Genomic DNA, 98,615 nt, shown 5'->3' with positions numbered 1-98,615 from the left:
TCGCCGCCATCGCTCTCGTCTGTTCACGGCTATGGATCAGGAAGGTTGAGTCCACGGCCTAGTCACCGCTTCAAGCCTGATGTTAAACTCTCGTAATGTTCGAGCGGGGGCTCCAGGCGTGACCGACAGGCCGTTACGGGTCGAGGGCTTCCTCGAGGCTGCGGAGCTTTCCGATCCCGACATGGCGCTGCTCGCGGCGGCGGCCGATGACTATGCCGGGCCCGTGGTGGTCCAGAGCCGCACCCTGTCGCTCAAGCCCGGTGAGGCGCTGCCCGACCTGCTGCCCGAGGGCGCCGCCGGCGGCTTTCTACTCGATCTCGATCCGCCTGATTGGCGCTCGGAGTGGGGCGGCCTGTTGCTGTTCCAGCGGGAGGGGCGGTCCCTGCACGGATATCGCCCCGTTCCCGGGGCCCTGACGCTGTTCCGCGCGGCCCATGCGCCGCTGATCAGCCTGATCACGTCCCAGGGGCGCACCCGCACCTCGCTCCTCGGCTGGTGGTCCTGATCCAATCCGGGCCAAGCGGTTTGAGTCGGTCCTGACTCACTTCCGACTCAACTATCCCCGAAAACTTGGGCTCACCCACAACTGTTGATAGCTGCGACCAGCCGTCGCGATTCGCGCAAGCCCTTATGTTGCAACAAAAATCCTCAGTTCACGGCTGGCCCGGGGGCCGACTCACGGTAAGCGGATTAACTGCCGATTAACGATGCAGGCCGTCTAGTTAACGGGTCGTAAGGCATATCAGCGGGTGGGTCGCTGATGGCCGTGGCCAACGACTTTCAAAGGACGCGGGGTCCAAGACATGAAGCTTTACGCTCCTCAAACCACCGAACTGAAGCCGCGTATCGTGGTCTTCGGAGTCGGCGGCGCCGGCGGCAATGCCGTCAACAACATGATCGAAGCCGGCCTCGAGGGCGTTGAGTTCGTTGTCGCGAACACGGACGCCCAACAGCTGGCCTTCAGCAAGACGCCGCTGCGCATCCAGCTCGGCGTCCAGGTGACGCAGGGCCTCGGCGCCGGCGCCCACCCCGAAGTCGGCATGAGCGCCGCCGAAGAGAGCACCGTCGAGATCGGCGAGCACCTCGATGGCGCCCACATGGTCTTCATCACCGCCGGCATGGGCGGCGGCACCGGCACCGGGGCTGCCCCCATCATCGCCAAGTGCGCTCGTGAGCGCGGCATCCTGACGGTCGGCGTGGTGACCAAGCCCTTCCACTTCGAAGGCCGCCACCGCATGCGTCTGGCCGACGCCGGGATCGCGGAGCTGCAACGCTACGTCGACACCCTGATCGTCATCCCGAACCAGAACCTGTTCCGGATCGCCAACGAGAAGACCACCTTCGCCGAAGCCTTCGGCATGGCCGACCAGGTGCTGCACTCGGGCGTCCGCTCGATCACCGACCTGATGGTCCTGCCCGGCCTGATCAACCTCGACTTCGCCGACGTCCGCACGGTGATGACCGAGATGGGCAAGGCGATGATGGGCACCGGGGAAGCGACCGGCGAGGACCGCGCCCTGATGGCCGCCCAGAACGCCATCGCCAACCCGCTGCTCGACGAAGTGTCGCTCAAGGGCGCCAAGGCCGTGCTGGTCAACGTCACCGGCGGCCTGGACATGACCCTGCTGGAAGTCGACGAGGCCGCCAACGCCATCACCGAGCAGGTCGACCAGGACGCCAACGTCATCTTCGGCGCCGCCTTCGATCCGTCGCTGGAAGGGGTCATCCGGGTCTCGGTGGTCGCCACCGGCATGGACGGCGCCTCGATGGCCGCCATCGAACCCAGCCGCACCCGCAACACCGGCGCCAAGCCGCTGATCGCCCCGGAAATGCGCGCCCCGGAACCGGCCCCCGCGGCCCGTCCCGAGCCGGTCGTCGCATCCGTCCCGGAACCGGCCCAGCAGTACTGGAGCCAGCCGGCCCCCGCCGCGCCGGAGCCGGAAGCCATCCGCCCCGAGCCGGTCACCATCGCTGGCCCGGCCATCATCGAACCGGAACCCGCGCCGCTGGCCGCCGACTACGGCCTGTTCGACGAACCGGTCCGCCAGCCCGAAATCCGCACCGCCGCCGTGGCCCCGCCGCAGCAGCGCACCCTGATCGTCGATCCGCTGGTCGATGAGGCGCCGGCCGATGAGGACTTCACCATCGACCCGCACTTCGAGCCCCGCGAGGAGCGCAAGACCGGCTGGATGAGCCTGTTCGGCGGCCGCCGTCAGCCCTCGGCCTACGAGCAGTCTCCTCCGCCCCAGGCCCGCGCGGCCTTCGGCGGCGGCGCGGCCGCTCCGGCCCGTCAGCCGGTCGAGGATGTGCATCAGGAAGAGGAAGGGGACGACCTGGAAATCCCCTCGTTCCTGCGCCGCCTGGCCAACTGATCATCGGGCCGCGCCAGCGGTCCGGACAATCTGATCCAAGCGAGAGTCCGTTGCGGTGGATGCCGCGGCGGACTCAAGTTTTTTTGATGGATGCCGATCCCACCCTTGTCCTGCGCCCGGCGGTCACCGCCGACGGGCCGGCGCTTGAGGCGATCCTGTACGACACCTTCGAAAGCACCTGGTTGCCGCAACTCACTTCGCAGGCGGCTCAGGCCTTCCTTTCCGAGCGCCGCCCGGCGGACTACGTCGGCCGGCGCGGTCTCGAATTCTGGCTCGCCGAGCGCGGTGGCGAGGTCGTCGGCTTCGTCGACTGGGAGGGCGATTTCGTCAATGCCCTGCACGTTCGGGCAGCCGACGTGCGGACGGGCGTTGGCCGACGGCTGATGGACAAGGCCGAGCAGGCGATCGCCGCCGCCGGCTTCCCCACGGTCCGGCTCGAAACCGACACCTTCAACACCCGGAGCCAAGCCTTCTACGCCGGCCGGGGCTATCGCGAAGCGGATCGCTATCCCGACGAAGAATGGAACAGCGGCCTGATGACGCTCCTGCTTGTGAAACGGTTGGCGCACCATGGCTGAGCCGAGACTGGGCGTGGGCGCCTGTATCGTCCGTGACGGCCGGCTGTTGCTGTTGCGCCGGCTGCGCCATCCCGAGGCCGGACACTGGAGCATTCCTGGCGGCAAGATCGACTTCCTCGAACCCATCGAGGACGCCCTGCGCCGCGAGGTGGCCGAGGAGACGGGGCTTGTGCTGGGGAAGCTGCGCCTGCTCTGCGTCACCGACCAGATCGACTCGGACACGCCGGAACATTGGGTGGCGCCGACCTATCTGGCCGAGAGTTTCACCGGCGAGCCGGTCAATCTCGAGCCGGAAAAGCACGGTGGCATGGACTGGTTCGATCTGGACGCCTTGCCGGCTCCGCTCGCCATCGCGGTTCAGACTACCTTGCCGGCCTTGAAAAGGGTCCTTGGCTGACTAATTTTTGACCTTCGCGCGACGGGTGAAAGATTAACAAAATCAGACCTTTCGCCGCGTAACAATTCGAAACAGCTCTTGCTTTGCTGCATTGCGAAGGGACGCCTACAAGGACGACGGGGCGTGATGCGATCAGTTCGGTCGCGCAGCAACAGTTCAAGGATCGGTCTTGTCCGTTTCGGCATACCATCAGCACACCGTCGGCGGCCCCGCGATCTTCGCGGGCCTGGGCCTGCACACCGGTGAGCACGTCCGCGTTTCGATCCGCCCCGCCGCGCCCGACGCCGGCATCACCTTCGTCCGCACTGACGTGCGTGACCGCGACAACGCCGTGCGCGTTTCGCCCCAAGCTGTGGTGAAGACCCAGCTGGGCACCGTCATCGGCAACGACGCCGGCGTCACCGTCTCGACCATTGAACATCTGATGGCCGCCATGGCCGCCCTCAGCATCGACAACGCCATCGTCGAGCTCGACGGTCCGGAACTGCCGATCCTCGACGGCTCGTCGCAACCCTTCATCGAGATCCTCGACCGGGTCGGCCGCCGCCGCCAGGAAGCGGCCCGCCGCTACATCGAGATGCTCGACACCGTCGAAGTGCAGGAAGGCGACAAGCGCGCCAGCCTGGCCCCGGCCGAGCAGTTCGAAGTCGCCTTCGAGATCAAGTTCGACGCCGCCCCGATCGGCACCCAACGCGTCGACCTGGTCGTCGACGAAGAGTCGTTCCGCGAGGAACTGGCGGACTGCCGCACCTTCGGCTTCGTGCGCGAAGTGGAAGCCCTGCGCGCCATCGGCCTGGCCCGCGGCGGCTCGATCGACAACGCCGTTGTCCTCGACGGCGACCGCATCCTCAACCCGGAAGGCCTGCGCCGCCCGGACGAGTTCGTGCGCCACAAGGCGCTGGACGCGGTCGGCGACCTCTATGTGCTGGGCATGCCGATTCTGGGCCGTTTCGACGGCCTCTACGCCGGCCATGGCCTGAACAACCTGGTGGTCCGCGCTCTGCTGGCCAATCCGGACGCCTGGCGCGTCCGCACCTGGACCCAGGAACTGGCCCAGGCGGTCTAGGCGCTACTTCTTCCTACGTTCGCCGAAGAAGCCCTCCACCCGGCTGGTGCGGCCGGGCGCGTTCCGGTTGCCAGCGACCAGCCAGGCGATGAAGCGGGCGGCATAGCCGATGGCCAGCAGGGTGACGAACTGGATCACAAAGGCCACGATTGTCTCGGCGATCCCGTACTGACCGACGATGGCGATCAGCACCTTCACCAGCGCCAGGCCGGCGGCGACCACGGCGATTTCCCACCAGGTAGTGCGGAAGATCCCGACCAGGATCATCAGACCCATAAACAGCATACTCATCCCCCCCGAACGCGCCGCCAGCCTAGCCTTGCGGCCTGCAATCAAGCCAGCGCCGAAATCTCCGCAAATCGCCACATTTGCGCCCGCCCTTGCGTGGTGTAGATACCTGTTCCGACGGCGCGGGGGCGCCCGCGTTGGATTACGATTGTGAGGGTTCGTGCTGCCTCTTTCCTGGAGCCGTAAGGCCATCTTCGCCGCCGCCATCGCGGGGGCCCTGGTCGCTACCGGCTGCGCTGCCCAAAAGCCCAAGCCTCGCCTGGCCTATATCGAGCGCCCCGTCGAGCTGCTCTACGCCACCGGCGCCGACCGCCTGGACAACCGGCGCTGGGCCGACGCCATCTCCTACTTCGAGGAAGTGGAGCGTCAGCACCCCTATTCGGAATGGTCCCGTCGGGCGATTCTGATGACGGCCTACGCCAACTACCAGGCCAACAACTACGCCGAGGCCATCGAGAACGCCGACCGGTTCATCAACCTGTACCCGGGCAACCCCTCGACGCCGTACGCCTACTATCTGAAGGCCATCTGCTACTTCGAGCAAATCGTCGACGTCGGCCGTGACCAGGCCGCCACCGAACAGGCCCTGGTGGCTCTGCGCGACGTGCAGCTGCGCTTCCCCAAGAGCGAGTACGCCATCGACGCCCAGTACAAGCTGGACATGGTCTACGACCAGCTGGCCGGCAAGGAGATGGAGGTCGGGCGCTGGTACCTGCGCGAAGGCCAGACCATCGCCGCCATCGGCCGCTTCCGGACGGTGATCGACAAGTACCAGACCACCAGCCATGCGCCGGAAGCCCTCTACCGTCTGATCGAGGCCTACCTGACCGTCGGCCTGGTCGGCGAGGCGCAGCGCACCGGCGCCATGCTTGGCTACAATTTCCGCGACGATCCCTGGTACGGCGAAGGCTACAAGCTGCTGACCGACAAGGGTTTGCAGCCGGCGGTCGCCCCGCTGACCCCTGGCGCCAAGCGCAGCCTGCTGCAGCGCGTGACGGGAACTGGCAAGAACAAGAGCCAGACCATCGCGCCGCCGGCCGAAACCAACGCGCCGGCGCCGTCCGCCTCAGCCCCCGGCGCGCCAATCCAGACGCCTGAGCCGCAGCCGCCGGTGACCCCGCCGGGCACCGAGCCGCCGCCGCCGACCGCTGACCCGATCGCCGAGACGCCCGCGCCGCCGACGCGCTAGAGGCAGGTTCGGCGAGAAGGTTTGTTCCCGCCTTGTTCTCGTGCTAGTCATTCGTCTGCTTCGCCGTGCGCGGAGCTTTGAGCGAACCCGATTCGAGACGAAGCTGACCGCATGCTGATCGGCCTCACCATCCGCGATGTCGTGCTGATCGAACAGCTCGACCTGTCGTTCGGCCCCGGTCTGACCGCCCTGACCGGCGAAACGGGCGCCGGCAAGTCCATCATCCTCGACGCCCTGGGCCTGGCTACCGGCGCCCGCGCCGACGCCGGTCTGGTGCGGCGCGGAGCGGCCCAGGCGGCGGCGACGGCCATGTTTGCTCTGGCGGCCGATCACGCGGTCTGGGGTCTGCTGGACGAGAAGGGCCTCGACTACTCGCCGCACGAGGATTTGGTGCTGCGCCGCCAGTTGTCGGCCGATGGCCGCTCCAGAGCCTTCGTCAACGACCAGGCGACCAGTGTCGCCACCCTCAAGGAGATCGGCGGTCTGCTGCTCGAGGTGCACGGTCAGCACGAGACCGTCGGCCTGCTCGACGCCCGCACCCACGGCCGGCTGCTCGACGCCTACGGCCAGGTGTCGGTCGAGGCGGTCACCGCCGCCTGGAGCGCCTGGCGCTCGGCGCGGGAAGCCCTGCGGGACCTGCGCGACAAGGCCGACCGGGCCGCCGCCGAGGTCGAGGAAATCACCCTGCGGCTGTCGGAGCTGGACCAGCTGGCGCCGCGCCTGGGCGAAGAGGCCGAGCTGGCCGAGGAACGGGCCCTGCTGGGCGCGGCCGAAAAGGCTCTGGCCGACATCTCCGCCGCCCGTGAGGCCATCGAGGCCGGCCAGATCGGCAGCCGCCTGGCCACCGCCTTCCGGGCTCTGGAGCGGGCGCGCGAACGAGCGGTCCAGGCCGGGGCCGGCGATGGCGGCGCGGCGCTGACACGGCTGACGGCGGCGCAGGAGATCATCGACCGGGCGGTCAATGAGGCGGAGGAGGCCGCCGCCGCCATCGACGCCGCCGCCGACGCCTTCGAACTGGATCCGCAACGGCTGGAACAGGCCGAGGAGCGACTGTTCGCCCTGCGCGCCATGGCTCGCAAGCTCAGCTGCGCGGTCGAGGATCTGCCGGACCTTCGGGTGCGGTTCGCCAAGGACCTGGCCGCCATCGAGAGCAACGGCGAGGCCCTCAAGGCGGCTGAGGCGGCCGAGGACTGGGCCCGCGACGCCTACTTCACGGCCGCCCGCCGCCTGTCGGCCGAGCGCCGCGCCGCCGGCGACCGGCTGACCGCCGCCGTGATGGCCGAGCTCACCCCGCTGAAGCTGGAAAAGGCCCGCTTCCAGGTCGCCGTCGAGCCGCTGGTGGAAGACCGCGCCGGCCCCTCGGGCCTCGACCGCATCGCCTTCGAAATCAGCACCAATCCCGGCGCCCCGTTCGGCCCGTTGGAAGCCATCGCCTCGGGCGGCGAACTGGCCCGTTTCGCCCTGGCCCTGAAGGCGGCGCTGGCCGGGCGCGGCGATGGCCCGCAACCGCTGATGATCTTCGACGAGGTCGACCAGGGGGTCGGCGGGGCGGTGGCCGACGCGGTCGGCCTGCGCCTCAAACGCCTGGCCAGCGGCGCCCAGGTCCTGGTCGTGACCCACTCACCCCAGGTCGCGGCGCGCGGCGACGCCCACTGGCGCATCGCCAAGGCTGGCGACAGCGAAAAGACCCGCACCTCGGTCGAGACCCTGTCCCCCGACGCCCGCGAGGAAGAGATCGCCCGCATGCTGTCCGGCGCGGCAGTGACGCCGGAGGCCCGCGCCGCCGCCCGCGCTCTGATCGCCGCCTAGCGGCTGGTCCTTCTCCCGACAAACGGGAGAAGGAATCCGTTGATGCGTCGGCTGTCGTCGCTACAAATCCCGGCATGACTCCCGTCGCCGATCTCACCGAAGCCCAAGCCGTTGAAGAACTGACCCGGCTCGCCGATGAGATCACGCGGCATGACCTGGCCTATCACCAGGACGATGCGCCGACGATCAGCGACGCCGAATACGACGCCCTCAAGCGGCGCAACCTCGACATCGAGGACCGCTTTCCGCACCTGATCCGCGAGAACTCACCGTCCACGCGGGTGGGTGCGCCGCGCGCCGAGCAGTTCTCGCCGGTGACGCACGGCACGCCGATGTTGAGCCTCGACAACGCCTTCTCCGATGAGGACGCTCTGGAGTTCGATGCCCGGATCCGGCGGTTTCTGAAGCTGGATGAGACGCCGATCAGCTATACGGCCGAGCCCAAGATCGACGGGCTGTCGGCCTCGATCCGCTATGAGAAGGGCGTGCTGGTCCAGGGGGCGACGCGGGGCGATGGCCGTGTCGGTGAGGACGTCACGGCCAACCTGAGAACCATCAAGGACATTCCGCACCGGCTGTCGGGCTCAGGCTGGCCCGAGGTGATCGAGGTGCGGGGCGAGGTCTATCTGGGCCATGCCGAGTTCGCCGCGCTGAACGCCGCCGCGACCGAGGCGGGCGACAAGACCTACGCCAATCCCCGTAACGCGGCGGCGGGCTCCCTGCGCCAGATCGACAGCACGATCACGGCCAAGCGGCCGTTGAAGTTCTTCGCCTACGCCTGGGGCCTGCTCAGCGAGAAGTTCGCCGACAGCCAGTGGGAGGCGCTCGAGAAGCTGAAGTGCTGGGGCTTCCAGACCACGCCGCAGTCAACCCTGGTCCATGGCGCCGCGGGGCTGCTGGCCGCCTACGCGGCCATGGAGGCGGCGCGGCCGAACCTCGGCTATGACATCGACGGGGTGGTCTACAAGGTCGACAACCTCGACTGGCAGCGGCGGCTGGGCTTCGTCTCGCGGGCCCCGCGCTGGGGCATTGCCCGCAAGTTCCCGGCCGAGCAGGCCCGGACCGTGTTGGAAGCCATCGACCTGCAGGTCGGGCGCACCGGGGCGGTGACGCCGGTGGCCCGGCTCAAGCCCGTGACCGTCGGCGGGGTGTCGGTGACCAACGCCACCCTGCACAACGGCGACGAGATCGCCCGCAAGGACCTGCGGGTCGGCGACACGGTGATCGTCCAGCGGGCCGGCGACGTCATCCCGCAGATCGTCGCCTCGATCCCCGAGGCCCGGCCGGCCGACGCTGTTCCGTTCGAGTTTCCGCACGTCTGCCCCTGTCCGCTGCAGACGCCGCTGGTTCGTGAGACCACGGCCACGGGGGCCGAGACGGTGGTGCGGCGCTGTTCGGGCGAACTGGCCTGTCCTTTCCAGCGGATCGAGCATCTCAAGCATTTCGTCTCCCGCAGGGCTTTCGACATCGAAGGCCTGGGCGAAAAGCAGCTCTCGGCCTTCTACGAGGACGAGCTGATCCGCGAGCCGGCCGACATCTTCACCCTGGAGGCCCGGGACAGGCTGTCCCTGAAGAAGCTGAAGGACAGGGACCGGGCCGGGGAGACCAGCGTCGCCAACCTGTTCGCCGCCATCGAGAGCCGGCGGACCATCCCGCTGGACCGCTTCATTTACGGCCTCGGCATCCGCCACATCGGCGAGCAGACGGCCCTGGTCATGGCCCGGGGTTACGGCACGGCGGCCGACTTCCTGGCAGCCATGGACAAGGTGGCGGCGCGGGACGACGAGGCGGTGGCCGAGCTCGACGCTCTGGACCAGATCGGCGATGCGGTGATCGAGGCGGCGGCCGCCTTCTTCGCCGAGGATCACAACCGGGGCATGGTCCAGCGGCTGTATGACCAGCTTACCGTCCAGGACGCCGAGAAGCCCAAGACCGACACGGCGGTGGCCGGCAAGACGGTCGTCTTCACCGGCGCCCTCGAACGGATGACCCGCGACGAGGCCAAGGCCCAGGCCGAGGCCCTGGGGGCCAAGGTGTCGTCCTCGGTGTCGAAGAAGACCGACCTGGTTGTCGCCGGACCCGGCGCCGGCTCCAAGCTGAAGACGGCGACCGAGCTGGGCATCCAGGTGATGACCGAGGACGAGTGGCTGGCGATGGTCGGGGCCTAGTAGTAGGGCGCCAGGGTCAGGACCTTGGTTTCGCCGGTGGCCAGCTTCACCGTCAGCGTCTCGCCCGCCTTCTTGGCGCGGACCCGGGCCATCAGGCCGCTGGAGCCTATGACCGCCGTGGCGTCGAGCTCGGTCACGACGTCGCCGACCTTCAGTCCGGCCTTGGCCGCCGGCGATCCCGGGGCGATGAAGGTGATCCTGGCCCCCTCCGGTGCGGCTTCGATGCGCAGGCCGGTGACCTCCTTCTGGAAGGGGCCGGGCACGGCCGCGGCGTTGGGGATCAGCCACAGGCGGTCGTTGGGGTAGTCCACGAACAGGCGGAAGCGGGACAGAATCGGAAGGCCGACGTTGCCCAGCGTGCGGTTGCTCTCCGAGGAGTCGCCGTTGTCCTCGAACAGCACCGCCGGGATGTCCTTGAAGGTGACACCGCCGAAGGTCAGGCTGCGCACCGTCGTCAGCTTGCGCTCCTTCAGGCCGCCGACCGCGCCCGACAGGCCCAGCGACTGCGGACGGCCGTCGTCCAGCAGGCCGGCGGGCTTCCACCAGGCCGAATAGAGCAGCAGGGGCGAGCCGTTGCCGATGTCGAAGTCGAGCTGGATCGGCGGCGCGCCCTCGATGGAGACGGGAACCGAACGCAGGCCGTTGGCGGTCAGGATCGGCGTCTCCGCCGCGCCGGCCGGCGGTTTGAAGGTGGCCGGCTCATGGAAGGCGATGGTCTTGGCCTCGAAGTCGAGATTGACGACCAGCTCGTTGAACACCTCCTTGCCCAACACCACCGGCATGGGACGGCCGATCAGCTTTTCGACCGCCGACAGGTCGATCAGGGCGACGGTGAGGTTCTTCAGCTCCAGGTCGCCGATGCGGATGGTGACGCCACTGGCCAGCTGGGCCTCCTGCACGCCGCCGGTGCCGACCGCCACGACCTTGCCGGTCGGCTTGATGCCGTGGGCGGCGGCCCAGGTCTGGTCGAGCACCGTGGCCTCGGCCCCGCTGTCGAGCATGACGTGGGTGTCCAGGCCATTGACGTTGGCCGGGATGTAGACGCGGTTGCCGGCGAAGAAGTCGAAGCCCACCGGGGCGGTGTGATCGACGCCGGGCTTGAACGCGTAGATCCGGACGGGCTCCGGCCGGGTCCAGACCGAGGCGGCCGGGCGCGGATCGATGTCCACGCGGCTGATGCGGTAGGTGATCCTCAGGGGATCGTCTGCGGTGTGCTGTTCCTCGCCGAAGGCCATGCGGACGCCCTCGACCATGCGCCAGTCGCTGTAGCGGACCAGGGTCGGGCGGCCGTCCTCGACCTGGCGCAGGGCGACCAGCTCTCCAGTCGCGGGCACGATCAACAGCTCGTAGTAGTCGGGGCCGTCGAAGGCGACCCGAAGGGGGCGAACGGCCTTGCCGTCGAAGGTTTCGGCGGGGGCCAGGGTCACCCTGGCGCCGTCCTGGCCCTGCAGGGCGTCGTCGAAGGTCAGCAGGGCGCGGCGGCGAGCAGCGGTCTGCTCGGCGGCGCTTGGGGCCTCGACCTGGCCGCTGAGGGTGCGGGTCCAGGCGCCGTCGGGGCCGGTGTAGCTGTCCATGACAAAGGCGCCGAAGGCGGCGCTCTCGCGCAGGCGGCCGGGGGTCTGCCAGCGGTGAGCCTTGCCGCTGTAGGTCCCGTTGTCTGCGATGCCCTCGACCTCCAGTCCGGTGGCCTTCTGGAAGGCGGGGCCGCCGCGCCAGGCGATGTAGCGGTCCTTGAGGTCGCTGAGATCGTCGGCCTGAGCCGGCAGGGCGGCAAAGGCCAGGATGGCGCCGGAAAGACAGAGGGGTGCGGCGAGGGTGCGGATCATTCGGCTTCTCCGATGAGCTTGAGGAAACCCGAGGGGCGCTGGGCGAGCAGGGACACCTCGGCGAGGGGATCTTCGGTGGGGGCGATGCGGCCCAGGCGCAGCTCGGCCGAAAGGCCGCTGTGCTGCAGGCAGGCCAGGAAAGGGCTGTCGGCGCTGACACCCTGGATCAGGCGCTCGCCGTCGTGGGCGATGAGGGCGTTCAGGTGCTCGGCGGCGTCGGCGACGATGGTCACCTGCTGGCCCGGCCAGCGGTCCAGGACGACGTCGGCGCCACGGGAAAGGACGGTCGTCACCGGGCTGGAGACCGGGCGGTAGAGCAGGCCGGCGACGGTGATGCCGGCGGCATGGGCTCGTTCCAGGTCGGGGCGCAGGGCGTCCCAAGGGGCGGGTGAGAGGTCGAAGAGCACGATCTGGCGGGCGGCGGAGATCATCGCCCGGGCCCGGGCGTAGGCCTGCTCGGGCGTCCGCAGGGCGTAGAGGCGGGGGTCGGTGGCCGTGGCGGGCAGGCGGCTCAGGGCGTCGAGGGCCTGGGCGCTCTTGCGGGCGTGGGCGGCGTCGAGGGCGCTGACCAGCTCGGCGGGCGGAGCAGCGCGCCAGGTCTTGGCCTCGGCGTCCTCCGTGAGGACCGCGCCCTTCTGCGAAAGGGCTTCGAGGGCCTGGTAGGTGTTGGCCGGGGCCTTGCCGATGGCCTTGGCCAGGCGATAGCCGGTGGCCGGGCCGGCGCGGACCAGCTCGCAGTAGACCCGGGCTTCGGTGTCGGTGAAGCCCAGGCCCGCGAGGGCGGCTTCAGGCGCTTCGCTATTAGTAGTCATGACTACTACTAATCTCGGTGATGCCGGCGAGGTCCAGTGAAACCTTGGTAATGCGGATTCAGCTCGGTTGGGGCTTGGGCTTTCCGAGGTCGGCCAGGGCGGCGATGGCGACCACCACAAGATAGACTACCAGAGCCGTGCGCCCGTAGGCGGCGGCCTCGCCGGTCGGGATGGTCAGGCTGCCTACGATCTGCAGGACCGTGAGGAAGGCGATGAACAGCAGCGGCGGCCAGGGGGAGCGGTTCCAAGCCCCGCGGCTCCACAGCCAGGCGCCGCCGGTCAGGGCGATCAGGCCCATCTCCAGGGTCTTCTCGGCGTCGGGGTAGTCCCACCAGCCGAGGCCCACCTTGGGCCCGCCGATCCAGAGTTCGAGGTCGGGGCGGTGGACCAGGAAATCGAGGGCCCAGTGGCTGAATACCACTAAGGCGACGGCGATGCAGGCGCCCCAGGGCAGGCGCAGCAACCAGCGGCAGAGGGCAAGGGCGGCGAGGGACCAGACCAGCACGGCCGGCAGGCTGTGGGTCCAGGGCATGTGGTAGAGCTCCAGCGGGCTGCCGGGGAGCTCGGGGTTGAAGCGGACCTTTTCGACGCCGGCCATGACAAGGCCGGCCCAGCCGATGTCGATAAGCTGGGCGCCGGCGATCAGGGTCCAGAGCGGGGCGCGGGGCTCGACGGCCTTGGCGGCCAGGGCGGCGGCGTAGTGTCCGACAAACATGAGCGTTTTCCCCCGACGCTATCGAAGCGGCGCCACCATTATACCGCAGATCGGCGAGGGAGGGTAAAAGTCGCCGACTCTATGCGGTTAAGTCATTGATTCAAAGGGTTATTCTGTCCCACCAGACAGGTCAAAGCGACCCGTCCGGCTGTCGAAAACGACCACCCCGAAACCTACTGCTGTTGTTGCTGCTGCTGCTCTTCGCGGAAGGCGTCGACGCCGCGTCTCCGGCCGCCTCGGAAGGTGGGGCGGGGGAGGTTGAAGAACTCGGGTTCGGCGACGGCGGACTTGGCCTTGGTGACCGAGACGTCGACGGCCAGCTCGCTTTCACTATTGCCCTTGTAGACGCCGCGCGAAGGGGGGACGTCGCCGTAGTCGCGGCCGATGGCGACGGCGACGTGGCGTTCGCAGGTCAGCATGTTGTTGGTCGGGTCGAAGCCGACCCAGCGGTGGCTGGGCAGGAAGACCTCGACCCAGGCATGGGTCGCGTCGGGATCGGAGCGGTCGCCGCCCTTGCGGTCGGTGAACAGGTAGCCGGAGACATAGCGGGCAGGCAGGCCCCAGCTGCGGGCGATGGTGATCATGATGTGGGCGAAGTCCTGGCAGACGCCGCCGCCGCGCTTCAGCGCCTCATCGATCTTGCTATCGGCGCGGGTGACGCCCGGCTCGTAGGCGAAGCAGGCGTAGATGGTCTGGTTAAGGTAACGCAGGCGGCTGAGCGGGTCGCGGATCTGGCTGGCTTCAAGGGCCTTGGATTGCATGAAGTCCTGCAGGGCCGGGCTCATGTGGGTGAAGCCGTGCGGGTGCAGGAAGTCGAAGCATTCGGCCTGGGTGAAGCTGCTCTTCAACCGGTCCCATTCGCCGAGGTCGAGGTGTTCGGGCAGTTCCGGCGGGGCCTGGGTCTCGACGCAGGCGCGGGCGACGATGGTCAGTTCGTCGTGCGGCTGGGGCACGTCGAAGTGGTGCACGGCGTTGCCGAAGGGATCGATGTAGCTGAACAGCTGGGCCCGGGGTTCGAGCTCGAGGTCGAAGCTGATGAGCCGCTGGCGGATCGACTTCTGGGGCTGCATGCGCAGCTCCATGACGCTCTCGCGCACCTTCTTCTCGTAGTGGTAGCGGGTGACGTGACGGATATCGAGCAGCATCAGGCCGGCAACCTCATCTCGAGGGGGTAGGCGACAAAGGTCTGGTAGAGGGCCTCGTGGATGCGGCTGCAGTCGGCCACCACGCTGGCCAGGAGGGCGGCGGCGCCGTTGGCTTCCAGTTCCTCCAGATCGGTGAACTCCAGGCGCGAGCTGAGGCGGCCGGCCAGGCGTTCGGGCCGGCCGCGACCGCCAAAGGCGACGTGGCTGGCGATGTCGGCCATGCTTTCCTCGATGCGGGCGGTCGCGAAGCGGATCGAGCGGGGGAAGTCCTCGTCGAACAGCAGGAAGTCGAGGATGTGCCGGGGCTCGATCTCGGCCGTGTAGGTGCGCAGGTAGGGTTCGAGGGCGCAGCCCATGCGCAGGACGTTCATCAGGGTGACATGGTCGCCGCTGGGGACCGCGCCGTCGCCGAAGGCGGCGCGCAGCAGGCGGGCGATCAGCTGGGCCCGCTCGATGTGGACGCCGAGCATCAGGAAGCGCCAGCCCTCGCCGTGGCTCATGGTGGCGTCGGCAGCGCCCTTGAACAGGTGCAGGTCGGCGATGATGTCGTGCAGGAAGGCCGAGTGCTGGCGGTCGAAAGTGCGTTCGGCCGTGCTCTCGGTGACCCGCAGATAGAGGATGTTGAGCCGTTCCCACATCTCGGTGGTGATCTGGTCGCGGACCTGCCGGGCGTTCTCGCGGGCCCGGGCCAGGGACATGCGCACCGAGTTGGCGTCGTCGTGCCCGAGGGTCAGATCCTTGGCGGTTTCGAACAGGTTGCCGTCGGCGGCGGTAACGTCGTCGCCCAGGGCCGAGAGGGCGATGCGAGCCGTCTCGTTGGCGGCCATCGAACGATCGAGTGTGGCGTTGAGGGTGACGTCGGCCAGGCGGCTAACGTGCTCGGCCCGCTCCACATAGCGGCCCATCCAGTAGAGGCTGTCGGCGACGCGGGCGAGCATCATGGCGCGATGTCTCCCAATCCTTCTGCATCGGGTCCCAGGACCCAGGTATCCTTGGACCCCCCACCCTGGCTGGAGTTGACCACCAGGCTGCCCTTGCGCAGCGCCACGCGGGTCAGGGCGCCGGGGGTGACGACGATCTTCTCGCCCGACAGGATGAAGGGGCGCAGGTCGACGTGGCGGCTCTCGACCCGGCCGTCGATCAGGCAGGGGGCGGTGGAGAGCTGGATGGTCGGCTGGGCGATGTAGTTGTTGGGGTCGGCCTTGATGGCGTCGGCGAACTCCTCGCGTTCCTTCTTCGACGCGTGCGGGCCGATCAGCATGCCGTAGCCGCCCGAGGCCCCGACCGCCTTGACCACCAGCTTGTCGAGGTTGCCGAGCACATGGTTCAGCTGGGCCGGCTCGCGGCAGAGGTAGGTCTCGATGTTAGGCAGGATGGCGTCTTCGCCCAGGTAGTAGCGGATAAATTCGGGGACGTAGGCGTAGACCGCCTTGTCGTCGGCGACACCCGTGCCCGGTGCATTGCAGATCATCACATTGCCGGCGCGGTAGGCGTTGAACAGGCCGCCGACGCCGAGGCTCGAGTCGCGGCGGAAGGTCAGGGGATCGATGTAGTCGTCGTCGACGCGGCGGTAGATGACGTCGACCCGCTGCAGGCCGGTGGTCATCCGCATGTAGACCATGTTCTCGTGGATCACGAGGTCGCGGCCCTCGACCAGCGGCACGCCCATCAGGCGCGCGAGATAGGCGTGTTCGTAGTAGGCGGAATTGTAGACCCCGGGGGTCAGGACCACGACCTGGGGGTCGGCCCGCCAGTCCTGGGCCATCGACTTCAGGGTGGTCAGCAAGAGGTCGGGATAGCGCTCGACGGGCCGCACGCTGGCGGCGCGGAAGGCGCCGGGAAAGGTGCGGCGGGCGGCGTCGCGGTTGGCCAGCATGTAGGAGACGCCGCTGGGGACGCGCAGGTTGTCTTCCAGCACATAGAAGGCGCCGTCCTGGCCCCGGATCAGGTCGGACCCGCAGACGTTGGCGTAGGCCTTGTGCGGCACATAGAGGTGCTGCATCTCGCGGCGGTAGCTGGGGGCGCCCAGGACCAGGTCGCGCGGGATGATACCGTCCATCAGGATTTGCTGCTCGCCGTAGATGTCGGCGAGGAACATGTTGAGGGCGCGCAGGCGCTGGGTCAGGCCCGCTTCGATGGTGTCCCACTCGGTCGAGGGGATGATGCGCGGGATCAGGTCGGTGGGGATGATCCGCTCGGTCGTCGATTCATTGCCGTAGACGGTGAAGGTGATGCCCTGCAGCAGGAAGCTGCGTTCCAGCGTCGATTGGCGCGCGTTGAGGTCTTCGGCCGAGAGGCTGGTCAGGCGCTCGTGCATCACGCCGTAGTGGTCGCGCACGGCGCTGGAGGGATCGTACATCTCATCGAAGGCGGCGCCCGGGGTGTAGAAGGGCTGGGCCATCGGGAGGCTCTGGGTCTGGCCCTGGCTCTGGTCGTTGGTGCGGCTATTGGCCAATTGAACTTCAGTCCCCCAGAAATCTTTGGGCCGCTGACGGCCTCTTCAACGCTTCACTACCGGGTCCGGCGCCATCGCGCGCGCGAACCTGACGAGTCGGCGACCGCAAATCGCCGCTGCCTGACATTTGTGCAGGCTTTGCGCGCGGTGGGAAGCGGGCAGGGGGCAGGGCGATGGCAACGTCGACCACCAGATGAAGGTCAGCGGGGACGTCACCCTCGATAGCGGCGACCGGGCCCTGTAGGCGACAAGCGGAGATACCGCGCTTTCCGGGTTTACGTCCTTGCCGAACTGTTGAGATAACATCGTTGCGTCAATAGGGGCGCTGACGCCATCCGGAGCCGCGCATGCCCTTCGCCGCCAACCTGAACCTTACTGACCTGAATGGAAGCAACGGCTTCAGGATCAGCGGAGTAGCCGCTGGCGATTACAGCGGCTACTCCGTTGCCTCGGCGGGGGATGTCAACGGCGATGGCATTGATGACCTGATTGTCGGGGCCTTCCTGTCCTCCCCGAATGGCGGCCAGTCTGGCGCAACCTATGTCGTGTTCGGACGCAACACAGGCTTTGCCGCCAACTTCAACCTCAGCACCCTTGATGGAACCAATGGTTTCAAGATCAGCGGCGCGGCGGCGTATGACCAAAGCGGCCGGTCGGTCGCTTCGGCCGGGGACGTCAACGGCGACGGCATCGATGACCTGATCATCGGAGCCAATATCGCTGACCCAAACGGCCCCGACACTGGCGCTTCCTATGTGGTGTTCGGACGCAGCACTGGCTTTGCCGCCAATGTCGATCTCAGCACCCTCGATGGAACCAATGGCTTCAGGATCAGCGGCGAGGCGGCGTCCGACTTGAGCGGCCAGTCGGTCGCCTCGGCCGGGGACGTCAACGGTGACGGCATCGACGACCTGATCATCGGCGCCGACCGCGCTGACCCGAATGGCGTCTCCTCCGGCGCGAGCTATGTGGTCTTTGGGCGCAGCACAGGCTTTGCCGCCAACCTCAATCTCAGCAGTCTCGATGGAACCAACGGCTTCAAGATCCGGGGCGAGACGGCTTACGACTTCAGCGGCCAGTCGGTTGCCTCGGCCGGGGATGTCAACGGCGACGGCATCGATGATCTGATTGTTGGAGCCTACGGCGCGGCTCCGAATGGCGGATCGTCCGGCGCCAGCTATGTGGTGTTCGGCAGAACAACAGGCTTTGCCGCCGCCCTCGAACTCTCCGGTCTTGATGGGACCACAGGCTTCCAGATCAATGGGGTGGCATTCAACGACAAGAGCGGTCGAGCGGTCGCGGCGGCCGGGGATGTCAATGGCGACGGGATCGATGACTTGATCATCGGCGCGGCGCTGGCTGACCCGGGCGGCAGCTATTCTGGCGCCACCTATGTTGTGTTCGGACGCAGCACGGGCTTTGCCTCCAGCCTGGAGCTCTCGGCCCTGGACGGGACCAACGGCTTCCGGATCGACGGAGAGGCGAATTACGACCTCAGTGGCCGCGCGGTTGCCTCTGCCGGGGACGTCAACGGCGATGGCTATGCTGACCTGATCATCGGCGCCTATGCCGCCGACCCGAATGGAAGCTACTCCGGCGCCAGCTATGTCGTGTTCGGCAGCGGCGCCGGCTTCGCCGCCAGCATAAGTCTCTCGGCCCTGAACGGGACAAACGGCTTCCAGATCAGCGGCGCGGCGCCAGGCGATCGCAGCGGCCGCTCGGTCGCCGCGGCCGGGGATGTCAACGGCGACGGCATCGATGACCTGATCGTAGGCGCTCCCGGAGCTGACCCGAACGGCGGCAGTTCCGGCGCCAGCTATGTGGTGTTCGGGGCGTCCGATCCGGTGACCTTCACCGGCGGGGCGGGGGACGAGACGGTCAGCGGCGCGGGTGTTGCCGACAGCCTGTCAGGCGGCGGCGGCAAGGATGTGCTGCGCGGCCTGGTGGGCAATGACGCCCTGGATGGCGGGGAGGGCAACGATCAGCTCTATGGCGGCGTCGGCCTGGATGACCTGCTGGGCGGCCTGGGCAACGACATCCTCGACGGCGGCGACGGGGTCGATGACCTGGACGGCGGAGACGGCGCCGACAAGCTGTTCGGCGGGCTCGGAGCCGATGACCTGGTCGGCGGCCTGGGTAACGACCGGTTCGACGGCGGCGGCGATGCCGACAGCCTGAGCGGCGGCGACGGCAATGATTACCTCGATGGCGGGGCCGGCGCCGATGTGATGACAGGTGGCCTGGCCAATGACGTCTACCTCGTCGACGACGCGGGCGATCAGACGGTGGAGCTGTCGGGGGAGGGATACGACATCGTCCGCACCTCGCTGGACGGCTGGGTGCTGGGCGACAACATCGAGGGGCTAGAGCTCCAGGGCTCGGCCGATATCGACGGCAGCGGCAACAGCGGGACCAACAACCTGCAGGGAAACGGCGGCGCGAACACCCTGTCGGGCCTAGCCGGGGTCGATACCATCAACGGCAACGACGGCGACGACATCATCGTCGGCGGGCTGGGCAACGACCTGCTACGCGGCGGGCTGGGCGCCGACACCTTCCTCGTCGCTCACGCCTTCGGCGCGACGCTGGAGACTGATCAGGTCTATGACTTCTCCGCGGCCGAGGGCGATATCCTCGACCTGTCGGGGGCCTATGGCGGGACGCTGTCCCTGGTCGGCGCCTTCAGCAAGCAGGCGGGCCAGATGACCCTGACCTTCGCGGGCGGGATCACCACGCTTCGCCTCGATATCAACGGCGACGGCAAGGTCGACTACCAGATGAAGATCAACGGCGACGTCACCGGCGAGAGCGGCGACTGGCTGCTCTGAGTTCGGTCGATAGGGTCAAAGATGTACACTGCCGACGGCGGCGAAGACTGCCTATGAGGACTGTCCTGCAGACGTGCGGCCCGCCGGGCCGCGATGACCGGGACCTTCGCTCATGGCTTTCAGCGCCACTCTCGACCTTCAGACCCTCGACAGCGGCGACGGCTTCAGCATCGTCGGCTGGCGCTATGGCCAGCTCTTCAGCGGGCTGACGGGGGTCGGGGATTTCAACGGCGACGGCGTCGGCGACCTGTTCGTCGCCGCGGACGGGTTCGATGCCGGCCCCTACGGCGAGATCGTCGCCCCGCGCAGCGGCTACATCGTCTTCGGACGTAACGCCGCCGTTCAGGGGCCCGGGCCGCAGGAGCTGGAGATCCAGCACCTCGACGCCCCGACGGCGGTGGTCATCCGGGCCGAGGGGCTGTTCGGCAGCTTCGGGCGGCCGACGGCGCCGCTGGGCGACATCAACGGCGACGGGTTCGACGACGTCCTGATCGCGGCCCCCCAGTTCCAGGCCTACAGCGTCGCCCAGGGCTTTTTCGGACCCTACAGGGAGGGTCGGGCCTATGTGCTGTTTGGCCGGGATCCGGCCGCCGGCCCGGGCGCGACGGAGATCGATGTCGGCGATCTGGACGGCGTGAACGGCTTCATGATCGGAGGCGGCGAAGAGAACACCCTGCTGGGGAGCAAGATCAGCGGCGTCGGCGACATCAACGGCGATGGCCTGAACGATCTGCTGCTGACCCGCTACGACGCCGACTTTGCGACCATCGCCTACATCGTGTTCGGCAAGGATGTGGCGACCGAAGGGGACTTTTCGCCCTTCATCGATGTCGCCGACCTGGACGGAAGCAATGGTTTCGCCATCACCGACATCGGCGCCTATTCGCGGGTCCTGGCCGGGGCGGCGGACATCAATCATGACGGCCTTGGCGATCTGGTCCTCGGCCAGGGACAGGGCGGCGGCGTGCGGGTCGTCTTCGGACGCGACACGGCCGCCGTGGGCGATTTCGCGGCCAGCTATACCTTCGCGCAGGTTTCCGCCGAGCCGGGGCTTTCGATCGTCGGCGGTTCGAACCTGCTCTGGGCCGGAATGTTCGTCGCCTCGGCCGGCGACGTGAACGGGGACGATATCGACGACCTGATCGTTTCGGCCACCTACAACTGGGCCGAAAGCTACCTGTCGCCCGCGGGGGCCTGGATCGTGTTTGGCCGCGACGATCAGGGGGCGGCGGGCTTCGGAGCCTTGCTCGACGTGGACGCCCTCGACGGAACAGACGGGTTCCGGATTTACGGACAGAACGAGGCCTTCCTGGGCATGTCGGTAAACGGCGTCGGCGACATCAACGGCGACGGGTTCGACGATGTCTCCGTCAGCAGCGTCGGCCTGGGCGATCTCGGATGGGGGCGGATCCACGTCGTGTTCGGCGCGGCGGCCTTCGCGCCGGTCGTGCCGTTGTCGGGGCTCGATGGCCGCAACGGCTTCACGATAACGGGCGATCCGGGCGCCCAGTGGTATCTGAACTCGGAGACCGGGAAGGCCGGGGATGTCAACGGCGACGGCATCGACGACCTGACGATCTCTTACACGATCAACCTTTCGTCCACCGACTACATCAGCAAAGCGCAGGTCATCTACGGCAAGGCGGACCGCACGGCGAGCGCGGCCGGCGGAGTGCTGAACGGTGGGTTCTCGGACGATCGGCTGACCGGCGGGATCGGCAACGATGTGCTGAACGGTCTGGCCGGAGACGACGCGATCAGCGGCGGCGACAGGGGCGATGTCCTGAACGGCGGCGACGGGGCCGACGTGCTGTCGGGCGATGCCGGCGGCGATGTGCTGAACGGCGACGACGGCGATGACCAGCTGACCGGCGGGGCCGACGGCGACAAGCTGTTCGGCGGCGCGGGCGCGGACTACCTGGGCGGCGGGACCGGCAATGATCGGTTGGAAGGCGGCGACGGCGCCGACGCGCTGGAAGGCAATGAGGGCAACGACTACCTCGACGGCGGGGCCGGCGACGACGCCCTCTACGGCTACGGCGGCAACGATATCTACCTGTTCCAGGCCGGCGAGGACGACACGGCCATCGAGTTCGCGAACGAGGGCTATGACATCGTGCGGTCCTGGCGGTCGGTGAGTGACCTGTGGTTCCATATCGAGGGGCTGGAGCTGCAGGGCAGCGCAGATCTCGACGGCGCCGGCGGCGATCTGGCCAACAACCTGCAGGGCAATAGCGGGGCGAACCGGCTGTCGGGCAAGGGCGGGGTCGACACGATCAACGGCAACGACGGAGATGATGTGATCGTCGGCGGGGCGGGCAATGACCTGCTGCGCGGCGGCATCGGCGCGGACCGGTTCGTGGTGCTGCAGGAGAGCCTTGGCGCGACGCTGGAGACCGATCAGGTCTATGACTTCTCGGCCGCCGAGGGGGACTGGATCGACCTGTCAGGCATCGACGCCAGGCCGCTTGGGGCGGACGACGCCTTCACCCTGGTCGGCGCCTTCACCAGGCACGCCGGCGAAATGACCCTGACCTTCGCGGGCGGGATCACCACCCTGCGGCTGGATGTGAACGGCGACGGCAAGGTCGACTACCAGATGAAGATCAACGGCGACGTGACTGGAGAGAGCGGCGACTGGCTGCTCTAGGTCGCGGGCTTGCCGCCCTCGGGGATGGCCATGCCGGGCACGGGGTTCTCGGCGTCTTCCTCGGCGCCGCGGGCCAGATCTTCGGCGGCGTCGTTGGGGGTGACGCCCTCGGCGGCGGCGCCGGTGGTGGCGGCCTTGCGCTGAGTCTTAAGGCGCAGGGCGTCGCGGGCGGCGTCGCCTTCCTGGCCGAACAGGCCACGCAGGCGCAGTTCCTGCTGAGGCAGGGGAATCTCGAAGCCGCCGCCGCGCAGGGCGTCGTCGACGGCCCAGGTGTAGGCGGCATGGGCGGCGTTGGGGCGTTTGACCGCCTCGAGGGTCGGCCAGACGACCAGTTCGAACTGCATGCCGCTTTCGCCGAAGCCCACCAGCCAGACCTGGGTGCGGCGGCGGGCGGTGTCTTCCATGGTGAAGGGCACGTCGTGGGCGGCTTTCAGCACCGCATCGCGCACGGCCGCCTTGTCCGAGCCGTAGGCGACGCGGAAGGGGATGTGCATGCGGCGCAGGCTGTTCTGGTGGGTCCAGTTGGTGATCGGCTGTTCGATCAGCCGGCTGTTGGGGACCAGGACGTCGAGGTCGTCGTTGTTGCGCAGGCGGATGGCGCGGGGGCCGATCTCGGCGACCACGCCGCGCTCGCCGGTCTGAAGTTCGAGGTAGTCGCCAATCCGGATCAGGCGGTCGAAGATCAGCACCAGGCCGGAGATGAACTCCTTCACGACGCCCTGCAGGCCGAAGCCCAGGCCGACGCCCAGGGCGCCGGCGAACAGGCTGAGGCTGGAGAGATCGACGCCCAGGGCCGAGACGCCCATGTAGATGCCGATGACGACGACGCCGTAGGTCGTCACCTTCTCGGCGATGTAGATTGATGGGGCCGATCCCGGGGCCCGGTCGCGCACCCGGCGGAAGATGCGGGCGGCGGTGCGGGAGACGATCAGGGCCAGCAGGATGAACAGGGCGCAGGCGACGATGCCGCCCGGGGTCAGGTACGACTTGCCGACCATCAACAGCTTGAAGTCGGCGACGTTGCTCAGGTCGCGCGCCAGTTCGTGGATTTCGCGCGGAATGAAGTCCAGGGCCATGGCAGGGACCATGCAAGCCCCGGCGTCCGGAAACAAGGGCCCCAAAGCAGGGTCCCCAGAACGGGCGCCCGCGACCTGCTGACCCGGTAAATCTGCTTGGGGCGAAGCGGCTCCGATGGATATAAAACACCGATATGGAACGGGCCGGCCAGCGCCTGTCCGGGGGGCTATTCCATGGCGTTTGCGGCGGTGCTCAATCTCGACAGCCTGAACGGGACCAATGGCGTCCAGTTCAACGGCCTGCTCGGCGGCGATCAGTCCGGCTTCTCGGTGGCCTGGGCCGGCGATGTGAACGGCGACGGCTTTGCAGACCTGATCATCGGGGCGCCCTACAACGACGCCAGCGGAGCCTATTCGGGCTCGGCCTATGTGGTCTTCGGCCAGGCCGGCGGCTGGAGCGCCAACATCGCGCTCGAAACCTTGAGCGGAACCAGCGGCTTCATCATCGAGGGGCGGGCCGGCAACGAGGAGGCCGGGTTCTCGGTGTTCGCGGCCGGCGACCTGAACAATGACGGGTTCGGCGATGTGGTGGTCGGCGCGCGCAAGGGGGATCTGGCAGGGCTGGATTCGGGCGCGGCCTATGTGGTGTTCGGCCATGGCGGGCCGTGGTCGACGGTCGATCTGGCGACGCTGAACGGGACCAACGGGTTCCGGGCCACGGGCGAGGCAGCCGGCGACTATGCCGGCGGGGCGGTGACGTCGGTCTCGGACCTCAACGGCGACGGGATCAACGACCTGGTCGTGGCGGCCCGGCTGCATGACGGCAACGGGCTGGACGCTTCGGGGTCGATCTATGTGCTGTTCGGCAAGAGCGGAGCCTTCGGGACGACCCAGGCGCTGGGCGGGCTGAACGGGACCAACGGTTTCCGCATCAATGGCGAGCTGGCCAACGATCTGGCGGGGGTGTCGGTGGCCTCGGCCGGCGACGTCAACGGCGACGGCCTTGCCGACCTGATCATCGGCACGAAGTACGCTGATCCGAACGGAGCCAACTCGGGCGCCGCCTGGGTGGTGTTCGGCAAAGCCGGCGGCTGGGCGGCGGATCTGAACCTGTCGAGCCTGGATGGGACCAACGGCTTCCAGCTGAACGGGGCGGCGACGGGCGACAATGCCGGGACTTCGGTGGCCGGGGCGGGCGATGTCAACGGCGACGGATATGCCGACATCATCATCGGGGCCGAGGCCCTCGACCCGGTCGGCCAGGCCAACGCCGGCGGGGCCTATGTGGTGTTCGGCCACGCCGGGACCTGGAGCGCCAACATCGCGCTGGGCAGCCTGAACGGGACCGACGGGTTCCGCATCAACGGTGAGCTGGCGGGCGACCGGGCCGGGCGGGCGGTGGCCGGGGCGGGCGACGTCAACGGCGATGGCTGGGCCGACCTGTTGATCGGGGCCTACCTGGCCGATCCCAACGGGCGCACCGCCAGCGGGGCCAGCTATATCGTCTATGGCCGGGCCGGCTTCGGGGCGACCCTGGAGCTTTCCAGCCTCAACGGGGCCAACGGCTTCGAGATCGACGGCGAGCTGGCCAATGACCAGTCGGGCCGGGCGGTGGCCGGGGCAGGCGACGTCAACGGCGACGGGCTGGCCGATTTCCTGATTGGCTCGCGCGGCTCGGATGTGGGCTACAGCAGCTCGGGCTCGACCTTCCTGGTGTTCGGTCAGCGGAGCGGCGTGGTGCTCAACGGCACGGTCAAGGCCGAGACCCTGACCGGCGGCGTCTCGGGCGACAAGATCACCGGCGGCGGCGGGATCGACAGGCTGTATGGCCTCGGCGCCTACGACGTGCTCGACGGCGGCGACGGCAACGACTTCCTGTACGGCGGCGACGACAACGACTGGCTGATCGGCGGGGCCGGGGTCGACACCCTGCAGGGCGACAATGGCAACGACCGGCTGGACGGGGGTCTGGGCAACGACTCCCTCAGCGGCGGCGACGGCAAGGACCGGCTGGACGGCGCCGAGGGCAATGACACCCTCAAGGGCGATGCCGGCGACGATGTCCTGACCGGCGCGCTGGGGGCCGACGTCCTGAACGGCGGCGACGGGGCCGACCGGCTGGAGGGCGGTTTGGGCAACGACACCCTGAACGGCGACGCCGGGTCGGACCGGCTCGAAGGCGGCGAGGGCGGCGACACTCTGGACGGCGGGGCCGGGGCCGACACCATGATCGGTGGGCTGGGCAACGACATCTATGTCGTCGACGATCTGGGCGATGCCATCGTCGAGCTGACCGCCGGCGGGTCGGAGACGGCCCGGGTGTTCGTCGACGGCTGGGTGATGGCGGCCGAGGTCGAGGCGCTGCAGCTGATGGGCGCGGCCAGCATCGGCGCGACCGGCAACGGCATGAACAACAACATGAAGGGCAATGCCGGGAGCAACCGGCTGGATGGCGCCGCCGGGGTCGACACCCTGGACGGCGGGGCCGGCGACGATGTCATCGTCGGTGGCGTCGGCAACGACATGCTGCGCGGCGGGACCGGGGCCGACAGCTTCGTCTTCGCCCATACGCTCGGCACGGCTCTGGAGACCGACCAGATCTTTGACTTCGTGCGGGCCGAGGGCGACCGGCTGGACCTCAGCGGCATCGACGCCAACAGCAAGATCGCCGGCGATCAAGCCTTCAGTCTGGTGGGCGCCTTCACCAAACAGGCCGGCCAGATGGTCATGACCTTCGCGGCGGCGGTCACCACCCTGAAGCTGGACGTCAACGGCGACGGCAAGGTCGACTACCAGCTGAAGATCAACGGCGATGTGACCGGCGCCAGCGGCGACTGGGCGCTTTGACGGCGGCAGGCTAGTCTGGATCGCATGGACCAGGGCCTGCCGATCATCGATGTCGCGCCGCTGTTCGGGACCCACCCGGCGGCGAGGGCGCAGGTGGCGGACCAGATCGGCGCCGCCTGCCGTTCGCTCGGCTTCTTCTATGTGACCGGCCATGGCGTCCCGGAGGCGGTATTCGCCGAGCTCGATCGCCAATCGCGGGCCTTCTTCGTCCTGCCGCAGGCCGACAAGGAAGCCATCGCCATGAGTCGGGGCGGGCCCGCCTGGCGGGGCTGGTTCCCGCTGGGCGGCGAGCTGACCTCGGGCCAGCCGGATCGCAAGGAGGGGCTGTACCTCGGCCAGGAGCTGGGGCCGGAGGATGCGCGGGTCCAGGCCGGGCTGCCGATGCATGGCGCCAACCAGTGGCCGGCGGCGCTGCCCGCTTTGCGGCCGGCCGTCGAGGCCTTCATGGCGGGGACGCAGGCGGCGGCCCATGCGGTGCTCGAGGGCGTGGCGCTGAGTCTCGGCCTGCCGGCCGACTACTTCGCCCGCGCCTATACCGCTGACCCCACCGTGCTGTTCCGCATCTTCCATTATCCGGCCGCCCCGGCGGACGATGCCGGCTGGGGCGTTGGAGAGCATACCGACTATGGCCTGCTGACCCTGTTGGCCCAGGACGGCCTGGGCGGCTTGCAGGTGAAGACGCCGGGCGGCTGGATCGAGGCGCCGCCCGTGCCGGGGGCCTTTGTCTGCAACATCGGCGACATGCTGGACCGGCTGACCGGCGGCGAGTTTCGCTCGACGCCACATCGCGTCCGCAACACCAGTGGCCGGGACCGATTGAGCTTCCCGCTGTTCTTCGATCCGGCCTTTGACGCGGTCATCCGGCCGCTGCCGGGACGGGAGAATGCGCCGCCCGGGGAACGCTGGGACGGGGTCGATCCGGTGGGGTTCGCGGGGACCTATGGCGACTACCTGCTGGGCAAGGTCGGCAAGGTGTTTCCGGAGCTTGGCGCGAGTGTGATTTCCGGGTCCTGACAGGTTGGGGTGACATCCCCCGCGAGCCTCGCTAGGACAGGGGCCGGGGCGCTTCGCAGGGATGATACGGATTGGCGACGCACCGCCTCTTGCTCTTCGCCGTCCTGACCGGGGGTCTCTGCGCCCCGGCGTTCGCCGCGCGAGCCGAAGAACCGAAGGCCAGTGTCCGAGGCGTCACCGACGATGACCTGCGTGACCTGATCCGCAAGGCCATCGGAACCGCCGAACAACCGGCGACATCCCGCTTCGAGGCGCGCAGGCGTGGCCGCGAGGCGGCGGAAAAGGCCACCGCCGTCCTGCGGTCCGAGGGCTTCTACGCCAGCGAGGTGACCGCCGACCTGGGCGACACCGAAGACGCGGACGACAGCGCCATCGAAACGGCCCCGCGGGCCGTGGTCAATGTCGAGACGGGGCCGCAATTTCGCATCAAGCGCCCCTCCATCGCCTGGGAAAACATCCCGCCGGCGCCCGAGGTGCAGAGCGCCGGGACGCTGGCCATGGCCCTGCGTCGCGGGGCGGCGGGTCGGGCATCGGACGTGCTGGCGGCCGAAGGTCGGATCGTCTCGGCCATCCAGCAACGCGGTCATGCCGACGCCATGGCCTTGCCGCGCGAGGTCATCGTTGATCACGCCGACAGCAGCGTCATGCCCACCTTCAAGATCGACGCCGGGCCGCTGGTCAAGCTGGACGGGCTGGTCATCGAGTACCGTGGGAGGACGGACAAGGACTGGATCCGAAAGCTGGTCCCCTGGAAGCCGGGCTCGGTCTATGCGCCCGACGAGATGGGCGAGCTGGAGCGGCGGTTGCGCGAGACCGGCGCCTTCGACACCGTCCAGGTCGCCCTCCAGCCGGCCGACCAGGTGACGCCCGAGGGCTGGCGGCCGGTGCTGCTGACCCTCAAGGACCGGCCGCGCCGCTCGCTGGAGATTGGAGCCGGCTATTCGACCAGCGAGGGCGCCGGCCTGGATATCACCACTACCCGCTACAACGGCTGGAAGCGGGCTGACACGCGGATCATCGCCCTGCGCCTGGCCGAGCTGCAGCAGCGACTGGACTACAGGGTGTCGTTGCCGCACTGGCGCCAGCCGCGCCAGACGCTGACCGTCACCGCCAGTGTCTACAACGAAGTCACCGACGCCTATGACCAGACCGGCGCCTCGCTGACCGCCGACGTCACCCGGCGGACAGGTCTGAACGCCTATCTGACCTATGGCGCCTCGGTCGATGGCGGCCGGGTGGCCGAGATCCTGACCGTGGGCAACGTCGTGATCCGGGGGATCGACCGGGACCTCTACAACCTCGCCCTGCTGGGGGCCCTGGCCGTGGACCGGTCGAGCGATCCGCTGGACCCCAAGAGCGGATGGCGGTTCGAGGCCCGGGCCGAGCCGATCATGACGTTTGGCGATGCGCAGCTGACCTATCTGAAACTGACCGGCCAGGGGAGTTTCTACCTGCCGCTCGATGACGAGCAGAAGTTCGTCATCGCCACCCGGGTGAAGGCCGGGATGATCAGCGGCGCCGAGGCCGTCGATGTGCCGGCGGCGCGGCGGTTCTACTCGGGCGGCGGCGGGTCGGTGCGCGGCTATGGCTACCAGGCCATCGGTCCGCGGATCAGTTCGACGCCTCTGGGCGGCATTTCCTTGGCCGAGGGCTCGGTCGAATTCCGCTGGCAGGTCACCGAGCGCTGGGGGGCGGTGGCCTTCATCGACGGCGGGGCGGTGGGGACCGACAGCTTCCCGCACGGCGACGACTTCAGCGCCGGCATCGGCTTTGGCGTGCGTTACAATCTGGGCTTCGGGCCGATCCGGGCCGACATCGCCTTCCCGCTGGACCGGCGCGACGATGACGCGGCCTTCCAGATCTACATCAGCATAGGTCAGGCGTTTTGAGCGGCGGCGGCGACATCGGTCCGCTGGAGGCGGCCACCGAGCAGATCGAGGCGGCGCGCACCCCGAACCATCGCCGCCGCTGGTTCCCCAGCAGCGCGCCCGGCTGGATCATCCTGGTTTCGACCATCGCGGTGATCCTGGTGGCGACGGTGGCGGTCGGACTGCGCTTTGGGCTCAACACCGTGCCGGGGCTGGCCTTCATCGAGGCGCAGGCCAATGGCTTGAAGATCGGCCGCTACGGCAGGCTGAAGATCGAGGGGGTCAGCGGCGACATCTGGCGCAACGTCACGATCCGTCGGCTGATCATCTACGATGAGAAGGGGACCTGGCTTGAGGGCCGGAACCTCAACATGAAGTGGCGCTATCACGAGCTGTTCGTGCGCCGTTTCCATGCGGACGCCATCAACGCCGAGCAGGTCACCCTGATCCGCCGCCCGACCCTTACCCCCAAGGAGAAGTCGGGGTCGTTGCCCGTGACGGTCCTGATCGACGCCCTGCAGGCCAAGGTCGACTCCAGGCCGGCCTTCAGCCAGGTCGAGGGCCGGTTCGACCTGTCCGGGCGGCTTGCGCTGCAGCGCAAGGGCGGCGGCACGGCCGGCCGGTTCGTGGCCCGCAGCCTGATGCACCAGGGCGACTTCGCCGACGTTGCGTTCGATCTGGGCCGCTCCAACGCGCTGATGGTCAACGCCAGGGCGTCGGAGGCCAGGGGCGGCGCCCTGGCCGGGGCCCTGGGGCTGGATGCGGGTCAGCCGTTCTCACTGGACGCCCAGGCGCGAGGGACGACCAAGGTTGGTCAGTTCAAACTGCTGGTCACCTCTGGCGCCAACCAGCCGGCCAAGGCCGATGGCCAGTGGGACGCGAAGGGGGGCGCGGCCAACGGCTATGTGCGTCTCGACGCCTCGCGGCTGACCGGTCTCTACGCCAAACTGTTCGGGCCACAGGTCAAGTTCGACATCGCCGGGGCGAAGGGGGCGGGCGCCTTCTACGACATCAGCGCGCGGCTGGATTCCGAGACCCTGTCGGTCACCGCCGTCGGGCCTGCGGACCTCGGCAAGCGGCTGGCCGGGCCGGGCGGGCTGGCGGTGACGGGCAATACGCCGGCCATCGAGCGCCTGTCTCTGGGGACGGTAAAAGGGCAGGCAAATTTCATCGGCCGCTTCAACGGCGACATCAGCAATTTCACGCTACGCGGGGATGTTCGCGGGGCAAATGTCAGCCTGGTCGGCTATACGCTGGGCGCGGTCTCCGGGCCGGTGACCCTTGCGCGGGCCAAGGGCGAGATCGGCATCGTTACCAGCCTGGCAGGCAGCGGCGGGCGCGGGCAGGGGTATCTTGCGGCCCTGCTGGGACCCAGGCCGACGGCCGACGGCGACATCGCCATCCTCAAGGACGGCCGGGTGCTGCTGAAGAGGGTGCGGGCCAACGGTGCGGGCCTGAAGGTCGACGCCAGCGGCTCGCGGGCGCTGTTCGGCGGGCTGTCGTTCAAGGGCGACGCCGAGCTGTGGAACTTCGGGGCAGCCAAGCTGGGCGGCAAAGGGCGGCTCAAGGGCAGCTGGTCGGCCGACCAGGGCGGGGCCGGCAAGCCGTGGGTGTTCACCGTGGACGCCAGGGGAACAGGTCTGGCGCTGGGGGTCAGCGAGCTGGACCGGCTGCTGGGGCCGGCCCCCCGGCTGCGCGGCAAGGCCAGTCTGCAGCCCGGCGGCCAGGTCGACGTCGCCGAGGCCTCCCTCGATGGCGACAAGGCCTTCGCCAAGGGCTCCGGCCGGCTGGGCGCCAGGGGCGATCTGGCCTTCAAGCTCGACTGGAACGCCGAGGGGCCGTTCCGGGTCGGGCCGGTCGAGGTGGCCGGCAAGGCCAAGGGGACCGGCGCGATCACCGGCGCCCTGTCCGCGCCGCGCGCCGACCTGACCGCCCAGGTCGACCAGATCGACCTGCCGCGCCTCCCGCTGCGCAACGCGGCCCTGACCCTGACCTTCATGCAGCGGCCCGGCGGTGGCGACGGCGCCTTCGCCCTGAATGCCGAGAGCCAGTATGGCCCGGCCCGCCTGCGCACTGACTTTGCCTTCACGCAAGGCGGGGTGAATCTGTCGGGCCTCGACGCCGACGCGGGCGGAGTGAAGGCGCAAGGGTCCGTCGCGCTGCGGCGCGGGCGGCCGTCGTCGGCCGACCTGGTGCTGGCCATCGGACCGGGGGTGGTGCTGACCGAGGGCTCGATCGCCGGGACGGCCAAGGTGGTCGACAGTTCCGGCGGCGCACGGGCGACCTTGAACCTGACCGCCAAGGACGCCGTGCTGCGTGATGCCGCCGGCCTGACCCTGGATGCGGCGACCATCACCGCCGACGGGCCGCTTGATCGGCTGCCCCTGCGCATCCAGGCCAGCGGTGCGGCGCCGAACGGATCCTACAGCCTGGACGCTAACGGCATCCTCACCGAACAGCCGCAGGCGCAGGGATGGCAGCTGACCCTGGATGGCTCGGGCAAGCTGGGGCGGACCAATATCCGCACCACCGAGACGGCGCGGCTGGTGTTCGGCGGACCGGTGACCGAGGCCCATCTGAAGCTGTCCGCCGCCACGGGGCAGCGGGGCGACAACGCCGGCTCGGCGGCCATCGACGCCCGGATCACCAAGGGCGGAGCCGACATCGTCGCCGATATCACGGGGCTGCCGCTGGCGGCCCTGAACCCGGACCTGGCGGGGCGCGCCGATGCCAGGCTGACACTGCGGGGCCAGGGCGAGACGTTGACCGGCGCGCTCGACGCGACCCTCAAGAACGTCCGGGCGAGAGGTTCGGGACAGACCCTTACGCTCGACGGCCAGGTGCAGGCGCGACTGAACGACCGGACCCTCACCATCGACGCCAGCGCCCGCAGCGCGCAGGGCCTGACCGCCGAGGGTTCCTTCGTGCTGCCGGCCATTGCGTCGGCCGCGCCGCTGCGCCTGGCGATCGACCGCCGGCGGCCGGCCGAGGGGACATTCAGCGCTCACGGCGAGATCAAGCCCCTGTGGGACCTGCTGATGAGCGGCGACCGGTCGCTCAGCGGTCAGGTTTCGCTCAACGGCAATCTGGGCGGCACCCTGGCCGATCCCCGCCTGGTTGGCGTGGGCCAACTGACCGGAGGGACCTTCGAGGACGGGGCGACGGGTCTGAAGCTGCGTAATCTGTCCCTGGCCGCCAACTTCGCGGACAACGCCATCGACGTGAGCCAGGTCAGCGCGACCGATCCCAAGGGCGGCAAGGCGTCCGGCTCCGGCCGGGTCAGCCTGATGCGTCAGGGAACCAGCAGCTTCCGGCTGGAGCTGACCCGCTTCCAGGTCATCGACAACGATATGGCCGAGGCGACCGCCAGCGGTCAGGTGACCATCAACCGCGGCGCGGCTGGCAATCCCCGGGTGGAGGGCTCCCTGCGTATCGACCGCGCCGAGATTGCCGCCGAGCCGCTGAGCCCAAGCGGTGTGACGCCGATGGACGTCGTCGAGATCAACAAGCCCCGCACGCCGGCCGCGCGTCGGGCCGAGGCTGCCGAGGCGGCCAAGACCCGCGGCGCCGCTATCGATCTGGCGATCGACCTGCGGGCTCCGCGCGGCATCTTCGTGCGCGGCCGGGGGCTGGACGTCGAGATGAGTCTCGACGCCAACGTCTCCGGCACCACCGCAAATCCGCAGTTGGCCGGCACGGCCCGGGTGGTGCGCGGCGAGTACGACTTCGCCGGCAAGCGCTTCGAGTTCGACGAGCGCGGCAGCGTCACCCTGTCGACCGATCCGTCGAAGATCCGCCTCAACCTGACCGCCACCCGCGAGGACCCCAGCATCACCGCCGTGATCCGCGTCGAGGGCACCGCCGCCAAGCCGGAAATCCGCCTGACCTCCTCGCCGCAGCTGCCGCAGGACGAGGTGTTGAGCCGGGTGCTGTTCGGCAGCTCGGCGGCGCAGCTGTCACCCTATGAGGCGGCGCAGCTCGCCTCCGCCCTGGCGGCGCTGGCCGGTGGGGGCGGGTTCGACGTCATCGGCAACGTCCGCGAGCTGGCGGGGCTGGACCGGCTGACCATCGGCGGCACCGAGCTGACCGGGGTCACCGTGGCCGGGGGCAAGTACCTGACCAACGACGTCTACTTCGAGCTGATCGGTGGTGGCCGTGAGGGCGGGGCGGTGCAGGTCGAATGGCGGGTGCGCAAGAACCTGTCTCTGGTCAGCCGCCTGTCCGGCAGCGGCGAGAGCAAGCTCTCGGTCCGCTGGCGGCGGGACTACTAGTACTGCGTCAGGATCTTGAAGCCGCCGAAGATCATCCGCTTGGGGTCGAAGGGACAGTCGGGCTGCTGCATGCGCTCGTCGGCCATGACCTTGGCGTTGACCTCGTCCCTCTTCTCCTTCGACTCGTAGGTGATCCAGGAGAAGACCACCACCTCGTCATCGGTGGCCTGGACGGCGCGCGGGAAGCTGGTCAGCTCGCCGTAGGGCACGTCGTCGGCGACGCATTCGACGTAGCTGAGGGCGCCGTACTCCATCCAGATCGGGCCGCAGAGTTCGGTGATCTTCTTGTACTCATCGATCCGGTCCCTGGTGACCGCGAGCACGAAACCATCGACGTAAGCCATCGTCATCTCCCTTGAATGTTCCCTCAGGACGTCGGGAGCGTCCTGGTTCCGACAGCGGCCGGCGGTTTTTTCAGGCCGGGGCCTGCAGCAGCTCGACCGTTGTGCCGTCGAGGTCCTTGCACAGGCCGATCATGGCGCCGCCGAAGGCCTCGACCGGGGCGGGACCGAAGGTGATCTTGCCGCCGGCCTCGACGACGCGGGCGGCCACAGCGACCGGGTCGGTCACGTAGAAGACCAGCTTGATCGGCAGGTTGCGGTAGTTGCGGTCGCTGCCGTCGGTCCAGTGCATCAGCACCAGGGCGACGCGGCCCTCATGACCGAGGATGATCTCGTCCATGTAGGGCAGCTTGATCCGCTGCAGCTCCTTCATGCCCAGGGCCGCCTTGTAGAAGGCGGCGCTGGCTTCGAGGTCGGCGACGCCGACGCCGGTGGCGCCGAGGTAGTCGGGGGATCGGGTCATGTCAGGCTCGCCTCTTGAAGGACGAGCCCAAGATCAGAGCTCGTCGAAGGGGGGCGGCAGTTCGCCCGATTTGAACAGCAGCACGGGGTTTTCGTCGTAGTCGCCCATCTCGGTGTCGGCCGAGATGCTGTAGGCCACGACGCCCAGCCGCAAGGGGCCGAGCCGCTCGGCCTTGCGGCGGGCTTCCTCGGCGGTTTTGCAGCCGACGGCCTGTTCGGCCCGGAACCGGGCGCGGCCCTTGCCGGCGACGTAGGCCTGGACGAGGTGGACGGTCTCGGTGGCCACCTATTTCTTGCCGGGCGGGGTCAGGAAGGGCGACGGACCGGCGGCCGGCGCGGCAGCCTTGGGCTGCTTGGGTTTGCGGGTTTCCTTGTTGGACTTCTTCTGGCCCTTGGCCATGGCCGGGCTCCTTTCGGTGCGCCCGGGCGAAATGCGGAGCGCCCGTTGCTATGCGCCCGCCCGGGAGGAACACCAAGCCCGTCATTCGACCCCCAGCACTTTCTTGAGGAAGACGATCTCGGTGGCCCGGACCTGTTCCTGGTTGGACTTGCGGGCGATGCCGTGGCCCTCGTCCCTGGCCAGCACGTACCAGACCTCCGTACCCTGTTTGCGCAGCTGGGCGACCATGGCCTCGCTCTCGCTCATCGGCACGCGGGGGTCGTTTGCGCCCTGGTAGACCATCATCGGCTTCTTCATCGCCGAGACGTAGCCGCGGGGGGAGATGCGGCCGAAGACCTCGCGCATCTTGGGGTCGCGTTCGTCGCCGTACTCGGCCCGGCGCAGGTCGCGGCGGTAGCCCTCGGTGTTCTCCAGGAAGGTCACCCAGTCGCTGATGCCGTAGAGGTCGATGGCGCCTGAGATGCGGTCATTGTAGCGGCCGGCGACGGCCAGAGCCATGTAGCCGCCGTAGGACTGGCCGACGACGGCCACGCGGGAGGCGTCAAGGTCGGGCTGCGCGGCGATCCAGTCGAGGAGGGCGCCGATGTCCTTGACGCTGTCCTCGCGCTTCTCGGCATTGTCGAGCGACAGGTAGGTCTTGCCGTAGCCGCTCGAGCCCCGGACGTTCGGCACGATCACCACGGCGCCGATCTCGTTGACCCAGCTCTGGCGGCGGGGATTGAAGCTCGGCAGTTCCTGGGCTTCGGGGCCGCCGTGGATCTGGATGATGACGGGGCGCTTGCCTTTCGCTTCGCCGGCCGGGCGGTAGACGAAGGCCGGAATCTGTCGCTGGTCGAAGGTCGGGAAGTGAATCAGCGAGGGCTCGACCAGCTTGCTGGCCTGCAGGCCGCCGAGCTCGCTGAAGGTCCATCGGACAAGCGTGTCCTTCTTGTCAGCGGTATGCCACGGCGGAGTCCAGACCCAGACATCGCCGGCCCCGGTCGAGGTGGACAGGCTGACGGCCAGCGACTTGCCGTCCGGTGAGAAGCCGAGACCGGTCACCACGCCCTTGGGCAGATCAGGCGCGGACACCAGTTCGCCGTCGGTCGCACCGCGCATGCGGATGCGGGAATAGCCGTCCTCATTGACGACGTAGGCGATGAACAGGCCATCGGGCGACAGGCGGAAGCCCTCCGCGCCCCATTCAACCGCCCGGGGTTCAAGGGACTTCTCGGCGCCCCCGGCCCTGGGCTCCAAAAGGACGGGGACCGACGCTTCCCGCCCGAGGTCCGAAAGCACGACGATACGGCCGTCCCTGGCGAACTTGGGGCCGCTGTAGGCCACTTTCGTCTTCGTCTCGCCGACCGGCGTCACCGCGCCGCTCTTCAGATCGAGAACGAACAGCCGCGTCTCCGCCGCGCTGACATAGCGGCTGAGCAGGACGCGGGTCCCGTCGGCGCTGAGGTCCTCGGGGCTGATCGCGCCCGTGCCCTTGTGCACCAGGCGGCGGCCTTCCGGGTTGGAAACCTCCGCCAGCATGATGTCGTAGTCGCCCTTGCCGGGGGTGACCTGGGACCAGACGACCGTCTTGCCGTCCTTTGAGAAGACGAAGCTTTCGTTGCGGGTGCCTGCGGCGGTCAGCTGGACCTCGTCGCCATCCAGGCTGCGCAGGAAGGCCTGGTAGTACTCGGCCCCGCCGACGTCGCGCGGGTAGAGGAAGCGGCTGGAGCCGGGCACGGCCTGGGCCGCGTTGACCGGTTCGCTGAAGAAGGTGAGCTGGGTCCTGGCGGCGCCAGGCTTTTCCACCCGGTGGATCTGCTGGGTGTCGCCGAACCGGGTGGCGATCAGCATGGAGCCGTCCGGAAGCCAGTCCTCGAACACCGCCGAACGGGCGTTGTAGTAGGGGGCGATGGCGGCCTTGAGGGCGGCCGGGGTCTCCGGGGCGCCGTCGTAGACGAGGTTGCCGATCTCGCGTTTGCCCTGGGCCCCACTTTCTTGGGAGAGGGCGGGCAGGGCGATCAGGGAGAGGGCGAGGAGGGGGATCAGGGCTTTGCGCATCGCGGCAGGTTAGCCGCAAATGCCGGGGCGTGAACCCTCAGGCTGTCAGACGGTCTTCCGAGATGATGGGCACGGCCACGGCCGCCGCGACATGGTCGAGCAGCACCTGCATCTCGACCGGCTTTGTAATGAAGACTCCGACCCCGACGCTGGCCCATTCGGCGCGGTGTTCGGCCAGGGCGTTGGCGGTCAGGGCCAGGATGGGGGTCCTGGCGTTGGGCCCGCCCCGGCGGATCGTGGCGGCGGCCTCGACCCCGCCCATGACCGGCATCTGCATGTCCATCAGGATCACGTCGAAGGGGCGCTGGGCGGCCATCTCGACGGCCTCGGCGCCGTTGGCGGCGACCGTCACGGCGGCGCCGAAGGGCTCCAGCATCATGCGGACGATGCGCTGGTTGACGACATGGTCTTCGGCCAGCAGCACCGAGACGCCGCCGCCACTCCAGTCGTCCTGGATGTCCTCGATCGTGGCCGGCGCGGCCTCGGCGATCATCAGGGGCAGTTCGAAGCGGAAGACCGAGCCCTTGCCGACTTCACTGCGCACGGTCAGGGAGCCGCCCATCAACTGGGCCAGGCGGCGGCTGATGGCCAGGCCCAGGCCCGTGCCGCCGTGGATGCGGGTGACGCCGGTGCTGCCCTGTTCGAAGCTGGAGAAGATGCGCTCGCAGGTGGCGGCGTCCATGCCGCTGCCGCTGTCCTCGACCTCGATCCAGAGCAGAGGATCGTCCATGCCGAAGTGGCCGCCGCGCACGACGATCTGGCCGCTCTGGGTGAACTTGGTGGCGTTCGACAGCAGGTTGGAGACGATCTGCTGGAAGCGCAGCGGGTCGGTCATGATCCGGGCCGGCACTCCGGCCGGCTCGAAGCGCAGGGTGACGCCGTCGGCCGCCTTGGCCCGCCAGAGGTTGGCGGCGGCGGTCAGCTTGTCGGTCAGGTCGAAGGGCGCCAGCTCAACCTCCAGCTTGCCGCTTTCGATGCGCGAGAGGTCGAGGACGTCGTTGAGCAGCCCGAGCAGGACCTCGCTGGCGTTGCCCAGCATGTCGACATGGTCGGCCTGTTCCGGGGTCAGCTCGGTGCGGCGCAGCAGCTCGCCGGCGGCGACCACGGCGTTCATCGGGGTGCGGATCTCGTGGCTGATGGTGGCCAGGAAGTCGCTCTTGGCGGCGTTGGCCCGCTGGGCGGTCTCGATGGCGGCTTCGGTCTGCTGGCTGGTCGTCCAGATGCGTTTGACGGCCATCAGGGTGTGCAGGATGTAGACCGCCCCGCCGGTCGCGATCAGGGCCATCTGGATGGCGTCATGCTGGGGGCTGATCAGGCCGGTGATCAGCGGCAGGCTGACGATGTAGAGGCCGGGCGGGCCGATGACGCAGGGCAGGGCGCGCGGCGTCTGGGCCATCTGCAGGGCGTTGTTGATCAGCGAGCCGCACAGGGAGAGGAGGGCGAAGGCCATGCCGACCGCCGTGCCCTGGAACCACAGGAAGACCGCCAGCGCCGAATAGAGGAAGGCGTTCAGCGTCATGCTGGCGACCATGGCCGCATGGCGGGCCCGGGAGATGTCGTCGCCTTCGCGGCGCAGGGGGGCGGAGATCCAGTGGTCGATGATCTGGCCGACGACCACGGCGGCGAACCAGCCGGGCGCGGCCCAGCCCGGCGACAGGAACCAGCCGATCACGCCGATGAAGGCGGCAAAGCCGACCCGCGCCTTCAGGTCTCGTCCCCGAATGGCGGCAATGGCGCGGAAGGCGGCGTTCGTCGCCGCTCGGTCAGTGATCATGGAGATCCCCCCAGACCGAGCCGTGTAGAGCATCAGGTTTAAGGACCGGTTGAGTTGTGGCGCGGCCCATGTCGATTTTCCGACATTGCCGTTGAACCCTTTGTGGACTGGACCGTTGAGGGCCAACGCGGGGGGCGTATGGTGAAGACCGCCCGCCGGCAAAACGGTATGGCGACAGGCGGGGCGCTTCCTTCATGACGACGACGGATCCGTCCGACTACGAGCTGCGGCGGCTGGCGGCGCTCGACCGCTACGGCATCATGGACACCCCGCCCGAGGAGGCCTTCGACGACGTCTGCAAGCTGGCGGCGGCGATCTGCGAGGCGCCCATCGCGGTCATCAACCTGGTCCACAAGGACCGCCAGTTCTTCAAGGCCGAGGTGGGCCTGGGCGTCCGCGAGACGCCGCTGGAGACCAGCTTCTGCGCCCACGCCATCCTGCAGGACGACTTCCTGCAGGTGCCCGACGCGACCCGGGACCCGCGCTTCGACTGCAACCCCCTGGTCACCGCCGAGGACGGCTTGCGCTTCTATGCCGGCGCCCTGCTCAAGACCGACGAGGGCCTGCCGATCGGCACCCTCTGCGTGCTCGACACCACAGCGCGCCAACTCAGCCCCCTGCAGGAGCAGACCCTGAAAGTGCTGGCCGGTCAGGTGATGAACCAGCTGAACCTGCGGCTGGCCCTGACCCGGCTGGGCCAGGACGAGGAACGCTACCGCACCCTGTTCGACAGCATGGACGAGGGCTTCTGCGTCATCGAGTTCTTCGACGGGCCGCACGGACCCGACAGCGACTATATCCACATCGAGGCCAACGCCGCCTACGAGCGCCACGCCGGCATCCCCAACGTCGTCGGCCAGAAGCTGCGCGAGATGGTCGGCGAGGAGGCCGACGCCTGGGCCGCGCGCTACGGCGCCGTGCTGCGCACGGGCGAGCCGATCCGTTTCGAACAGCGGCTGGAGGCGACCGACCGCTATCTGTCCCTGTCCGCCTTCCGGCTGGAACCGCCGGACCGCCGTCAGGTGGCGGTGCTGTTCCAGGACATCACCGAGCGGCGCCGCGCCGAGGAGGCGCTGCAGGAGCTGAACCGCACCCTCGAGGCCCGGGTCGCCGAGGCCCTGGCCGAGCAGCGGGTGCTGGCCGAGATCGTCGAGGGGGCCAGCGCCCTGGTCGTGGTCGCCGACCGCGACTACCGCTGGATCGCCCTCAACGGCGCCGCCCAGGACACCCTGGAGGAGCTGGTCGGTCATCGGCCCAAGGTCGGCGAAAGCATCTTCGACCTGATCCCCGACAACCCCGAGGCCCGCGAGGCGACCAAGGCCCTGTGGGACCGGGCCCTGGGCGGCGAGGACTTCGTCCAGACCGGGCCGCACGGCGATCCCGAGCAGGACCCCCGCTACTTCGAGATCCGCTCCAGCCCCCTGCGCGCCGCGGACGGCGAGATCATCGGCGCCTTCCAGTTCATCTATGACGTCACCGAGCGCCTGAGCGAACAGAAGCGCCTGGCCGACGCCGAGGAAAGCCTGCGCCAGAGCCAGAAGATGGAGGCGGTCGGCCAGCTGACCGGCGGCCTGGCCCACGACTTCAACAACCTGCTGGCCGGCATCACCGGCGCCTTCGAGATGATCGGTACGAGGCTGAGCCAGGGGCGGACCAGCGACGTCGAACGCTACCTGGCCGCCGGCCAGGGCGCCGCCCGCCGCGCCGCCGCCCTGACCCACCGCCTGCTGGCCTTCTCGCGGCGCCAGACGCTGACGCCCCGGCCGCTGGTCATCAACCGGCTGCTGGCCGACCTCAGCGAACTGATCCGGCGCACCGTCGGCCCGGCAGTGCAGCTGGAGGCCATCGCCGCCGGCGGGCTGTGGCCGACCCTGGTCGACGACAACCAGCTCGAGAACGCCATCCTCAACCTCTGCATCAACGCCCGCGACGCCATGCCGGACGGCGGCCGCATCACCATCGAAACCGGCAACAAGTGGCTCGACAAGCGCGCCGCCAAGGACCTGGGGCTGGAGCCCGGCCAGTACGTCACCGTCTGCGTCAGCGACACCGGGACCGGCATCGACAAGGCCATCCTCGACCGCGTCTTCGACCCCTTCTTCACCACCAAGCCGATCGGCCAGGGCACGGGGCTCGGCCTCTCCATGGTCTACGGCTTCGCGCGCCAGAGCCACGGCCATGTGCGCATCTATTCCGAGGTCGGCCAGGGGACCATGGTCTGCCTCTACCTGCCGCGCCATTTCGGCGAGGCCGACGCCGGCCCGCCCGAAACGGTCGTCCACACACATTCGGCGGCCGGGGCCGGCGAGACGGTGCTGGTCGTCGACGACGAGCCGACCGTGCGGATGCTCATCGTCGACGCCCTCAGCGAGCTCGGCTACGCCTGCGCCGAGGCGGTGGACGGGCCGGCGGCGCTGGCCATCCTGCAGGGCGGCTCGCGCATCGACCTGTTGATCACCGACGTCGGCCTGCCCGGTGGCCTGAACGGCCGCCAGGTCGCCGACGCCGCCCGCGCCCTGCGCCCGGACCTCAAGGCGCTGTTCATCACGGGCTACGCCGAGAACGCGGTGCTCAACCACGGCCACATCGAGCGCGGCATGGAGGTGCTGACCAAACCCTTCGCGATCAGCGACCTGACGGCGCGGGTCGAGCGGCTGCTGCGCTAGTCAGCTCAGGGCTGAGGGGGGGTGTCCAAGGGTCGGCCATCTGGCGCCGTCGGCACCGCCGTCGCCGGGCTGTCCACCTTCTGCGTGGCGGTTCTTGTGGCGTCCATGGCCACGGACACCTTCTTTTCGGCCGTGACCTTGTTCGACTCCAGCCGTGTGATGGCGTCCCTGGCCTCCGTGACGAGTCCGCTCGCTGTCGTCGCGACCTGTCGTGCGGCTTTGGTCTGCTGCAGCCGGCGATCTTCCGCCGCGGTCAGAACATTGGCGGGATCCTGGCCCTTGTCGATCAGGTCCTTTTCCTTCGCCAACAGATCCTTCTCCTTGGCCTCCAGGGCCAACGCGATTGCGTTCTTGTCGGCGAAGGTCTCTTCAGCGCGGCGAAGATTGACCTTCGCCTCCGCCAACTGACGATCAAGATCCTCGTCCTTGCGCCTGGCTTCATCCAGCTGGCTCTTCTCCGCCGCGACGGCGGCAGTCAGGATCGATCGAATTTCCTTCGTGCGGGTCCCGGACCGCTCGGCCAGGGCGGAGTCGATATTGGCGGCAATGATGCCATTCCGCAGGTCGCCCAGGTCCTTGCCATCCTTGAACTTGATCCCTTTGTCGTCGGCAAGCTCGGCCGCCACCAGCTGCTTCATGAGCTCGGCGCGAACGGCGTCGGGGGTATTCGGGTCGAGGCCCACGGCGTAGATCGTGATCAGTTGGCTGACCGAGACGACCTTCGGGAAGTAGGTTGCGGACTGGCCGGCGAAGCGGCTGACCGCCGCGTCGAACAGCTTTGCGACGCCGTCCGCTTTCCCGTCATCAACCACCCTGGCGTTGACAAAGCGCTTCACGAAAAGCGCCGAGCATGTGTTGTCGTAGGCCATGATGACCCGACGCGCTGAATAGTAATTCCAGGCTGCGGTCGATGAATCGATCTCGGCGGCGTAGTGGGCGCGAAATTCGGTGACGGCGGCGGCGACGGCCGGAAGGTCGGCGGCGACAATGTAGTTCGCGGCGACATTGTCCAGGGCCTCTTTTCCGGACCCGAAGAACGATGCCACCAGACCGATATCTTCGGCCGATGCATCCGCGTAGCCGAGAATTGCGGAACTGAGGGACCCAAGGTTGCTGACGGCGTCCGCTGTCTGTTTCAGCGTAACCTGGGTGACTTGCAGCCGCGTAAACCAGGCGTCGCAAAGTTCATTGGACAGCGTCAGACCGGCCAGGACGTATCGCTTGGCCTCGGTTGGCTGCATGGGGTCCGATTCCGAGGCGCGCTGCGCGCAATAGAACTTGTAGGCGTCGGCAGGCAGCTTGCAGCCATCGGGATCGTCTCCCCGCAGGCGGTCGGCCGGCGTTGTTGGCGGCGGGGGCTTGCCCCAACCGGGGCGCTTGGCCTGCACGCTGTCAGGGTTGAGCATGCCGCTGTCCTGGGTGCCCGCGACCATCTCAAGTGTTTTGGCACAGCCGCCGGCCAGCAAACTGGTCGTCAGGACCGAGCCAACCACGGCGCGCGCCAACGGTGAACGGTTCATCAGGAGCCCCCCAGCCTTCAGATATCGGCGTTCATCATGAGTTGCGTTTACTAATTGTCAACCTGCGAGGGAATGTCAGCCTCGGCGTCTCCGATTGTCCGGCGGAACAGCCCGGCCCGGAACGCGGCGGCGGTCTGTTGCGACGTCGAGCGCGGCATGGCGGTGCGGACCAGGCCCTCCGCGAACCGCGGCCTGACGGCGCGGGCGGAGCGATTGCCCCGCCGGGGCGGGCGTTTGGCGGCGCGCCGCCCTATCGAAGCGGGACCATTATACCACTTGCACAGAAAGGCGGCGCCGGCCGATTTCGACCCCGGATCGGCGCAAACCCTTGCGGGCGTTGGCCTGGCGGTTGGCGGGGCGGCGGGGAATGTAGGCCCGGGCGTTGGCGCCGCGTAGGCGCCGGCGCGGGGAATGTAGGCCGGTTGTGAGCCGGCGGTGCCTACGCCGGCGGCGGGCGAGGCGGAGCAGGGGCCGGCGCGCCGTGAATATGTCTAGACATATTCGAAAAGCTTAAAGGTTACAGAGGGTTGCGAGGGTGTCCTTCGGCCGGCCTGGCCCGCCGTCCACAGGAACGGTCTGCGGGCCCCTTGACTCGGAACAGAACAAAGACGGAACATCCGGCCAAGGAGTTCCGCCATGCCCAACCTCGCCGACCTAGACCCCGAAACCCGCGCCCAGGTCCGCCGCGCCGCCGTCGCCGAGATAGACCTCTTCCAGGCGGCCGACGACCCCCGCCTCATCGAGCGCCTGGCCGAGGCCGGCCGGGAGGGCTGCGGCGAGGGCGACGTCGGCGCCTGGGTCTCGGAGGCCCAGGAACAGATGGCGGAAGACCTGCGCCGGCGTCAGCAGGAGCTGGCGGCGGCGTGTGGAGCGTTGGGGAGTGTGGTGCGGATGATGGTGAGGGGTTGACTGTCTCGACCCTTGCGCGCACCGCGGAGTGTAGACTTGGCGAGCTCGTGGTATAATGCCGCTTCGATATCGGCCCGCTGCATCACATGGTTGACGCGCTTGTAAAAAACACGCAGCAGGTGCTTCGAGTTCGGAGCCACCAAGCTGAAGCGGTACCCAAAGTTCGTTCGCCGAGAGGGCAATCCCAACGCCCGGCGGCGAAGAACAACCTTTGTGCGCTCGGGCAGGACTGAGAGGCAAACTTCTGGCTCAACTGAGCCGATTGAGGAGACTTTCGCGCGATCCGAGCGTCGAGAAAGGCTCGAGAAAACGTTGGTGACGCTGCCTCGACCAAAGGTCGAATTGGGCAGCTTTGGTTACGCTGCCTTGCGGCGACCCGCCTCCATAATGCTGGCACCGACCGCGCTGTCGTTGAGCCATAGTCGCGAAGAATTCCTGGGCTTAATCTACAGCTTCCAGTGGCACATGTTCGCCACAACGCGTCAGGAACGCGCAAATTCGCCACGCACCCTGTTGGTGGATTTGAGGGACGTCACTTCCATATCACTTGATGCCGCTTTGGTGCTGACTGCGGAATATCACCGCCGACTCTTGTTATCGCCAAAGTTCTATAAGCCACTCATCGACGACCGAGGATGGCGACCCGAAATTAGGTCTCTGCTCTCAGATCTAGGCTTCTACGAACTCGTAGAAGCTGTTGGGCGGACTTCCGATGAGGTTGAATGGGAGAAAGTACAGTCCGACCTCAAATTTGTGACCTTCTCTAGTGGGAAGAAGGTGGACCGAGCAGCGGCACGGAAATTGATTGACGCCCTGGGCGCTGCCGCCGGCCAGCAGCCGGCCCGCGCTTACATCTACAATGCCTTAGTTGAGGCAATAATTAACGTCAAACATCACGCCTACCTCGGCGACCATGACCCTTCAGAAATCCCCTCGGTCTCTCGCTGGTGGGCGGCAGGCGCTTACGACCCGGTGAACAACATGCTTCAATTTGCGGTCTACGACCAAGGAGTTGGCATCCCGGCCACTCTTCCCAAGCGGAAATTCTGGACTTCCATCCAACGTCTCCTACCGTTGGAGTTCAACGACGCAGACCTCATCGCGGGTGGCATCCGATACAGCAGAAGCCGATTCCTAACTGATAATCGACGAGGCACTGGAGACGATGATGGTCGGGGAAACGGCCTGTGGTCGATCTGCAATTTTCTGTCGGAACTTGAAGGTTCTTCGGTACGTATTGTAAGCGGCCGTGGCGAGGTTACATATGCAGGCGGTCGCCGCACGACCAAAAAACATCACGCTAACCCTTTCTGTGGCACTTTGATCCAATGGAACCTCAAGCTTCCGGAAGAACCGAACAGCGAAGGGCGGGGCGAATGACTACCTACATGTTTGCCGCCCGCTTCACGCCGGACCCTGGGGGGCGCTTCTACACGGATGGAGATTTTAGCGGAGAGGAGTTCCGTCAAGAGGTCCTTCTTGACCTTTTTGATGATGCAGTTGCTGCAAATGAAAGGTTAACTATAAATTTCGATGGCTGCACGGGCCTCCCAACCTCATTCTCTGAAGAGGCCTTCGGGGGATTGGTAAGGAAGCGGCCTAGTGTCCAAGCGGATGTCTTTGCATCGCTGCTGGAAATTGTTGCGCCAGCCTCGCCGGGCCTCTGGCCCTTTGTAGATTTTGCGCGCCAATGCGTCACGCGCGCCTTGGCTAATCGCAAGTAATTCGTCATGTCGACCGCTGGTGATATTGCGCCCCAATGCGCAAATATTGTGCCAAGCCATGACTATGACGTTCTATTTTGGTTCGGGGACAAAGTAGCCGGACCACTTCTTGCCGGCTTGTTGTTGGCAGTGGTTGGTAGTTGGATTCTGGCTCGGAAGAACGAGCGATATCGAGGCCGCCGTGACCACATCACCAAATCCGTCGACGCATTGCGGAGCCAGATCGAAGAACTAATTGACGTCTCTTGTGGCTACTGGTCCCGAAAGGCCGGGAGCGGAGATTGCGCAGTCGAGGCCGAAATCGAATACAGACTCTCCGACATCAGCACTCTTACCCGGATATGCGCTGCGGAACTTTGGTCAAAGCAAGAGGCGAAAGGTCCGCTTTTGGTGACCAAACTTCTCCTTGCAGTCGTGAGCCAAGACTTCGGCGTTAAGGGTAGAAAACCCGATCCAGCGAGAATTCGACTTATATTGAAAGCGACGCAGGAGTTGTCAGAAGCGGTTGCTACGTCCCGTCAACGCTATTTTTCGGACAGGGATAATCTTTTCAACAAGATTTTTGGCTGAGTGAACCGTACCTGTAACAGGGTTTACCGACGCCTTCTTGAGCGTCAGGCGACTGAGTGCTTCGCGGATTGCCCTGGGAACAGAAGGTGGCGTCAAATCCGCTTCACCCCGCGTCATCCCTCGGCTAACACTGCTCCCCAATCCGCGACTCCCGTCTTGCGCCATTCCGGGAGCCGCATTCGCAGTATCTCCGCGTTGACGCCCTCCACAGGGATTGGGTCCGCGGGCAATGGCGTGACGGTCAGTCCACGAGGGGCCACCTATGCTGGTTTCGCCGCAGGAGCGGTCGGTTCTGGAGTCCATCGCCGAGCAGGGCGAAGACATCGTCGCGCGGGCTGTTGGGTGGTGCGCCGGCAATAGCGGCAGTCGCAATCTGGAGGGCTTGCGGGCCACGCTGGATCTGCTGACGGCGGCCTGGGGGGAGGCTCTGCCCGGGGCGGAGGTCAGCCATGAGGCGCTGGAGCCCACCGTCGAGATCGCCGCCGACGGGCGCGAGACGCTGCATCAGCCGCCGCCGTCGCTGCTGCTGACCATGCGGCCGGCGGCGCCGGTGCAGGTGGTGATGACCGGGCACTACGACACGGTGTTTCCGGCCTTCAGCCCGTTCCAGACGGTCGGGCGGCGCGAGGACGGGGCGCTGAACGGACCCGGCATCGCCGACATGAAGGGCGGCATCTCGGTGATGATGGCGGCGCTGGAGGCGTTTGAACGGTTCGGCGGCTGCGAGGCGGTCGGCTGGCGGGTGCTGCTGAGCCCCGATGAGGAGATCGGCTCGCTGGGCAGCGGGGCGGTGCTGAGCCGCATCGGGCGGCTGGGGCATGTGGGGATGACCTATGAGCCGGCGCTGGCCGACGGGACCCTGGCCTCCGGGCGCAAGGGCAGCGGCAATTTCCATGTGAAGGTGACAGGCCGGTCGGCCCATGCCGGGCGGGCCTTCGACGAGGGGCGCAACGCGATCACGGCGGCGGCGCGGATCGCCGGGGCGCTGGACGGGCTGAACGGCGGGCGGGACGGGGTGACGGTCAATGTCGCCAGGATCGACGGCGGCTCGGCGCTGAACGTCGTGCCCGACGTGGCGGTGGTGCGGTTCAATGTGCGCTTCCCAGATGACGACAGCCGGCGCTGGCTGGAGGGCGGCATCGAGCGGGCCTGTTCGTGCGGGCGCGGCGACGGGCTGGGCGTGTCGGTGTTCGGCGGGGTGACACGCGGGGCCAAGCCGTTCAATGCCGCGCAACAGGCGCTGTTCGGGTCGGTGCGCGAGGTCGGAGCAGCGCTGGGCCAGGAGATCGCCTGGAAGCCGTCGGGCGGGGTGTGCGAGGGCAACAACCTGTTCGCCGTCGGGCTGCCCAATGTCGATACGCTGGGGGTGCGGGGCGGGGATATCCACAGCGAGCTGGAGTTCGCCTGGCCGGACAGCTTTGCCGAGCGGGCGCAGCTGTCGGCCCTGATGCTGATGAAGATGGCCTCGGGGGAGGTGGACGCCCGGGGGCTGCACGCGATGATGAAAGAGACCGCGTGAGGGGCGGTGGCGTTCTCAAGCTCTCCGCCCTTTGGGCGGAGGACCGCTTTCGAGCCGTCAAGCGAGAAAGCAGGAGGTGGGCCCCGCCGGCGGTGGGGAGGTTCCTCCTGACACAGGGGTTCCCCCCTCCTGTTTTGTCGCTCTCGCTCCAAAACGGTCCTCCCCCCGCTTCACGGGGGCAGAGCTTGGGACGGTGCGGCGCTGCTACGATGTTTGGAGAGTTTTGATGTTGGTGGTGCGGCCCGCGGGGCCTTCGGATTTCGATACGCTGATGGAGCTGGCCGTGCTGTCGGGGCGGGGGTTTACCAGCCTGCCCGAGGACGAGCCGACGTTGCGCGAGCGGCTGGACCTGTCGGCGGCGAGCTTTGACGGCGGGGTGGCGCCGCCGGAGGCCTGGTACACCCTGATGCTGGAGGATACCGCCGACGGGACCATCGCCGGGGTGGCGGGGGTGAAGGCCGGGGTGGGGCTGAAGCGGCCGCACTTCAGCCTGCGGGTCGTGACCCTGGCGCAGTCTTCGCCGACGCTGGAGCTGCGGTTCGATCACCAGGCGCTGGTGATGGTCAATGAATGCGCCGGCTGGTCGGAGGTCGGCTCGCTGTTCCTGCGGCCCGAGAAGCGCAAGGGCGGGGCCGGGCGGCTGCTGGCCCAGTCGCGCTACATGCTGATCGGCATCGAGCCGGCGCGGTTCGCCGAGATGGTGCTGGCCGAGCTGCGCGGGTGGTTCGACGAGGACGGGCATTGTCCGTTCTGGGAGCATGTGGCGGGGCGGTTCTTCCCCCTGCAGTTCGATGAGGCCGACCGGATGAGCGCCTCGACCAACGGGCAGTTCATCCTGGATCTGGCGCCCCGGCATCCGATCTATGTCGGGCTGTTGCCTCAGGAGGCGCGGGCGGTGATCGGCAAGTGCCACCGCGAGGGCGAGGCGGCGCGGGCCATGCTGGAGCGGGAAGGGTTCCGGTTCCACGGGCTGGTCGACCTGTTCGACGCGGGGCCGACGGTCAGCTGCCACCGGGACGACATCAAGACGGTCAAGGAGGCGCGGCGGCTGACCGTGGCCATCGGCACGGATGAAGAGGCCTACGGGGAAGAGGCGCTGGTCTCGACGACGTCCATCGGGGCGTTCCGGGCGGTGCGGACGCCGGTGCTGGTCGACGGGGTCAAGGCGATCATGAGCCGGGAGGCGGCGGACGCCTTGCAGCTGGGCGAGGGTGAAGCGGTGAGTGTGAAGTCGTGAGCAAGGGTCAGTATATCGGCGGCAAGTGGACCGCGGGCGAGGCGGCGGGCTTTTCGAGCATCGATCCGGCGACGGAGGCCGTGGTCTGGGAAGGCGCGGCGGCCAGCGGCGCCCAGGTTGCCGCGGCGGTGGCGGCGGCGCGGGCAGCCTTCCATCCCTGGGCCGACCTGCCCCGGGAAGAGCGGGTGGCGGCGATGCGGCGCTATCAGGCGGCGCTGAAGGCGGCTCAGCCGGCCTTCGCCGAGGCCATCGCGCGGGAGACGGGCAAGGCGCTGTGGGAAACCACGGCAGAGGTCGGCTCGATGATCGCCAAGGTCGATGCGTCGATCGCCGCCTATGACGAGCGGACCGGGGTGAAGGAGAGCGCCACAGGGTTTGGGCGGGCTGTGCTGCGTCACCGGGCCCATGGGGTGATGGCGGTGCTGGGGCCGTACAATTTCCCGGTCCATCTGCCCAACGGCCATGTCGTGCCGGCGCTGCTGGCCGGGGACACGGTGGTGTTCAAGCCCTCGGAAGAGACGCCGTGGTCGGGGGAGATCATGGCGTCGGTGCTGGAGAAGGCCGACTTGCCCGCAGGGGTGTTCAACCTGGTGCAGGGCGGGCGTGAGACGGGCGCGGCGCTGATCGACCAGGACATCGACGGGCTGCTGTTCACGGGGTCCGGGGCGGCGGGCGCGTATTTCCGGCGGCATTTCGCCGAGCGGCCGCATGTGATCCTGGCGCTGGAGCTGGGCGGGAACAATCCGCTGGTGGTGTGGGATGCGGTGGACGCGGAGGCGGCGGCGGCTCTGGTCGTGCAGTCGGCGTTCATCACCACGGGGCAGCGGTGTTCCTGCGCGCGGCGGCTGGTGTTGCCGGAGGGGCGTGAGGGGGATGGCGTGCTGGAGGCGCTGCTGGCGCTGACCGACCGGTTGCGGATCGGGCCGTGGAATGGCGAGGAGCCGTTCATGGGGCCGTTGATCCATGCGCGCGGGGCCAATGCGGCGCGCGAGGCGGCGGCGAAGCTGGGCGGCGTGGCGTTGCGCGTTCCGGGAAAGATCGCGGGGCTGAGCGACGCCTTCATCTCGCCGGGCATCTATGATGTCGGTCATCACGAGACGCCGGACGAGGAGATCTTCGCGCCGATCCTGCAGGTTCGGCGGGCGGCGACGTTCGACGGGGCGATGAGCCTGGCCAACCACACGCGCTATGGGCTGTCGGCGGGGCTGATCAGCGATGACGCCGGCTTGTGGACGCGGTTCCAGAACCGCATCCGGGCGGGGGTGGCCAACTGGAACCGGCCGACGACCGGGGCGGCGGGCACGGCGCCGTTCGGCGGGCTGGGCGACAGCGGCAACCATCGGCCGAGCGCCTATTACGCGGCCGACTACTGCGCCTATCCGGTGGCCAGTTTCGAGGCCGACCGGGTGGTTTCGACGCTGGGCGAGATCAAGGGGCTGAAATGACCGCCGCCGTCGAAGCCAACTGCGACGGGCTGGTCGGGCCGACGCACAGTTTCGCCGGGCTGGCGCCGGGCAACCTGGCCAGCGAGATCCACAAGGGAGAGGCCTCGAACCCGCGGGGGGCGGTGATCGAGGGGCTGTCGAAGATGCGGCTGCTGCACGACCTGGGCCTGCCCCAGTTCGTGCTGCCGCCGCATGAGCGGCCGGATGTTGGGTTCCTGCGGTCGTTGGGGTTTGGCGGGACCGATGCCGCGGTGATCGAGGCGGTGGGGCGCGAGGCGCCGGAGCTGCTCAACACCGCCTGCTCGGCAAGTCCGATGTGGGCGGCCAACGCAGCGACGGTGACGCCGAGCGCCGATGCGGCCGACGGGCGGGTTCATTTCACGCCGGCCAACCTGCTGACCAATCTGCACCGCAGCCTGGAGGGGGCGCAGACGGCGCGGGCCCTGCGGACGCTGTTTCCGGACGAGGCGCGGTTCGCGGTGCACGACCCGCTGCCGGCCCAGCCGCACTTTGCCGACGAGGGCGCGGCCAACCATGTGCGGCTCTGCGCCGAGCATGGCGAGCCGGGGGTCAATCTGTTCGTCTGGGGGCGGGACGCCTGGGAGAGCTGGTCGGGACGGTTCCCGGCGCGGCAGACGCGGCAGGCGTTCGAGGCGGTGCAACGGCGCCATGGCGCCGGCGGGGCTGTGTTCGCGCGGCAGGCGCGGCGGGCCATCGAGGCGGGGGTATTCCACAACGACGTCGTATGTGTCGGCGCGAAGGCGTGCCTGTTCTTCCATGAGGCGGCGTTCGAGGACCGCGCTGCGATGGAGGCCAACGTGCGGGCGGCGGCCGGCTTCGAGCCGGTGTTTGTCGAGGTGGCCGAGGCTGACCTGCCGCTGGGCGAGGCGGTGAAGAGCTATCTCTTCAACTCAATGCTGATCGGCTTGCCGGGCGAGGACCGCCTGACCCTGATCGCGCCGATGGAGGTGGCCGAGACGCCGCGCGCCCATGCGGTGGCGCAGGGGCTGGTCAGCGGCAACGGGCCGATCGGCCGGGTCGAGTACGTCGACGTCCGCCAGTCGATGCGCAACGGCGGCGGGCCGGCCTGCTTGCGGCTGCGGGTGGTGCTGACCGATGCGGAACTGGCGGCGACCAACGCCGGCCAGCGGTTTACGCCGGAGCTTCAGACGCGGCTCGAGGCCTGGGCCGGGTCGCGGTACCGCGACCGCCTGCTGCCCGCCGACCTGGCCGATCCGGCCATGCTGGTCGAGAGCCGGACGGCGCTGGACGAGCTGACGCAGATTCTGGGCCTGGGCTCGGGCTTCTACCCGTTTCAGCGCTAGCCGCCGCGCAGGCGGGCCAGGGCGTCGGGGAAACGTCGCGACAACGGCGCCACGACGCCGCCGAGGGTGACGGCGTAGTCGCCGCTGCCCTCGGGCTTGAGCTCGGTGACGCGGGCGGCGTTGACCAGCCAGGATCGGTGGGTGCGCACGAAACCCTGCTCCGCCAGTTTCGCCTCCAGGCTGGCCAGGGAGGCGCGCATCAGCGGCTTGCGGCCATCGGCCAGGTGAAACTCGGCGTAGTTGCCGGCTGAGGACACCGCAAGGATGTCGGCCAGGTTGGCGCGGACGAGCTTGGCGCCGTCGCGGATGTCGAAGGTGGCCGGTTCGCTGGTCGGCGCGGGCGCGGCGGCCCCGACGATGCGCTCACGGACCAGCCAGAAGGCCAGCATGATGATGCTGTAGGAGACGGCGTCCTTGCGCAGTTCGTAGGGGAAACGCTCGAGCCAGGCGCCGAAATCATAGTCCTCTCCGAGCGCGCGCCAGATCAGCAGGCGCAGCAGGACGAAGCCGGCGACGTGGGCCAGGGAGAAGAGGACCAGCACGGCGGCGTGGATGGCCAGGGTCCGCCACCAGGGCGGCGTATTGAGCGGCACATGGCGCACCGCCACCCACGGCAGCCAGATCATCGCCAGGCCTGAAATGGCGCTGGACGCCTCGCCGATGATCACGCCCCGGGCCGGCTCGCCGGGGTTGTCGGCCATGAAGGTCAGGACGTTGACGCTGTTCAGGGCGACCACGAACAGGGTCACGCCGACGAGGCACAGCCAGAAGGCGCGGCCATCCGCGACCTTGGCGGTGGTGTTCGTCCCGGATGGATCGCCGTTCGTCACAGGCGCCTCCCGCTGGTCACCGGCGCGGGGCCGGACAGCCCGGCGGCCTTGGCGACGGGGCGGGGGCCGCGCCATCCCTCCAGGACATCGCTGATCTTGTCCGGAGCCATACCGTGAATTCCGACCTTCCCCTTGAGCGCCGCCACGACCTCGACTGGATCCGAGTCGGGGCGTTCGGCCTGCTGATCCTCTACCACGTCGGCATGTTCTACGTGCCCTGGGACTGGCACGTGAAGACCTCCCAGCCGGTCGAATGGCTGGAGCCGGTCATGCAGCTGACCAATCCCTGGCGGTTGACCCTGCTGTTCCTGGTCTCGGGGGCGGCGACGCGGTTCATGGCCGACAAGATGAAACCCGGAGCCCTGGCCGGTTTGCGCACGGCGCGGCTGCTGCCGCCGCTGATCCTGGCCATGGTTCTGATCGTGCCGCCGCAGTCCTACTACGAGCTGGTCGAGAAGGCGCCGGGGTTTGCCGACAGCTATCTGACCTTCTGGGGCAAGTACCTGACCGCGTCCGGTCACTGGTGCAAGGACGGCGAGTGCCTGATCACCCCGACCTGGAACCACATGTGGTTCGTCGCCTACCTGTTCCTCTACACCCTGTTGCTGGCCCTGCTGCTGTGGCTGGCGCCGAAGGCCTTCAAGGCGGCTGAGCGGGGGCTGGACAGGATGCCGGCCTGGGCCCTGATCGCCACGCCGGTCGTGGTTCTGGCGGCGATGCGGGTCGTGCTGCTGCCGATGTTCGAGGTCACCCATGCCCTAGTCGACGACTGGTACAACCACGCCGTCTCGCTGAGCGCCTTCCTGTTCGGTTTCCTGACCGCGAGGTCGGCGGGCGTGAAGGCCGGGTTCGAGAAGGCGCGCTGGGTGGCGCTGGCCCTCTGGCTGGTCAGCTGGGCAGGCTGGGCGACCTACGCCTGGATGTGGCGGGGCGATGACGTCACCCCGCCCGAGGCCCTGCGGATGGCGATGCGCTGCGTCTATGCGCTGAACAGCTGGATGGCGATCGCGGCGGTGCTGGGGTTCGGGGCGCGGCATCTGACCCGAGGCGGGCCGGTGCTGACCTGGCTTACCCTGGCGGTGTTTCCCTTCTACATCATCCACCAGACGGTGATCGTCGTGGCCGGCCACCATCTGCACAGGCTGGGGCTCTGGCAGCCGCTGGAAGCGGGGGTGCTGATCGCCATCACCGTGGCCGGATGTTTGCTGACCAACGAGGTGGCGCGGCGCACGCCGTTGCTGAGGCCGCTGTTCGGGCTGAAGCCTCAGCCCAGGCGGCCGCCGGCTTTCGCATAGGCCTGGTTGCCTGCCGTGAAGACGCGGTCCGTGGGCAGGATCGCGTCGATGGGCACGTCGCTGGCGGTTTCCAGCTCGGCGTAGATCGGGGCGAAGTCCTGAAGGGTCGCGTCGAGCAGGGCCTGCAGGCTGGGGATGACGAAGTAGACCTGCTGGAAATCGTCGATGCGGTAGGGCGTGCGCATGGTGCGCGTCAGGTCGAAGCCAATGCGGTTGGGCGAGGCGTCGTCGAGGGCGAAGATGCTTTCGGTGCGGCTGGAGACGATACCAGCCCCGTAGATGCGCAGGCCCTTGGGGGTTTCCAGCAGGCCGAACTCGACCGTGTACCAGTAGAGGCGGGCGAGATTGTGCAGGCGCCCCAGCCCTGTCGCCCGCTGGCCGCCCTTGCCGTAGGCCTCCATGTAGTCGGCGAAGGTCGGGTCGGTCAGCATCGGCACGTGGCCGAAGACATCGTGGAAGATGTCCGGTTCCTGCAGGTAGTCGAGCTGGTCGCGCTTGCGGATGAACTGGCCGGCCGGGAAACGGCGGTTGGCCAGGTGGTCGAAGAAGACCTCGTCGGGGACCAGGCCCGGCACGGCGACGACGCTCCAGCCGGTCAGTCGCTGGAGTTCGACATTGATGACGTTGAAATCCGGGATGCCGCCGCGATGCAGGTTCAGGGCCTCGAGGCCGTGCAGGAACGCGTCGCAGGCATAGCCCGGCAGCAGGGCCGCCTGGCGTTCGTAGAGGATGTCCCAGGTGGCGTGTTCCTCGGCCGTGTAGTCGGCCCAGCCCTGGTCGATCGTCCAGTCTTCGCGCGCCCCGGGGGGCGGCGCGGCGGTAAAGCCATCAGCGCTCATGGGGAGAGATTACGTTGCGTCGCGGGGAATGTTCCGCCGGATTTGCCCGGGTTTGGCCGATCCGGCGGAAGGATGTTGCGCGCCTGGTGGCCCACGGGCCCTTAGTGGGCGACCCTCGGCCGCATGTTGTAGTGGCCGTCCTCGAAGCCGTCGAAGATCAGGGCCGTGTGCGGGTGGCCGACCGGCTCGCCCGTGTCGTCGGGCAGCAGGTTCTGCTCGGAGACATAGGCCACGTAGGTGTTCTGATCGTTCTCGGCCAACAGGTGGTAGAACGGCTGGTCCTTGCGCGGACGGATGTCTTCCGGAATGGAGTTCCACCATTCCTCGGTATTGGCGAAGGTCGGGTCGACGTCGAAGATCACCCCGCGGAACGGGAAGACCCGATGCCGGACCACCTGGCCAATGGCGAATTTGGCGAGCTGAGTGTTCATAGTGCCGATCATCTTACGCCCCACGCCTGACTGAATGCTGAACGTAGTCATCACGCAAGAGTCGGCAAGGGCGGGGTTCCCCCTCTGCGACAAACTGGTCTAGGGTCGCCTTGAAACCGGGCGCCGATCCACGGCCGTCCGCGCAGACAGGTGACAACCATGTCGGAGGCGCCAAGCGCCCGGTCGCGGCCCGATCAGGGCCAGCGCGGGCAGGGTGGACCGCCGTGTTATGCGGCGCTCGACCTGGGCACGAACAACTGCCGCCTGCTGGTGGCGACCCCGACGCCGGGCGGATTCCGCGTCGTCGAGGCCTATTCCCGCATTGTCAGGCTGGGCGAGGGGCTGACCCAGACCGGCCGGCTGTCCGAGGCCGCCATGGAACGGGCGATGGCGGCCCTGACCGTCTGCGCCGAGAAGGTGCGGCGGCGCAAATGCGTGCGGTTCCGGGCGATCGCGACCCAGGCCTGCCGGGGGGCGGAGAACGGGCCGGCCTTCATCCAGCGGGTGGCCGAGGAGACGGGCCTCAAGCTGCAGATCATTCCGCCCAAGGAAGAGGCCCAGCTGTCGGTGGCCGGCTGCGTGAACCTGCTGGACCGCACCGCCGAGGCGGCGCTGGTCGTGGATGTCGGCGGCGGTTCGACCGAGCTGTCGTGGGTCGATCTGAAAGGGCAGGGGCTGGACCTGCGCCCTCGGCAGTTCGCGGCCTGGAAGTTGCCGATCAAGGCCTGGCTGTCCATTCCGATCGGGGTCGTCACCCTGGCCGAACGGTTTCCGGAGGGGGAGAAGGCCTCTGAGGCATGGTTCCGGTCGATGGTCGAGGCGGTGAAGGAGATTCTCGCCGCCTTTCCGCACGCCGAGCCGCTGCGCGAGGTGTTTCAGGCGGATCGGGCCCACATGGTCGGGACTTCGGGCGCGATCACCAGTCTCGCCGGCTTGCACCTCAACCTGCCGCGCTATGACCGCAACCGGGTCGACGGGATGTGGATGACCCGGGCCGAATGCGAGACGGCGGCCGACCGGCTGATCGCGCTGACGCCGGCCGAGCGGGCGGCGCAGGCCTGTATCGGGCCGGATCGCGCCGACCTGGTGCTGGCCGGAGCGGCCATCCTCCAGGCGGTTCAGGAGCTTTGGCCCTGCAGCCGCGTGCGGGTCGCCGACCGCGGATTGCGCGAGGGCATCCTGATGAGCCTGATGAGCGAACAGCGCCCGCGCCGTCGCCGTCGTGGCGGAAGGGGCCGGCGACCTGTAGAAGCGGCGGCATGACCGACGAAGAACCCCCGCGCCGCCGTATGGTGAAGCCGCCCTCTGGCGGCCTTGAAGCGGGACGCCACAAGCCCGCCCGGCTGAAGACGGCCTACCGCCGCACCCCCAGCCAGCAGGCCTGGCTGGAACGCCAGATCAACGATCCCTTCTCGGCCGAGGCCCGCGCCAAGGGCTATCGCAGCCGCGCGGCCTTCAAGCTGAGCGAGATCGACGACAAGCTGAAGCTGATCAAGAAGGGCACGAAGATCATCGACCTCGGCTGCGCGCCTGGCGGTTGGATCCAGATCGCGCTCGAGCGCGGCGCGGGCCCGGTGGTCGGCGTCGACCTGCTGGAGGTCGACCCCTTGAGCCCGGCGACCATCATCCAGATGGATTTCACCGACCCGGCCTGTGGGCCCCGGTTGATGGAACTGCTCGGCGGGCAGCCGGACATCGTGCTGTCGGACATGGCGCCCAATACCGTTGGCCATCGGGAGACCGACCACATCCGCATCGTCGGCCTGATCGAACTGGCGGTGGACTTCGCCGTCTCGGTCCTGAAGCCGGGCGGCTCCTTCATCGCCAAGGCCTTCCAGGGCGGCGAGACGGCCGAGGTCATCGCCCGGCTGAAGAAGCACTTCGAGAAGGTGCAGCACATCAAGCCCAAGGCCAGCCGGGCGGACAGCTCCGAGGTCTTCCTGGCCGCGACGGGGTTCAAGGGCGCCTGAAGGCGCCTCCCCGGATCCAATGGGACCCGGAGAGGCGGGCCCGTCAGTGCATCGAATGCTTGATGCGGCTGATGTCGTCGTGGTCCTGCTTGACCGACTGGTAGGCCTCGGTGATGACCGAGCGCAGTTCGGTCGGCAGTTCGTCATCGCGGGTGGCGGCCTCGTACTTGGCCTTGATGACATCCTCGCCGCGTTCGACCTCGTCGATGACGCTCTTGTCGTTCGGACCGCCGGTGAGGGCGGCCTTCAGGTCAACGAACTTGTTGTGCAGTTTGCCGGCCAGGGACTGGTCGTCCTCGGGTTCGCCGCCGAAGGTGCGGACTTCCGCCTGCAGGCGGCGGGACAGTTCAAGGCGCTTGGTCGAGCGCTCCGAGAACATACTGCGGTATTCGCCGCTCTCGACGTTTTCGGCCGCTTCCTTGTAGCCGTTGGCGCTGTCGAGGGTGGTCTCGATCAGGCTGTTGAGAACCTTGACGGCGTGGTCGTTGGTGCTGTGCATGGGTACGCTCCAGTTACTGTGGGGAGCGACCAGAACCCTTCAGACTCGTCGGCGTTCCGAAACCAGCCGGTCCAAGGCGTTTGTGACGGCGGCGCGGTTGACTCCTCCCCCCGCCTGACACATACGCGGCCCGCAAAACGGAGAGTCTCATGGAGATTCGCGAAGGGCTCACCTTCGACGATGTTTTGCTTGAACCCGGTCCGTCGGATGTGATGCCGACCCAGGTTTCGACCGAAACGAAATTGACGCGTGAAATCGGGCTGAACATCCCGCTGGTTTCGGCCGCCATGGACACGGTGACCGAAGGTCGCCTGGCCATCGCCATGGCCCAGGCCGGCGGCATGGGCATCCTGCACCGCAACCTGACTGTCGACGAACAGGCCGACCAGGTGCGGCAGGTGAAGCGGTACGAGAGCGGGATGGTCATCAACCCGCTGACCATCCATCCCACGACTACATTGTCCGAGATTCTCGAGATCAAGGCGCAACGGAAAATCTCGGGATTTCCGGTGGTTGAGCCGGATTCCGGACGTCTCGTCGGAATTCTGACCAACCGCGACATGCGGTTCGAAAGCAACGCCATGACCCCGGCGGCGGCGCTGATGACGGTCGATGGGCTGGTCACGGTGCGCGAGGGCGTGTCGCGGGCCGAGGCCCAGGAACTGTTGCGCCGGCACAAGCTGGAACGGCTGATCGTCGTCGACGAGGAGGGCCGCGCGGTCGGGCTGATCACCGTCAAGGACATCGAGAAGGCCCAGGCCCATCCGCTGGCCGCCAAGGACGAGAAGGGCCGGCTGCTGGTCGGCGCCGCCTCCACCGTCGGCGACGCCGGGTTCGAGCGGTCGCTGGCGTTGGTCGATGCGGGCGTCGATGTGATCATCATCGACACCGCCCACGGCCACTCCTCGCAGGTCAGCCAGGCGGTTGCCCGATTGAAGCGCGAGACCAACCGGGTGCAGATCGTCGCCGGCAATGTGGCGACCTACGAGGGGGCCATGGCCCTGATCGACGCCGGGGCCGATGCGGTGAAGGTCGGCATCGGGCCGGGCTCGATCTGCACGACGCGGATCGTCGCCGGCGTCGGCGTGCCGCAGCTGACGGCCATCGAGAATGCCGTGCGGGCCGGCCGCGACAGTGGCGTGCCGATCATCGCCGATGGTGGCATCAAGTCGTCGGGCGACCTCGCCAAGGCCATCGCCGTCGGGGCCTCCTGCGCCATGATGGGGTCGATGTTCGCCGGCACCGACGAGAGCCCCGGCGAGGTGTTCCTCTACCAGGGCCGCTCCTACAAGAGCTATCGGGGCATGGGCTCTCTGGGGGCCATGGCCCGCGGCAGCGCCGACCGCTACTTCCAGAAGGAAGTCACCGACTCCCAGAAGCTGGTCCCCGAGGGGATCGAGGGGCAGACGCCCTACAAGGGTCCGATCGGGCCGGTGATCCACCAGATGGTCGGGGGGCTGCGCGCCGCCATGGGCTATGTGGGGGCGCCGACCATCCCGGACCTGTGGGAGCGGGCGAAGTTCGTTCGGATTACCAACGCGGGCCTGCGCGAAAGCCATGTCCACGACGTGATGATCACCAGGGAGGCCCCGAACTACCAGGGCTCCAATTGACGTGAGTGAGGATACCCAGTGAGGGATGGCGGACGCATCGCGGCGGCGATCCAGGTGCTGGATGACATCGAACTGCGCCACAAGCCGGTTCGACAGGCGCTGAAGACCTGGAGCGACGGGGCCCGCTATGCCGGGTCCAAGGACCGGGCCTGGGTGTCGGGGCTGGCGCTGGACGTGCTGCGTCGGCAGCGGTCGTTGGCGCATCTGATGGGCGAGGAGAGCAATCGCGCTCGCGCCCTGGCGGCGCTGCGCTGGATCTGGGACTGGGAGATGGACCGGCTCGGCGAGGCCTGCGCCGATCCGCATGGGCCCGGTCCGCTGACCGAGCACGAAATCGCCACCCTCAACGCCAAGCCGTCCCTCAAGGGCGCCAAGGCCGATGTGCAGGGCGACTATCCCGACTGGATCGAGGCCAGCATGGCCCGCACCTTCGGCAAGGACCGCGTCGAGGAGGGTATCGCCTTTGCCCAGCGCGCGCCGGTCGATCTGCGGGTCAACCGGCTGAAGAGCGACGCCTATGAGGTGCTCAAGGCGCTGGACGACATGGGCGCCGAGCCGGCCGGCATGCTGCCCGACGCCCTGCGCGTGCCGGCTCCGGCGGCGGCCGAGCGGGCCGCGGCGGTGGAAATCCATCCGTCGTTCGCGATGGGCTGGTTCGAGGTCCAGGACCTCGGCAGCCAGATGGCGGCGGCCTGCGCCGGCGACGTGGCCGGCCAGCAGGTGCTCGACTACTGCGCCGGCGGCGGCGGCAAGACGCTGGCCCTGGCGGCGGCGATGGGCAACACCGGCAAGATCTACGCCTACGACAGTGACGCCCGGCGGATGACCGACATCATTCCGCGCGCCACGCGGGCCGGGGTGACGAACCTCGAGCTGCGCACGCCGCTGAACAAGGAGCCGCTGAACGGCCTGCAAGGTGAGATGGACCTGGTGTTCGTCGATGCGCCCTGCAGCGGCTCGGGCACCTGGCGGCGCCATCCCGACGCCAAGTGGCGGCTGACCCCGGACACCCTGCAGCGGCGTCTCAACGAGCAGCGCAAGGTGCTTGATCAGGCTAGCGAATTCGTCAAGCCCGGTGGCCGGATGGTTTACGTCACCTGCTCCTTCTTCGCCGAGGAGAACGAGCAGCAGGTCGAGGCTTTCCTGGCCCGCAACGACGGCTTCAAGCTGCGCAAGCTGACCCTGTTCCCCGACTTCACGACGCCGCAGGGCTACCTGCGTCTGTCGCCCCGCACCGCCGGCACCGACGGCTTCTTCGCAGCTCTACTGGACCGCAAAAAATGAATCACCAGTCCGTCCTCATCGTCGACTTTGGCAGCCAGGTGACCCAGCTCATCGCCCGCCGGGTCCGGGAGAGCGGGGTCTATTGCGAGATCCATCCGTTCGACAAGGTCGAGGCCATCCTCGACGACTTCAAGCCGGCGGCGGTGATCCTGTCCGGCGGTCCGGCCAGCGCCCATGAGGACGAGACGCCGCGCGCCAGCCAGCGCCTGTTCGAGTTGGGCGTGCCTGTGCTGGGCATCTGCTACGGCGAGATGACCATGTGCGCCCAACTGGGCGGGATGGTCGAAAGCGGCCATCACCGCGAGTTCGGGCGGGCCGAGATCGAAATCCAGAAGAGCAGCGAACTGCTCGAGGGCCTGGGCGACATCGGCGATCATGAGACCGTCTGGATGAGCCATGGCGACAAGATCACCGCCATTCCGCCGGGCTTTGAGGTTCTGGCGACGTCGCCGGGCTCGCCGTTCGCGGTGATCGCCGATCCGGCCCGACGCTTCTACGGCGTGCAGTTCCACCCGGAGGTGGCGCATACGCCGCGCGGCGCGACCCTGATCCGCAACTTCACCCATCGCATCGCCGGGCTGACCGGCGACTGGACGATGGCGGCGTTCAAGGATGAGGCCATCGCCCGTATCCGGGCCCAGGTCGGCAAGGGGCGGGTGATCTGCGGCCTGTCGGGCGGGGTCGACAGCTCGGTGGCGGCGGTGCTGATCCATGAGGCTATCGGCGACCAGCTGACCTGCGTCTATGTGGACACCGGCCTGATGCGGTCGGGGGAGAGCGACCAGGTCGTCAGCCTGTTCAGGAACCACTATAATATTCCGCTCGTGCACGTTGATGCATCGAAGGAATTTCTCGGTGGGCTGGCCGGGGTCAGCGACCCGGAGACCAAGCGCAAGATCATCGGCAAGCTGTTCATCGACGTCTTCGACAAGGAGTCGGCGAAGATCGAAGGGGCCGAGTTCCTGGCCCAGGGCACCCTGTATCCCGACGTGGTCGAGAGCGTCTCGGCGCGCGGCGGACCCAGCGCGGTGATCAAGAGCCACCACAACGTCGGGGGCCTGCCCGACTACATGAAGCTGAAGCTGGTCGAGCCGCTGCGAGAGCTGTTCAAGGACGAGGTGCGGGTGCTGGGCGTCGAGCTGGGCCTGCATCCGGACTTCGTGGGTCGGCATCCGTTCCCCGGGCCGGGCCTGGCCATCCGTATTCCGGGCGAGATCACGCCGGAGAAGGTCACGGTCCTGCAGCAGGCCGACGCCATCTACCTGGAAGAGATCCGCAAGGCCGGGCTCTACGACAAGATCTGGCAGGCCTTCGCCGTGCTGCTGCCGGTCAAGACGGTGGGGGTGATGGGCGATGCCCGCACCTATGAGAACGTCCTGGCGCTGCGGGCCGTGACTTCGACGGACGGCATGACGGCCGACTTCTTCGAGTTCCCCTGGGAGGTGCTCGGCCGGACGGCGACGCGGATCATCAACGAGGTGCGCGGGGTCAACCGGGTCGTCTACGACGTGACGTCGAAGCCGCCCGGCACCATCGAATGGGAATAGGCTGAGCGTTAGGCGCAGCCCTCGACGTAGCCCAGCACCGGCATCACGCCGACGTGGATCAGGCTGACCTTGCCGTCGGCGCCGATCTCGAAGCGCACAGCGGGGTCGCCGCTGGCGGCGTTGGGGGCGGTCAGGTACTTGCCTGGCGCCTCCACGTATTTGTGCGGCTCCTCGCGGAAGCCGCCGAACCACGACTTTACCTCCGCTTCGGTGGCGCCGACCCCGACGCCTTCAACCAGCTTCACGTCCGAGCGCTGGCCGACGGTGATGCGCTGCACCTTGCCGTCGGTGACGATGGCGTAGACGCCGGGATAGGCCGGTGAGGTGATGGTGGTGCAGCCTTCGCTGGCCTGGGCGCCGCGGGCGGCCCAGGCGCTGCCGGCGGGGACGGCCTGGCCGAGCTTGAGGTCGCCAAGGCCTTCCAGGCCGATCACGTTCGATGCGGTCGGCGGCGGCGGGCTGGTGGGCGCCGGAACTTCCGGAGCCGGGGCCGGGCTGGTCGGCTCGGCGGGCGCATTCGACGCGGGGGAGCAGGCGGCCAGCGCCAGGGTGAGGGCGACCGCCGAGGCGGCGAACAGGGAATGATGTCGCATGCCGGGAGAACGGTGGAACGATCGCAAGGTTGCCTCGTCTCAGGCCTCGGCCGGCGCGCGGCGACGGGTGATGACATAGGCAAGGGCGGTCAGGACGATCAGCCCGCCGTAGGCTTTGGCCGCGATGTCGGGCGACTCGTAGAGGAAGGCCGCGAGGATCGCGCCGTTGAGGATTAGCGAGAACAGGGCCGGCAACGGGAACAGCGGCATCTTCCAGGGCCGCTCGAGGTTCGGCTCCTTGCGGCGCAGCCACAGGGCCGCGAGGTTGACGCAGACCGAGACCGCGACGATCAGCGCCGCCGAGAAAGCCAGCAGGATCTCATAGACCCCGACCAGGGCCAGCAGGCCGGCGGCCACGACCATGAAGCCCAGGGCGAACTGCGGGCTGCCGTTGGCGGCGACGCGGTTGAGGCCGGGAATGTCGGCGTCGCGGGCGATGGCGTAAACCAGTCGCGGCTGGCTCATCAGGATGGCGTTGAGGATGGTGACCAGCGAGATCAGCGAGACGGCGGTGACGATGGTATCGGCAGCCGGGCCGAAGACCCGGGCGGCGGCGTCGGCCGCGACCAGGTTGGAGCCGGCCATCTCGGCCGGGCTGAGGACCATGAGATAGGCCAGGTTGGCCAGCACATAGATGACGGTGACCAGAGCGATGCCGGCGAAGGTGGCGCGGACGATGGTCTTGCCGGGATCCTTGACCTCCTCGGCGAAGTAGGCGGCGGCGCTCCAGCCGGTGTAGGTGCCGCTGATGGCGCGGAAGGCGACGATCAGGCCCAGCAGGGTCAGCGGTGCGCTGGCCTGGACGGTTTCGACCGGGGCGCCGCGCGGGGCCAGCATCAGGGCCCCGATGAGGGCCAGGAACATCAGGGCCTTGATGGCGCTGCCGACCTGTTGCGATGCGCCGCCGACGCGGGTGCCGAGCGCCTGGATGACGCCGATGACCAAGAGGATGCCGATGGCCAGGGCGCTGATCGGGATGGTGGTGGCGATGCCCAGGCGGTGCAGATACTCGCCGAACACCACCCCCAGAAAGGCGACGGCGCCGACATAGCCCAGCCAGTCGGCGATGCCGGTCGCCAGGCCGGTGAACCGCCCGAAGGCGCGGCGGGCGAAGGCGTAGGGGCCGCCGGTCTTGCGGACCGAGACGGCCAGCTCGACGGTCGACATGGCGTCGATGGCCGAGAACAGGCCGACCACGACCCAGAGGGCGAGGATGACGCCGGCGTCCTGCACGCCGGTGGCGACCACCCCCGGCGCGCGCAGCACGCCCTGGCCGATGGTGCCGCCGACCACGGCCGCGACGCCGAAGGCCACGCCCAGCACGCGCAGCAGATGGCCCTGATCCGGCTTGCTCATGCTTTTCCCCCTTACGGCCCCGGGATTTGTAGATCACGGTTGGCCGGAGCCGACAACGACCGCCGTTCGCCCAGGGGGCGGGTCGGTCTTTCGGGGCGGGCGACGGGGAGTGGTGGATGCTCAGACGACTGGCGATGACTTTGGCCGCCGTGGCGGCGCTGGTGGTTCCGGCGGCGGCGCGGGCCGAGCCGGACGCGGCGCTGCTGGCGAAGATCGACGGCATCTTCAACGACTGGCGGCTGGACAGCCATGTGCCGGGGCTCGTCTACGGCATCGTCATCGACGGCAAGCTGGTCGCGGTGCGGGGGCAGGGGGTGCAGGACGTCGTGTCCGGGCGGGCCGTCGACGCCGACAGCCGCTTCCGGATCGCCTCGATGAGCAAGGCCTTCACGGCGCTGGCCATCCTCAAGCTGCGCGACGAGGGCAGGCTGTCGCTCGATGCGCCGGCCGAGCTCTATGTGCCGGAGATGAAGGGCTGGACGTATCCGACCCGCGACACGCGGCGGATCCGGGTGCGGGACCTGCTCAACCATGTCGCCGGCTTCGTCACCGACGATCCCTGGGGCGACCGTCAGCAGCCGATGAGCGAGGCGGAGTTCACCCGGGTGTTGAAGGCGGGCGTGCCCTTCTCGCGCCCGGGCGGCCAGGCGATGGAGTATTCCAATTTCGGGTACGCGACCCTGGGGCGGATCATCACCAACGTCTCTGGCAAACCCTATCAGGTCTACATCCGTGACACCTTCATGAAGCCCCTGGGCATGGCTTCGACCGGCTACGATATCGCCAGGTCTCCGCCCGAGCGGCGGGCCATCGGCTATCGCTGGGAGGACAGCGGCTGGCGGCGTGAGCCGGACATGGCCGACGGGGTGTTCGGCGCCATGGGCGGGGTCGAGACCACCGCGAACGACTATGCCAAATGGGTCGCCTTCCTGCTGTCGGCCTGGCCGGCGCGGGATGAGCCGGACATCGGGGTGATGGCCCGGCCGACGGTCCGCGAGATCGCCGAGGGCTCGAACTTTCCGCTGGGGGCGATGCGCAACAGCGCCATGGGCGGGACGCCGTGCCGGGCGGCGATCGCCTATGGCATGGGCTGGCGGGTCAGCGACGACTGCGACCTGGGGCGCACCCTGAGCCATGGCGGCGGCTATCCAGGCTATGGCTCGCATGTGCTGCTGTTGCCGGAGAAGGGCATCGGCATCTTCGTCCTCACCAACCGGACCTATTCGGGGCCGTCGGTCCCGGCCTGGAAGGCGGCGCTGGCCCTGCTGGCGGCGGGCGAGGCGTCGGACCGGGTTGTGGCGGTCAGCGACCGGGTGGAGGCGGCCTATGGCGTGGTGCGCAAGATCTTCGCCCAGGGCGCGGTCGCCGGCCATGACGACAGCCTGGCGATGAACTTCCTGCTCGACCGCGACGAGCCGCACTGGCGGCGCGAACTGGCCCGGGTGAAGACCGAGGTCGGCGCCTGCGCCACGGATGAACCGGTCAGCGCCTCAACGGCCATGCAGGGCGGCTTCACCTGGACCTGCGAGCACGGCCGGGTTAGCGGCGGGTTCCTGCTGGCCCCGACGCCGGACGTGCGGCTGCAGAGCCTGTCGTTCGAGGTGATGAAGCCTTAGTCCCTACGGCTTCAGGTGCTCGACGAAGAAGGCGACGATCTCGGTCGTCGACCGGATGCGGTTGGGCGTCTTGCGCCAGCCGTGGCCCTCGTCGGGGAACAGGGTGTACTTCACCGGCACGCCCCGGGCCTTCAGCGAGCTGACGATCTGTTCGGCCTCGACCACCGGCACGTTGGTGTCGTTTGCGCCGTGCAGGACGAACAGCGGGGTCTTGATGCGGTCCAGCTTGTGGATCGGCGACAGGCTGCGCAGCATGTCCATCTGGGTGGCCGGGTCGCCGTACTCGGTGGTCGAGATGGCGGCCATCCACGGCTCGGTCTCGCGGAAGAAGCTCTCGAAGTTGACCACGCCAAACAGATTGGCGCCGGCCGCGAACATGTCCGGATATTCGGTGACGCCGGCCATCACCATGTAGCCACCGTAGCTGCCGCCCATGATGCCCAGCTTCTTCGGATCGGCGATGCCGCGCGAGACCAGGGCGTCGGTGGTGGCCTTGATGTCGCGCACGCCGTCGACCCGCTTGGCGCCGTCGTCCATGGCCATGAAGGCCTTGCCGAAGCCGGAGGAGCCGCGGACGTTCGGGGCGAAGACGGCGATGCCGTTGGCGACCAGGGCCTGGGCGTCCGGGCTCATCGACGGGCGGGCCTGACCCTCGGGGCCGCCGTGATAGACGAAGACCAGGGGCAGCGGGCCCTTGGCGCCGGCCGGGCGGTAGAGCCAGCCGGACAGTTTCACCCCGTCGTCGGCCGTGTACTCGATCAGTTCGGGGCGGACCAGGCTGGCGAGATCGACGCCCTCGTGGCGGCTTTCGGTCAGCCGGGTGACGGCGCCGGTGGCGACGTCGACGCGGTAGATGTCGCCGGTGCGGTTGGCGGCGCCCCCGACCAGGATCAGGGCCTTGCCGTCAGGGGTGAACTCGGCCGGGCCGCCGATATCGATGGGCAGGGCCGGGCCAGGGCGCACCTTGCCGCTGGCGGTGTCGAGCCAGGCCAGTTCGCTGCGGCCGCCGGCGTTCCACATCAGGGCGGCGATGGCGCCGTCCTCGCTGAGCACCGCGCCGTCGGCGACGGCGTCATCGCGGCTGGCGAGGTAGCGGATCGGCGAGGGGGCGCCGTCGGGGCCAAGGGTGATGACCCCGAAGGCGGCGCGGTCGCGGCCGACGTTGGAGCCGACGTAGACGGTCCGGCCGTCCGGCGACAGCGCGCCCCAGCCGGTCTGGGCCTTGCCCTCGTGCGGGGTCAGCAGGGTCTCTTTGCCGGTCTTCAGATCGATCAGGTACAGGTTGTTGTCGCCCCGGCCCACCAGCCGGCTGAGCACGGCCCGCTCGCCACGCAGGTCGGCGACGCCATTGAGGCCTTCGTTGCTGGTCAGCATCCGCCACTGGCCGGTGGCGATGTCGAGGATGGCGGCGTCGCGGGCGGCCGGGTTGTCCTTGTTGGTGTCGATCAGCAGGGCCTTGCCGTCGCGGGTCCAGCCGTTGAGGCCGTTGTTTTCCTTGCCGCCGGGGGTGACGCGTTTGGCGCCCGAACCATCCGGCTTGATCAGCCAGATCTGGGTGTTCAGCCCACCGCCGGGCGCGACGACATAGGCAAGCCATTCGCCGGTCGGCGACCACTGCACATCACCGACAGGGTCCGGCAGGCGGGTCAGCTGGCGCGGCGGGGTCGCGCCGGTGAGGTCGCGGATCCAGACCTGCGGGCTGCCGGTCTCGTTGCTCAGGTGGGCCATGTAGCGGCCGTCGGGGGACAGGCTGGGCGTGTTGGCGGAGTTGATCTTGCCGAGGGCTTCGACCTTGGCGGCGACGGCGGGGTCCTGGGCGGCGGCGGGAATTGAGAGCGCCGCGAGGGTGAGGGCAAGCCAGAGGGGTTTCATCGCCGGTCCAGGGTCCGCTGATCGTGAGGGCGACAGGTGACGTCGGATCGGGCGGGCTGGCAAGCCATCGTCAGAGCGCCACGAACACATCGGTCTTGCACGCCATCTGCGCGGGCGCGAAGTAGGGTCGATGGCATGACCAAGGGGCGGGAGCGATGACGGCGGCGGCCTTGGCGCTGGTGGTGCTGGCCGCGGTCATCCACGCGAGCTGGAATTTCATGGTCAAGCGGGCGGCGCAGGCCGGGCCCGCCTTCATCGCCTGCACCAACCTGATCATCTGCATCGCCTATGCGCCCTGGGCGATCTGGCAGATGGCGCAGGAGGCCATGGTCTGGAGCTGGCCGGTGTTCGGCTGCCTGCTGCTCAGTTCGGCGATCAACCTGGCCTACACCCTGACCCTGCAGCGGGGATACCGCGTGGCCGAGCTGTCGGTGGTCTATCCGGTGGCGCGTGGGACGGGGCCGATGCTGGCGGCCTTGGCGGCGGTCCTGCTGCTGGGTGAGACGCCAACTCTGGCGCGGACGTTTGGCCTGCTGGCGGTGGTGGCGGGCATCGTGCTGATTTCCACCGACGGCAAGCTGGCGGTGTTTGCGCGGCCGGGCGGCAAGGAGGGCCTCGGCTGGGGACTGGCGACCGGCGCGTTGATCGCTGCCTATTCGGTCGTCGATGCTTACGGGGTGAAGGCTCTGGCCATCGCGCCGGTGATGCTGGTCTGGGTCGGCAACGCCTTGCGGTTTCCGATGCTGGCGCCGGTGGTGCTGGCCAATCCGCGCGCGTCGCTGGCGCGGATGCGCGGGCACTGGCGAATGGCGCTGGGCGTCGGGCTGCTGTCGCCGCTGTCCTACATCCTGGTGCTGGCGGCGCTCGACATGGGAGCACCGCTGGGCGTGGTGGCGCCGATGCGAGAGATGTCGATGATGGTCGCCGCCCTGCTGGGCGTGCTGATCCTCAAGGAGAAGGTTGGGCCGGTGCGCTTGGCCGGCTGCGCGGCGATGATTCTCGGCGTTGTGCTGCTCGGCGCCGGGTGAGCCCTACGGCACCACCCGCACCGCCCCCTTCGCCGCGCTGGTGGTGAACGCGGCGTAGGCGCGCAGGGCGGTGGAGACTTTGCGTTCGCGCTTGGTCGCCGGCTGCCAGCCCTTGGCGTCCATGGCGGCGCGGCGCTCAGCGAGGACGGCGTCGTCGACCCGCAGGCTGATGCCGCGGCCCGGGATGTCGATGTCGATGATGTCGCCTTCTTCCACCAGGCCGATCAGCCCGCCCTCGGCAGCTTCGGGCGAGACGTGGCCGATGGAGAGGCCGCTGGTGCCGCCCGAGAAGCGGCCGTCGGTGACCAGGGCGCAGGCTTTGCCGAGGCCCTTCGATTTCAGGTAGCTGGTCGGATACAGCATCTCCTGCATGCCGGGGCCGCCCTTGGGGCCCTCGTAACGGATGACCAGGACGTCGCCGGCCTTGATCTTGCCGGTCAGGATGGCGCTGACCGAGGCGTCCTGGCTTTCGAAGACGCGGGCCGGACCGGAGAAGGTCAGGATGCTCTCGTCGACGCCGGCGGTTTTCACGATGCAGCCGTCGAGGGCCAGGTTGCCGCTCAGCACGGCCAGACCGCCGTCCTGGCTGAAGGCGTGCTCGGCGCTGCGGATGACGCCCGTCTCGCGGTCGAGGTCGAGCTCTTCCCAGCGGCGGGACTGGCTGAAGGCGGTCTGGGTCGGCACGCCGCCGGGGGCGGCCTTGAAGAAGGTGCGGACGGTCTCGCTTTCGGTGCGGGAGATGTCCCAGCGCTCGAGGGCCGCGCCCATCGAGGGGGAGTGGACCGTCGGCAGGTCGGTGTGGAGCAGGCCGGCCTTTTCCAGTTGGCCGAGGATGGCCATGACGCCGCCGGCGCGGTGGACGTCCTCCATGTGGACGTCGGACTTGGCCGGGGCGACCTTGGAGAGGCAGGGAACGCGGCGCGACAGCCGGTCGATGTCTTCCATGGTGAAATCGACGCCGCCTTCGTAGGCGGCGGCCAGCAGGTGCAGCACGGTGTTGGTCGAGCCGCCCATGGCGATGTCGAGGCTCATGGCGTTTTCGAAGGCGCGGAAGCTGGCGACGTTGCGCGGCAGGACGCTCTCGTCGTTCTGCTCGTAGTAGCGGCGGGTGATGTCGACGATCAGGTGGCCCGCCTCGAGGAACAGCCGCTCGCGGTCCGAATGGGTGGCCAGCACCGAGCCGTTGCCGGGCAGGGAGAGGCCCAGCGCCTCGGTCAGGCAGTTCATCGAATTGGCGGTGAACATGCCCGAACAGCTGCCGCAGGTCGGACAGGCGGAGCGTTCGATGGTGGCGACGTCGGCGTCGCTGACGCTGTCGTCGGCGGCGGCGACCATGGCGTCGACGAGGTCGAGGGCGACCTCCTTGCCCTTGAGGATGACCTTGCCGGCCTCCATCGGGCCGCCGGAGACGAAGACCGTGGGGATGTTGACCCGCAAGGATGCCATCAGCATGCCGGGCGTGATCTTGTCGCAGTTGGAGATGCAGACCATGGCGTCGGCGCAGTGGGCGTTGACCATGTATTCGGCGGCGTCGGCGATCAGCTCGCGCGAGGGCAGGCTGTAGAGCATGCCGTCGTGGCCCATGGCGATGCCGTCGTCGACCGCGATGGTGTTGAACTCCTTGGCGACACCGCCGGCCCGTTCGATCTCACGGGCGACCAGCTGGCCCAGGTCCTTCAGGTGGACGTGGCCCGGCACGAACTGGGTGAAGCTGTTGACCACGGCGATGATCGGCTTGCCGAAATCACCATCCTTCATGCCGGTGGCGCGCCAGAGGCCCCGGGCGCCAGCCATGTTGCGGCCATGCGTGGAGGTGCGCGAGCGATAGGCAGGCATGATTTTTCTCTAGTGTCGCGTTCGGGCCGGGGAGGCGGGGAGAAAATGCCTCTAACAGCGATGAAAGTCCATGATCTGCGGCGTCAGTTTCCGCGGTAAAGCGCCCAGGCGCTGGCCAGATCCTGGACGACGTGGCCGAGGGATTTGTAGGCGGTGATCTCGTCCGGGCCACGGCGGCCTTCGACGCGCCCGGTCAGGACCTCGCCGATTTCGGCGACGAGGTGGGCGTCTGTGATCAGGCCGGCGGCCTTGGCTTTGAGGAACTCGGCGCCCTGAGCGAGGACGCCCTTGCGGCTGTCGGCAATGAATCGGCTGGCCGTGACGACGGCGTGGTCGACCTCGACGGGGCCGGCGTAGCTGGAACCGACCAGGTTAAGGTGCATGCCGGGCTCCAGCCATTCGCCGAGCAGGATGGGCTCGGCGGCGTTGGTGACGGTGCAGACGATGTCGGCGCCCTGGACAGCGCCGCGGGCGTCGGGGGCGGCGGTGATCGGGAAGGGCAGGTCTTTCGACAGGCGGGCGGCGAAGGCGGCGGCGCGGTCCGGGTGGCGGCCCCAGACGCGGACCTCGGTCAGGTCGCGGACTTTTGCGATGGCGTGGATGTGGCTTTCTGCCTGTTCGCCGTAGCCCAGGACGGCCATGCGGTGGGCGTCGGGACGGGCGAGGGCGTCGGTGGCCACGGCGCTGGCGGCGGCGGTGCGGATGGCGGTGATCTCGCCGGCGTGGAGGATACAGACCGGAGCGCCGTCGTCGGGATCGAACAGGACGACGACCCCCTGGTGGGACTGGCGACCTTTGGCGAAGTTTTCGGGGAAGACGCTGATCAGCTTGGCGCCGAACGGGCCGTCGGCGGCCATGGCGCCGGGCATGACGCCGAACAGGCGGTCGCCGCTCAGGGGGATGATGCCGCGCAGCAGCTGGCGGGTCTCGCCGGTGGAGAAGGTGATCATCGCCTCGCGGACGATGGGGATGCAGAGGTCGTACGTCAGGCGGGCGCGGACCTCGTCGCGGTCGATGAAGCGCATGCCGACTCCCTTGATTGCTTGCCGACCCTATCGGCGGGCGGCGCGGGCGCCTATCTGCGAGGTCGCTTCCGCGCAGGGCCGCGCGGGCAAGCTCACACCCTTGCCAGGATACCGCCCGTGACCCAGACCCATCTGACCTTCAACGACGGCCGCACGATTCCGCAGGTCGGCCTCGGCGTCTGGCAGACGCCCAACGAGACCTCGGCCGAGGTTGTGAAGACGGCGCTGGACGCTGGCTACCGCCACGTCGACACCGCCGCCGCCTACCGCAACGAGAAGGGGGTCGGAGAGGGAATCCGGGCCTCGGGCCTGGCGCGGGACGCTGTGTTCGTCACGACCAAGCTGTGGAACGACAACCAGGGGTATGACGAGACCCTGGTCGCCGCCGAAAAGAGCCTTGGCCGTCTCGGCCTCGACCATCTCGACCTCTACCTGATCCACTGGCCGGCCCCGAAGAAGGGGCTCTATGTCGAGAGCTGGAAGGCGCTGGTGCAGCTTCAGAAGGAGGGGCGGGTGAAATCCATCGGCGTCTCCAACTTCGCCGCCGAGCATCTGGATCGGATCACCGGCGAGACCGGCGTGGCCCCGGCGATCAACCAGATCGAACTGCATCCGCGCTTCCAGCAGCGAGCGCTACGCGAGGCCAATGCGGCGCGCGGCGTGCTGACGGAGTCCTGGAGCCCCTTGGGTCAGGGGCAGCTGCTGTCCGACCCGGTGATCGCCGGCATCGCGGGCAAGCACGGCAAGACGGCGGCGCAGGTCATCATCCGCTGGCATGTCGACAACGGCCTGGTGGTGATCCCGAAATCGGTGACGCCGTCGCGGATCGTCCAGAACTTCGAGGTGTTCGACTTCCAGCTCGATGAGGCGGACCTCGCCGCCATCGCCGCGCTCGACACCGCCGGCGGCCGCATCGGCCCCGACCCGCTGACCGCCGACTTCTAGGACCCCGCGATGACCGAGCTTTCCGATTTTCCGATCACCGGGCGCTGGCCCGCCAAGGATCCGAGCGTCATCCAGCTGTACGGCCTGCCGACGCCCAACGGGGTGAAGGTCTCGATCATGCTGGAGGAGACCGGTCTTCCTTACGAGCCGCACCTCGTCGACATCATGCAGAACGAGAGCCATCTGCCCGAGTTCAGGTCGCTGAACCCCAATGGCAAGATCCCGGCGATCATCGATCCCAACGGACCGAACGGCGAACCGCTGGGCCTGTTCGAGTCCGGGGCCATCCTGATCTATCTGGCCGAGAAGAGCGGCAAGTTCCTGCCATCAGAGCCGCAGGCGCGCTGGGAAACCATCGCCTGGGTGATGTGGCAGATGGGCGGGGTCGGGCCGATGTTCGGCCAGGTCGGCTTCTTCAACAAGTTCGCCGGCAAGGACTACGAGGACAAGCGACCGCTCGAGCGGTACGTGACCGAGGCCAAGCGCCTGTTGCAGGTGCTGGACGAGCGGTTGACCGGCCGCGACTGGATCATGGGCGATGACTACACCATCGCCGACATCGCCACGCTGGGCTGGGTCCGCAACCTGGTCGGCTTCTACGAGGCCGGGGATCTGGTCGGGTTCGACGACTATGGGGCCGTGAAAGCCTGGCTGGAACGGGGGCTCGCCAGACCGGCTGTGCAGCGCGGCCTGACGATCCCGTCTCGCGACTGAGGTCCCCGTTTACTAGAACTCGTCCCAGCCCTCGGCTTCCGGCGCCCGGGCGACCTGGCTGGTCTGCTTGAGGGTCGGGGCCGAATGGCGGCTCCGGAAGTCGGTCGCGGCGGGCCTCTGCGCCGCCGTCATCACCGGCTGGCGGTGAGCGGGGGCCGGGGCCGAGCCGCTGGTCTTGAACTGCGAGACCAGGCGGGCCAGTTCGCCCGCCTCACGGCGCAGGGCGTGGCTGGCGGCGGTGGACTGCTCGACCATGGCCGCGTTCTGCTGGGTCACCTGGTCCATCTGGTTGACGGCGGTGTTGACCTCGCCGAGGGCCGAGGCCTGCTCCTGGCTGGAGGCGGTGATCTCGGTGACCAGGGTGGTGATCTCGCTGACGCTGGCGACGATGCGCTGCAGAGCCTGGCCGGTCTGGCCGACCAGGGCGACCCCCTGACCGACCTGTTCGGTCGAGGCGGAGATCAGGGTCTTGATCTCCTTGGCGGCGCCCGCCGAACGCTGGGCCAGGGCCCGCACCTCCGAAGCGACGACCGCGAAGCCACGGCCGGCGTCACCGGCGCGGGCGGCTTCGACCCCGGCATTGAGCGCCAGCAGGTTGGTCTGGAAGGCGATCTCGTCGATGACGCCGATGATCTGGCTGATCTCGCCGGCCGAGCGTTCGATCTGGCTCATGGCCGAGACGGCGTTGGCGACGATGACGCCGCTCTGCTCGGCGTCGGCGCGGGCGCCCCGGACGACCTGATCGGCCTGTTTGGCGCCCTCGGCGGTGCGGCGGACGGTGGCGGTGATCTGGTCGAGCGCGGCGGCCGTCTCCTCGAGCGTGGCGGCGTTGTGCTCGGTGCGGCGCGACATGTCGTCGGCCGCCTGGCTGATCTCGTCGGAGCCCGAGCGGATGGCCGTGGCGTTGGCGTTGATGACGCCCATGGCCGCTTCCAGCTTGCCCAGCGCGTCGTTGAAGTCGGTCTTCAGGCGCAGGTAGTCGCCGGGGAAGTCGGCGTTGATGCGATAGGCGAGGTTGCCGGCCGACAGGGCGCTGAGGCCCTTGGCGGTTTCTTCGACGACGACGGCCTGTTCAGCGGCGGCGCGGGCTCGCTCGGCCTCGGTGCGCTGGCGGGTCGCCTGGGCGTCGCCTTCCATCCGTTCCTTGTCGGCCGAGGCGGTGCGCAGGGCCATGGCGTTGTCCTTGAACACCTGGACGGCGCGGCTCATGGCCCCGATCTCGTCGCCGCGGCCGGCGCTGGCGATCTCGACGTTGAGATCGCCCTTGGCCAGGCGTTGCATGTCGCCGGTCAGGGCGCGGACCGGGCGGCTGAGGGTGCGGGCCAACAGCCAGCCGGCGAAGGCGGCCAGCAGGGCGGCCAGGGTCACGCCCAGCAGGGCCAGGGTGACGGTGGTGGCCAGGGTGGTGTCGAAGGCGTCGCGCTCGGCCTTGATGCCGGCCTCTGAGGAGGCGGCGACCTTGTCGAGGTTGTCCTCGACCGCGCCCATCAGCTTGTCGGCATTGCCCTCGCGGCCGATCAAAGCGGCGGCGTCGGCCGTGGAGCCGGCCTTCAGCAGGCCGCCGGCGGCGTCGACGGCGCCCTTGTACCAGACGTCGGCGGCCGCTTCGGTGGCGGCGATCTCGGCCAGTTCGGTCTGATCCCCGGCCGAGGCCTCACGCAGGATGGCCATGCGCTTCTGGAAGTTCTCGCGGTGGGCGTTGACCCGGCCCAGGTAGTAGTCGTCCTGGCTGAGCACCCAGCCGCGCAGGCTGTTCTCCTGGCGGGCCAGGTAGAACCGCGACTCGCGGATGGCGACATCCTCGTTCCAGGCCACCTTCAGCCGCTCCTGGGCGGCGTTGATGTTCTGCACCTGGTAGACGGTGAAGACGCCCGAGGCGCCCATGATCGCCACCACGCCGGCGAAGGCGGCGGTGACTTTGCGCGAGATGTTCCAGTCGGCGAAGGCCATGCCCCGATATCCCCTTAGAAGCTGTAGGTCAGGGCGCCGACGAGGCGGCCCTCGTAGCGTTCGCCGAAGTCATGGCCGTCGGTGTCGTACCAGCGCAGGTCGCCGCTGATGGCCTTGGTGAACCTGTGCCTCACGCCGATATTCCAGGCGTCGTAGTCCGTGCCGTTCTCGGTGCGGCGCACGGCGTAGGCGGCCGTCAGCTTGCCGCCCTCGTAGATCTTGGCGCCGCCCTGGGCCTCGACCCACCAGGCTTCGTCGGTGGCGCCGTAGGTGTCGGGCGAGTAGTTGACGCGCAGGCGGCCGCTGAAGGTCTTGCCGAAGTCGCGCGACAGGTCGAACTGGGCTTCGAAGTAACCGCTGTCGACGCCGTTCTGCTCGCCTATCATTTCACGGTAGAGTAGTTGGCTGTCGAGTTCGAACTCGCCGAATTCAGCGACATAGCCGGTGGTCACGATGACTTCGGCGTCGGCGCCCTTGGCGGAGGCGGCCTGGGAGTAGAAGGCGTCGGCGTAGAAGCCGCCCTGAGTCCAGCGCAGCGAGGCGCTGACGGCCGGATCCTCGTCGCTCTTGCCGAGGCCCTTGCCGAGATACTGGCTGGCCAGGCCAACCTTGCCGGAGAATTCGCCCGCCATGGCCGGCGCGGCAGCGGCCAGGCCCAGAAAGACTGTAGAAATAACAATGATATTTTTCATTGAGCCCTCGGTGATTTCGGGCTCTTTAGACGTGACTACATTGCGATGTGGTAAACGCGCGTTTGAGTTCAATTTCTCAAACGCGATACAAATCTATTCTGAAAATTCCCTCTTTTGAGAACCTCAGTTCTTCAGAAGCGTACGGCGAACGAGGCCGAGACGGTGTCGCCGTTCTCGCCCGGCGCATCGATTTCCCGATACCAGCGCAGGGCCAGAGTCGCGGGCTTGCCGGCGATTTTGGTGTCGTAGCCGACGATGGGTCCGGCGGCGTTGCCCTGCCACTTCATGGCCCCGAGCTTGGGGCCGCCGCGCGTCTTGTCACCGACCGTGCGCGCTGAATAGCCGACGGCCCCGACACGGAAGCCGCCAATCCGGCGGACGACCGCGCCCTCGGCCTCGAACAGGCCCTGCGTCTGGAAGTCGCGGGCGTTGGCCTCCGTTTCCTCGACAAAGCGGCTGGCGGCGGAGACATTCCACTCCGACTCTTGGCCTTTCCAACGCAATTTGAAGGTCGGGACATCGCCCTCGCGCCAGGCGTCGGGCGCGTCGCGGTCGCTGAGACTTGCGGCCAGGCCGCCGTCGGCCGGGGCGACGCGAAGACGTTCAAGCGTGGGATCGGGCAGCGTCTGGGCGCTGGCGACACCGGCGCAGGTCATCACGCCCGCAAGACTCAGACAGGACAGGAACAGCCTCATATCGCGCTAACGGTCGGAACGGGAGCGGGTTGCAGACCATGCTTCACCGCTGGCGAGGTTGACGCTCCGGGCGTCTTCGGAGAGGACAGCCCGGTCATTTCCGGGAGCACGCCATGGCCGCCACGATGTACGGCATCAAGAACTGTGACACCGTCGCCAAGGCCCGCAAATGGCTGGAAGGGGAGGGCGTCCCTTACGGCTTCCACGACTACAAGACCCTGGGCGTGACCGCCGAAAAGCTGCGCGCCTGGGCCGGCGAGGTCGGCTGGGAGGTGCTGCTCAACAAGGCCGGTACAACCTTCCGCAAGCTACCCGAGGCCGATCGGGAGGACCTCGATGAGGCCAAGGCCATCGCCCTGATGACGGCCCAGCCCTCGATGATCAAACGGCCGGTGGTCGAGGGAGCCGGGCCCCTGCTGGTCGGCTTCAAGGCGGAACGATACGCCGCGGCGTTCGGCAAGTGACGCGGCCCCGCCCGGCGTGTTAGCCGTGGCGAAGTTCTCGGGGGAGCTCTTCATGCGTGTGATCATCCTGACCCTGGCCGCCGCTCTGGCGCTGACTGCGCTCCTTGGGGCCTGCGACCAGGTCAAGCCGGCGCCGGCGGCGCCGCAGCCGGCCAGCCTGGAGGACGGCAACGACTGCTTCGCCCGCCGGGAGTGGAACTGCGCGGCGGCCAACTACAACGGCTACCTGAAGACCTACCCCAACGATCCGGAGGTCAACGCCAGGCTCGGCATCGCCCGCACCCGCGCCGGCCACCACAAGGAGGCGCTGTACTTCTACAAGAAGGCCGAGGACCTGGGGGTCATCACCTACGACTTCTACGCCAGCTACGCCCTCAGCCTCGACGCCACCGGCGACCTCGACAACGCCATCCGGGCCAACCTGAAGGCCCTGGAGCTGGTGCCGAGCCTGGTCGATGTGCGCGGCAGCCTGGCGGCCCAGCTGGTCCGCAAGGGCCAGCCCAAGGATGCGGTCGAACTGCTGGAAGAGTTCGACGCCTACCTGAAGAAGCAGGGCGAGCAGCCCTACTTCACCGCCCAGATCACCTCGATCAAGGCCAAGGCGGGGCTGAAATAATTTTTGGGGCCGGTGCATCCACGGCCCCATTCGGCGGCGACTAGTCCTCAAAACCGGGCGATGATCGTCCCGGGCTGGAGGGCTAAGACATGGAAGACCTGTTTCGATCCTACTGGTGGCTGCTGTTCCCGCTGGGCTTCTTCGTCGCCCAGGCGTTCGACCAGGTGATGCGCTACCGGCGTCACCGCGACACCCTGGACCTGATCAAGAGCTACACCGACCAGGGCAAGGAGCCGCCGGCTGCGCTGCTCGAGCGCGTCGCAGGCCGGATGAAGGCAGAGGACGAGGCCGAGGACAACGAGGATGGCTGGAGCGACCGCGAGGAGCGCCGCCGCTACCGCCGCATCCGGCGCAACGAAGGCCGCTGGTATCAGGTGGTGCTGTTCGGGGTGATGGCGCTGGGCTTTGGCGTCGCCTCGGTGACCCGCGTCTATCCGGACGCCAGCGGGGCCTTCCTGATCGTCACCTTCGTGATGGGCGCCCTTTGCCTGGCCAACCTGGTCACCGCCCTGACGAGCCGGCGGGACTGATGGACGCGCTTCTGGTGAAGGCGGCCCGGGAAGGATCCCAGGCCGCCTTTGCCCGGCTGGTCGAGCGTCACCAGGGGCCCTTGCGTGGCTTTCTGCGTCGGGCGCATGGCTGGGCCGAGGCCGACGACATAGCCCAGGAAGCGTTCGTGACCGCCTGGTCGAGCCTGAACCGGCTGCGGGAGGACGACGGCTTTCGGCCCTGGCTGTTCGGCATTGCCTGGAAGAAGGCCCAGACAACGGCGCGTTCGGCGCGCCGTTCGGCGGTGCGCGACCACGACTGGGCGGCGACCGAGGAGCAGACGGCGTCCGATGGCGTCGGGCCCGAGGAGCGGATGGCGCTGGAGGCGGCTCTGGCGCAGCTTTCGCCCGAGCAACGGGCCGCGGTGACGCTGTGTCTGGCCGAGGGCTGGAGCCATGGCGAGGCGGCGCAGGTGCTTGGATTGCCGCTCGGCACTGTGAAGTCGCATGTGACGCGCGGACGCGATAGACTGCTGGCGAGTTTGGGAGAGCGTGCATGACCCCCGATGACAAGATCGCGGCCTTCCTGGGCGCCGCCAAGCCGGCGTCCGAGCCGTCGTTCAACGCGGCGGTCATGAAGGCGGTCGCCCGCCGCGAGCTGGAGCAGGCCCTGCTGATGGCGGCGATGGCCGCCCTGGTCGGCGGGCTGGTGCTGTGGGCCCTGGCCCCGGTGCTGGCCAGCGTGCTGGAGCCGGCGGCGCAGTCGCTGGCTACCGGCGTGGCGGTGCTGATCGCGACGCTCAGCCTCATCGGCATGGGTCAGATGGCGTTGCGTCCGCGCGAGATCTGAAGACGGTTTCGCGCCTTACGAACATTTCATGCGGAATTCCGCATCCGTTGAACCCCCCTCGCGCCTCTCATGATCAGATGGCGCACGCAACAGCGCGGCGTCGCAGAGATTCAAGAGAAGGTTCACCACCATGGAAATGCTGATCCCCATTGCTTTCTTCGCCATGATCGCGGCGATCGTCATCGTCCCGGGCTGGCTGAAGAGCCAGGAACGCGCCCAGATGCAGGACACCCTGCGCTCGGCCATCGACAAGGGCCAACCGATGCCTCCCGAGGTGATCGACGCCCTGACCAAGAACGTGAAGGTCGCCCCCACGGCGGTCAGCGACCTGCGCACCGGGGTGATCTGGCTGGGCATCGGCCTGGGCGTCGCCGCCTTCGGCTACATCCTCTCCTACGAGTGGGATGAGGGCTTCACGGTCATGGGTGGCATCGGGTCGATCCCGGCCATCATCGGCCTGACCTTCATCGTCCTCAGCTTCTTCAACCCCAACAAGGGCAAGCAGGTCTAAGGACCTGCGGCAGCTCCAAGGGGGAGTAACCAAGCATGGCCCAGGCAAGGGCTGTAACAGGACTGCACGATGTGGAGCTCGCCGGCCTCGCGGCGGCGGGCGACCGCGCGGCCTTCGGCGAGCTGGTGCGCAGGCACTCCTCGGCCGTCCGGGGGCTGCTGCGCCGGATGGGGGCCCAGCCCTCGACCGCCGACGACATCGCGCAGGACGCCTTCCTGACCGCCTTCGAGCGGGTCAGCGAATTCAGGGGCGAGGGCACCTTCGCCGCCTGGGTGAAGCGGATCGCCGCCCGGCTCTATGTGCGTCGCTGGCGCAAGGACAGCCGGATGACCGAAGAGGTGGAACAGGACGACGAGGGTCATGGCGGAGAAGTCAGCACCGTCGACCGCATCGATCTGGACGAGGCCATGAAGAGCCTTTCCGACCAGGAACGTTTGTGTGTGTCGCTTTGCTACGGTGCGGGACTTTCTCACGCCGAAGCGGCAGAAACCATCGGGGCCCCCTTGGGGACTGTGAAATCCCATGTCAAACGTGGTTTGGATAAGCTCCGGATCCGACTTGCGCCAACTCAAGGCGCAGGGCGCGAGGCGGAAAGGCAGGATCATGTCTGATCTAGAGTTCGAAACGCGCCTCGACCGTATGTTCGCTGAAGCGCCGCAATTCCCCGACGCCGAGCTGTTCGCCCGGCAGGTGGAAGCGCGGATGGAGCGCGGCTGGTCCGTGCGCCGACTGGTGATCGGCGGGGCCGGCGTAGTCGCCGGTGTCGTCGGGGTCGGCCAGATGATGGGCGCGGGCCTGTTCCTCAGGGCCGCCGGCAGCGAGGCGACGGCCCAGGCCGGCGCCGTGAGCAAGGCCTTCAGCGAGGTGATGAACGCCAGTTCCAACCTCGGGGCCCTGCCGGTCAGCCCGGAAGTTCTGTGGATGACGGCGGCGCTGGGTGTTATGGCGCTGGGCTTCGCGATCACGCGGGCTACCCAGGAGTTCTAAGGCATGTCAGGCAGAAGTGTGTGCGGTTCTGCCGCCCGGACATGCCGTAGATCAATAGTGCTAGACCCTCCTTGTCCGATTTGGACGCGGTCCAAATCGGGGAGGGTCTAGTGTCCTCGCACCGTCAGGAAGTTGTCCGGCGTCTCGCGGCGCCGGACATCGCCGCCCGCAAGGGCGGCGACCCCATTGTCTGTCTCACCGCCTATACCGCCCCGATCGCCGAGATTCTCGACGACCACTGCGACCTGCTGCTGGTCGGCGACAGCGTCGGGATGGTGGTGCATGGCCTGCCCAATACGGTCGGCGTGACCATGGAGATGATGATCCTGCACGGCCAGGCGGTGATGCGCGGGGCGCGCAAGGCCATGGTCGTCGTCGACATGCCGTTCGGCAGCTACGAGGGCAGCGCCGAAACCGCCTATGACAACGCCGCCCGGATCATGAAGGAGACGGGCGCCCAGGCGGTGAAGGTCGAGAGCGGCCCGACCGTGCCCGACACCATCCACTACATGGTCCAGCGCGGCATCCCGGTGATGGGCCACGTGGGCTTGCGGCCCCAGGCGGTGCTGGTCGACGGCGGCTTCAAGGCCAAGGGCCGCGACGAAGACGGCCGGGCGAAGATCATGGCTGAGGCGAAGGCGACGGCCGACGCGGGGGCCTTCTCCGTGGTCGTCGAAGGCGTTGCGGAGGGCCTGGCCCGCGAGATCACCGCCGCCATCGCTCCGCCGACCATCGGCATCGGGGCCTCGGCCGGTTGCGACGGCCAGATCCTGGTCACCGACGACATGCTGGGCCTGTTCGACTGGACTCCCAAGTTCGTGCGCCGCTTCGCCGACCTGCGCGGCGAGATCGCCGAAGCCGGGGCCAAGTACGCCGCCGAGGTCAAGGCGCGGACCTTCCCGGGCGAGGCCGAGACCTACTTCGCGAAGAAGGGCTAGCGTTCTGGCGGGTGAAGGGCCTTCCCCCTGTGCGCAACGCACACTAGACAGTTCGCCTTCATTCCAGCCCTGCCAGAGCCATGCACGACATCCGAGCCATCCGCGAGAACCCCGCCGCTTTCGACGCCGGCTGGAGCGCGCGTGGGCTGTCCGCGCAGACGCCGGCGATCCTGGCGCTGGACGGCGAGATGCGGGCGGCGACCACCGCCCTGCAGGCGGCCCAGAGCCGGCGAAATGACGCCTCCAAGCTGATCGGCCAGGCCAAGGCGAAAAAGGACGAGGCCGGCGCAGCCGCCCTGATGTCGGAAGTCGAGGCGCTCAAGGCCGAGATGACCACCCAGGGCGAGATCGAGGCCCGCGTCGGCGCGCAGCTTCGTGACCTGCTGGCCAGCCTGCCCAATATCCCCGACGCCCAGGTCCCGGCCGGTGAGGACGAGGCCGGCAATGTCGAACAGCGCCGGCATGGCGATCCTGTGCGCCTGAACAACGCCCGCGACCACGTCGACCTCGGCGCGGCCCTCGGCGGCATGGACTTCGAGGCCGCCGCCCGCATGAGCGGTTCCCGCTTCGTGGTGCTGAAGGGCCAGCTGGCGCGGCTGGAGCGGGCGCTCGGCCAGTGGATGCTGGACGTCCAGACGACCGAGAACGGCTACATCGAGATCGCCCCGCCGGTCATGGTGCGCGACCACGCCCTGTTCGGCACCGGCCAGCTGCCCAAGTTCGAGGAAGACCTCTTTCAGACCTCGGCCGGCCTGTGGCTTATCCCCACCGCCGAGGTGTCGCTGACCAACCTGGTCCGCGAGCAGATCACCGCCGAGGAAGACCTGCCCCTGCGCCTCACCGCACTGACCCACTGCTTCCGCTCGGAGGCAGGGGCCAGCGGGCGCGACACGCGCGGCATGATCCGCCAGCACCAGTTCCAGAAGGTCGAACTGGTCTCGATCACCGCGCCAGAAGACTCGGAGGCCGAGCACCAGCGGATGGTCGAATGCGCCGAGGGTATCCTCAAGAAGCTGGGTCTCAGCTTCCGCACCATGCTGCTCTGCACCGGCGACATGGGGTTCACGGCCCGCAAGACCTACGACCTCGAAGTCTGGCTGCCGTCGCAGAACACCTATCGTGAGATTTCGAGCTGCTCCAACTGCGGTGACTTCCAGGCCCGGCGCATGGACGCCCGGACCAAGAAGGCCGGCGAGAAGGGCACGCGGTTCGTCCACACCCTCAACGGTTCGGGCCTGGCCGTCGGCCGCACCCTGGTGGCGGTGATGGAGAACTATCAGGACGAGGGCGGCCGGATCGCCATTCCCGAGGTGCTGCAGCCCTACATGGGCGGCCTCAAGCATATCGAAGCGGCCTGATGCGCATCCTGCTGACCAATGACGACGGCATCCACGCCGAGGGCCTTGAGACCCTCGAGAAGATCGCCCGCGCCCTGACCGACGACGTCTGGGTCGTTGCGCCCGAATACGAACAATCGGGGGCCAGCCGGGCATTGACCCTGGCCGACCCCCTGCGGGTGCGCAAAGTCGCCGACCGAAAGTGGGCGGTGACCGGCACTCCGACCGACTGCGTCATGCTGGGCATCCGTAATCTGGTCGAGGGCGCGCCGCCGGACCTGGTGCTGAGCGGCGTCAACCGCGGCCAGAACATTGCCGAGGACGTGACCATGTCCGGCACCGTCGCCGGAGCCATCGAGGGCATGGCGCTGGGCATACCGTCCATCGCCCTGAGCCAGTCGATGCTGGCCTTCCACGACGAGGTCATCCCCTATTGGGAGACGGCCGAGACCTACGGGCCGGGCATCGTCAAACGCCTGCTGGAAGTGGGCTGGCCCAAGGACGTCATCATAAACGTCAACTTCCCCTCGCGGCCGCCGAGCGAGGTGACCGCCGTCGAGGTGACGCGCCAGGGCTTCCGCGACATGCACATCCGCAAGGCCGAGAAGCGCACCGACCTGCGTGGCCGCGACTACTACTGGATGGGCTTTTCAGGCCAGCTTTCGAACCCCGCCGAGGGCACCGACCTGAAGGCCACCTACGAGGGTCGCATTTCGGTGACGCCCCTCCATATCGACCTCACCCACAATGAAACCGTCCACGCGCTCAAGGGCGTTCTGGGCGGAGCCCCGCCGAAGGTCTGATGTCCAAAGCCACGCCTGAACACGAAGGTGAGGATCGCGCCAAGCTGATCCTGGCGCTGCGCGAGCAGGGCGTCACCGACGTCAAGGTGCTGGGGGCCATGGAGAAGACGCCGCGCGAGATCTTCACGCCGGACCTCTTCAAACAGCGCTCGTGGGAAGACTCGGCCCTGCCGATCGCCTGCGGCCAGACCATCAGCCAGCCCTTCATCGTCGGGCTGATGACCCAGGCCCTGACCCTGGACCGCCGCTCGCGGGTCCTCGAGATCGGTACGGGTAGCGGTTACCAGACCGCCATCCTCAGTCGGCTGTCGCGGCTGGTCTACACCATCGAGCGCTACCGCACCCTGATGGCCGAGGCCGAGGCACGGTTCAAAACCCTGCAACTGACCAACGTCATCACCAAGTTCGGCGACGGCGGGGAAGGCTGGGCCGAGCAGGCGCCTTTTGACCGCATTATGGTCACAGCAGCGGCGCCCGAAGAGCCGACAAGACTCCTCGCGCAACTGAAACCGGACGGGGTTCTGGTGGCGCCGGTGGGCCGGGGGCCAGTTCAGCAATTGATCCGCTATGCGGGCGATGGCGCGGGCGGCTTCCTGCGGGAAACACTGTGCGACGTGCGGTTCGTCCCTCTGCTGGACGGCGTCGCGCGCGAGCTGTGAGTCCCGAAATTCCGTCGGCGTCTTCGTGTGCTTAACGCAGGCTTAACGCGCATCAAGCCAGGTGTGTCGTTCGACTGATTAAGAGAGCGGCGATGACCCAGTTTTTTACCCGCGCCCTGTTGCTCGCGGCCAGCGCCGCCGCCCTGACCGCCTGCGCCACGGCTCCGACGCCGCGCTATCCGGTGGTCGAAGGCCAGGCGGCCGGCACCGGTCCCACCGCCATCGAGATGCCCAAGCCGGCCTATCCGGTCCGCGAGGGCCAGGCGCCGGCGGCCCAGCCGCAAGGCGCGCCTCAAGGGGACGCCGAAGAGGCGCCGGCCGATGAGCCGGGCGATGTCGCCTGGGCCGCGCCGCAGTCGGACAGCGGCGTCATCAAGGTCGCCAGCCTGGCCCCGCTGGCTGAGGCGACTCCGGCCGAGTCCGGCTTCGTCCGGGCCAGCTACGCCCAGCCGCAACCTGTTCTCTACGCGCAGAACGACGAAGAGCCGCCGCCGGCCAAGCGCACCGAGACGCGCACCGTCGTCACCGTGGCAGGCAAGGTCGTCGCCGTCGACGGCAAGCCCAAGACCTACACCGTCAAGTCGGGCCAGGGCCTCGACGCCGTGGCCCGCGAGCTCGGCACCACCCGCAAGCAACTGGCGGACGATAACAAGCTCAAAGAGCCCTACATGCTCAAGCCCGGCCAGGTGCTGAAGGGCCCGAGCAGCAAGGGCAAGGCCTATGTCGTCGAGAGCGGCGACACCCTGACGGCTGTGGCCGCGCGCTTCAGCGTCAAGCCGGCGGCCCTGGCCGAAGAGAACAACATCAGCGTCAAGGCGGCGATCAAGAAGGGCCAGAAGCTGCGCCTGCCGCAGGGCTTCAAGGACAAGGGCCCGACAAAGAAGACCGTCCAGGTGACGGTCGACGTTCCCGCCGCGCCGCGCCCGCGTCCGCAGCCGCCCGTGCAACAGCCGTCGGCTGACCTGCCCGATGATCCGCGCGCCGCCCCCTCGAGCCGCCCGCCGGTCGAGACGCCCTACGATCCGCGCGCCCTGCCGCCTGTCCAGCAGCCGCCGGTGCAACAACCGCCGGTCCAGTCGCCGCCTGCGCAACTGCCGCCCGCCAAACCGCCGGCCGAGAAGCCCAAGCCGCCCGTCTCCAAGCCTCCGGTGAGCAAGCCGCCCGTGACGGCGCCGCCGGTCGTGGCCACCCCGCCGGTGGCCAAGCCGCCCGTTGCCAAGCCGCCGGTCTACAAGCCGCCGGTCACCCCGCCGACCGACTCCAGGCCGCTGCCGCCGCTGATGCCGGACGACAAGCCGCCGGCCTACAGCGACGCCGACTACAGCCGCATGGCGGCCGGTCGGTTCCAATGGCCTGTGCGCGGCACGATCATCTCGCCCTTCGGCCCCCGGAGCACCGGCAATCGCAATGACGGCGTCGACATCGGCGCCTCGGCCGGCACCCCCGTGGTCGCCGCCGCCGACGGCATCGTCAAACTGGCCAACGACCTGCCGGGCTCGGGCCTGACCATCATCGTCATCCATGCCGACGGCTGGGCGACGGTCTACGGCAACCTGCGGTCGGCCGATGTCAGCATGGACCAGCGGGTTTCGCGCGGTCAGCGGATCGGGGTTGTCGGCCAGACCGGCGACGCGCCCCGCCCGCAGCTGCATTTCGAGGTCCGCCACTCGCCTTCGGCCAAATACAAGGCCCGGCCCATCGATCCGCAGATCGTCCTGCCGCGGTAGGGGGCGCGCCGCGGCTCTTACGGCAGCGGCTTGCCCAATTCCCCCGCCAGATCGCGGATGAACTGCCAGGCGACGCGGCCCGAGCGGGCGCCGCGCGCCTGGGCCCACTGCAGGGCCCGGCGGTCGAGGTCCTTCACCGCCAGGTCGAACTTCGCCGCATAGGCGCGCACCGCCTCCAGGTAGGCCGGCTGGTCCATTGGCGGGAAACCGACCCACAGACCGAAGCGGTCGGAGACGCTGACCTCTTCCTCGGCGTCCTCGGCGGCGGCGATCAGTCCGCGCCCCTCCGCATAATCACGCGGCATCAGGTGGCGGCGGTTGGACGTCGCCACGAACAGCACATTCTCCGGCGGGCCGGCGACACCGCCCTCCAGCGCCGACTTCAGGGCCTTGGCCGCCGCCGCGCCGTCCTCGAACGACAGGTCATCGCACAGCACCACGAAGCGCTCGGAGCGGTCCCGCAGGATGTCGAACAGGGCGGGCAGGGCGGTGACCTCGTCGCGGTCGACCTCGACCAGCTTCAGGTCCGGATGCCCCTCGACGGCGGCCATGAAGGCGGCCTTGGCAAGACTGCTCTTGCCTGTTCCGCGCACGCCCCACAGCAGAGCGTGGTTGGCCGGCAGGCCGCGCGCGAACCGCCCGAGATTCTCCACGAACCGCTGCTTCTGACGGTCGACCCCGACCAGCAGGTCGAGCGGGAGGGGGTAGTCCGGGGCCGGCAGGAAGGCGGCCAGGGCCGGATCGTGGCGGAACAGCCGGGCGGCCGAGAAGTCGGCCCTGGCCGGCGCGGCGGGGGCCAGGCGCTCAAGGGCCTCGGCGATGCGGGTCAGGAGGGGCGTCAGGTCGGTCATCTGTCGCCGCTTCTACCGGACTGTGACGGCGAAAAGCCACATCCCGCGCCCGTATTTGGGCCGCTCATTGCAATGAGCAGGGTCAAGCCCTAGTTTCCGCCGACCTGAAACCGGCGCGCCTAGACCGGCCGCGCCACACGCCAAATTTGCGGAGTTACAATGCCTGGAGAAGCTTCCGGCCTGTTGCAAGCCATCGGCCTGCCGCTGCTGCTGATCGTCCTGTTCTACTTCATGATCCTTCGCCCGCAGCAAAAGCGCGCCAAGGAGCACCAGCAGATGATCGCCAACGTCAAGCGCGGCGACATGATCGAGCTGTCGAGCGGCCTGATCGGCAAGGTCGTCCGCGTCGAAGATAAGGAAGTCGGCGTCGAGATCGCCCAGGGCGTCACCGTCAAGGTGGTCAAGGGCATGATCGGCGTGGTCCGCACCAAGGGCGAACCCGCCCCCGCCAACGACGCCAAGAGCTGATCGCTCTTTCGCAAGTTCGCCCGGAGCGACCCCGACCATGATGACCGTCTCCCGCTGGAAGATCATCGCCGTTATCGCGGCGGTGCTTCTCAGCCTTCTGTTCGCAATGCCGAACGTGTTGCCCACCAGCGTTCGCGACGGGCTTCCGGGCTTTCTTCCCAAGAAGGGGCTGAACCTCGGCCTCGACCTGCAGGGCGGCTCCCAGCTGCTGCTGGAGGTGGATACTTCGGCGCTCCGGAAGGAGCGGGTGACCAACCTGATCGAGGATATCCGCCGGCTGCTGACGCAGGCGAACATCCGTGGCGCCAACATCACGGCCGTCGGCGACGGCGTTGTCGTCGTCCTGCCCGATGAGTCGCGCGCCGCCGAGATTCAGGGCCAGATCAGCAACCAGCTGAGCGCGCCGACCGCCAATGGCTCGCCGGACAAGACGGTCAGCCGCCGCGGGGCCGAGCTTCGGGTCAACTTTACCCCCGAAGCCGTCCGCGAGGTCTCGACCCAGGCGGTCGAGCAGTCGATCGGCATCATCACCCGCCGGGTCGATGACATGGGCACCCGCGAGCCGGCCATCAGCCGTCAGGGCGAGAACCGCATCGTCGTCCAGGCCGCCGGCGAGAGCGACCCCGAGAAGCTGAAATCGCTGATCGGGCAAACCGCCAAGCTGACCTTCCAGATGGTCGACGAGACCATGGGGGTGCAGCAGGCCGAGGTGGAAGGCGTTCCGCCGGGGTCCGAAATCCTGCCCAGCGGGGATCCCACGCGGCCGGCTCCCTACCTGGTCAAGAAGCGGGCGGACGTCACCGGCGAAATGCTGACGGACGCGCGCCAGGAAATGGACCCGTCGACCGGCCAGGTCGTCGTCGCCTTCCGCATGAACGGCGAGGGCGCCAAGCGCTTCGCGTCGGTCACCAGCGCCAACGTCGGCAAGCCCTTCGCCATCATCCTTGACGGCAAGGTCATCTCCGCCCCGAACATCAACAGCGCCATCACCGGCGGCTCGGGCATCATCACCGGCAACTTCAACGTCCAGAGCGCCAACGAACTGGCCATCCTGCTTCGCGCCGGCGCCCTGCCGGCCCCACTGAACGTCGAGCAGCAGACCACGGTCAGCGCCAGCCTCGGCGCCGACGCGGTCGACGCCGGCCTGATTTCGACCGGCATCGCCTTCGTGGCGGTTCTGGCCTTCATGGTGCTGGCCTACGGCCTCCTGTTCGGCGGCATCTCGGTCGTCGCCCTCCTGGTCAACGGGATCATGATCGTGGCGGCCATGTCGATGACCCAGGCCACCCTGACCCTGCCCGGCATCGCTGGCCTGATCCTCACTCTTGCGGTCGCGGTCGACGCCAACGTGCTGATCTACGAGCGGATGCGTGACGAGATCCGGGCCGGACGAACGCCGCTGGCGGCGGCGGACGCGGGCTTTTCCCGCGCCATGCTGACCATCTTCGACGCCAACATCACCCACCTGGGCGCGGCCATCATCATGTTCGGCCTTGGGGCCGGACCGGTGAAGGGCTTTGCCTGGACGCTGGCGATCGGTGTGTTCACCTCGGTGTTCAGCGCCGTGCTGGTCACCCAGGTCCTGCTGGCCTTCTGGTTCCGCGTTGCGCGGCCCAAGTCCCTTCCGATTACGTGAGCGGCCCCATGAGCACCGAAACCAAAGGCTTCTGGCCTCTCATCAAGCTGATCCCGATCAAGACCAACTTCCGGATGATGCGGTTCGCCGCGCCGCTGGCCGCGATCTCCCTGGTTCTTTGCATCGGCTCGCTGGTCGCCACCGTTCTGCCGTTCAGCCCGCCCTGCGGCGGCCTGAACTGCGGCGTCGACTTCAAGGGCGGCACCCTGTTGGAGATCAGCACCGCTCCGGCGGCGATCGACCAGAAGCGCCTGGCGGACCTGATCCAGGCCCGCGGCGTCAAGGACGTCCAGGTCCAGGGCATCGGCAAGCCTGACGCCAACGGCGGCCAGACTTCGGCCAACATCCGCTACATGACGCCGGAGAACGTCAATCCGGCTCAGAAGATGACCGAGATTCGCGCGGCCCTCACCCGGGAGCTGGGCAAGGTCGAGGTCACTCGCGCCGACGTTGTCGGGCCGTCCATCTCCGGGGAGCTGTTCCAGAAGGGCCTGCTGGCCCTGGTGCTCGGCATCGGGATGATGATGACCTACATCTGGTTCCGCTTCGGCCGCTCGTTCGGCATCGGTGCGGCTCTGGCGCTGCTGCACGACGTGGTTCTGACCTTTGGCCTCTTCGCCCTGACCGACATGGAGTTCACCCTGACGACGGTGGCGGCCATCCTGACCATCATCGGCTACTCGGTGAACGACACCATCGTCGTGCTCGACCGGATCCGCGAGAACCTGCGCAAGTACAAGAAGATGCCCCTGCAGGAGCTGCTGGACCTGTCGATCAACGAGACCTTCTCGCGGACGATCATGACCGGCATCACCGGCCTGATGGCGTTGACCGTGCTGGCGGTGTTCGGCGGCGAGGCGCTGTTCGGCTTCTCGATTGCCATGATCTTCGGCATCGTGGTCGGGACCTTCTCCTCCTTCTTCATCGCCGCGCCGGTGTTGATGTGGCTGGGTGTCATGCGCGGCGACGAGGAAGCCGAAGTCCAGATCCTGGGACCGGCTTCGCGGGCCTAGACGTCCATGCGGCAGCCGCCTTCCATCGACGCCTGGGGCGGCGGAGGCTTTCGGGTCTCCGGCCTCTGGCGGCCGGGATCGCTGCTGATCCTCGATGACGCGCCCCTGGACTGGTCGGTGGCCAGCCTGGGCGCGCTCACCCTCGATGACTTCGCGCCGGTGTTCGCCGCTGGCGCAGCGGTGGAGTTCGTGCTGCTCGGCACAGGGCTCAACCAGGCCCTGCCGCCCCGCGAAATCCGCGAAGGTCTGCGAGCAAAGGGCCTGGGCCTCGAGTTCATGTCCAGCGAGGCGGCGGCGCGCAGTTACAACGTGCTGGCGTCCGAAGGCCGGCGTATGGCGGCGGCCCTCATCGCCGTGTGAATTTATGGCCCCGCCTCAAGTCTTGGCAGGTCCAGCCGAAGCGGCCTATAGCTGAGCTCCTGGGTAGGACTTTTCGAGGGGCTCGAACATGACGGCGCTGCTGTCCAATTTCCGAAACACCATCATCGTCAGCACCATCCTGGCGCTGGTCATGGTCTACTGCTTCTTCGTCGTGAACCAGGGCGGTTCCGGCGACGTGAAACTCTTCGCCGTCGCCGTGCTGCGCTGGCTGCACGTCTTCTTCGGCATCCTGTGGATCGGGCTGCTCTACTACTTCAACTTCGTCCAGATCCGCGTCATGCCGCAGATCCCGGCCGAGCTGAAGCCGGCGGTCAGCAAGTACATCGCTCCGGAAGCCCTGTTCTGGTTCCGCTGGGCCGCCCTGGCGACCTGGGTGGTCGGCGTGGCGCTGGCGTTCCACCGTGGCTACCTGATCGAAGCCTTCACCCTCGACGCCGCCAACGGCTTCGCCAACAAGGGCCTGGTGCTGCTCGGCATCGGCATGTGGCTGGCCACGATCATGTTCTTCAACGTCTGGGCCTTCATCTGGCCGGCCCAGAAGATCGCCCTGGGCATCAAGGAAGGCTTCGACGCCGACGCCAAGGCGGCGGCCGGCAAGAAGGCCATGCTGTTCTCGCGGACCAACACCCTGCTCTCGATCCCGATGCTGGTCACCATGACCATGTACCAGACTGTCGTGAACTAGGGCCGATCCCGGCTTTCAGCTAAGAGAAAGGCCCGCCGGCGACGGCGGGCCTTTTTCGTATGGACCGCATGCAAGATCTCGACGCCCTGCTCGCCGACAAGGACCTCGACCGCTGGCTGTCCAGCCGGTTCGTCGCCGACCCCACGGCGCGCGCTGATCTGGTGGCCCTCTACAGCCTCGACAACGAACTGGCCGCCGTCGGCCGCAAGGTGCGCGACCCGTTGGTCGGGGAGATGCGGCTGGCCTGGTGGCGCGAGGCGCTGCAGGGCCTGTTCGCCACCGGCGACACGCGCGGCCATGGGGTGCTGGAGGGGCTGAAGGGCGCGCGGTTCCCGATGGATACGGTCATGGGCCTGCCGGACCGCTATATCGACGCCCTGGACCCGCCGGCCGACGACGAGGCCCTGCTGGCCCGCATCGACGAGACCGACGGCGTGGTCATGGCCCTGGCCGCCCTGCGCCTGCATCCGGACGCCCGGGTCGAACAGGTGGCCGACGCGGCGCGGGCGCTGCATCTGGCGCGCTCGGGACAGGCCGACGCCCGCGCCGTCGCCGATGTGCTGAAGCGGGGGCGGGGGGCCCTGGCCGCCCTGCCGCAGGCCGCCTTTCCGGCCGTGGCCCACGCCGCCCTGGCCAAGGGCTACGCCGGCGGCGGCGGGCCGGGGCCGCTGGGCAAGCGGCTCCGGATCACCTGGGCGACCCTGACGGGCCGCCTCTAGAGGCCTACTTCTTCTCGGCGGTCCACTGGTCGAGCCAGCCCAGCACCTCGTCGTGCCATTGCACCGAGTTCTGCGCCTTCAGCACCCAGTGGTTCTCTTCCGGGAAGTAGAGGAACTTGCTGGGCACGCCCTTGCGCTGCAGGGCGGTGAAGGTGGCGATGCCTTCCTCGGGCGGGACGCGGTAGTCCTTGCCGCCATGGATCACCAGCATCGGCGTCTTCCAGTTGCCGACGTGGTTCGACGGGTTGAATTTGTCGTAGGTTGCATTCGGCTCCCAGGGCGTGCCGCCGTTCTCCCACTCGGTAAACCACAGCTCCTCGGTCGAGTAGCCCATGAATCGGCTGTCGAAGATGCCGTCGTGGTTGACCAGGCACTTCCAGGGCTCACCCCAGTTGCCGGCGATCCAGTTGACCATGAAGCCACCGTAGGAGCCGCCAAGCGCGCAGGCCCGGTCGCCATCAAGGAATCTGTATTTGGAGAGGGCATGGCTCCAGCCCTTCTGGAGGTCTTCCAGCGGCCGGTCGCCCCAGTGCTGGCTGATGGCGTCGGTGAAGCCCTGGCCGTAGCCGGTGGAGCCATGGAAATCGATCATCACCACCGCGTAGCCGCGCGAAGCGTAGGTCTGGGCGTTCCAGCGGTAGTGGAACAGGTTGCCGAAACTGCCTTGCGGGCCGCCGTGGATCAGGAAGGCGACCGGGTACTTCTTCGACGGGTCGAAGTTGGCCGGTTTGACCAGATAGCCGCGCACTGTCTCGTTGTTCCAGCCGGCGAACTCGAACTGCTCGTACTCGCCCCAGTCGACGTCCTTCAGCTGGGCCGCGTTCACGTCGGTGATCGGCCGGGGCATGGCCTTGGCCTTGAAGTCCTGCACCCACAGCTGGGCCGGCTCCGACAGGGCGTCGCGCGCGTAGACGGCGCCGGTCGGGGTCAGGCTGAAGGCGCTGACGTGGCCGGGGCCGGTCTTGGCGGTGACCTTGCCGCTCTTCACATCGATGCCGAACAGGCGGGTCTGGCCGATGTCCTGGGCGATGACGTAGATCGTCTTGCCGTCCGGGGCCCAGGCCAGGCTGTCGGCCGAGCGGTCCCAGGCGGCGGCCAGTTCGCGGGTCTTGCCGGTGGCCACGTCGCGCAGAACGATCTGCCAGCGGTCGGCCTCGAAGCCGGCCCGCTTCATGGCGCGGTAGGCCATGGTCTTGCCGTCGGGCGAGAAGACCGCGCCGGTGTCCCAGGCCTTGTTGGCCTCGGTCAGATTGACCGCGCCCTCGCCGCTGAGGGGGACCTGCCAGAGGTCGAAGTTGGTCGACCAGGCCTCGGTCTTGCCGGCGATGCGGACGCTGTAGACCACCGACTTGCCGTCGGGCGTGAAGGTATATTCGCTGTCGTCGCCGAAGGGCTTGGACGGGGCGTCACCGTCGACGGCGCGCATCAGGTGGGTGGCCTGGGCCGCCTCCGCCGCCTTGCCGTCGGCGCCGATGGCCAGGGCGAACAGGCTGTTGTTCTTGCCGTCGGCCCAGGCGTCCCAGTGGCGGATGAACAGGCGGTCGTGGACCACGCCATTGGACTTGGGCGTCAGGTCTTCCGGCATCTTCTTCTTGCAGAGGATTTCCGGGCATTCGCTGTCGACGCTCAGCGACACCACCAGGGTCTTGCCGTCCGGCGAGACGGCAAAGCTGCCGACGTCGAGGGGCAGGCTGGTGACCTGGGTGACCGCGCTGCTGGCGACCTCGAGCCTGAACACCTGGTTGGTGCCGCCGGCGCGGCCGGAGGCGAAGTAGATGGCCTTGCTGTCGCCCGACCAGCGGGGCGAGGCGGCGCCGCCGTCGGAGGCGGCCAGGCGGGTCGGCTTGGCGTCCTTGGCCTTCAGGTCGATCAGCCACAGGGACATCGAGGCCTTGTTGGCGTCGTAGTCCATGGTCCGCAGGCTGTAGACGACGTATCGGCCGTCCGGAGAGACGCGCGGGTCGCTGACCCGGTCGAGGGTGACCATGTCCTTGGCGGTGAAGGGGCGGGCTTCGACGGCCCCCCCAAAGCCAAGCGTGGCAGTCATCACGGCGGCCAGCGCTGCGCCGGCCAGCAGGCGGAAGGCGATCTTCATTACGGTGTAGTCCCCGGAAGGCGTGTTTGATTGGCGCGGACCCTAGCCCCGCCGGGGACAGGATTCCAGCGCCCAACCTCGCCCTCAGGGACGCCAGGCCCGGAGGCGCGGAATCCAGCGCGGCACGGCGGCGAAATAGGCCGTGTAGTCGTCGGGAAACTGGTGGCGCAGGGTCGGTTCTTCGTAGGTCACGACGAAGGCGTGGGTGACCAGACCGATGAGAATGCCGTAGGCCAGGACGTCGATGCTCCAGGCCATGGCCGCCTGGCCGAGGATCAGGGCCAGGACGCTGACGTACATCGGGTTGCGGACGTGACGGTAGAGGCGGCTGGTCACCAGCCGCTGGGTCGGGGCGATGGGCGCAGGGGTCCCGCCGCCCTTCAGGGCGAAGTCGGCGAAGCAGAGCAACAGGCCGATCAGGCCGAGCCCGACCAGCAACACGCCCGGCCAGAACAGCCAGCCGGGCTGCCAGGCTCAGCGGCTGATCCACCAGGGGATCAGCCCGGCCACGGTCCCCGGGGCCACGAACAGGAACAGCACCGTGCCGGCGATGGCGCGGGTCCGTCCCATCCCGCTACTCCGCCGCCAGGGCGCGGGCGCCCAGCCAGGCGTCGAGGTCATCAAGGGCCCGCTGGCTCATCAGCTGCTTCTTGGCCCGGCCGCGTTCCTTCATCGGGATCTTCTCGCCGTCGGGGCCCTTCTTCGGAGCCTCCATGGGCGGCAGCAGGCCGTAGTTGATGTTCATCGGCTGGAAGCTGCCCTTGCCCTCGACCAGGTGGCCACCAGTGATGTGGGCGGCCAGAGCCCCGAGGGCCGTGGTGGCCGGCGGCGTCTCGAGCGGCGCGCCCAGCCGCTCGGCGGCGGCCAGCCGGCCGGTCAGCAGGCCGATGGCGGCGCTTTCGACATAGCCCTCGACGCCGGTCACCTGGCCGGCGAAGCGCAGGCGCCTGTCGGCCTTCAGCCGCAGTTGCTCGTCGAGCAGGCGCGGGCTGTTGAGGAAGGTGTTGCGGTGCAGGCCGCCAAGGCGGGCGAACTGCGCGTCCTGCAGGCCGGGGATCATGCGGAACACGTCCGCCTGGGCGCCGTGCTTCAGCTTGGTCTGGAAACCCACCATGTTCCAAAGGGTCCCCAGGGCATTGTCCTGGCGCAGCTGGACGATGGCGTGGGCCTTGACCGTCGGGTCGCGCGGGTTGGTCAGGCCGACCGGCTTCATCGGCCCGTGGCGCAGGGTTTCGCGCCCCCGCTCGGCCATCACCTCGATGGGCAGGCAGCCGTCGAAGTAGGGGACGTGCTCCCAGTCCTTGAACTCGGCCTTGGGCCCGTCCAGCAGGGCGTCGATGAAGGCCTCATACTGTTCCTTGTTCATGGGACAGTTGATGTAGGCGGCCGCGTCGCCGCCTGGGCCTTCCTTGTCATAGCGCGACTGGCGCCAGGCGATGTCCATGTCGATGGACTCGAGGTGCACGATCGGCGCGATGGCGTCGAAGAAGCTCAAGGAGTCCTCGCCGGTCAGCTTGAGGATCGCCTCGGCCAGGGCGGGGGAGGTGAGGGGGCCGGTGGCGACGATGACGCTGTCCCAGTCGGCGGGCGGCAGGCCGGCGACCTCTTCCCGCGCGATGGTGACCAGCGGATGGGCTTCCAGCTTCGCCGTCACGGCGGCCGAGAAGCCGTCGCGGTCGACGGCCAGGGCCCCGCCGGCCGGCACCTGATGGGCGTCGCCGCAGGCCATGATGATGCTGTCGCAGCGCCGCATCTCGGCGTGCAGCAGGCCGACGGCGTTGAACCGCCAGTCGTCGGAGCGGAAGCTGTTGGAACAGACCAGTTCGGCCAGGCCGTCGGTCTGGTGGGCGTCGGTGCCGCGCACCGGCCGCATCTCGTGCAGGACGACCGGCACACCGGCCTGGGCGATCTGCCAGGCGGCCTCGGAGCCGGCCAGACCACCGCCGATTACGTGGATGGGGTTCATCGTCATGGCCGGACAGATAGTCGCCTGACGCCCCCAAAGAAACAGAAATGGGGAAACCGCCAAAGGGCCGCTGGTCGCTTTCCAGTGGCGCATGGGCCCCGGCTGTGATGTCCTTCGCCTCTATGTGGGACCCTCGGGGGAGGCGGATATGGCTCAGCTGGATATCAGCGAAGCGGCGTTTGCGGGATTTGGCGTCATCAAGCGCAACTGGGTCGCGCCCATCGTCTGGGGGCTGGTGGCGACCGTTATCAGCGTCGTGCCGGTTCTGTTCGTGCTGCCGGCGCTGATCGAGATCTTCAAGACGGTCGGCGCCTCGATCGGCAGCAACGTCGAACCGGATCATGCCGAGATGATGCGGCTGTCGAGCCAGATCAACATCATTCAGCCGATCAGTTGGCTGGCCCAGCTGGTCGTCCACGGCCTGGTCACCGGCGCGGTGTTCCGCGCGGTGCTGCATCCCGAGCAGAAGAGCTGGTTCTACATGCGGCTCGGCATGGGCGAGGTCATGTTGGTCGCCACCAGCCTGGTCATGTACATCATCGCCACCTGCGCCATGTTCATCCCCTTCCTGGCCGGCTTCGTCGTCGGGCTGGCGCTGTGGTGGGTCTCGCACGCAGCGGCGATCATCGTCGGCATCCTGGTCGCCCTGATCGGGCTTGGGGTCGTCATCTGGGGATGCCTGCGCTTCTCGATCGGCCTGCCGATGAGCCATGACCGCAAGGAATTCCTGCTGTTTGAAGCCTGGAAGAAGACGGCGGGCAACGCCGGGGCGCTGCTGGGCGCGGGCCTTGTCGCCTTCATCATCGGCTGGCTGATCGCCATGGTCATCATCGGCGCCATGTTCGGCGTGGGCGCCTTCCTGCTGTTCAGCAACGGCGGCTTCGAGGCTCTGCAGGCGCTGGACGACAGCAAGGACTTCGCCGCCTTCTTCACGGCGGAGCGGACCCAGACCCTGCTGATCTTCGGCGGGCTCTATCTGATCGTGGCCACGGCGGTGCAGGGCTATGTCCTGACCATCATGGGCGCGCCCTGGGCCGACGCCTACCGCCAGCTGGGGCTGCCCAAGGAAGAGGTGTTCTGAACCCCCACCAGACCTGTCGCGTTGATCTCGAATGCTGGCATAAGCTTGGCCTGTCGATGGGTGAAGCGAATCAGCCGACCCGAGACTGGGGATAGATCGGTTCAAGATGTCCTTTTCGCCCGTTCAGGCGTCCTTCGAGGGCTTCCGCTTTATCCGTGACCGGCCGCGGCCGGTGACGGTGTGGATGATTGCGCTGCTGGTGCTCAATCTGGCCGCGACGCTGTTCAACCTGTCGCCCTGGCGCCAGCGGCTGACCGAGTTCCAGAGCCAGAGCGACTTCCAGTGGTCCTGGGCCATGCTGATGGACCTGGCCCTGCAGCTGCTGCCCGCCGCGGCCATCGCCCTGTTCCTGACCTTCGCCAGCCTGTGCGTCGTCGCCCCCTCCATCTTCCGGGTGATGCTGGGCAAGACGCACGGGCCGGTCTTCCGCCTCGGCGTCGACGAGGCGCGGATGTTCTGGCTGTTTCTGGCCATGCTGCTGGTCATCAGCCTCTTCGCCATCCCCTCGGGGATCGCGCTCGGCCTGACCCTGGTTGTGGCCAGGCCGGTGGCGGAGGCCGTGGGGCTGGCCGACACCCTCAGGCTGGCCGGGCCGCTCGTCTCCTTCCTGTTGCTGGCCTACATCGTCATCCGGCTGTCGCTGTCGGCGCCGATCGCCATCGATCAGAAGCGGCTGGACATGATGGCTGCTTGGCGGATGACCCGGGGGGTCTTCTGGCGGTTGTTCGCCGGCATATTGCTGGCGCTGATCTGGACCCTGCTGGTGGCGCTGGCCTCCTTCTTCGTCTTCCTGGTCCTGGCGATCCTTTTCACCTTTGTCATCGGACTGCCGGCGGAAAGCATCGAGCAGTTCCTGATGCCGGGCGACCAGGGCCTGCTGAACCTCTTCGGGCCGGGGCCGATGCTGTGGCGGGTCTATGAGTCGGCCCTGCTGACCATCCTGTTCTGCGTGGTCTGTTCGGCGGTGGTCTATGCCTATCGCGAACTCTCGCCGCCCCACGACGAGGCTGGCAGCGACGAGTCGGCCGACGCCGACGGTCCCGAGGACGGCGACGTCCTCGAGCACGAAGCGGCGGTCTAGCCGTTCAGATCAGCTGTTGGCGCTGGCGCTCGGGCGCTCGCTGACGCGGGCGTGCCAATCGCGCAGGGCGGTGGCGGTTTCCGGAATTTCCAGCCCGGTGAAGGCGGCGAAGTCGATGGTCGACTGGGCGCAGATGTCGGCCATGCCATAGGTCTGGCCGGCGATGAACGGACCACCGGCGGCCAGTTCCTTGTTCAGCCAGCCGCAGCCACGGGCATAGAGCTCGCGGTTCGATTCGCCGAAGTCGTTGAACTGGGTCAGCAGCGCGGCGGTCAGGGGATGGGCGTGACGCCAGAACATCCCGACCGGGGTCATCAACTGGAACTCGATGCGGCGGATCCACATGTCGACCAGCGCCTGCTCGACGGCCGTGACGCCGAACATCGGCGGCTCGGGATACAGGCTTTCAAGATAGCGGCAGATGGCGACGCTTTCGGAAATCGCCGTGCCGTCGTCGAGCACCAGAGTCGGCAGTTGGCCCAGGCTGTTGCGGGCCTTGTGCTCGTCGCTCTTGTGCTCGCCGCGACGCATCTCCACCCGGGTCTCGGGCAGGTCGATGCCTTTTTCGGCCACGAAAATCCGCACCCGGCGCGGATTGGGCGCCGGGTTGCGCTCGCCGTACAGGATCACAGGTGGATCAGCTGCAGGGGTTGGTGGCGCAGGTGGTCAGGCCGGCGCGCTGCTGGGCTTCCAGGTCGCGCTTGTCCTGCTCGGCCTGCTTTTCCCAATCGTTCTGCGTGCGGCAGACCTTGGTGGGGAAGCGGGTGCCGAGCACCGGGGTCTTCTTGCAGACCATCCGGTTCGGATCCTTCTTGGCTTCCTGCTTGGCCCCTTCGCCCGGCTTGCCGGTTTCGGCGGCGATGCTGGCGGTGGCGAGGGTCGCGCAAGCGAGAGCGACGAAAATGACCTTCATGGGAGACTCTTCAACTAGAGATCGAGGAGGACCGGCCTCCCCTGCAGGCCGACCGGATTAACGATCGTAACATGATGGAACCCGAAATGCCACTGTGGCCCAAACTGAGCATCCGCGACCTGTCGCCCCCCTATCGCTCCGCGGCGGACGGTCTGATAACCAAAGGCGGCGGCCCGGTGCGACGGGCGTTCGGGAGGATGTCATGAGCGAGTTTTCGGCGACCGACGCGGCGCTGGGCGGTTTCGGCCTGGCGCGGCATAACCCCCGTACCATCCTGGCATGGGCCGTGGTGGCCTTCATCAGTTCGCTGGCCAGCTTCGCCGCCATGACCCTGCTGTCCGGAGGCGCCTTCGAGGAGTTCCGCACCCTCGGGGCCTCCAATCCGGAGAGTGTCGATCCAGGCCAGATCATGGCCATCTACGCCAGGATGGGCCCGGCCTACGGCGCCTCGATTCTCATCTCCCTGGTTACCG

The 98,615-nt window shown here is 68.1% G+C and carries 88 protein-coding genes and 1 pseudogene (1 of these 89 only partly in view); 56 read left to right on the top strand and 33 right to left on the bottom strand.

Annotated features, from left to right (window positions below):
- Window positions 1–118: 118 nt before the first annotated feature.
- The 5 genes from AC2YG9_RS18900 to lpxC all read left to right on the top strand — a co-directional run bounded on the left by AC2YG9_RS18900 (window position 119) and on the right by lpxC (window position 4,413).
- Window positions 119–505 carry a hypothetical protein gene (locus AC2YG9_RS18900; RefSeq protein WP_487299544.1) on the top strand — a complete coding sequence of 129 codons (387 nt, stop codon included), beginning with the start codon at window positions 119–121 and terminating at the stop codon, window positions 503–505.
- Window positions 506–803: 298 nt separating this feature from the next.
- Complete coding sequence (gene ftsZ / locus AC2YG9_RS18895; protein ID WP_487299543.1) at window positions 804–2,372, top strand: cell division protein FtsZ; 1,569 nt, start codon at window positions 804–806, stop codon at window positions 2,370–2,372.
- A gap of 86 nt (window positions 2,373–2,458) precedes the next feature.
- Window positions 2,459–2,950 carry an N-acetyltransferase family protein gene (locus AC2YG9_RS18890; RefSeq protein WP_487299542.1) on the top strand — a complete coding sequence of 164 codons (492 nt, stop codon included), beginning with the start codon at window positions 2,459–2,461 and terminating at the stop codon, window positions 2,948–2,950.
- Window positions 2,943–3,347 carry an NUDIX domain-containing protein gene (locus AC2YG9_RS18885; protein ID WP_487299541.1) on the top strand — a complete coding sequence of 135 codons (405 nt, stop codon included), beginning with the start codon at window positions 2,943–2,945 and terminating at the stop codon, window positions 3,345–3,347. The genes AC2YG9_RS18890 and AC2YG9_RS18885 overlap by 8 nt, the downstream gene beginning before the upstream one ends.
- A 169-nt stretch (window positions 3,348–3,516) precedes the next feature.
- Complete coding sequence (lpxC, locus tag AC2YG9_RS18880) at window positions 3,517–4,413, top strand: UDP-3-O-acyl-N-acetylglucosamine deacetylase (RefSeq protein ID WP_487299540.1); 897 nt, start codon at window positions 3,517–3,519, stop codon at window positions 4,411–4,413.
- Between the two features lie 3 nt (window positions 4,414–4,416).
- On the opposite strand, the gene AC2YG9_RS18875 is transcribed toward lpxC, so the two are convergent.
- Window positions 4,417–4,704: a hypothetical protein gene (locus AC2YG9_RS18875; RefSeq protein ID WP_487299539.1), complete on the bottom strand. Its 288-nt coding sequence runs from the start codon at window positions 4,702–4,704 to the stop codon at window positions 4,417–4,419.
- Between the two features lie 157 nt (window positions 4,705–4,861).
- Between AC2YG9_RS18875 and AC2YG9_RS18870 the strand changes: the two genes are divergently transcribed.
- From AC2YG9_RS18870 to ligA, 3 genes are all read left to right on the top strand, one after another.
- The gene (locus tag AC2YG9_RS18870) at window positions 4,862–5,890 is read left to right on the top strand and encodes an outer membrane protein assembly factor BamD (RefSeq protein WP_487299538.1); all 1,029 of its coding nucleotides are present in this window, start codon (window positions 4,862–4,864) and stop codon (window positions 5,888–5,890) included.
- A 111-nt stretch (window positions 5,891–6,001) separates the two neighbouring features.
- Window positions 6,002–7,699 carry a DNA repair protein RecN gene (gene recN / locus AC2YG9_RS18865; RefSeq protein WP_487299537.1) on the top strand — a complete coding sequence of 566 codons (1,698 nt, stop codon included), beginning with the start codon at window positions 6,002–6,004 and terminating at the stop codon, window positions 7,697–7,699.
- A 74-nt stretch (window positions 7,700–7,773) separates the two neighbouring features.
- Window positions 7,774–9,867, top strand: coding sequence for an NAD-dependent DNA ligase LigA (gene ligA, locus AC2YG9_RS18860; RefSeq protein WP_487299536.1), 2,094 nt, complete (start codon window positions 7,774–7,776; stop codon window positions 9,865–9,867).
- On the opposite strand, the gene AC2YG9_RS18855 is transcribed toward ligA, so the two are convergent.
- The 6 genes from AC2YG9_RS18855 to AC2YG9_RS18830 form a co-directional block, all read right to left on the bottom strand.
- A complete protein-coding gene (locus tag AC2YG9_RS18855; RefSeq protein ID WP_487299535.1) occupies window positions 9,864–11,693 on the bottom strand; it encodes a retropepsin-like aspartic protease in 1,830 nt (609 codons plus the stop codon). The genes ligA and AC2YG9_RS18855 overlap by 4 nt on opposite strands.
- Window positions 11,690–12,505 carry a TrmB family transcriptional regulator gene (locus AC2YG9_RS18850; RefSeq protein ID WP_487299534.1) on the bottom strand — a complete coding sequence of 272 codons (816 nt, stop codon included), beginning with the start codon at window positions 12,503–12,505 and terminating at the stop codon, window positions 11,690–11,692. Before AC2YG9_RS18850 ends, AC2YG9_RS18855 begins: the two co-directional genes overlap by 4 nt.
- A gap of 58 nt (window positions 12,506–12,563) precedes the next feature.
- Window positions 12,564–13,220: a hypothetical protein gene (locus AC2YG9_RS18845; RefSeq protein ID WP_487299533.1), complete on the bottom strand. Its 657-nt coding sequence runs from the start codon at window positions 13,218–13,220 to the stop codon at window positions 12,564–12,566.
- Window positions 13,221–13,393: 173 nt separating this feature from the next.
- Complete coding sequence (locus tag AC2YG9_RS18840) at window positions 13,394–14,365, bottom strand: transglutaminase family protein (RefSeq protein ID WP_487299532.1); 972 nt, start codon at window positions 14,363–14,365, stop codon at window positions 13,394–13,396.
- Window positions 14,365–15,306, bottom strand: coding sequence for an alpha-E domain-containing protein (locus tag AC2YG9_RS18835; protein ID WP_487299531.1), 942 nt, complete (start codon window positions 15,304–15,306; stop codon window positions 14,365–14,367). The genes AC2YG9_RS18840 and AC2YG9_RS18835 overlap by 1 nt, the downstream gene beginning before the upstream one ends.
- Window positions 15,303–16,766 (bottom strand): circularly permuted type 2 ATP-grasp protein, encoded by a 1,464-nt coding sequence (locus tag AC2YG9_RS18830; protein ID WP_487299548.1) that lies wholly within the window; start codon window positions 16,764–16,766, stop codon window positions 15,303–15,305. The genes AC2YG9_RS18835 and AC2YG9_RS18830 overlap by 4 nt, the downstream gene beginning before the upstream one ends.
- Before the next feature lie 401 nt (window positions 16,767–17,167).
- Between AC2YG9_RS18830 and AC2YG9_RS18825 the strand changes: the two genes are divergently transcribed.
- Together AC2YG9_RS18825 and AC2YG9_RS18820 are read left to right on the top strand one after the other, a co-directional pair.
- Complete coding sequence (locus AC2YG9_RS18825) at window positions 17,168–19,648, top strand: beta strand repeat-containing protein (RefSeq protein ID WP_487299530.1); 2,481 nt, start codon at window positions 17,168–17,170, stop codon at window positions 19,646–19,648.
- 112 nt (window positions 19,649–19,760) lie between these two features.
- Complete coding sequence (locus tag AC2YG9_RS18820) at window positions 19,761–22,298, top strand: hypothetical protein (RefSeq protein ID WP_487299529.1); 2,538 nt, start codon at window positions 19,761–19,763, stop codon at window positions 22,296–22,298.
- Here the strand turns inward: AC2YG9_RS18820 and AC2YG9_RS18815 are convergent.
- On the bottom strand, window positions 22,295–23,386 hold the full coding sequence (locus AC2YG9_RS18815; protein WP_487299528.1) for a mechanosensitive ion channel family protein: 1,092 nt from the start codon (window positions 23,384–23,386) through the stop codon (window positions 22,295–22,297). The genes AC2YG9_RS18820 and AC2YG9_RS18815 overlap by 4 nt on opposite strands.
- Window positions 23,387–23,548: 162 nt before the next feature.
- On the opposite strand from AC2YG9_RS18815, the gene AC2YG9_RS18810 reads away from it, so the two are divergent.
- The 4 genes from AC2YG9_RS18810 (at window position 23,549) to AC2YG9_RS18795 (ending at window position 33,314) form a co-directional block, all read left to right on the top strand.
- Window positions 23,549–26,161 (top strand): hypothetical protein, encoded by a 2,613-nt coding sequence (locus AC2YG9_RS18810; protein WP_487299527.1) that lies wholly within the window; start codon window positions 23,549–23,551, stop codon window positions 26,159–26,161.
- A gap of 24 nt (window positions 26,162–26,185) precedes the next feature.
- Complete coding sequence (locus tag AC2YG9_RS18805) at window positions 26,186–27,175, top strand: isopenicillin N synthase family dioxygenase (RefSeq protein ID WP_487299526.1); 990 nt, start codon at window positions 26,186–26,188, stop codon at window positions 27,173–27,175.
- Between the two features lie 71 nt (window positions 27,176–27,246).
- Window positions 27,247–29,064 (top strand): autotransporter assembly complex protein TamA, encoded by a 1,818-nt coding sequence (locus AC2YG9_RS18800; RefSeq protein ID WP_487299525.1) that lies wholly within the window; start codon window positions 27,247–27,249, stop codon window positions 29,062–29,064.
- Window positions 29,061–33,314, top strand: coding sequence for a translocation/assembly module TamB domain-containing protein (locus AC2YG9_RS18795; RefSeq protein WP_487299524.1), 4,254 nt, complete (start codon window positions 29,061–29,063; stop codon window positions 33,312–33,314). Before AC2YG9_RS18800 ends, AC2YG9_RS18795 begins: the two co-directional genes overlap by 4 nt.
- On the opposite strand, the gene AC2YG9_RS18790 is transcribed toward AC2YG9_RS18795, so the two are convergent.
- The 6 genes from AC2YG9_RS18790 to AC2YG9_RS18765 all read right to left on the bottom strand — a co-directional run bounded on the left by AC2YG9_RS18790 (window position 33,311) and on the right by AC2YG9_RS18765 (window position 38,328).
- Window positions 33,311–33,658 carry a DUF1428 domain-containing protein gene (locus AC2YG9_RS18790; protein WP_487299523.1) on the bottom strand — a complete coding sequence of 116 codons (348 nt, stop codon included), beginning with the start codon at window positions 33,656–33,658 and terminating at the stop codon, window positions 33,311–33,313. The two genes, AC2YG9_RS18795 and AC2YG9_RS18790, sit on opposite strands and share 4 nt — an antisense overlap.
- Before the next feature lie 70 nt (window positions 33,659–33,728).
- Window positions 33,729–34,118, bottom strand: coding sequence for a VOC family protein (locus AC2YG9_RS18785; protein WP_487299522.1), 390 nt, complete (start codon window positions 34,116–34,118; stop codon window positions 33,729–33,731).
- Window positions 34,119–34,151: 33 nt separating this feature from the next.
- Window positions 34,152–34,403: a hypothetical protein gene (locus tag AC2YG9_RS18780; protein WP_487299521.1), complete on the bottom strand. Its 252-nt coding sequence runs from the start codon at window positions 34,401–34,403 to the stop codon at window positions 34,152–34,154.
- Complete coding sequence (locus AC2YG9_RS18775; RefSeq protein ID WP_487299520.1) at window positions 34,404–34,517, bottom strand: hypothetical protein; 114 nt, start codon at window positions 34,515–34,517, stop codon at window positions 34,404–34,406.
- Between the two features lie 81 nt (window positions 34,518–34,598).
- Window positions 34,599–36,554: a S9 family peptidase gene (locus AC2YG9_RS18770; RefSeq protein ID WP_487299519.1), complete on the bottom strand. Its 1,956-nt coding sequence runs from the start codon at window positions 36,552–36,554 to the stop codon at window positions 34,599–34,601.
- 37 nt (window positions 36,555–36,591) lie between these two features.
- A complete protein-coding gene (locus AC2YG9_RS18765) occupies window positions 36,592–38,328 on the bottom strand; it encodes an ATP-binding protein (RefSeq protein WP_487299518.1) in 1,737 nt (578 codons plus the stop codon).
- 194 nt (window positions 38,329–38,522) lie between these two features.
- On the opposite strand from AC2YG9_RS18765, the pseudogene AC2YG9_RS18760 reads away from it, so the two are divergent.
- Window positions 38,523–39,377 (top strand): annotated as a pseudogene (locus AC2YG9_RS18760) (GAF domain-containing protein); the annotation flags it as partial.
- A complete protein-coding gene (locus tag AC2YG9_RS18755) occupies window positions 39,351–40,994 on the top strand; it encodes an ATP-binding protein (RefSeq protein ID WP_487299547.1) in 1,644 nt (547 codons plus the stop codon). The pseudogene AC2YG9_RS18760 and the gene AC2YG9_RS18755, both read left to right, overlap by 27 nt.
- Window positions 40,995–40,999: 5 nt before the next feature.
- On the opposite strand, the gene AC2YG9_RS18750 is transcribed toward AC2YG9_RS18755, so the two are convergent.
- Window positions 41,000–42,514, bottom strand: coding sequence for a hypothetical protein (locus AC2YG9_RS18750; protein ID WP_487299517.1), 1,515 nt, complete (start codon window positions 42,512–42,514; stop codon window positions 41,000–41,002).
- Between the two features lie 636 nt (window positions 42,515–43,150).
- Here AC2YG9_RS18750 and AC2YG9_RS18745 point away from each other — a divergent pair.
- The 8 genes from AC2YG9_RS18745 to AC2YG9_RS18710 all read left to right on the top strand — a co-directional run bounded on the left by AC2YG9_RS18745 (window position 43,151) and on the right by AC2YG9_RS18710 (window position 51,243).
- Window positions 43,151–43,423 carry a hypothetical protein gene (locus AC2YG9_RS18745; protein WP_487299516.1) on the top strand — a complete coding sequence of 91 codons (273 nt, stop codon included), beginning with the start codon at window positions 43,151–43,153 and terminating at the stop codon, window positions 43,421–43,423.
- A 315-nt stretch (window positions 43,424–43,738) separates the two neighbouring features.
- Window positions 43,739–44,803 (top strand): hypothetical protein, encoded by a 1,065-nt coding sequence (locus AC2YG9_RS18740; RefSeq protein ID WP_487299515.1) that lies wholly within the window; start codon window positions 43,739–43,741, stop codon window positions 44,801–44,803.
- Window positions 44,800–45,147 carry an STAS-like domain-containing protein gene (locus tag AC2YG9_RS18735; RefSeq protein WP_487299514.1) on the top strand — a complete coding sequence of 116 codons (348 nt, stop codon included), beginning with the start codon at window positions 44,800–44,802 and terminating at the stop codon, window positions 45,145–45,147. The genes AC2YG9_RS18740 and AC2YG9_RS18735 overlap by 4 nt, the downstream gene beginning before the upstream one ends.
- 6 nt (window positions 45,148–45,153) lie before the next feature.
- A complete protein-coding gene (locus AC2YG9_RS18730; protein WP_487299513.1) occupies window positions 45,154–45,717 on the top strand; it encodes a hypothetical protein in 564 nt (187 codons plus the stop codon).
- A 262-nt stretch (window positions 45,718–45,979) separates the two neighbouring features.
- Window positions 45,980–47,236 carry a hydrolase gene (locus tag AC2YG9_RS18725; protein WP_487299512.1) on the top strand — a complete coding sequence of 419 codons (1,257 nt, stop codon included), beginning with the start codon at window positions 45,980–45,982 and terminating at the stop codon, window positions 47,234–47,236.
- 226 nt (window positions 47,237–47,462) lie between these two features.
- Entirely contained in the window at window positions 47,463–48,473 is a 1,011-nt protein-coding gene (locus AC2YG9_RS18720) for an arginine N-succinyltransferase (protein ID WP_487299511.1), read from the top strand.
- On the top strand, window positions 48,470–49,918 hold the full coding sequence (gene astD, locus AC2YG9_RS18715; RefSeq protein WP_487299510.1) for a succinylglutamate-semialdehyde dehydrogenase: 1,449 nt from the start codon (window positions 48,470–48,472) through the stop codon (window positions 49,916–49,918). Before AC2YG9_RS18720 ends, astD begins: the two co-directional genes overlap by 4 nt.
- Window positions 49,915–51,243, top strand: coding sequence for an N-succinylarginine dihydrolase (locus AC2YG9_RS18710; RefSeq protein ID WP_487299509.1), 1,329 nt, complete (start codon window positions 49,915–49,917; stop codon window positions 51,241–51,243). The genes astD and AC2YG9_RS18710 overlap by 4 nt, the downstream gene beginning before the upstream one ends.
- Here the strand turns inward: AC2YG9_RS18710 and AC2YG9_RS18705 are convergent.
- Window positions 51,240–52,073, bottom strand: a complete 834-nt coding sequence (locus AC2YG9_RS18705) for a LytTR family DNA-binding domain-containing protein (protein ID WP_487299508.1) — start codon at window positions 52,071–52,073, stop codon at window positions 51,240–51,242. The two genes, AC2YG9_RS18710 and AC2YG9_RS18705, sit on opposite strands and share 4 nt — an antisense overlap.
- Window positions 52,074–52,186: 113 nt before the next feature.
- On the opposite strand from AC2YG9_RS18705, the gene AC2YG9_RS18700 reads away from it, so the two are divergent.
- A complete protein-coding gene (locus AC2YG9_RS18700) occupies window positions 52,187–53,368 on the top strand; it encodes an acyltransferase family protein (protein ID WP_487299507.1) in 1,182 nt (393 codons plus the stop codon).
- Here AC2YG9_RS18700 and phhA read toward each other — a convergent pair.
- Both phhA and hspQ read right to left on the bottom strand, forming a co-directional pair.
- On the bottom strand, window positions 53,338–54,207 hold the full coding sequence (gene phhA / locus AC2YG9_RS18695; protein WP_487299506.1) for a phenylalanine 4-monooxygenase: 870 nt from the start codon (window positions 54,205–54,207) through the stop codon (window positions 53,338–53,340). The two genes, AC2YG9_RS18700 and phhA, sit on opposite strands and share 31 nt — an antisense overlap.
- Window positions 54,208–54,308: 101 nt before the next feature.
- The gene (gene hspQ / locus AC2YG9_RS18690; protein WP_487299505.1) at window positions 54,309–54,638 is read right to left on the bottom strand and encodes a heat shock protein HspQ; all 330 of its coding nucleotides are present in this window, start codon (window positions 54,636–54,638) and stop codon (window positions 54,309–54,311) included.
- 159 nt (window positions 54,639–54,797) lie between these two features.
- Here hspQ and AC2YG9_RS18685 point away from each other — a divergent pair, with 159 nt between their 5' ends.
- Entirely contained in the window at window positions 54,798–55,901 is a 1,104-nt protein-coding gene (locus AC2YG9_RS18685) for a Ppx/GppA phosphatase family protein (protein ID WP_487299504.1), read from the top strand.
- Window positions 55,898–56,608 (top strand): RlmE family RNA methyltransferase, encoded by a 711-nt coding sequence (locus AC2YG9_RS18680; RefSeq protein ID WP_487299503.1) that lies wholly within the window; start codon window positions 55,898–55,900, stop codon window positions 56,606–56,608. The genes AC2YG9_RS18685 and AC2YG9_RS18680 overlap by 4 nt, the downstream gene beginning before the upstream one ends.
- 43 nt (window positions 56,609–56,651) lie before the next feature.
- On the opposite strand, the gene AC2YG9_RS18675 is transcribed toward AC2YG9_RS18680, so the two are convergent.
- Complete coding sequence (locus tag AC2YG9_RS18675) at window positions 56,652–57,107, bottom strand: PA2169 family four-helix-bundle protein (protein ID WP_487299502.1); 456 nt, start codon at window positions 57,105–57,107, stop codon at window positions 56,652–56,654.
- A gap of 149 nt (window positions 57,108–57,256) precedes the next feature.
- Here AC2YG9_RS18675 and guaB point away from each other — a divergent pair, with 149 nt between their 5' ends.
- From guaB to guaA, 3 genes are read left to right on the top strand one after another with little or no spacing between them, the layout of a single operon-like run.
- The gene (gene guaB, locus AC2YG9_RS18670; protein ID WP_487299501.1) at window positions 57,257–58,720 is read left to right on the top strand and encodes an IMP dehydrogenase; all 1,464 of its coding nucleotides are present in this window, start codon (window positions 57,257–57,259) and stop codon (window positions 58,718–58,720) included.
- A gap of 18 nt (window positions 58,721–58,738) precedes the next feature.
- Complete coding sequence (locus AC2YG9_RS18665; protein ID WP_487299500.1) at window positions 58,739–60,004, top strand: RsmB/NOP family class I SAM-dependent RNA methyltransferase; 1,266 nt, start codon at window positions 58,739–58,741, stop codon at window positions 60,002–60,004.
- Window positions 60,001–61,551, top strand: a complete 1,551-nt coding sequence (gene guaA / locus AC2YG9_RS18660; RefSeq protein ID WP_487299499.1) for a glutamine-hydrolyzing GMP synthase — start codon at window positions 60,001–60,003, stop codon at window positions 61,549–61,551. The genes AC2YG9_RS18665 and guaA overlap by 4 nt, the downstream gene beginning before the upstream one ends.
- A gap of 8 nt (window positions 61,552–61,559) precedes the next feature.
- Here the strand turns inward: guaA and AC2YG9_RS18655 are convergent, their stop codons facing one another.
- Both AC2YG9_RS18655 and AC2YG9_RS18650 read right to left on the bottom strand, forming a co-directional pair.
- Window positions 61,560–62,144 carry a hypothetical protein gene (locus AC2YG9_RS18655; protein WP_487299498.1) on the bottom strand — a complete coding sequence of 195 codons (585 nt, stop codon included), beginning with the start codon at window positions 62,142–62,144 and terminating at the stop codon, window positions 61,560–61,562.
- A gap of 39 nt (window positions 62,145–62,183) precedes the next feature.
- Entirely contained in the window at window positions 62,184–63,500 is a 1,317-nt protein-coding gene (locus AC2YG9_RS18650) for an APC family permease (RefSeq protein WP_487299497.1), read from the bottom strand.
- A 116-nt stretch (window positions 63,501–63,616) separates the two neighbouring features.
- On the opposite strand from AC2YG9_RS18650, the gene AC2YG9_RS18645 reads away from it, so the two are divergent.
- The gene (locus AC2YG9_RS18645; RefSeq protein ID WP_487299496.1) at window positions 63,617–65,116 is read left to right on the top strand and encodes a serine hydrolase domain-containing protein; all 1,500 of its coding nucleotides are present in this window, start codon (window positions 63,617–63,619) and stop codon (window positions 65,114–65,116) included.
- A gap of 3 nt (window positions 65,117–65,119) precedes the next feature.
- Here AC2YG9_RS18645 and AC2YG9_RS18640 read toward each other — a convergent pair whose 3' ends face one another.
- Window positions 65,120–66,988 (bottom strand): S9 family peptidase, encoded by a 1,869-nt coding sequence (locus AC2YG9_RS18640; RefSeq protein ID WP_487299495.1) that lies wholly within the window; start codon window positions 66,986–66,988, stop codon window positions 65,120–65,122.
- 155 nt (window positions 66,989–67,143) lie between these two features.
- Between AC2YG9_RS18640 and AC2YG9_RS18635 the strand changes: the two genes are divergently transcribed.
- Window positions 67,144–68,016 (top strand): EamA family transporter, encoded by an 873-nt coding sequence (locus AC2YG9_RS18635; protein ID WP_487299494.1) that lies wholly within the window; start codon window positions 67,144–67,146, stop codon window positions 68,014–68,016.
- Between the two features lie 3 nt (window positions 68,017–68,019).
- Here the strand turns inward: AC2YG9_RS18635 and ilvD are convergent, their stop codons facing one another.
- Both ilvD and AC2YG9_RS18625 read right to left on the bottom strand, forming a co-directional pair.
- A complete protein-coding gene (gene ilvD, locus AC2YG9_RS18630) occupies window positions 68,020–69,852 on the bottom strand; it encodes a dihydroxy-acid dehydratase (protein WP_487299493.1) in 1,833 nt (610 codons plus the stop codon).
- Between the two features lie 83 nt (window positions 69,853–69,935).
- A complete protein-coding gene (locus AC2YG9_RS18625) occupies window positions 69,936–70,877 on the bottom strand; it encodes an ornithine cyclodeaminase family protein (protein WP_487299492.1) in 942 nt (313 codons plus the stop codon).
- 117 nt (window positions 70,878–70,994) lie between these two features.
- On the opposite strand from AC2YG9_RS18625, the gene AC2YG9_RS18620 reads away from it, so the two are divergent.
- Together AC2YG9_RS18620 and AC2YG9_RS18615 are read left to right on the top strand one after the other, a co-directional pair.
- Window positions 70,995–71,822, top strand: a complete 828-nt coding sequence (locus AC2YG9_RS18620; protein WP_487299491.1) for an aldo/keto reductase — start codon at window positions 70,995–70,997, stop codon at window positions 71,820–71,822.
- 9 nt (window positions 71,823–71,831) lie between these two features.
- Window positions 71,832–72,536 (top strand): glutathione S-transferase N-terminal domain-containing protein, encoded by a 705-nt coding sequence (locus AC2YG9_RS18615; RefSeq protein ID WP_487299490.1) that lies wholly within the window; start codon window positions 71,832–71,834, stop codon window positions 72,534–72,536.
- A 12-nt stretch (window positions 72,537–72,548) separates the two neighbouring features.
- Here the strand turns inward: AC2YG9_RS18615 and AC2YG9_RS18610 are convergent, their stop codons facing one another.
- The 3 genes from AC2YG9_RS18610 to AC2YG9_RS18600 all read right to left on the bottom strand — a co-directional run bounded on the left by AC2YG9_RS18610 (window position 72,549) and on the right by AC2YG9_RS18600 (window position 75,834).
- The gene (locus AC2YG9_RS18610; protein WP_487299489.1) at window positions 72,549–74,486 is read right to left on the bottom strand and encodes a methyl-accepting chemotaxis protein; all 1,938 of its coding nucleotides are present in this window, start codon (window positions 74,484–74,486) and stop codon (window positions 72,549–72,551) included.
- A gap of 14 nt (window positions 74,487–74,500) precedes the next feature.
- The gene (locus tag AC2YG9_RS18605) at window positions 74,501–75,178 is read right to left on the bottom strand and encodes a TorF family putative porin (RefSeq protein ID WP_487299488.1); all 678 of its coding nucleotides are present in this window, start codon (window positions 75,176–75,178) and stop codon (window positions 74,501–74,503) included.
- A 131-nt stretch (window positions 75,179–75,309) separates the two neighbouring features.
- Window positions 75,310–75,834, bottom strand: a complete 525-nt coding sequence (locus AC2YG9_RS18600; RefSeq protein ID WP_487299487.1) for a transporter family protein — start codon at window positions 75,832–75,834, stop codon at window positions 75,310–75,312.
- A 152-nt stretch (window positions 75,835–75,986) separates the two neighbouring features.
- Between AC2YG9_RS18600 and AC2YG9_RS18595 the strand changes: the two genes are divergently transcribed.
- The 13 genes from AC2YG9_RS18595 (at window position 75,987) to AC2YG9_RS18535 (ending at window position 85,253) form a co-directional block, all read left to right on the top strand.
- On the top strand, window positions 75,987–76,337 hold the full coding sequence (locus AC2YG9_RS18595) for an ArsC family reductase (RefSeq protein ID WP_487299486.1): 351 nt from the start codon (window positions 75,987–75,989) through the stop codon (window positions 76,335–76,337).
- Window positions 76,338–76,389: 52 nt separating this feature from the next.
- The gene (locus AC2YG9_RS18590) at window positions 76,390–76,953 is read left to right on the top strand and encodes a hypothetical protein (protein ID WP_487299485.1); all 564 of its coding nucleotides are present in this window, start codon (window positions 76,390–76,392) and stop codon (window positions 76,951–76,953) included.
- 89 nt (window positions 76,954–77,042) lie between these two features.
- Window positions 77,043–77,483, top strand: coding sequence for a hypothetical protein (locus AC2YG9_RS18585; protein ID WP_487299484.1), 441 nt, complete (start codon window positions 77,043–77,045; stop codon window positions 77,481–77,483).
- Window positions 77,483–78,001, top strand: a complete 519-nt coding sequence (locus AC2YG9_RS18580) for an RNA polymerase sigma factor (protein ID WP_487299483.1) — start codon at window positions 77,483–77,485, stop codon at window positions 77,999–78,001. Before AC2YG9_RS18585 ends, AC2YG9_RS18580 begins: the two co-directional genes overlap by 1 nt.
- A complete protein-coding gene (locus AC2YG9_RS18575) occupies window positions 77,998–78,291 on the top strand; it encodes a hypothetical protein (protein ID WP_487299482.1) in 294 nt (97 codons plus the stop codon). The genes AC2YG9_RS18580 and AC2YG9_RS18575 overlap by 4 nt, the downstream gene beginning before the upstream one ends.
- A gap of 130 nt (window positions 78,292–78,421) precedes the next feature.
- Complete coding sequence (locus AC2YG9_RS18570; protein WP_487299481.1) at window positions 78,422–78,802, top strand: DUF6249 domain-containing protein; 381 nt, start codon at window positions 78,422–78,424, stop codon at window positions 78,800–78,802.
- 35 nt (window positions 78,803–78,837) lie between these two features.
- On the top strand, window positions 78,838–79,413 hold the full coding sequence (locus AC2YG9_RS18565; RefSeq protein ID WP_487299480.1) for an RNA polymerase sigma factor: 576 nt from the start codon (window positions 78,838–78,840) through the stop codon (window positions 79,411–79,413).
- The gene (locus AC2YG9_RS18560) at window positions 79,406–79,789 is read left to right on the top strand and encodes a hypothetical protein (RefSeq protein ID WP_487299479.1); all 384 of its coding nucleotides are present in this window, start codon (window positions 79,406–79,408) and stop codon (window positions 79,787–79,789) included. Before AC2YG9_RS18565 ends, AC2YG9_RS18560 begins: the two co-directional genes overlap by 8 nt.
- 110 nt (window positions 79,790–79,899) lie before the next feature.
- Window positions 79,900–80,727: a 3-methyl-2-oxobutanoate hydroxymethyltransferase gene (gene panB, locus AC2YG9_RS18555; protein ID WP_487299478.1), complete on the top strand. Its 828-nt coding sequence runs from the start codon at window positions 79,900–79,902 to the stop codon at window positions 80,725–80,727.
- 80 nt (window positions 80,728–80,807) lie between these two features.
- Window positions 80,808–82,085 (top strand): serine--tRNA ligase, encoded by a 1,278-nt coding sequence (gene serS, locus AC2YG9_RS18550; protein WP_487299477.1) that lies wholly within the window; start codon window positions 80,808–80,810, stop codon window positions 82,083–82,085.
- Window positions 82,085–82,867 (top strand): 5'/3'-nucleotidase SurE, encoded by a 783-nt coding sequence (surE, locus tag AC2YG9_RS18545; protein WP_487299476.1) that lies wholly within the window; start codon window positions 82,085–82,087, stop codon window positions 82,865–82,867. Before serS ends, surE begins: the two co-directional genes overlap by 1 nt.
- The gene (locus tag AC2YG9_RS18540) at window positions 82,867–83,526 is read left to right on the top strand and encodes a protein-L-isoaspartate(D-aspartate) O-methyltransferase (RefSeq protein WP_487299475.1); all 660 of its coding nucleotides are present in this window, start codon (window positions 82,867–82,869) and stop codon (window positions 83,524–83,526) included. The genes surE and AC2YG9_RS18540 overlap by 1 nt, the downstream gene beginning before the upstream one ends.
- Window positions 83,527–83,618: 92 nt before the next feature.
- Window positions 83,619–85,253, top strand: coding sequence for a peptidoglycan DD-metalloendopeptidase family protein (locus tag AC2YG9_RS18535; RefSeq protein WP_487299474.1), 1,635 nt, complete (start codon window positions 83,619–83,621; stop codon window positions 85,251–85,253).
- A gap of 17 nt (window positions 85,254–85,270) precedes the next feature.
- On the opposite strand, the gene AC2YG9_RS18530 is transcribed toward AC2YG9_RS18535, so the two are convergent.
- Window positions 85,271–86,104 (bottom strand): ATP-binding protein, encoded by an 834-nt coding sequence (locus AC2YG9_RS18530; RefSeq protein ID WP_487299473.1) that lies wholly within the window; start codon window positions 86,102–86,104, stop codon window positions 85,271–85,273.
- 159 nt (window positions 86,105–86,263) lie between these two features.
- On the opposite strand from AC2YG9_RS18530, the gene yajC reads away from it, so the two are divergent.
- The 6 genes from yajC to AC2YG9_RS18500 all read left to right on the top strand — a co-directional run bounded on the left by yajC (window position 86,264) and on the right by AC2YG9_RS18500 (window position 91,006).
- A complete protein-coding gene (gene yajC / locus AC2YG9_RS18525; protein ID WP_487299472.1) occupies window positions 86,264–86,572 on the top strand; it encodes a preprotein translocase subunit YajC in 309 nt (102 codons plus the stop codon).
- A gap of 37 nt (window positions 86,573–86,609) precedes the next feature.
- A complete protein-coding gene (secD, locus tag AC2YG9_RS18520; protein WP_487299471.1) occupies window positions 86,610–88,208 on the top strand; it encodes a protein translocase subunit SecD in 1,599 nt (532 codons plus the stop codon).
- Window positions 88,209–88,216: 8 nt separating this feature from the next.
- On the top strand, window positions 88,217–89,221 hold the full coding sequence (gene secF, locus AC2YG9_RS18515) for a protein translocase subunit SecF (RefSeq protein WP_487299470.1): 1,005 nt from the start codon (window positions 88,217–88,219) through the stop codon (window positions 89,219–89,221).
- Between the two features lie 6 nt (window positions 89,222–89,227).
- Window positions 89,228–89,581 (top strand): Mth938-like domain-containing protein, encoded by a 354-nt coding sequence (locus AC2YG9_RS18510; RefSeq protein WP_487299469.1) that lies wholly within the window; start codon window positions 89,228–89,230, stop codon window positions 89,579–89,581.
- Between the two features lie 88 nt (window positions 89,582–89,669).
- Complete coding sequence (locus tag AC2YG9_RS18505) at window positions 89,670–90,287, top strand: urate hydroxylase PuuD (RefSeq protein ID WP_487299468.1); 618 nt, start codon at window positions 89,670–89,672, stop codon at window positions 90,285–90,287.
- A gap of 68 nt (window positions 90,288–90,355) precedes the next feature.
- Window positions 90,356–91,006: a squalene/phytoene synthase family protein gene (locus tag AC2YG9_RS18500; protein ID WP_487299467.1), complete on the top strand. Its 651-nt coding sequence runs from the start codon at window positions 90,356–90,358 to the stop codon at window positions 91,004–91,006.
- Window positions 91,007–91,010: 4 nt separating this feature from the next.
- On the opposite strand, the gene AC2YG9_RS18495 is transcribed toward AC2YG9_RS18500, so the two are convergent.
- From AC2YG9_RS18495 to trmFO, 3 genes are all read right to left on the bottom strand, one after another.
- Window positions 91,011–93,101, bottom strand: coding sequence for a S9 family peptidase (locus AC2YG9_RS18495; RefSeq protein WP_487299466.1), 2,091 nt, complete (start codon window positions 93,099–93,101; stop codon window positions 91,011–91,013).
- Between the two features lie 84 nt (window positions 93,102–93,185).
- Window positions 93,186–93,539, bottom strand: a complete 354-nt coding sequence (locus AC2YG9_RS18490) for a methyltransferase family protein (protein WP_487299465.1) — start codon at window positions 93,537–93,539, stop codon at window positions 93,186–93,188.
- A 136-nt stretch (window positions 93,540–93,675) separates the two neighbouring features.
- A complete protein-coding gene (gene trmFO / locus AC2YG9_RS18485) occupies window positions 93,676–95,073 on the bottom strand; it encodes a methylenetetrahydrofolate--tRNA-(uracil(54)-C(5))-methyltransferase (FADH(2)-oxidizing) TrmFO (RefSeq protein ID WP_487299464.1) in 1,398 nt (465 codons plus the stop codon).
- Between the two features lie 142 nt (window positions 95,074–95,215).
- Here trmFO and AC2YG9_RS18480 point away from each other — a divergent pair, with 142 nt between their 5' ends.
- Window positions 95,216–96,148 (top strand): hypothetical protein, encoded by a 933-nt coding sequence (locus AC2YG9_RS18480; RefSeq protein WP_487299463.1) that lies wholly within the window; start codon window positions 95,216–95,218, stop codon window positions 96,146–96,148.
- A 106-nt stretch (window positions 96,149–96,254) separates the two neighbouring features.
- Entirely contained in the window at window positions 96,255–97,229 is a 975-nt protein-coding gene (locus AC2YG9_RS18475) for a hypothetical protein (RefSeq protein WP_487299462.1), read from the top strand.
- 9 nt (window positions 97,230–97,238) lie between these two features.
- On the opposite strand, the gene AC2YG9_RS18470 is transcribed toward AC2YG9_RS18475, so the two are convergent.
- Entirely contained in the window at window positions 97,239–97,859 is a 621-nt protein-coding gene (locus tag AC2YG9_RS18470) for a glutathione S-transferase family protein (RefSeq protein WP_487299461.1), read from the bottom strand.
- A gap of 7 nt (window positions 97,860–97,866) precedes the next feature.
- On the bottom strand, window positions 97,867–98,142 hold the full coding sequence (locus AC2YG9_RS18465) for a hypothetical protein (protein ID WP_487299460.1): 276 nt from the start codon (window positions 98,140–98,142) through the stop codon (window positions 97,867–97,869).
- 202 nt (window positions 98,143–98,344) lie between these two features.
- Here AC2YG9_RS18465 and AC2YG9_RS18460 point away from each other — a divergent pair, with 202 nt between their 5' ends.
- A protein-coding gene (locus tag AC2YG9_RS18460; RefSeq protein WP_487299459.1) for a hypothetical protein crosses the window boundary here: on the top strand, window positions 98,345–98,615 show its 5' portion. It continues 629 nt past the right edge of the window; 271 of the gene's 900 nt are visible here — the first part of the coding sequence; the start codon lies at window positions 98,345–98,347; its stop codon lies beyond the right edge, outside the window.

Source organism: Caulobacter sp. SRI_014 (genome assembly GCF_057586315.1).
This window is presented reverse-complemented; position numbering and strand designations above follow the sequence as displayed.

Coding starts and splice junctions, on each gene's coding strand:
- AC2YG9_RS18580 (WP_487299483.1), top strand. CDS start 77,483: ATGGACGCGCTTCTGGTGAAGGCGGCCCGGGAAGGATCCCAGGCCGCC.
- recN (WP_487299537.1), top strand. CDS start 6,002: ATGCTGATCGGCCTCACCATCCGCGATGTCGTGCTGATCGAACAGCTC.
- AC2YG9_RS18805 (WP_487299526.1), top strand. CDS start 26,186: ATGGACCAGGGCCTGCCGATCATCGATGTCGCGCCGCTGTTCGGGACC.
- ligA (WP_487299536.1), top strand. CDS start 7,774: ATGACTCCCGTCGCCGATCTCACCGAAGCCCAAGCCGTTGAAGAACTG.
- AC2YG9_RS18565 (WP_487299480.1), top strand. CDS start 78,838: ATGGCCCAGGCAAGGGCTGTAACAGGACTGCACGATGTGGAGCTCGCC.
- AC2YG9_RS18750 (WP_487299517.1), bottom strand. CDS start 42,514: ATGAACCGTTCACCGTTGGCGCGCGCCGTGGTTGGCTCGGTCCTGACG.
- AC2YG9_RS18825 (WP_487299530.1), top strand. CDS start 17,168: ATGCCCTTCGCCGCCAACCTGAACCTTACTGACCTGAATGGAAGCAAC.
- hspQ (WP_487299505.1), bottom strand. CDS start 54,638: ATGAACACTCAGCTCGCCAAATTCGCCATTGGCCAGGTGGTCCGGCAT.
- AC2YG9_RS18645 (WP_487299496.1), top strand. CDS start 63,617: ATGCTCAGACGACTGGCGATGACTTTGGCCGCCGTGGCGGCGCTGGTG.
- AC2YG9_RS18770 (WP_487299519.1), bottom strand. CDS start 36,554: ATGCGCAAAGCCCTGATCCCCCTCCTCGCCCTCTCCCTGATCGCCCTG.
- AC2YG9_RS18500 (WP_487299467.1), top strand. CDS start 90,356: ATGCAAGATCTCGACGCCCTGCTCGCCGACAAGGACCTCGACCGCTGG.
- trmFO (WP_487299464.1), bottom strand. CDS start 95,073: ATGACGATGAACCCCATCCACGTAATCGGCGGTGGTCTGGCCGGCTCC.
- ftsZ (WP_487299543.1), top strand. CDS start 804: ATGAAGCTTTACGCTCCTCAAACCACCGAACTGAAGCCGCGTATCGTG.
- AC2YG9_RS18535 (WP_487299474.1), top strand. CDS start 83,619: ATGACCCAGTTTTTTACCCGCGCCCTGTTGCTCGCGGCCAGCGCCGCC.
- AC2YG9_RS18640 (WP_487299495.1), bottom strand. CDS start 66,988: ATGAAACCCCTCTGGCTTGCCCTCACCCTCGCGGCGCTCTCAATTCCC.
- AC2YG9_RS18710 (WP_487299509.1), top strand. CDS start 49,915: ATGACCGCCGCCGTCGAAGCCAACTGCGACGGGCTGGTCGGGCCGACG.
- AC2YG9_RS18615 (WP_487299490.1), top strand. CDS start 71,832: ATGACCGAGCTTTCCGATTTTCCGATCACCGGGCGCTGGCCCGCCAAG.
- AC2YG9_RS18575 (WP_487299482.1), top strand. CDS start 77,998: ATGACCCCCGATGACAAGATCGCGGCCTTCCTGGGCGCCGCCAAGCCG.
- AC2YG9_RS18480 (WP_487299463.1), top strand. CDS start 95,216: ATGGCTCAGCTGGATATCAGCGAAGCGGCGTTTGCGGGATTTGGCGTC.
- AC2YG9_RS18465 (WP_487299460.1), bottom strand. CDS start 98,142: ATGAAGGTCATTTTCGTCGCTCTCGCTTGCGCGACCCTCGCCACCGCC.
- AC2YG9_RS18685 (WP_487299504.1), top strand. CDS start 54,798: ATGTCGGAGGCGCCAAGCGCCCGGTCGCGGCCCGATCAGGGCCAGCGC.
- AC2YG9_RS18635 (WP_487299494.1), top strand. CDS start 67,144: ATGACGGCGGCGGCCTTGGCGCTGGTGGTGCTGGCCGCGGTCATCCAC.
- AC2YG9_RS18875 (WP_487299539.1), bottom strand. CDS start 4,704: ATGAGTATGCTGTTTATGGGTCTGATGATCCTGGTCGGGATCTTCCGC.
- AC2YG9_RS18655 (WP_487299498.1), bottom strand. CDS start 62,144: ATGCGACATCATTCCCTGTTCGCCGCCTCGGCGGTCGCCCTCACCCTG.
- AC2YG9_RS18560 (WP_487299479.1), top strand. CDS start 79,406: ATGTCTGATCTAGAGTTCGAAACGCGCCTCGACCGTATGTTCGCTGAA.
- AC2YG9_RS18730 (WP_487299513.1), top strand. CDS start 45,154: ATGTCGACCGCTGGTGATATTGCGCCCCAATGCGCAAATATTGTGCCA.
- AC2YG9_RS18810 (WP_487299527.1), top strand. CDS start 23,549: ATGGCGTTTGCGGCGGTGCTCAATCTCGACAGCCTGAACGGGACCAAT.
- AC2YG9_RS18835 (WP_487299531.1), bottom strand. CDS start 15,306: ATGATGCTCGCCCGCGTCGCCGACAGCCTCTACTGGATGGGCCGCTAT.
- secD (WP_487299471.1), top strand. CDS start 86,610: ATGATGACCGTCTCCCGCTGGAAGATCATCGCCGTTATCGCGGCGGTG.
- AC2YG9_RS18725 (WP_487299512.1), top strand. CDS start 45,980: ATGCTGGTTTCGCCGCAGGAGCGGTCGGTTCTGGAGTCCATCGCCGAG.
- AC2YG9_RS18600 (WP_487299487.1), bottom strand. CDS start 75,834: ATGACCTGCGCCGGTGTCGCCAGCGCCCAGACGCTGCCCGATCCCACG.
- AC2YG9_RS18540 (WP_487299475.1), top strand. CDS start 82,867: ATGTCCAAAGCCACGCCTGAACACGAAGGTGAGGATCGCGCCAAGCTG.
- AC2YG9_RS18735 (WP_487299514.1), top strand. CDS start 44,800: ATGACTACCTACATGTTTGCCGCCCGCTTCACGCCGGACCCTGGGGGG.
- AC2YG9_RS18775 (WP_487299520.1), bottom strand. CDS start 34,517: ATGGCCAAGGGCCAGAAGAAGTCCAACAAGGAAACCCGCAAACCCAAG.
- serS (WP_487299477.1), top strand. CDS start 80,808: ATGCACGACATCCGAGCCATCCGCGAGAACCCCGCCGCTTTCGACGCC.
- AC2YG9_RS18585 (WP_487299484.1), top strand. CDS start 77,043: ATGGAAGACCTGTTTCGATCCTACTGGTGGCTGCTGTTCCCGCTGGGC.
- AC2YG9_RS18790 (WP_487299523.1), bottom strand. CDS start 33,658: ATGGCTTACGTCGATGGTTTCGTGCTCGCGGTCACCAGGGACCGGATC.
- AC2YG9_RS18890 (WP_487299542.1), top strand. CDS start 2,459: ATGGATGCCGATCCCACCCTTGTCCTGCGCCCGGCGGTCACCGCCGAC.
- phhA (WP_487299506.1), bottom strand. CDS start 54,207: ATGAGCGCTGATGGCTTTACCGCCGCGCCGCCCCCCGGGGCGCGCGAA.
- AC2YG9_RS18720 (WP_487299511.1), top strand. CDS start 47,463: ATGTTGGTGGTGCGGCCCGCGGGGCCTTCGGATTTCGATACGCTGATG.
- AC2YG9_RS18495 (WP_487299466.1), bottom strand. CDS start 93,101: ATGAAGATCGCCTTCCGCCTGCTGGCCGGCGCAGCGCTGGCCGCCGTG.
- surE (WP_487299476.1), top strand. CDS start 82,085: ATGCGCATCCTGCTGACCAATGACGACGGCATCCACGCCGAGGGCCTT.
- AC2YG9_RS18530 (WP_487299473.1), bottom strand. CDS start 86,104: ATGACCGACCTGACGCCCCTCCTGACCCGCATCGCCGAGGCCCTTGAG.
- AC2YG9_RS18675 (WP_487299502.1), bottom strand. CDS start 57,107: ATGCACAGCACCAACGACCACGCCGTCAAGGTTCTCAACAGCCTGATC.
- AC2YG9_RS18820 (WP_487299529.1), top strand. CDS start 19,761: ATGGCTTTCAGCGCCACTCTCGACCTTCAGACCCTCGACAGCGGCGAC.
- AC2YG9_RS18840 (WP_487299532.1), bottom strand. CDS start 14,365: ATGCTGCTCGATATCCGTCACGTCACCCGCTACCACTACGAGAAGAAG.
- AC2YG9_RS18830 (WP_487299548.1), bottom strand. CDS start 16,766: ATGGCCCAGCCCTTCTACACCCCGGGCGCCGCCTTCGATGAGATGTAC.
- guaA (WP_487299499.1), top strand. CDS start 60,001: ATGAATCACCAGTCCGTCCTCATCGTCGACTTTGGCAGCCAGGTGACC.
- AC2YG9_RS18815 (WP_487299528.1), bottom strand. CDS start 23,386: ATGGTCCCTGCCATGGCCCTGGACTTCATTCCGCGCGAAATCCACGAA.
- AC2YG9_RS18510 (WP_487299469.1), top strand. CDS start 89,228: ATGCGGCAGCCGCCTTCCATCGACGCCTGGGGCGGCGGAGGCTTTCGG.
- AC2YG9_RS18605 (WP_487299488.1), bottom strand. CDS start 75,178: ATGAAAAATATCATTGTTATTTCTACAGTCTTTCTGGGCCTGGCCGCT.
- yajC (WP_487299472.1), top strand. CDS start 86,264: ATGCCTGGAGAAGCTTCCGGCCTGTTGCAAGCCATCGGCCTGCCGCTG.
- secF (WP_487299470.1), top strand. CDS start 88,217: ATGAGCACCGAAACCAAAGGCTTCTGGCCTCTCATCAAGCTGATCCCG.
- AC2YG9_RS18610 (WP_487299489.1), bottom strand. CDS start 74,486: ATGGCCTTCGCCGACTGGAACATCTCGCGCAAAGTCACCGCCGCCTTC.
- AC2YG9_RS18845 (WP_487299533.1), bottom strand. CDS start 13,220: ATGTTTGTCGGACACTACGCCGCCGCCCTGGCCGCCAAGGCCGTCGAG.
- AC2YG9_RS18475 (WP_487299462.1), top strand. CDS start 96,255: ATGTCCTTTTCGCCCGTTCAGGCGTCCTTCGAGGGCTTCCGCTTTATC.
- ilvD (WP_487299493.1), bottom strand. CDS start 69,852: ATGCCTGCCTATCGCTCGCGCACCTCCACGCATGGCCGCAACATGGCT.
- AC2YG9_RS18885 (WP_487299541.1), top strand. CDS start 2,943: ATGGCTGAGCCGAGACTGGGCGTGGGCGCCTGTATCGTCCGTGACGGC.
- AC2YG9_RS18745 (WP_487299516.1), top strand. CDS start 43,151: ATGCCCAACCTCGCCGACCTAGACCCCGAAACCCGCGCCCAGGTCCGC.
- AC2YG9_RS18850 (WP_487299534.1), bottom strand. CDS start 12,505: ATGACTACTAATAGCGAAGCGCCTGAAGCCGCCCTCGCGGGCCTGGGC.
- AC2YG9_RS18650 (WP_487299497.1), bottom strand. CDS start 63,500: ATGAGCAAGCCGGATCAGGGCCATCTGCTGCGCGTGCTGGGCGTGGCC.
- AC2YG9_RS18680 (WP_487299503.1), top strand. CDS start 55,898: ATGACCGACGAAGAACCCCCGCGCCGCCGTATGGTGAAGCCGCCCTCT.
- AC2YG9_RS18590 (WP_487299485.1), top strand. CDS start 76,390: ATGCGTGTGATCATCCTGACCCTGGCCGCCGCTCTGGCGCTGACTGCG.
- AC2YG9_RS18785 (WP_487299522.1), bottom strand. CDS start 34,118: ATGACCCGATCCCCCGACTACCTCGGCGCCACCGGCGTCGGCGTCGCC.
- AC2YG9_RS18595 (WP_487299486.1), top strand. CDS start 75,987: ATGGCCGCCACGATGTACGGCATCAAGAACTGTGACACCGTCGCCAAG.
- guaB (WP_487299501.1), top strand. CDS start 57,257: ATGGAGATTCGCGAAGGGCTCACCTTCGACGATGTTTTGCTTGAACCC.
- AC2YG9_RS18855 (WP_487299535.1), bottom strand. CDS start 11,693: ATGATCCGCACCCTCGCCGCACCCCTCTGTCTTTCCGGCGCCATCCTG.
- AC2YG9_RS18765 (WP_487299518.1), bottom strand. CDS start 38,328: ATGATCACTGACCGAGCGGCGACGAACGCCGCCTTCCGCGCCATTGCC.
- AC2YG9_RS18570 (WP_487299481.1), top strand. CDS start 78,422: ATGGAAATGCTGATCCCCATTGCTTTCTTCGCCATGATCGCGGCGATC.
- AC2YG9_RS18625 (WP_487299492.1), bottom strand. CDS start 70,877: ATGCGCTTCATCGACCGCGACGAGGTCCGCGCCCGCCTGACGTACGAC.
- AC2YG9_RS18505 (WP_487299468.1), top strand. CDS start 89,670: ATGACGGCGCTGCTGTCCAATTTCCGAAACACCATCATCGTCAGCACC.